The sequence below is a fragment of the Flavobacterium sp. NRK1 genome (genome assembly GCF_024054175.1).
Lineage (GTDB): Bacteria > Bacteroidota > Bacteroidia > Flavobacteriales > Flavobacteriaceae > Flavobacterium.
In genome coordinates, this window is the sequence record NZ_JAMXLA010000001.1 from 732,683 (window position 1) to 848,025 (window position 115,343).

Annotated in this window: 101 protein-coding genes and 1 riboswitch (2 of these 102 running past the window's edge); of the genes, 49 read left to right on the top strand and 52 right to left on the bottom strand. The window is 37.2% G+C overall.

What is annotated here, in order from left to right; all coding sequences use genetic code 11:
• On the top strand, positions 1-546 hold the 3' end of the coding sequence (locus NHE85_RS03590; protein WP_252809752.1) for a GH3 auxin-responsive promoter family protein. The gene continues 990 nt to the left of window position 1, outside the view; only the last 546 of its 1,536 coding nucleotides appear in the window; the start codon falls outside the window, past its left edge; it ends in the stop codon at positions 544-546.
• A 63-nt stretch (positions 547-609) separates the two neighbouring features.
• Positions 610-780 (top strand): hypothetical protein, encoded by a 171-nt coding sequence (locus tag NHE85_RS03595; RefSeq protein WP_252809754.1) that lies wholly within the window; start codon positions 610-612, stop codon positions 778-780.
• A 59-nt stretch (positions 781-839) separates the two neighbouring features.
• Here NHE85_RS03595 and NHE85_RS03600 read toward each other — a convergent pair whose 3' ends face one another.
• The 8 genes from NHE85_RS03600 to NHE85_RS03635 form a co-directional block, all read right to left on the bottom strand.
• Positions 840-1,127 carry a hypothetical protein gene (locus tag NHE85_RS03600; protein ID WP_252809756.1) on the bottom strand — a complete coding sequence of 96 codons (288 nt, stop codon included), beginning with the start codon at positions 1,125-1,127 and terminating at the stop codon, positions 840-842.
• A 161-nt stretch (positions 1,128-1,288) separates the two neighbouring features.
• Positions 1,289-3,400 (bottom strand): glycoside hydrolase family 97 protein, encoded by a 2,112-nt coding sequence (locus tag NHE85_RS03605; RefSeq protein WP_252809757.1) that lies wholly within the window; start codon positions 3,398-3,400, stop codon positions 1,289-1,291.
• 180 nt (positions 3,401-3,580) lie between these two features.
• Positions 3,581-4,813: an ATP-dependent Clp protease ATP-binding subunit ClpX gene (gene clpX / locus NHE85_RS03610; RefSeq protein WP_252809758.1), complete on the bottom strand. Its 1,233-nt coding sequence runs from the start codon at positions 4,811-4,813 to the stop codon at positions 3,581-3,583.
• Positions 4,814-4,885: 72 nt separating this feature from the next.
• On the bottom strand, positions 4,886-5,560 hold the full coding sequence (gene clpP / locus NHE85_RS03615; protein ID WP_252809759.1) for an ATP-dependent Clp endopeptidase proteolytic subunit ClpP: 675 nt from the start codon (positions 5,558-5,560) through the stop codon (positions 4,886-4,888).
• Between the two features lie 91 nt (positions 5,561-5,651).
• Positions 5,652-6,977 carry a trigger factor gene (tig, locus tag NHE85_RS03620; protein ID WP_252809760.1) on the bottom strand — a complete coding sequence of 442 codons (1,326 nt, stop codon included), beginning with the start codon at positions 6,975-6,977 and terminating at the stop codon, positions 5,652-5,654.
• Positions 6,978-7,099: 122 nt separating this feature from the next.
• Positions 7,100-7,444: a phage holin family protein gene (locus tag NHE85_RS03625; RefSeq protein ID WP_252809761.1), complete on the bottom strand. Its 345-nt coding sequence runs from the start codon at positions 7,442-7,444 to the stop codon at positions 7,100-7,102.
• Positions 7,445-7,518: 74 nt separating this feature from the next.
• Positions 7,519-9,102, bottom strand: a complete 1,584-nt coding sequence (locus NHE85_RS03630) for an SGNH/GDSL hydrolase family protein (RefSeq protein ID WP_252809762.1) — start codon at positions 9,100-9,102, stop codon at positions 7,519-7,521.
• Positions 9,103-9,114: 12 nt separating this feature from the next.
• Positions 9,115-10,395 carry an OmpP1/FadL family transporter gene (locus NHE85_RS03635; RefSeq protein ID WP_252809763.1) on the bottom strand — a complete coding sequence of 427 codons (1,281 nt, stop codon included), beginning with the start codon at positions 10,393-10,395 and terminating at the stop codon, positions 9,115-9,117.
• Positions 10,396-10,691: 296 nt separating this feature from the next.
• Between NHE85_RS03635 and NHE85_RS03640 the strand changes: the two genes are divergently transcribed.
• Positions 10,692-12,275: a hypothetical protein gene (locus tag NHE85_RS03640; RefSeq protein WP_252809765.1), complete on the top strand. Its 1,584-nt coding sequence runs from the start codon at positions 10,692-10,694 to the stop codon at positions 12,273-12,275.
• A gap of 64 nt (positions 12,276-12,339) precedes the next feature.
• On the opposite strand, the gene NHE85_RS03645 is transcribed toward NHE85_RS03640, so the two are convergent.
• Genes NHE85_RS03645 through NHE85_RS03655 form a run of 3 tightly spaced genes read right to left on the bottom strand, consistent with a single transcriptional unit; the run spans position 12,340 to position 14,472 of the window.
• Positions 12,340-12,963, bottom strand: a complete 624-nt coding sequence (locus NHE85_RS03645; RefSeq protein WP_252809767.1) for a bifunctional 2-polyprenyl-6-hydroxyphenol methylase/3-demethylubiquinol 3-O-methyltransferase UbiG — start codon at positions 12,961-12,963, stop codon at positions 12,340-12,342.
• 22 nt (positions 12,964-12,985) lie between these two features.
• A complete protein-coding gene (locus NHE85_RS03650) occupies positions 12,986-13,756 on the bottom strand; it encodes an alpha/beta fold hydrolase (RefSeq protein WP_252809769.1) in 771 nt (256 codons plus the stop codon).
• 2 nt (positions 13,757-13,758) lie between these two features.
• Positions 13,759-14,472: a pyridoxine 5'-phosphate synthase gene (locus tag NHE85_RS03655; RefSeq protein ID WP_252809771.1), complete on the bottom strand. Its 714-nt coding sequence runs from the start codon at positions 14,470-14,472 to the stop codon at positions 13,759-13,761.
• Positions 14,473-14,570: 98 nt separating this feature from the next.
• Here NHE85_RS03655 and NHE85_RS03660 point away from each other — a divergent pair, with 98 nt between their 5' ends.
• From NHE85_RS03660 to murI, 8 genes are all read left to right on the top strand, one after another.
• Positions 14,571-15,230 (top strand): CBS domain-containing protein, encoded by a 660-nt coding sequence (locus tag NHE85_RS03660; RefSeq protein ID WP_252809773.1) that lies wholly within the window; start codon positions 14,571-14,573, stop codon positions 15,228-15,230.
• A gap of 10 nt (positions 15,231-15,240) precedes the next feature.
• Positions 15,241-16,125 (top strand): NAD kinase, encoded by an 885-nt coding sequence (locus NHE85_RS03665; protein WP_252809774.1) that lies wholly within the window; start codon positions 15,241-15,243, stop codon positions 16,123-16,125.
• Between the two features lie 155 nt (positions 16,126-16,280).
• Positions 16,281-16,958, top strand: coding sequence for a DUF6089 family protein (locus NHE85_RS03670; RefSeq protein WP_252809776.1), 678 nt, complete (start codon positions 16,281-16,283; stop codon positions 16,956-16,958).
• A gap of 3 nt (positions 16,959-16,961) precedes the next feature.
• Complete coding sequence (locus tag NHE85_RS03675) at positions 16,962-17,702, top strand: isoprenyl transferase (RefSeq protein WP_252809778.1); 741 nt, start codon at positions 16,962-16,964, stop codon at positions 17,700-17,702.
• Positions 17,635-20,379, top strand: coding sequence for an outer membrane protein assembly factor BamA (gene bamA / locus NHE85_RS03680; protein WP_252809780.1), 2,745 nt, complete (start codon positions 17,635-17,637; stop codon positions 20,377-20,379). Before NHE85_RS03675 ends, bamA begins: the two co-directional genes overlap by 68 nt.
• 35 nt (positions 20,380-20,414) lie before the next feature.
• Complete coding sequence (locus tag NHE85_RS03685; RefSeq protein ID WP_252809782.1) at positions 20,415-21,536, top strand: OmpH family outer membrane protein; 1,122 nt, start codon at positions 20,415-20,417, stop codon at positions 21,534-21,536.
• Between the two features lie 49 nt (positions 21,537-21,585).
• Entirely contained in the window at positions 21,586-22,095 is a 510-nt protein-coding gene (locus tag NHE85_RS03690; RefSeq protein WP_252813274.1) for an OmpH family outer membrane protein, read from the top strand.
• Positions 22,096-22,158: 63 nt separating this feature from the next.
• The gene (murI, locus tag NHE85_RS03695) at positions 22,159-22,941 is read left to right on the top strand and encodes a glutamate racemase (RefSeq protein WP_252809784.1); all 783 of its coding nucleotides are present in this window, start codon (positions 22,159-22,161) and stop codon (positions 22,939-22,941) included.
• A 2-nt stretch (positions 22,942-22,943) separates the two neighbouring features.
• On the opposite strand, the gene NHE85_RS03700 is transcribed toward murI, so the two are convergent.
• From NHE85_RS03700 to NHE85_RS03710, 4 genes are all read right to left on the bottom strand, one after another.
• The gene (locus NHE85_RS03700) at positions 22,944-23,462 is read right to left on the bottom strand and encodes a gamma carbonic anhydrase family protein (protein ID WP_252809786.1); all 519 of its coding nucleotides are present in this window, start codon (positions 23,460-23,462) and stop codon (positions 22,944-22,946) included.
• A gap of 67 nt (positions 23,463-23,529) precedes the next feature.
• Positions 23,530-24,522: a type IX secretion system membrane protein PorP/SprF gene (locus NHE85_RS03705; RefSeq protein ID WP_252809788.1), complete on the bottom strand. Its 993-nt coding sequence runs from the start codon at positions 24,520-24,522 to the stop codon at positions 23,530-23,532.
• A 241-nt stretch (positions 24,523-24,763) separates the two neighbouring features.
• Positions 24,764-24,901, bottom strand: a complete 138-nt coding sequence (locus tag NHE85_RS16830; RefSeq protein WP_374676552.1) for a T9SS type B sorting domain-containing protein — start codon at positions 24,899-24,901, stop codon at positions 24,764-24,766.
• Positions 24,852-30,125 (bottom strand): choice-of-anchor L domain-containing protein, encoded by a 5,274-nt coding sequence (locus NHE85_RS03710; protein WP_252809790.1) that lies wholly within the window; start codon positions 30,123-30,125, stop codon positions 24,852-24,854. The genes NHE85_RS16830 and NHE85_RS03710 overlap by 50 nt, the downstream gene beginning before the upstream one ends.
• 246 nt (positions 30,126-30,371) lie before the next feature.
• On the opposite strand from NHE85_RS03710, the gene NHE85_RS03715 reads away from it, so the two are divergent.
• A complete protein-coding gene (locus tag NHE85_RS03715) occupies positions 30,372-31,268 on the top strand; it encodes a NifU family protein (RefSeq protein WP_252809791.1) in 897 nt (298 codons plus the stop codon).
• 28 nt (positions 31,269-31,296) lie between these two features.
• On the opposite strand, the gene NHE85_RS03720 is transcribed toward NHE85_RS03715, so the two are convergent.
• Positions 31,297-34,110, bottom strand: a complete 2,814-nt coding sequence (locus NHE85_RS03720) for an AsmA-like C-terminal region-containing protein (protein WP_252809793.1) — start codon at positions 34,108-34,110, stop codon at positions 31,297-31,299.
• A gap of 126 nt (positions 34,111-34,236) precedes the next feature.
• Here NHE85_RS03720 and NHE85_RS03725 point away from each other — a divergent pair, with 126 nt between their 5' ends.
• Entirely contained in the window at positions 34,237-36,399 is a 2,163-nt protein-coding gene (locus tag NHE85_RS03725; protein WP_252809795.1) for a M3 family metallopeptidase, read from the top strand.
• A gap of 70 nt (positions 36,400-36,469) precedes the next feature.
• Here the strand turns inward: NHE85_RS03725 and NHE85_RS03730 are convergent, their stop codons facing one another.
• From NHE85_RS03730 to NHE85_RS03755, 6 genes are read right to left on the bottom strand one after another with little or no spacing between them, the layout of a single operon-like run.
• Positions 36,470-36,832 (bottom strand): nuclear transport factor 2 family protein, encoded by a 363-nt coding sequence (locus tag NHE85_RS03730; RefSeq protein WP_252809797.1) that lies wholly within the window; start codon positions 36,830-36,832, stop codon positions 36,470-36,472.
• A gap of 2 nt (positions 36,833-36,834) precedes the next feature.
• Complete coding sequence (locus NHE85_RS03735) at positions 36,835-37,833, bottom strand: pseudouridine synthase (RefSeq protein ID WP_252809798.1); 999 nt, start codon at positions 37,831-37,833, stop codon at positions 36,835-36,837.
• A 28-nt stretch (positions 37,834-37,861) separates the two neighbouring features.
• Positions 37,862-38,782: a geranylgeranylglycerol-phosphate geranylgeranyltransferase gene (locus NHE85_RS03740; protein WP_252809802.1), complete on the bottom strand. Its 921-nt coding sequence runs from the start codon at positions 38,780-38,782 to the stop codon at positions 37,862-37,864.
• An 8-nt stretch (positions 38,783-38,790) separates the two neighbouring features.
• The gene (locus tag NHE85_RS03745; protein WP_252809804.1) at positions 38,791-39,342 is read right to left on the bottom strand and encodes a hypothetical protein; all 552 of its coding nucleotides are present in this window, start codon (positions 39,340-39,342) and stop codon (positions 38,791-38,793) included.
• 4 nt (positions 39,343-39,346) lie between these two features.
• Positions 39,347-40,285, bottom strand: a complete 939-nt coding sequence (locus NHE85_RS03750) for a mevalonate kinase (RefSeq protein ID WP_252809806.1) — start codon at positions 40,283-40,285, stop codon at positions 39,347-39,349.
• Positions 40,286-40,335: 50 nt separating this feature from the next.
• Positions 40,336-41,415, bottom strand: a complete 1,080-nt coding sequence (locus tag NHE85_RS03755) for a diphosphomevalonate/mevalonate 3,5-bisphosphate decarboxylase family protein (RefSeq protein WP_252809808.1) — start codon at positions 41,413-41,415, stop codon at positions 40,336-40,338.
• A gap of 120 nt (positions 41,416-41,535) precedes the next feature.
• Between NHE85_RS03755 and NHE85_RS03760 the strand changes: the two genes are divergently transcribed.
• Positions 41,536-42,027, top strand: a complete 492-nt coding sequence (locus NHE85_RS03760) for a TspO/MBR family protein (RefSeq protein WP_252809810.1) — start codon at positions 41,536-41,538, stop codon at positions 42,025-42,027.
• Between the two features lie 70 nt (positions 42,028-42,097).
• Here NHE85_RS03760 and NHE85_RS03765 read toward each other — a convergent pair whose 3' ends face one another.
• From NHE85_RS03765 to NHE85_RS03810, 10 genes are all read right to left on the bottom strand, one after another.
• Positions 42,098-42,688, bottom strand: coding sequence for a hypothetical protein (locus NHE85_RS03765; protein ID WP_252809812.1), 591 nt, complete (start codon positions 42,686-42,688; stop codon positions 42,098-42,100).
• Between the two features lie 79 nt (positions 42,689-42,767).
• Entirely contained in the window at positions 42,768-43,982 is a 1,215-nt protein-coding gene (locus NHE85_RS03770; RefSeq protein ID WP_252809814.1) for an NAD(P)/FAD-dependent oxidoreductase, read from the bottom strand.
• Positions 43,979-44,665 (bottom strand): glycerophosphodiester phosphodiesterase family protein, encoded by a 687-nt coding sequence (locus NHE85_RS03775; RefSeq protein ID WP_252809816.1) that lies wholly within the window; start codon positions 44,663-44,665, stop codon positions 43,979-43,981. Before NHE85_RS03775 ends, NHE85_RS03770 begins: the two co-directional genes overlap by 4 nt.
• A 157-nt stretch (positions 44,666-44,822) precedes the next feature.
• Positions 44,823-45,992 carry a T9SS type A sorting domain-containing protein gene (locus NHE85_RS03780; protein ID WP_252809817.1) on the bottom strand — a complete coding sequence of 390 codons (1,170 nt, stop codon included), beginning with the start codon at positions 45,990-45,992 and terminating at the stop codon, positions 44,823-44,825.
• 81 nt (positions 45,993-46,073) lie between these two features.
• On the bottom strand, positions 46,074-47,510 hold the full coding sequence (locus NHE85_RS03785; protein ID WP_252809818.1) for an alpha-amylase family glycosyl hydrolase: 1,437 nt from the start codon (positions 47,508-47,510) through the stop codon (positions 46,074-46,076).
• A 20-nt stretch (positions 47,511-47,530) separates the two neighbouring features.
• Positions 47,531-49,369: a glycoside hydrolase family 13 protein gene (locus tag NHE85_RS03790; protein WP_252809819.1), complete on the bottom strand. Its 1,839-nt coding sequence runs from the start codon at positions 49,367-49,369 to the stop codon at positions 47,531-47,533.
• 45 nt (positions 49,370-49,414) lie between these two features.
• Complete coding sequence (locus NHE85_RS03795) at positions 49,415-51,724, bottom strand: glycoside hydrolase family 65 protein (protein ID WP_252809820.1); 2,310 nt, start codon at positions 51,722-51,724, stop codon at positions 49,415-49,417.
• Position 51,725: 1 nt separating this feature from the next.
• The gene (gene pgmB, locus NHE85_RS03800) at positions 51,726-52,382 is read right to left on the bottom strand and encodes a beta-phosphoglucomutase (RefSeq protein WP_252809821.1); all 657 of its coding nucleotides are present in this window, start codon (positions 52,380-52,382) and stop codon (positions 51,726-51,728) included.
• Between the two features lie 4 nt (positions 52,383-52,386).
• On the bottom strand, positions 52,387-53,973 hold the full coding sequence (locus tag NHE85_RS03805; RefSeq protein WP_252809822.1) for an MFS transporter: 1,587 nt from the start codon (positions 53,971-53,973) through the stop codon (positions 52,387-52,389).
• A 203-nt stretch (positions 53,974-54,176) separates the two neighbouring features.
• Positions 54,177-55,208, bottom strand: coding sequence for a LacI family DNA-binding transcriptional regulator (locus tag NHE85_RS03810; RefSeq protein ID WP_252809823.1), 1,032 nt, complete (start codon positions 55,206-55,208; stop codon positions 54,177-54,179).
• A gap of 226 nt (positions 55,209-55,434) precedes the next feature.
• Here NHE85_RS03810 and NHE85_RS03815 point away from each other — a divergent pair, with 226 nt between their 5' ends.
• The 10 genes from NHE85_RS03815 (at position 55,435) to tsf (ending at position 68,059) form a co-directional block, all read left to right on the top strand.
• Positions 55,435-58,494 (top strand): SusC/RagA family TonB-linked outer membrane protein, encoded by a 3,060-nt coding sequence (locus tag NHE85_RS03815; protein ID WP_252809824.1) that lies wholly within the window; start codon positions 55,435-55,437, stop codon positions 58,492-58,494.
• 14 nt (positions 58,495-58,508) lie between these two features.
• The gene (locus NHE85_RS03820; protein ID WP_252809826.1) at positions 58,509-60,059 is read left to right on the top strand and encodes a RagB/SusD family nutrient uptake outer membrane protein; all 1,551 of its coding nucleotides are present in this window, start codon (positions 58,509-58,511) and stop codon (positions 60,057-60,059) included.
• A 17-nt stretch (positions 60,060-60,076) separates the two neighbouring features.
• Entirely contained in the window at positions 60,077-61,159 is a 1,083-nt protein-coding gene (locus tag NHE85_RS03825) for a SusE domain-containing protein (protein WP_252809829.1), read from the top strand.
• Positions 61,160-61,208: 49 nt separating this feature from the next.
• Positions 61,209-64,070: an alpha-amylase family glycosyl hydrolase gene (locus NHE85_RS03830; protein WP_252809831.1), complete on the top strand. Its 2,862-nt coding sequence runs from the start codon at positions 61,209-61,211 to the stop codon at positions 64,068-64,070.
• Positions 64,071-64,232: 162 nt separating this feature from the next.
• Positions 64,233-64,709 (top strand): hypothetical protein, encoded by a 477-nt coding sequence (locus tag NHE85_RS03835; protein ID WP_252809833.1) that lies wholly within the window; start codon positions 64,233-64,235, stop codon positions 64,707-64,709.
• Positions 64,710-64,737: 28 nt separating this feature from the next.
• Positions 64,738-65,109 (top strand): hypothetical protein, encoded by a 372-nt coding sequence (locus NHE85_RS03840; protein WP_252809835.1) that lies wholly within the window; start codon positions 64,738-64,740, stop codon positions 65,107-65,109.
• A gap of 205 nt (positions 65,110-65,314) precedes the next feature.
• Positions 65,315-65,770, top strand: a complete 456-nt coding sequence (gene rplM / locus NHE85_RS03845) for a 50S ribosomal protein L13 (protein WP_252809837.1) — start codon at positions 65,315-65,317, stop codon at positions 65,768-65,770.
• A 3-nt stretch (positions 65,771-65,773) separates the two neighbouring features.
• Positions 65,774-66,160, top strand: a complete 387-nt coding sequence (gene rpsI, locus NHE85_RS03850; protein WP_252809840.1) for a 30S ribosomal protein S9 — start codon at positions 65,774-65,776, stop codon at positions 66,158-66,160.
• A gap of 175 nt (positions 66,161-66,335) precedes the next feature.
• On the top strand, positions 66,336-67,133 hold the full coding sequence (gene rpsB / locus NHE85_RS03855; RefSeq protein ID WP_252809842.1) for a 30S ribosomal protein S2: 798 nt from the start codon (positions 66,336-66,338) through the stop codon (positions 67,131-67,133).
• A gap of 101 nt (positions 67,134-67,234) precedes the next feature.
• Positions 67,235-68,059 (top strand): translation elongation factor Ts, encoded by an 825-nt coding sequence (tsf, locus tag NHE85_RS03860; RefSeq protein WP_252809843.1) that lies wholly within the window; start codon positions 67,235-67,237, stop codon positions 68,057-68,059.
• A gap of 162 nt (positions 68,060-68,221) precedes the next feature.
• On the opposite strand, the gene NHE85_RS03865 is transcribed toward tsf, so the two are convergent.
• Genes NHE85_RS03865 through NHE85_RS03880 form a run of 4 tightly spaced genes read right to left on the bottom strand, consistent with a single transcriptional unit; the run spans position 68,222 to position 71,201 of the window.
• Complete coding sequence (locus NHE85_RS03865; protein WP_252809844.1) at positions 68,222-69,550, bottom strand: DUF3570 domain-containing protein; 1,329 nt, start codon at positions 69,548-69,550, stop codon at positions 68,222-68,224.
• 24 nt (positions 69,551-69,574) lie between these two features.
• Positions 69,575-69,784, bottom strand: coding sequence for a DUF4266 domain-containing protein (locus tag NHE85_RS03870; RefSeq protein ID WP_252809845.1), 210 nt, complete (start codon positions 69,782-69,784; stop codon positions 69,575-69,577).
• Complete coding sequence (locus NHE85_RS03875; protein WP_252809847.1) at positions 69,784-70,767, bottom strand: FAD:protein FMN transferase; 984 nt, start codon at positions 70,765-70,767, stop codon at positions 69,784-69,786. Before NHE85_RS03875 ends, NHE85_RS03870 begins: the two co-directional genes overlap by 1 nt.
• On the bottom strand, positions 70,767-71,201 hold the full coding sequence (locus NHE85_RS03880) for a thioredoxin family protein (RefSeq protein ID WP_252809849.1): 435 nt from the start codon (positions 71,199-71,201) through the stop codon (positions 70,767-70,769). The genes NHE85_RS03875 and NHE85_RS03880 overlap by 1 nt, the downstream gene beginning before the upstream one ends.
• A 208-nt stretch (positions 71,202-71,409) precedes the next feature.
• On the opposite strand from NHE85_RS03880, the gene NHE85_RS03885 reads away from it, so the two are divergent.
• The gene (locus NHE85_RS03885) at positions 71,410-72,087 is read left to right on the top strand and encodes a queuosine precursor transporter (protein WP_252809851.1); all 678 of its coding nucleotides are present in this window, start codon (positions 71,410-71,412) and stop codon (positions 72,085-72,087) included.
• On the top strand, positions 72,065-72,625 hold the full coding sequence (locus NHE85_RS03890) for a DNA-3-methyladenine glycosylase I (protein WP_252809853.1): 561 nt from the start codon (positions 72,065-72,067) through the stop codon (positions 72,623-72,625). Before NHE85_RS03885 ends, NHE85_RS03890 begins: the two co-directional genes overlap by 23 nt.
• A 111-nt stretch (positions 72,626-72,736) precedes the next feature.
• Here NHE85_RS03890 and ahcY read toward each other — a convergent pair whose 3' ends face one another.
• Entirely contained in the window at positions 72,737-74,053 is a 1,317-nt protein-coding gene (gene ahcY / locus NHE85_RS03895; protein ID WP_252809856.1) for an adenosylhomocysteinase, read from the bottom strand.
• Between the two features lie 151 nt (positions 74,054-74,204).
• Between ahcY and NHE85_RS03900 the strand changes: the two genes are divergently transcribed.
• From NHE85_RS03900 to NHE85_RS03925, 6 genes are all read left to right on the top strand, one after another.
• On the top strand, positions 74,205-74,849 hold the full coding sequence (locus NHE85_RS03900) for a 4'-phosphopantetheinyl transferase superfamily protein (protein ID WP_252809857.1): 645 nt from the start codon (positions 74,205-74,207) through the stop codon (positions 74,847-74,849).
• The gene (gene pnuC / locus NHE85_RS03905) at positions 74,849-75,484 is read left to right on the top strand and encodes a nicotinamide riboside transporter PnuC (RefSeq protein WP_252809860.1); all 636 of its coding nucleotides are present in this window, start codon (positions 74,849-74,851) and stop codon (positions 75,482-75,484) included. The genes NHE85_RS03900 and pnuC overlap by 1 nt, the downstream gene beginning before the upstream one ends.
• Positions 75,445-77,346, top strand: coding sequence for a DUF4301 family protein (locus NHE85_RS03910; RefSeq protein ID WP_252809862.1), 1,902 nt, complete (start codon positions 75,445-75,447; stop codon positions 77,344-77,346). The genes pnuC and NHE85_RS03910 overlap by 40 nt, the downstream gene beginning before the upstream one ends.
• A 32-nt stretch (positions 77,347-77,378) precedes the next feature.
• Positions 77,379-77,780 carry an alternative ribosome rescue aminoacyl-tRNA hydrolase ArfB gene (arfB, locus tag NHE85_RS03915; protein WP_252809864.1) on the top strand — a complete coding sequence of 134 codons (402 nt, stop codon included), beginning with the start codon at positions 77,379-77,381 and terminating at the stop codon, positions 77,778-77,780.
• Between the two features lie 79 nt (positions 77,781-77,859).
• Positions 77,860-77,953: riboswitch (TPP riboswitch) on the top strand.
• Positions 77,954-78,039: 86 nt separating this feature from the next.
• Positions 78,040-80,229 (top strand): TonB-dependent receptor, encoded by a 2,190-nt coding sequence (locus tag NHE85_RS03920; RefSeq protein WP_252809865.1) that lies wholly within the window; start codon positions 78,040-78,042, stop codon positions 80,227-80,229.
• A 109-nt stretch (positions 80,230-80,338) separates the two neighbouring features.
• Positions 80,339-82,633 carry a GH92 family glycosyl hydrolase gene (locus NHE85_RS03925; RefSeq protein WP_252809867.1) on the top strand — a complete coding sequence of 765 codons (2,295 nt, stop codon included), beginning with the start codon at positions 80,339-80,341 and terminating at the stop codon, positions 82,631-82,633.
• Positions 82,634-82,642: 9 nt separating this feature from the next.
• Here the strand turns inward: NHE85_RS03925 and NHE85_RS03930 are convergent, their stop codons facing one another.
• A complete protein-coding gene (locus tag NHE85_RS03930; protein WP_252809869.1) occupies positions 82,643-83,116 on the bottom strand; it encodes an SRPBCC family protein in 474 nt (157 codons plus the stop codon).
• Between the two features lie 2 nt (positions 83,117-83,118).
• Entirely contained in the window at positions 83,119-83,547 is a 429-nt protein-coding gene (locus NHE85_RS03935; RefSeq protein WP_252809871.1) for a hypothetical protein, read from the bottom strand.
• A 162-nt stretch (positions 83,548-83,709) separates the two neighbouring features.
• On the opposite strand from NHE85_RS03935, the gene greA reads away from it, so the two are divergent.
• The 3 genes from greA (at position 83,710) to NHE85_RS03950 (ending at position 85,112) form a co-directional block, all read left to right on the top strand.
• On the top strand, positions 83,710-84,186 hold the full coding sequence (gene greA, locus NHE85_RS03940) for a transcription elongation factor GreA (protein WP_252809873.1): 477 nt from the start codon (positions 83,710-83,712) through the stop codon (positions 84,184-84,186).
• A gap of 2 nt (positions 84,187-84,188) precedes the next feature.
• A complete protein-coding gene (locus NHE85_RS03945) occupies positions 84,189-84,578 on the top strand; it encodes an HIT family protein (RefSeq protein WP_252809875.1) in 390 nt (129 codons plus the stop codon).
• A 120-nt stretch (positions 84,579-84,698) separates the two neighbouring features.
• On the top strand, positions 84,699-85,112 hold the full coding sequence (locus NHE85_RS03950) for a hypothetical protein (RefSeq protein WP_252809877.1): 414 nt from the start codon (positions 84,699-84,701) through the stop codon (positions 85,110-85,112).
• A gap of 35 nt (positions 85,113-85,147) precedes the next feature.
• On the opposite strand, the gene NHE85_RS03955 is transcribed toward NHE85_RS03950, so the two are convergent.
• Positions 85,148-86,296: a PAS domain-containing sensor histidine kinase gene (locus NHE85_RS03955; RefSeq protein WP_252809879.1), complete on the bottom strand. Its 1,149-nt coding sequence runs from the start codon at positions 86,294-86,296 to the stop codon at positions 85,148-85,150.
• A 148-nt stretch (positions 86,297-86,444) separates the two neighbouring features.
• Here NHE85_RS03955 and NHE85_RS03960 point away from each other — a divergent pair, with 148 nt between their 5' ends.
• Positions 86,445-87,335: a flavin reductase family protein gene (locus NHE85_RS03960; protein ID WP_252809881.1), complete on the top strand. Its 891-nt coding sequence runs from the start codon at positions 86,445-86,447 to the stop codon at positions 87,333-87,335.
• Between the two features lie 38 nt (positions 87,336-87,373).
• Positions 87,374-87,796, top strand: coding sequence for a DUF3127 domain-containing protein (locus NHE85_RS03965; protein ID WP_252809883.1), 423 nt, complete (start codon positions 87,374-87,376; stop codon positions 87,794-87,796).
• Positions 87,797-87,844: 48 nt separating this feature from the next.
• On the opposite strand, the gene NHE85_RS03970 is transcribed toward NHE85_RS03965, so the two are convergent.
• Complete coding sequence (locus NHE85_RS03970; protein WP_252809885.1) at positions 87,845-88,519, bottom strand: hypothetical protein; 675 nt, start codon at positions 88,517-88,519, stop codon at positions 87,845-87,847.
• 358 nt (positions 88,520-88,877) lie between these two features.
• Here NHE85_RS03970 and aat point away from each other — a divergent pair, with 358 nt between their 5' ends.
• Positions 88,878-89,522, top strand: a complete 645-nt coding sequence (aat, locus tag NHE85_RS03975; protein WP_252809887.1) for a leucyl/phenylalanyl-tRNA--protein transferase — start codon at positions 88,878-88,880, stop codon at positions 89,520-89,522.
• A gap of 157 nt (positions 89,523-89,679) precedes the next feature.
• On the opposite strand, the gene rpmA is transcribed toward aat, so the two are convergent.
• Together rpmA and rplU are read right to left on the bottom strand one after the other, a co-directional pair.
• Entirely contained in the window at positions 89,680-89,940 is a 261-nt protein-coding gene (gene rpmA / locus NHE85_RS03980) for a 50S ribosomal protein L27 (protein WP_108777454.1), read from the bottom strand.
• Between the two features lie 23 nt (positions 89,941-89,963).
• Complete coding sequence (rplU, locus tag NHE85_RS03985) at positions 89,964-90,332, bottom strand: 50S ribosomal protein L21 (protein WP_252809889.1); 369 nt, start codon at positions 90,330-90,332, stop codon at positions 89,964-89,966.
• 201 nt (positions 90,333-90,533) lie between these two features.
• Between rplU and NHE85_RS03990 the strand changes: the two genes are divergently transcribed.
• Both NHE85_RS03990 and NHE85_RS03995 read left to right on the top strand, forming a co-directional pair.
• Complete coding sequence (locus NHE85_RS03990; RefSeq protein WP_252809891.1) at positions 90,534-91,859, top strand: pitrilysin family protein; 1,326 nt, start codon at positions 90,534-90,536, stop codon at positions 91,857-91,859.
• Positions 91,860-91,874: 15 nt separating this feature from the next.
• Positions 91,875-93,920 (top strand): pitrilysin family protein, encoded by a 2,046-nt coding sequence (locus tag NHE85_RS03995; RefSeq protein WP_252809892.1) that lies wholly within the window; start codon positions 91,875-91,877, stop codon positions 93,918-93,920.
• Positions 93,921-93,987: 67 nt separating this feature from the next.
• On the opposite strand, the gene NHE85_RS04000 is transcribed toward NHE85_RS03995, so the two are convergent.
• Positions 93,988-94,854, bottom strand: coding sequence for a DMT family transporter (locus NHE85_RS04000; protein WP_252809893.1), 867 nt, complete (start codon positions 94,852-94,854; stop codon positions 93,988-93,990).
• 113 nt (positions 94,855-94,967) lie between these two features.
• Between NHE85_RS04000 and NHE85_RS04005 the strand changes: the two genes are divergently transcribed.
• Positions 94,968-95,516, top strand: a complete 549-nt coding sequence (locus tag NHE85_RS04005) for a heavy-metal-associated domain-containing protein (protein ID WP_252809894.1) — start codon at positions 94,968-94,970, stop codon at positions 95,514-95,516.
• Between the two features lie 68 nt (positions 95,517-95,584).
• On the opposite strand, the gene gldD is transcribed toward NHE85_RS04005, so the two are convergent.
• From gldD to mutY, 4 genes are read right to left on the bottom strand one after another with little or no spacing between them, the layout of a single operon-like run.
• On the bottom strand, positions 95,585-96,157 hold the full coding sequence (gene gldD / locus NHE85_RS04010; protein WP_252809895.1) for a gliding motility lipoprotein GldD: 573 nt from the start codon (positions 96,155-96,157) through the stop codon (positions 95,585-95,587).
• Positions 96,154-97,443 (bottom strand): gliding motility-associated protein GldE, encoded by a 1,290-nt coding sequence (gene gldE, locus NHE85_RS04015; protein ID WP_252809896.1) that lies wholly within the window; start codon positions 97,441-97,443, stop codon positions 96,154-96,156. The genes gldD and gldE overlap by 4 nt, the downstream gene beginning before the upstream one ends.
• 22 nt (positions 97,444-97,465) lie before the next feature.
• Positions 97,466-97,915, bottom strand: coding sequence for a single-stranded DNA-binding protein (locus NHE85_RS04020; protein ID WP_252809899.1), 450 nt, complete (start codon positions 97,913-97,915; stop codon positions 97,466-97,468).
• Between the two features lie 36 nt (positions 97,916-97,951).
• Positions 97,952-98,998, bottom strand: coding sequence for an A/G-specific adenine glycosylase (mutY, locus tag NHE85_RS04025; protein WP_252809901.1), 1,047 nt, complete (start codon positions 98,996-98,998; stop codon positions 97,952-97,954).
• Positions 98,999-99,128: 130 nt separating this feature from the next.
• Between mutY and NHE85_RS04030 the strand changes: the two genes are divergently transcribed.
• From NHE85_RS04030 to NHE85_RS04040, 3 genes are all read left to right on the top strand, one after another.
• Positions 99,129-99,425: an HU family DNA-binding protein gene (locus NHE85_RS04030; RefSeq protein WP_057671073.1), complete on the top strand. Its 297-nt coding sequence runs from the start codon at positions 99,129-99,131 to the stop codon at positions 99,423-99,425.
• 388 nt (positions 99,426-99,813) lie between these two features.
• On the top strand, positions 99,814-101,370 hold the full coding sequence (locus NHE85_RS04035; RefSeq protein ID WP_252809902.1) for a ribonuclease E/G: 1,557 nt from the start codon (positions 99,814-99,816) through the stop codon (positions 101,368-101,370).
• Between the two features lie 146 nt (positions 101,371-101,516).
• Positions 101,517-101,948, top strand: a complete 432-nt coding sequence (locus NHE85_RS04040; protein ID WP_252809903.1) for a hypothetical protein — start codon at positions 101,517-101,519, stop codon at positions 101,946-101,948.
• Between the two features lie 29 nt (positions 101,949-101,977).
• On the opposite strand, the gene NHE85_RS04045 is transcribed toward NHE85_RS04040, so the two are convergent.
• On the bottom strand, positions 101,978-102,391 hold the full coding sequence (locus tag NHE85_RS04045; RefSeq protein WP_252809904.1) for a hypothetical protein: 414 nt from the start codon (positions 102,389-102,391) through the stop codon (positions 101,978-101,980).
• Positions 102,392-102,631: 240 nt separating this feature from the next.
• Between NHE85_RS04045 and NHE85_RS04050 the strand changes: the two genes are divergently transcribed.
• From NHE85_RS04050 to NHE85_RS04060, 3 genes are all read left to right on the top strand, one after another.
• Positions 102,632-103,450 (top strand): SDR family NAD(P)-dependent oxidoreductase, encoded by an 819-nt coding sequence (locus tag NHE85_RS04050; RefSeq protein ID WP_252809905.1) that lies wholly within the window; start codon positions 102,632-102,634, stop codon positions 103,448-103,450.
• A gap of 75 nt (positions 103,451-103,525) precedes the next feature.
• Positions 103,526-104,422 carry an AraC family transcriptional regulator gene (locus NHE85_RS04055; protein ID WP_252809906.1) on the top strand — a complete coding sequence of 299 codons (897 nt, stop codon included), beginning with the start codon at positions 103,526-103,528 and terminating at the stop codon, positions 104,420-104,422.
• Positions 104,423-104,548: 126 nt separating this feature from the next.
• Positions 104,549-105,106 (top strand): dihydrofolate reductase family protein, encoded by a 558-nt coding sequence (locus NHE85_RS04060; RefSeq protein ID WP_252809907.1) that lies wholly within the window; start codon positions 104,549-104,551, stop codon positions 105,104-105,106.
• Between the two features lie 19 nt (positions 105,107-105,125).
• Here NHE85_RS04060 and pbpC read toward each other — a convergent pair whose 3' ends face one another.
• From pbpC to NHE85_RS04075, 3 genes are all read right to left on the bottom strand, one after another.
• A complete protein-coding gene (gene pbpC, locus NHE85_RS04065) occupies positions 105,126-107,534 on the bottom strand; it encodes a penicillin-binding protein 1C (protein ID WP_252809909.1) in 2,409 nt (802 codons plus the stop codon).
• An 84-nt stretch (positions 107,535-107,618) separates the two neighbouring features.
• A complete protein-coding gene (locus NHE85_RS04070) occupies positions 107,619-113,147 on the bottom strand; it encodes an alpha-2-macroglobulin (RefSeq protein WP_252809912.1) in 5,529 nt (1,842 codons plus the stop codon).
• A gap of 156 nt (positions 113,148-113,303) precedes the next feature.
• Positions 113,304-113,747, bottom strand: coding sequence for a nucleoside deaminase (locus NHE85_RS04075; protein WP_252809914.1), 444 nt, complete (start codon positions 113,745-113,747; stop codon positions 113,304-113,306).
• Positions 113,748-113,851: 104 nt separating this feature from the next.
• Between NHE85_RS04075 and NHE85_RS04080 the strand changes: the two genes are divergently transcribed.
• Both NHE85_RS04080 and NHE85_RS04085 read left to right on the top strand, forming a co-directional pair.
• The gene (locus tag NHE85_RS04080; RefSeq protein WP_252809916.1) at positions 113,852-114,364 is read left to right on the top strand and encodes a hypothetical protein; all 513 of its coding nucleotides are present in this window, start codon (positions 113,852-113,854) and stop codon (positions 114,362-114,364) included.
• 36 nt (positions 114,365-114,400) lie between these two features.
• Positions 114,401-115,343 carry the 5' portion of a 1-deoxy-D-xylulose-5-phosphate synthase gene (locus NHE85_RS04085; RefSeq protein ID WP_252809918.1) on the top strand. It continues 824 nt past the right edge of the window, so 943 of the gene's 1,767 nt are visible here — the first part of the coding sequence; it begins with the start codon at positions 114,401-114,403; its stop codon lies beyond the right edge, outside the window.

Consider the following 115,343-nt stretch of genomic DNA (forward strand, 5'->3'; position numbering starts at 1 on the left):
AATTATGCTATAGTAATTACTACAAATTCAGGACTATGGCGATATATGATAGGTGACACCGTAAGGTTTACCTCTATAAATCCTTACCGTATTAAAGTAACCGGGAGGACCAAACACCATATTAATGTTTTTGGCGAGGAACTCATGGTAGAAAACACAGATACTGCCATTGCCAAAGCATGTAAAATAACAGGCCATGAAGTAATAGATTATACCGTGGCTCCCGTTTTTATGGAAGGAAAGGAAAAAGGTGCCCATGAATGGATAATTGAGTTTAAAGAAGCACCTGCCGATGCAGAGCATTTTAGAAACGTACTTGATGAAACATTACAGTCGCTTAATTCCGATTACGAGGCTAAGCGTTACAACAATATGACATTAAATCCGCTGGTGCTTAATGTTGCACGTCCGAAACTTTTTTATGACTGGCTTAAAGAACAGGACAAATTAGGCGGACAGCATAAAATTCCGCGTCTGTCTAACGAGCGGCACTATGTAGAACAACTTAAAGCAATGCAAAATACCTTTACCGAAGATATGGTATAACACTCATAGTGAGCACTATGGCATTATCTTTGTTAAATAAAAAATTGTAAAACGAAAAGAGTAATGAAAAGGAAATACATTTTTGCAATTGGAGCTACAGCTCTGATGCTATTAGGGTCTTGCGGGCCAAAACTGCACCGTTATAGCTGTGGCGGCAAAAAACGCTGCATAAGCCATGTAGAACGGAAAATAATACTCAGCGAGCAAATTAAAGCTCAAAAGAAAAACGCATAAAAAAAGCCACTGAAAAGTGGCTTTTTTATAGTATCGCTAAGAGTAATAATGTAAAGTTTTTAATTACTAAGTAAAGAAATATCAACGGTTTTTACAATAGCATCAAAATCTGCCATAAGAGAAGTGCGCACCGTAATACTTTTAGGATTTTCTATATACCTGTCGCTATTATAGTTCCATAAATACATAGACTCTTCGGTAGCATTTCTGTCATTTGAAGACATTGGCAGTTTATTAATTTCCTTATAGATGTCATTCCGCAATTTAGCAAGCAGTTCTTTATCTGTTGTTTTAAGGAATTCGGCAATCAGATTGTTTAACTGCACCTTCTTTTCGGCTTTTGTCATAACGCATTATTTAGCTATGTAAGGTACGACAATAAAAAACGAAAAAGCAATAAATAAAAGTAAATCAAACAGTTAAGCAAGTAAATAGTATAAGAAACAAAAAACTCCGGAGCCATTGATGATCTCCGGAGTTTTATCTTCGTCCTATATTTTAAGAAAACTTATTTTTTTACTTCTTCTTTAATACTTATTGCCACACCCCCACCCGGAGCCAGTTTCTGGTTCAGTTTGGTTTTACTGTTTACCTTAATGGTTTTAATGGTATAGCTTTGTGGATTTTTCTCATAATGAGCATCTGCACCATCAGCATAAATAGTAGCGATATACGTTTTACCCTTTGGCAGGTACTCAAATGTAATTTTAGCCGTACGTGCGTTTTCGTCGCTAACAGCACCCACGTACCATTCATCTTTACCTTTTGCCTTACGGGCAATAGTAATATAATCGCCTGGTTCTGCTTCAAGAATGTATGACTCATCCCAGTCTACCGCAACATCTTTAATAAACTGAAATGCATCAAGGTATTTATTGTAGGTTTCCGGTAAATCAGCCGCCATTTGCAATGGGCTGTACATAGTAACATATAAGGCCAATTGCTTAATAAGCGTAGTGTGTACAAACGAATTATTATCAGGATTGTATGCACTTACTTTTGTCTGGAAAATACCCGGAGTATAATCCATTGGGCCTCCCATTAATCTTGTAAAAGGTAAAATGGTAGTATGGTCTGGATTATTACCTCCAAAAGCTTCATATTCTGTTCCACGGGCCGCTTCATTGCCTATAAGATTAGGGTACGTACGGCTTAAACCTGTAGGACGAACTGCTTCGTGGGCATTCACCATAATTTTATATTCTGCCGCTTTAGTAATAGCATAATTATAATGATTGATCATACTCTGGCTGTAATGAAACTCTCCTCTCGGAATAATGTCACCTACATAACCACTTTTTACAGCGTTATAGCCCAGATCACTCATTAACTGATACGCTTTATCCATATGACGCTCATAGTTAGCTGCTGCACCCGATGTTTCATGATGCATAATTAATTTAACACCTTTAGAGTGTGCATAACTATTAAGCGCTTTAATATCAAAATCAGGATAGGGAGTAACAAAGTCAAACACAAATTCTTTTGATTTCCCGAACCAGTCTTCCCAGCCTTCATTCCAGCCTTCTACTAATACAGCATCAAAACCGTGTTTAGCGGCAAAGTCAATATATTCTCTAACATGGGCATTATTGGCAGCATGCTTGCCGTTTGGTTTGGTTTTAGAATAATCGGTTATACCCAGTTTTACATTAGTAAGATCATTATAAGCCCATGTACTTTTACCGGTAATCATTTCCCACCAAACACCAACATATTTTACAGGCTTGATCCATGATACATCTTTATACTGCGTAGGCTCATTAAGATTAAGTATGAGTTTTGAAGCAAGTATATCTGTAGCTCTATCACTTACCACAATTGTTCTCCATGGCGATTGTGTAGTTGTTTGCATATAGCCTTTATCTCCAATAGCATCAGGTGTAAGCCAAGATTCCAAAATCATGTTTTTGTCGTCAAGATTAAGCGACATACAAGAGTAATTTATAAGACCCGCCTCATGTATATTAATGTAAAGGCCATCATCACTTTTCATCATAAGAGGAGTCTGAAGTCCTGTATCAGAAAAAGGATGCTGTGATGCATTGGGTGTAATAGCTTCCTTCATTTTTCCACGTACTTCAGATAATTTAGAAGTCACAGTACTATATTCCTGTGTATCATAATCGCCCGGAAGCCAAAATGCTTTATGATCGCCAGCAAGTGCAAATTGTGTTTTCTCCTCTTTTATAACAAAGTAGTTAAGATCTGTCTGTTCAGGAAACTCATAACGGAAACCAAGGCCGTCATTAAAAACCCTAAAACGGATGTTTATATACCTGCCTTTTACTGCAGGCTGGGCAATGGTTACCAAAAGCTCATTATAATGGTTACGAATGTTTTTTTGCTCTCCCCACACCGGGCTCCAGGTTTCATCAAAAGTTGCCTTAGCAGTATTGGTAACTTTAAACCCTTCAAGCATATCTGCTTCCTTTTTTAGGTCTAAGCCGAGTTTACTTGTTTTTATAACGGGTTTGTCTTTATAAGTAAGATTATAAGTAGGCTCTCCTTTTGCGCTTAAGGCAAAGGTTAACGTAAGGTTTTTATCGGGTGATGATATGGTTTGCGCATTCATCAGTGCTGCCGCCAGTAAGAAAATAGCAGAAAACAGTTTCTTCATAGTATATAGTTTGTCTTTTGAATTGCTAAAGTACCTAAATTCAAGACATAATAATATAAATAGATAATCGAAACCGTTTTCGTGTTGACAACTTTCTTATTTATACTTACTTAACATATTAGTAACAAAAAATCCCGCAAAAGCGGGATTTAAATTTATTATACTATAAAATGAAACCGTTTATGATGCTGCCTTAAGTCTTTTAAGCAATGTTTTATTTAAATGATGCTCAACATACTCTTTATCTATATGCAGTTCTTTTTCATCAGAACCTGGCAATTCATACATTGCTTCGGTAAGTATGGCTTCGCAAAGTGAACGCAGTCCCCTTGCTCCAAGCTTATATTCTAATGCTTTTTCTACAATGTAATCAAGCGCTTCATCTTCAACAGTAAGAGCAACCTCATCCATTTCAAACAGTTTTATGTACTGTTTTACAAGAGCATTTTTAGGCTCTGTAAGAATTGCACGAAGCGTTTCCCTGTCAAGCGGATCCATATGCGTTAAAACCGGCATACGCCCGATAATTTCCGGAATAAGTCCAAAATCTTTAACATCTTTCGGAATTATATACTGTAATAAGTTATCCTTATCAATGTTATCGTTATTTCTTGACGTGCTGTACCCTACTGCCTGACGGTTAAGCCTTTTAGATATGATGCGTTCTATGCCATCAAAAGCTCCTCCTGCAATAAACAGAATATCCTGAGTATTTACTTCTATAAATTTCTGATCAGGATGTTTTCTTCCACCTTTTGGCGGAACGTTCACCACAGTACCTTCAAGTAATTTAAGCAAAGCCTGCTGTACCCCTTCACCCGATACATCACGGGTTATAGAAGGATTATCGCTTTTACGGGCAATTTTATCTATTTCGTCAATAAACACTATACCACGTTCCGCTTTTTTAACATCATAATCGGCAGCCTGCAAAAGACGGGTTAATATACTTTCCACATCTTCACCTACGTAGCCTGCCTCTGTAAGTACAGTAGCATCTACAATAGTAAGAGGCACATTAAGCATGCGGGCAATAGTTTTAGCTACAAGTGTTTTACCTGTACCTGTTTGCCCTACCATAAGAATATTGCTCTTTTCAATTTCTACACCATCTTCTCCCTGAGGCTGCATTAATCTTTTGTAGTGATTGTAAACCGCAACCGAAAGCACTTTTTTAGTCTGGTCCTGCCCAATAACATACTGATCCAGGAATGCGCGTATCTCTTTTGGCCTTTTAAGTTCTAATTCTGCCGATAAAGCAGATGACCCTGTCTGTTTTAATTCTTCAAGTACAATACCATGTGCCTGCTCTATACATCGGTCGCAGATATGTGCATTTATGCCGGCAATAAGCAGGTTGGTTTCAGGCTTTTTCCTACCACAAAAAGAACACTCTAATACTTCTTTAGCCATTTTTAATAATTTGGTTAAGCAACAATAGGACTATTAACCGGCCCTATTGTTACATAACGCATAATTTTATTTTTATTCTCTTATCAACACTTCATCAATCATTCCGTACTCTTTTGCTTCAGTAGCTTTCATCCAGTAATCTCTCTCACTGTCTTTATGTACTTTCTCAAAACTTTGTCCGGAATGCTTCGCTATAATTTCATAAAGCTCTTCTTTAAGCTTAAGCATCTCGCGAAGGTTAATTTCCATATCTGTAGCAACACCCTGTGCACCACCTGATGGTTGGTGAATCATAACTCTTGAGTGTGGTAATGCCGAACGTTTTCCTGCCGCACCCGCGCATAAAAGCACTGCACCCATAGAAGCAGCCATACCTGTACAGATAGTAGCTACATCAGGCCTTATATACTGCATAGTATCATACATACCAAGACCTGCATAAACGCTTCCGCCCGGTGAATTGATATAGATCTGGATATCCTTAGAAGCATCTGTACTTTCAAGGAACAATAATTGCGCCTGAACGATGTTAGCGATCTGATCATCTATTCCTGTACCAAGAAAAATGATCCTGTCCATCATAAGACGTGAAAAAACGTCTAACTGTGCAACGTTCATCTGACGTTCCTCCATAATATACGGAGTCATACCCATTGGGGTAACGCGGTTAATTAATTTATCGTAGTATAAATTATTGATGCCATGATGTTTCGTGGCATACTTTTTAAATTCTTTACCGTAATTCATAGTTGTTTTAAAAAATTTATTTGTTTGCATTAAAGAACGAAACGCCAGCCCAAATGGGCTGACGTTCAAATATACTCATTTTTCGTGAGAATTATTCTCCGTACATCTCTTTGATAAAATCCTGATATGTAACGTCTTTAGTTTTAAACTTAACTTTTTCTTTAAAAAGATTAAGCATTTTTTCGCTCATTACCTGCTCAGACAATCTCTTAACTTCGTCTTTGTTAGAAAGTACTCTTGCAACAATTCCGTCAACATCTTCATCTGTTGGGTTAAGCTGTCCAAACTGAGCCATTTGCTTTTTAATAACCTCAGCCGTGTACGCTTTAAGGTCATCAAACGTAATCTGCAAACCGTTTTCATTAATTACTTTACCCTCAATAAGCTGATAACGAAGTCCGTTTTCAGATTTTTTGTACTCCTCTTCAGCCTGCTCCGGAGTTAAAGGAGTTTCACCTGCTGTCTGAAGCCATTTTACAAGAAATTCAGCCGGAAGGTCAAATTTAGTATTCTCTATAAGCGACTCTGTAACGTCGTTAAGGAATTTTTGGTCTGCCTGAGAAGCAAATTGCTGTTCAGCATCTTCTTTTATTTTTTCTTTAAGCTGTTCTACAGAAGTAACAACACCTTCACCAAAAAGTTTATCAAAAAGCTCCTGGTTAAGTTCAGCTTTTTCAGTAGTATTTATTTCATCAATTGTAAAGTTCACCTCAACATCAAGACCATGAACGTCGTCATGGCCCACTTTAAGGTAATCCATAAGTTTGTGGTCATCATCAAACAGGCCTTTAGTTGAAATAGTAACTACATCTCCAACTTTTTTACCTAAGAATTTTTTACCTACAGTTTTAGTTTTAAAAATGTCAGATGAGATAGTAACATTATTGTTAATACCTTTTTCCTCATTTGTAAAAGTACCGCGAATATCGTCTCCTTCTTCTGATTTCTCTTTAGAAACCAGTTTGCCGTATTGTTTCTGTATGCGCTCTATTTGCTCATCAAGCATTTTATCATCGGCAGTAATGTTGTATTTTACAACTTTATTTTTTGCACCAAGGTCAACAGTAAATTCCGGAGCAAGCCCAAGTTCAAACTCAAAAGAGTAATCGTCAGCATCCCAGTTAAAATCTTCAGTAACTTTAGGCAGCGGGTTACCAAGTATATCAAGTTTTTCTTCTACAAGATAGTCGTTAAGCGAAGTCTGAAGAATTTTATTTACTTCGTCTAAAAGCACAGCTTTACCATATTGTTTCTGGATAAGGCTCATTGGCACTGCGCCTTTTCTGAAACCAGGAATACTTGCATTCTTCCTGTAGTCCTGTAAAACTTTATCAACTTTTTGTTTGTAATCTTCTTTGGTTACAGCTACTGTTACAACAGCATTTAATGCATCTACCTGCTCTCTTGTAATGTTCATTATCTAAATTTGTTTATATCATATAAAATAGGGTTGCAAAATTAAAGTTTTTTTGCAACTCATACAAGTTTTTAAATTATTGTATACCAATATCCTGAAAAAAGAATACTGATTTTTGTGTGTTATGATTTTTTTTCTGAAAGACCTGATACAAGCGACTGGCAAAACGACAATACAAGACTGAATAATAATGCTGTCCAGAAGCCTCTTACATGAAAGCCGGTTACCAGTTCATCGCAAAGCATTATAATAACAGCATTAATAACTAAAAGAAACAGCCCCAGGGTAAATATAGTTGCCGGCAATGTAAATAAAACCAGTATAGGTTTTATAAATATATTCAGCAAACCCAGTACCAAAGCAACTATAATTGCTGTAAACAAACTATCTACACTCACTCCTGGCAAAAAATTAGCAAGCAGCAACACAAATATTGTGGTAAAGAAAATATTAATAAGCGTTTTCATGAGTAATTGGTTTTAAACAAAAATAAAAAAAAGCACCCGCAGGGCGGATGCTTTTAATAAAATATTAGTGAAAGCTAGTTGTTTGAAGTCAGTACCGTAGCTCCCGGATACGTGCCTGGAATAACTAATGGTAAATGTGCTTTATAATAACTGTTTATAACTTTAATAAACTCGTTAGCCACAAAAGCATAACCTCTCGCGTTAGGATGAACTCCATCAAGCGAAAATACTACTGTATTAGCAGTTGCAGGACTAAAATAACCTGCTTTATAAATCTGCCCGTCTTCAGACATTAATCCCGTCACAAGCTGTGCCAATACTGCATTCATATCGGCAACTGCAAGATTTTTAGATGCTGCTATTGTTTTGATTGTATTATTAAAAGAAGTTGTTGCCTCATTTACCATTGCTATTTCTGAAGCAGTCAATATATGCTGATCCTGTAGAGGGAAAGTAACACCATACTTATTAAGCGGATCGATTGTATTTGGAGCATTTGTACCAATTGCAGTTCTTGTAGTAAGCAGTACAAGATCCTGAGCCGTAGCCTGCCTTACCTGACCGTAGTTAGCACCTAAATAAGGAGCAAGTGCTACAAGCTGAGGGTTTCCGCTGCCAGCAGCAGCCGCAGTAATCTGTGCTCCAAGATCTGCAAGCGACTCATCTTTTATCAATAACGGATTAGCTTCTGTAGCAGAAAGCAAATTAAGTCTTCCCCCCTGTCCGAAAGCTGTAAGTATCTGCTTAAGCGGCCCATATAATTGCTGATTAAGTGCTGCTATGGTCGCCTGACCTACCTGTTCGTTACCGCCACCAATAACAGAAGCTGTAAGTGGATTATAAGGCACAGTTGTAAAAAACGGAACTGAAGTAACACTCGGAATTGTTGCAACAACACCCTTTGCACCGTTTGCTGTAAGTGCATTAGTTATATTAGAATAAGCCCCTGCAAAAACCTGAGGATCGGTAATATCATTATTACCATATGTTTTGGCATCAAAATTTCCAGCCTGATTAACCCCTACACCTCCTGAAGTAGCAAATGCAAGTACATCATTGCTGCCTATCCAGTTAGTAAAAAAAGTAGGATTTTTAGATAATGCATCTTCAAGCACAGTAGCCGTTGGCGATGTTGCCTGCCTTACAAAATAAGGATTTGCTTTACCTGTTGACGTTAAAACATCAAGACTGCCATAGCCCGGACTCAGTAAATGGAAAACCTTTGCTCCTGGTATTCCCATATTATTATAAGCTTTTTGCTGTAAATTACCTGCACTAATGGTTGGCGTACCGGCAATAGGCCCGGGCCCGCCACTGGCAGAATTAATTATTAATCTAGTGTCAAATATTTTAGTACTGCCCAATATCATTCCCCCTGCATTATTCAAATCATCTTCGTAAGAAGGCTGGGTAAACTCCCCGCCGCCTACAAGAGCAAACTGCTTGGCAAGAATATTTGGGTAAGAATATTGCTGTCCGCTTTTAAAAACAGTACCATCCATATAACCCGCAGTTAGCGAGTTACCTATTGCAACATAAGAGCTAAAATCGGCTTCGCCTGCACTGTAGCTGCTATCGTTTACTTCATTTTCAAATTCCGGCTGGCAACCTGCAAATACAGCTGCTAAAACCGCTAAGTATATAAATTTATTTTTCATTTTCATGTCAGATTAAAAGCTATATGATAAACCAATTCCGGGAGAGAAAACAACATTTTTGTAAGTACCTCCAAAAGAAATATTCGGATTTCCGTCTTCAACATAATGATCGTAAGAAGCATCGATCTCTTTAAAGTGAAGGTATAAGAACGAAACATCTACACCAAGCTTATTGGTAATCATATATGTTAAACCACCTGTAAAGCCCATAGAATCGTTTCTTGGTGTTTCAGGAGCAAAATAACCTCTCTGTACCGGACTTTCATCAAAATACCAACCTGCTCGGAAAGAGAATTTATCATTAGGCTTAAACTGAGTACCTACTCTATAAGTACTTGCATCTTTATAATTACGCGGGTTATAAGATTGCGGAACCTGAGAAGTTGATGTATGTTTAAAATCTACAACTAAAGCATCATATACATTCCAGAATGCCCTGTTATAATCAAAAGCAACTAACCATTTATCTGTAAGCTGTACAGAAATACCTGCTGTAAGTTCTGCAGGCAATGGCAGGTTAGCATTAAAAGTAGTATTACCTAACTGTATATCCTGTGCAGATGTTGGAGAATCTGCAAGATATGCAGGCACATCATGGAAAGTAGCCTGGCCATCACGGGCTTTCATTGTAATTTCAGAACGATAGTTAACACCTAATCGCACTGTTTTTGCCGGATTAAACATAAAACCTGCGCTCCATCCCCATGCGGTAACACCGCTTTCATCTATGGTAACATCAGTTTTATTACCCATTTCATCAGTAACGCTTCTTCCCACATTTCTGTTAAAATTCACGCTTCCAGTAACAAATATAGGTCCTCCGCCAACACTAAACTGGTCACTAACTTTTACCGAAACTATTGGCTGAATATAAATAGCTTCAAGATCTATATTGTTTACAAGGTGTGCACCATCCCAGTCTTTATCCCATTCTACAGCACTTCCGTAAGGTGTATAAGCCGCAAGGCCTACCGACAACCAGTCTGTTGCCTTATAAGCTATATAAGCACTAAAAGGTGTACCTGTATTTGAGGTAGAGTTTCTAAGGTTATTTTCCATGCTCTGGTATTTTGTTCTTGCAAAAAGAGCATTGGCACCTATTGAAGCACTAAAACGGTCTTTAAGGTAAACAGCACCCGCCGGGTTAAAGAACAAGACCTCGGCACTGTTAACCACCCCAACGCCGGTATGCCCCATAGCTAATTGTTTCTGACCCTGAAGACTTACACGATAACCTCCTGCAAATGCAGATGTTACCACAGCCATCATTGTTAAAGATAATAGTTTTTTCATAATTTAAAAGAAGTGTTAGTTTCCCATTAATAAAATCTTATATCAAATTTATAATTTTTTACGAATTGCACAACAGTAAACCGAAAATTATTATGCATTCATAATAATTATATTTTCAAAAATTACATCGCATTTTTAAAAAATTATCATAAAAAATACTTAAAATTATAACTATCAAATAAAAGTTAACACTTATAAACTTTTGTCTTTGGTAAACAATACAGATATTAATAAAAACACAAATAACTATTTAACCATATTAAAATAGAGTAAATTACATCATAAAAAATCATTGTATGAAATTGTTCAGAAAAATAGCTTTTATAATTACGGGGTTAGTTTTATTACTTATAGCTCTTAATGTAGGATTAAGCTATTATATATCTAAAAAGCTGCCTTCTATTATAAAAGGAGAAAAAGATTTTCCCTACGCTTTTAGTTATGAAAACCTTGATATTAATTTACTAAGCGGCAGCTTTACTATACAAAATGCCTATTTGGCTCCAAAGGGCAATATGAAAACAGCAATGCAGGAAGGTGCTTTTGCTAAAATAAAAAAAATTGAAGTAAATAACTTTAGCTTATGGGCGATACTAATGCATAACCATATTAAAGTTAAAGAAGTTATTATTGATAGTCCGGATGTGGTGCTTTATTATCGTAAAGAAAAATATAATACACAAGATGATTTTGTAAAGCCATTTAAAAATACAATAACAACCAAAAAATTAAGTATTAATAACGGCACGTTTAAAATGCTGGATTCCGTTCAAAATCCAAAATTAAAAGCCGCCAATATTAATTTTGTGCTTAACAATATAAAAATAGACAGCACCAGTTTAAAAAATGATATTCCTGTAAGATATCGCGACTATAGCTTAAAATGCGACAGCCTGTTTTTTAACACAGGACCCTTTTATAATATTACCGCAGGAAGCATTGCAACAACTGACAGTATTTTAACTGTAACAGATTTTAAATATACCCCGCTGCAAAGCAGGAGGCAATTTAACAGCATGATAGCAAAAGAAAAAGATCAGTTTACTGTTATGGCAGACACAATATCTACACAAAATTTAGACTGGGGGTATTATAACGACACTTTATACGTTCATACACCCGAGCTTGTTATACAAAAAGTAAATGCTAATGTGTACAGGGGTAAAATGGTAAAAGATGACCCTACAAGAAAAAAACTATACAGCGAACTTTTAAGAAGCCTTACATTTGATCTTAAAGTAGATACGCTGTTATTAAAAAACTCAATGGTAGTATATGAAGAGCAGCTTGAATATGAACGTTCGCCAGCTAAAGTAAGTTTTTCAAACTTTTATGCTACCGTTACAAACATTTACAGCCCCATACTTAAAGACAAACTGCCTCCAACCAATATAGATGTAAAATGCCTGTTTATGAAATCTGCTCCTTTAAGTGTCAACTGGACATTTAATACTTTAGACACCAGTGATTCATTTACTATAACCGGCATTTTAGAAAATATAAAAAGCCAGGAAATAAATCCTGTTACAAAACCTTTAATGAATGCCGCTACAAAAGGTGATATTGCAAGGGTAGAATTCACTTTTAATGCAAATAGTGAACGGGGCAAAGGAGATTTTGCCATAAAGTATGACAATCTTAAAGTAGATGTTTATAAAAAAGACGGCAAAGACAAAAACGGTTTAATGAGTGCTGTAGGAAACCTGCTGGTTAAAAATGATAGTAATGATGAGCTTAAAAAAACACACCCAGAAGTTGAACGTAAAAAAGATAAGTCAGTTTTTAATTTCCTTTGGCGGTTTGTAGAACAGGGATTAAAAGAAACTATTTTACCAAAAGCCGTAGCCAAAATTGCAACTAAAAAGAAAGACAAAAAGTAATCAAGTAGTCAACATCTCACAAAATACAAATGCCGTTAAATTACCGACATTTGTATTTTTAAATTTATCTCTTTCTACCCACAAACCGGATTACAGAACCCAGCCCATTATGATATAATCCCTCATTGAGATGAATTTCTGTTTCTTCGAGTTCTAATATATCGTAGTTATTAAAATCAGCTTTTATTTCCTCTACAGAAAACAACGATTCAACATCTTTTGGTCCACCAACTTTTTCATTTTTTGCTAAATATTCAAGATTCCTTTTACTAAAGGCTTCAAAAATCACTATGCCTCCTTTACGCAAATATCTGGCAAGCATTTTATGCAGTTGCGATTTAATGTTTGCCGGGAAATGTGCATAAATAAGCGCTATTACACCAAACTGTCCATTTGTATAGTTTAGAGTTTGCAACTCGCCAACCTTATAGTCTATAACCACATTTTCCCTTGCAGAAAGTTCAATTGCTTTTTTCCGGCCTTCATTACTAATATCAAATGCAGAAACTGTCCAGCCAAGTTTTGCAGCAAACACAGCATTACGCCCTTCTCCTTCTGCAGGAAAAAGTATTTCTTCGGGCTTCAGCTTTTCTAACTGTTCTTTCAAATAATTATTCGGCTGCTCGCCATAAGCAAATTCACTTTTACTATAGCGTTCATCCCATCTGTCAGTCCAAATATCTGCCATCTCTTTATGTTTTTTCTTTTCACTATGCTTTTAAAAACTCCAGCGTTTCAGCTAAAAAATCTTTAGGATTTTCTGCATGCAGCCAATGACCTGAATTTTTGATCTCTTTAATTTCAACCTGTGGGAAATGTGATTTTATAAGATCAAAATCTTCATCTTTAATATAACTTGATTTATCGCCGCGTAAAAAAAGCGTAGTTCCGTTAAATGTTGCCCCTTCAGGAAGCGCCTTACCAATATTTTCAATATTTTTATTAAGAGAATCAAGATTAAAACGGAAACCAAGTTGTTTTCCCGGCTCAACCCAGTACACACTTTTCAGCAGAAACTGCCGTGTACCCAAATCGGGAATATGATTTGCTATAGCAGCTTCAACAGCAGCCCTGTCGGTATGTATAGAAAAATCAACCGCATTTAGTCCGGCCATCACATCCTGATGGTGAGGTGCATAATATTTAGGACCTATATCTGCTACCACCAGCCTGTCCAGCATTTCGGGATGCTGAACCGCGAAAAACATTGCTGCCTTTCCTCCCATTGAGTGACCTATTATATCAACTTTACCAAGATTATAGTGATTAATATATGCTACTAAATCCTGCACCATTGCAGCATAAGTAAACTCATCAGAATGAAAACTCTTTCCGTGATTACGCATATCAAGAGCGTGCGTTTGAAAACCCGCCGCAACATACTGCCCTGCTAGTGTTTTCCAGTTATCACTCATACCAAGATATCCGTGAAGAATAAGAAGTGGCTTGCCCTCTCCTTGTATAACAGAATGCAATACCATAATTATTTCAGTTTTTGAAGATACATATTCACTACATTTTCAAGTCCTAAATACAAAGACTCTGCAATAAGCGCATGTCCTATAGAAACCTCCAAAAGTTCGGGAATGTTTTCTTTAAAAAATTTAATATTATCAAGACTCAGATCATGTCCTGCATTAATACCAAGTTCAAGCTTATTTGCAAGTTCAGCAGCTGCTACGTAAGGTTTAATACCGTCATGGTTACCCAATCCGTATTCATGAGCAAAAGCTTCGGTATAAAGTTCTATCCTGTCTGTTCCTGTTTCTTTAGCCCCTTCTATCATAGCCAAAACAGGATCAACAAATATAGATGTGCGTATATTATTGCGTTTAAATTCTGCTATCACTTCCTGCAAAAAAACCTTGTGTTTCACAGTATCCCAACCTGCATTAGAGGTTATAGTATCATCGGCATCAGGCACAAGGGTTACCTGTGTAGGTTTCGTTTCAAGCACAAGGTCAATAAATTTAGGAACAGGATTTCCTTCAATATTATATTCAGTATGTACAACAGGCACTAAATCTCTTGCATCCTGATAACGAATATGTCTTTCATCCGGCCGGGGATGTATGGTTACACCCTGAGCACCAAACTTTTGCACATCTGCTGCTACTTTTAAAAGGTCAGGAACATTGCCCCCTCTTGAATTCCTTAAAGTGGCTATTTTATTTATGTTTACGCTTAATTTTGCCATATCTTTGTTAAGTCTGCTTTTTAAAGCAAAAATACAAAGTTAAAAAGGCATACTCTTCTTATTTTTGATTATTTTGCATAATATATTACAATTGCCCCATGACAGAAATTACAGATTTCATTAACAACGACATTAAACCCTTACGAATTACCGACAGCGTTTCAGACGCTCAGGATCTTTTTGCCGATTACCCTTTTTCGCACTTTCCTGTACTTGAAGAAGGTATTTATATCGGTTCAGCAAGGTCTGAAGATATGGAACTGATGGATATAGAAAAAACAATGGCCGATCTTCGTTTCGGATTCGATCGTTTTTTTGTAAGAGATAATGCCCTTTGGCTTGATGTACTTGAAGTTTTCGCCAAAAATGAAACCAATTTACTGCCTGTTCTTGATAAAGACAATAAATATCTGGGATATTATGAAATTACAGATATTATTACCTTTTTCCATGAAACACCTTTTCTTAAAGAAGACGGAGGAATTATTGTAGTTGAAAAGGGGGTAAATGACTATAGCATGAGCCAGGCCGCCCAGATTGTAGAAAGCAATAATGGCAGGCTGCTTGGCCTTTTTATATCTGAAGCCAATATGGAAAAAGTACAGATTACCTTGAAAATAAGCCTTGGCGGCATGAGTGAGATATTACAGACTTTCAGGCGCTATAACTACAATATTATTACAGAGCACCAGGAAGATGCTTATCTTAATACTCTTAAAGACCGCTCTGATTACCTTGACAAATACCTGAACATTTAACACCCGGCCTATGAAGATTGCTGTGTACGGACAATATTACAAAGATAATACCGAAGACATCATAGAAAAAGTACTGAGTGTTTTTGAAAAATATAATCCAGAAGTAGCTTTTGAATCTAATTTCTATGATGTGCTTAATGAGCACAATTTATTAAACAAAACATTTACTGTTTTTTCAGGCCACGAAGGATTGAATGAAGGATTTAACCTGCTAATATGTATTGGCGGAGACGGCACTATGCTGCGCGCAGCTACTTTTGTTCGCAACAAAGGTATACCTATTCTGGGTATAAATGCAGGGCGCTTAGGTTTTCTGGCAACTGTTCAGCAGGAGAATATCGAAATGCTTTTACCTTTAATTTTTGAACACAAATATAAAGTTTCACCAAGATCATTACTTACGCTTGATTATAACGGTAAAGACAATGAACTTGCCGAACTTGACTATGCCCTTAATGAAATTACCGTAAGCCGGAAAGATACTACTTCTATGATTACTATAGAAACAAGGCTTAATGGCGATTACCTGAATGCCTATTGGGCAGATGGGCTTATAATTTCAACTCCTACCGGGTCTACAGGATATTCTTTAAGTTGCGGCGGACCAATATTAATGCCTGAGGTAAACAGTTTTGTTATCACTCCTATAGCACCCCACAACCTTAATGCAAGGCCCCTTGTTATACCCGACGATACGGATATTGAATTAATAGTAAGCAGCAGGGAAAATCAGCACCTTATTTCTCTGGATTCCCGAATTATAACAGTAGATGTAGAAACATCATTACGAATTAAAAAAGCTCCTTTTAAAATTAACCTGGTAGAATTTCCTCAGGAAAAATTCCTGGTAACACTCCGCAAAAAACTATTGTGGGGAGAAGACAAAAGAAATTAAAATTTCACAATTTTATTCTCTCTGCATACTACACCGCATCTTCTTCCGTTTTCAAGACTGTATTTAATGCTAATTATGCAATTGTGAAGGTAAAATGTCTATTGTTTCGGTAATTAGAATTCTATATTGTTATATTTGCACCCAATTTTAAAGGAATGAACAGGATACTATATCTTTTAATTATAATAATAACATCGCTTAGTGCCAGTGCCCAGATTAATGAGCTTGGTATTTTTGCCGGTGGCGCCAATTATATAGGTGATGTAGGGCCTACAAATTATGTAGCACCTAACGAGCCTGCACTTGGCATTATTTATAAATGGAACAGAAGCCCGCGCCACTCCTGGAGAGCATCTTTTACATATGCTGACATTAAGTCGAAAGATGCAGATTCTGATATGTCCGGAAGGCAGGAAAGAGGCTATGAGTTTAAAAATACAGTAAAAGAGTTATCTTTAGGCCTTGAATTTAATTTTTTTGACTTTAACCTTCACGAGCCTGATTTTCAGCTAACCCCTTATGTATATACCGGGATAAGCTATTTTTGGTCTGATGAGCTATATATAAACAATGGTGAAACGAGAAGGCTTGATTCAAAAGGTAACCTTGCAATACCCATGACCGTAGGTATAAAATCTAACGTATTTGAAAATTTTGTGCTCGGCTTTGAAGTAGGCGCACGCTATACATTTACTGATGACCTTGACGGAAGCAACCATAGCGATTATCCTCAGTTAGCATTTGGTAATCTTGACAGCAACGACTGGTATGTATTTACCGGATTTACTTTAACTTATACTTTTGGGGTTCAACCTTGTTATTGCGCAGAATAAAGTATGGACAAAACAATCACCTTAAATACAGATAATCTGCCTAAACATCTTGCAATAATAATGGATGGCAATGGCCGTTGGGCTAAAAAACAGGGCTTTTTACGGGCTATAGGCCATGAAAACGGAACCAAAGCCGTAAAGATAATAGTTGAAGCCTGTGCCAAATTAGGTATAGAAAACCTTACACTTTACGCATTTTCCACAGAAAACTGGAACAGGCCTAAACTTGAGGTTGATGCCCTGATGAATATTCTGGTAAATTCCCTGAAAAAAGAACTGCCTACCCTTAAAAAAAATAATATACGGCTTAATACCATAGGCAATACAGACCTTTTACCATCTAAAGCCCGCAAACAGCTTCTTGATGTTATAGAAGATACAAAAGAAAATAACAGAATGACACTTACCCTTGCCCTTAGCTATGGTTCAAGGGAAGAACTGATTTCTGCCTTTAAAAAAATAACCGAAAAAATAAACACCAGCCAGCTAGCAATAGCTGATATAAATGAAGCAACCATAAACCAGCATTTGTATACTTATGACCTGCCAGATGTAGACCTTGTAATAAGAACAAGCGGAGAACACAGGATAAGCAACTTTTTGCTTTGGCAGATAGCCTATGCAGAACTATATTTTACAGATGTTTTATGGCCCGATTTTAGGGAAAAAGACTTACATGAAGCAATTATCAGTTATCAAAAAAGAGAACGTAGATTTGGAAAGACCAGTGAACAAGTTAAATAAAAAAATAATGTTTCAGAGAAGCATTAAATTACTTTTAGGCATCTTAGTATTAGCAACAGCCAATAAGGCTGCTGCCCAGAATGATGGGCCCCGCCTTGATGCGGGAAAACAATACATCCTGGCAGATGTTCTTGTTACAGGAAAAACCACCTACAACGAACAAACAATTGTTACCTTCACTCAGCTTGAAAAAGGCCAGGCCATACAGGTACCCGGCGAAGAAATAAGTAACGCTATTAAAAAGCTGTGGAAACTGGGTCTTTTTAGTGATATTAATTTTTACATCAGTAAAGAAAGAAACGATAGTATCTGGCTGGAACTGAACATACAGGAATTACCAAAACTAAGTGAAGCCAGAATTCAGGGTATTAGAAAAGGTAAACGTGAAGCGCTTATTAAAGATACGCAGCTTACTAAAAACAAAGTTGTTAATGAAAACCTGCTTACAACTACAAAAAATTACATTGAGAACAAATACAAAAAAGATGGTTACTACAATACCAAAGTAGCTATTAATGTAATACCTGACAGTTTAAATACTGTGAAAATGGTAGTTAATGTAGATAAAGGTGATAAAGTAAAAGTAAAAAGAATAACTTTTACAGGAAACAATCAGCTTTCTGACGCGAAGCTTAAACGCGCTATGAAAAACACAAAAGTTAAGGCTTTCCCTAACCCATTACGCCTTTTTAAATCTTCTAAATTTGTTGCAGATAAGTATAAAGAAGACCTTAACAGCATTGTAGATAAATACAAAGAAAAAGGATACAGGGATGCAAGGATTACAGAAGATACCGTAACTTACGACCCTAAGAGAAACCTTGTTTCAATAGCCATGAACATTGAAGAGGGTAATAAATACTATTTTGGAAATATAAAATATATTGGAAATACGGTTTATACCAATTCACAGCTTAACCAGATATTAGGAATTAAAAAAGGAGAAGTTTATAATGGTATATTACTTCAGAAAAGGATTGCTGATCCTACCAAGCCTGATGGACTTGACCTTACAAACCTTTACCAGAACAACGGATATCTTTTCTCTAATATTAATGCGGTAGAAGTTAAAACAGCTAATGACACTATTGATTTTGAGATCAGGATAGTCGAAGGCCCTATTGCCTATTTTAATAATGTAACCGTAGTTGGTAATGACAAAACAAATGACCATGTAATTTACCGCGAGCTAAGAACAAGGCCGGGTATGCGCTGGAACAAAGAAGAAGTTATAGGGACTGTACGTGAACTTGGTGCACTTGGTTTCTTTGATGCAGAAACTATCCGTCCTGACGTTAAAAACCCTGACCCTGCTGCAGGAACTGTAGATATAGAATGGCATGTAACTGAAAAAGGATCAAGCCAGATTGAATTGCAGGGTGGTTACGGCGGCGGTGGCTTTATTGGTACCCTTGGGTTATCATTCAACAACTTCTCAGCACGAAATATTTTTAATAAAAAAGCATATACACCGCTGCCGATGGGTGACGGGCAAAAGTTATCGTTACGCCTTCAGGGTAGTACCTATTTCCAAACATACAGCTTATCATTTACAGAGCCCTGGTTTGGACGTAAGAAACCGATACAGATGTTTACATCATTATCACACAGTAAACAGTATTTATACAATTATTCAAACCGTGATGTAGACCGCTCTAAAAGTTTTACAATATCTTCAATTACAGTAGGTATGTCAAAAAGGCTAAGCCAGCCTGACTTTTATATGAGATTATCACATTCACTTACATTCCAGTATTACAACCTTAGTAATTATAACACAGGATTGTTTACCTTTGGTAACGGATCATCTAAAAACATAAATTATACTGTTGAATTAAGCAGGGATAACAGAGGGCGTAACCCAATTTACCCTTCATCAGGTTCTTATTTTAGTGTAAGTGCAAAATTAACACCGCCATATTCATTGTTTAACGGTATTAACTATGGTGATCTTAAAAATCAGGAAGAATACAAGCTTAAAAATAATTCAACTTCTCCTGTTGCCGGCGCAAATGGAGAAAGTATAGCGCCCGGCGAATACATAGACGCGGACGGTAACCGTACTGAAATGTGGCAGAATGCAGCGCCTGATCAAAGTAAAATTGACCAGAAAAGATTTAACTGGCTTGAGTATTATAAAGTTAAATTTAAGGCCGATGTATATACTAAACTTGCCGGTACACAATCTCATGAGCTGGTATTACGTTCATTAGCGGAGTTTGGTTTTATGGGAGCATATAACTCAAGCAGAGGGCTTGTACCGTTTGAAAGGTTCTATCTGGGTGGTGATGGCCTTGCCAACTATGCACTTGATGGCAGGGAAGTTATACAGCTAAGAGGTTATCCAAACCAGTCATTGGCACCCGTAGATGCCACGGGGGCACAAGTGGGGGGAACTATTTATAACAAATTCTCTTTAGAACTTCGTTACCCTATAACCCTTAAACAGCAGGCGTCTATTTATGCGCTTACATTTGCTGAAGCAGGTAGGTCTTTTGATTCATTTAAGAACTATGACCCTTTTGCGCTTAAACGTTCAACAGGTTTTGGTTTAAGGGTATTTATGCCTGCATTTGGATTACTTGGTATAGACTTTGGCTACGGATTTGACCCTGTAGAGGGCGGAACCCAGAAAAGTGGATGGCAAACTCACTTTATTATTGGACAACAGTTTTAAAATTGGCATGATATTTTCTAATACGTAATAAGATTATGAAAAAAAGTTTTTTTACAGTACTTATCGCTTTAGTAGCCTTAATGGCTAATGCACAATCCCGGGGTATAAAAATTGCATATCTTGATATGAATTATATTCTTGATAAAGTGCCTGATTATGCTGATGCAAAAAATCAACTGGAGCAAAAAGCTACTAAATGGAAGCAGGAACTTGAAGTTAAGCGCAACGAAATAAGCAAATTAAAAGAAAGCCTTCAACAGGAAAAACCTTTGCTTACTAAAGAGCTTATAGAAGAAAGAGAAGAAGAAATATTATTTCAGGAAAAAGAACTGATTGATTATCAGGAAAAAAGATTCGGCCCTATGGGCGATCTGGTAACTCAAAAAGCAGTATTAATTAAACCGATACAGGATCAGGTATTTACAATTGCACAGGATTTGGCAGAAATAAGAAAATATGATTTTGTTTTTGATAAATCATCAGATCTTACAATGATCGTTGCAGCTAAAAAACACGACATAAGCGACTATATCATTACAAAAATGACAAGAGCTGCCAAACAGGAAAAATTAAGCAGCAGAGAACTCAAGAAATTTGAAGAACAGGAAGCAAAAGAAGAGCACGAATCAAATCCTGATTATATAGAAAGACAGAAGATTCTTGAGGAAAGAAAAAATGCGCGTGATAAGAAGATAGAAGAACGTAAAGCTCTTCAGGAAGAAAAGAAAAAAGCGTATGAAGAAAAACGTGCACGTTTAAAAGCTGAAAGAGATGCTAAAAGAAACGGAACTGCTGTACCTCCAGCAGAAACAACTCCAAGTGAAGGTAGTAATATTCCTTTTGCTCCGAAAAGCAATAAAGACGCTAATGATAACGGAGACAAAACGGAGACAAAAACTACTTCTACAGATAAAAAAGCTGCAGCCAGTGAAGCAGCCGCAGAAAGACAAAATGCTATTGATGCCGCAAGAGAAGAGCGCGAGAGAAAAATAGAAGAAAAGAAAAAAGCACAGGACGAAAGAAAGAAACAAATATTAGAACAAAGGGAAGCAGCCAAAAAAGCCAGGGAAGAAAAGCTTAAGAAAAAAGAGGAAGAAACAACTGCTCCTGCCGGTGATGATAGCAATACAGAGGAAGAAACTCCTTCAAACCCGTAACACATAGACAAAGAACAAAAACAAAAATTAATAATAAATACTTTAAATGATGAAACAATTGAAATCTTTATTAATCGCTGCATTACTTTTTGTTGGAGCAAGTCAGACAGTATCTGCACAGGCAAAAGTTGCTCATATTAATGTAAGTGAATTAATGACTAATATGCCCGAAATGAAGGCTGCAAACGCTCAGCTTGAAAAACTAGGTAAAACATACGACACAGAGTATAATACAATGGTAGATGAGTACAGAAATAAAATAAAAAAATATGAGGCTGAAGCTACAACTGTATCTGACGCTGTGAATGATACCCGCCAGACTGAAGTACAGGATATGCGTGCAAGGATAGAGCAATACCAACAAACTGCTTCTAAAGAGCTTCAGACTAAACAAGAAGAAATTGTTAAACCTATTCTTGAGAAAGCAAGATTGGCTATCCAAAAAGTAGCTAAGGCTAAAGGATATCAGTATGTACTTGATTCTTCTGTTGGAAGCGGAGTATTACTTGCTGATGGACCGGATTTATTAGCTGACGTTAAAAAAGAACTTGGTTTCTAATATATCATCAAACAGAAATATTTAACGGCTCATTTAATGAGCCGTTTTTTTTATATTTGTTTCATGGATAATAGCACTAACCCTATCGGATTATTTGACTCAGGAATCGGTGGTACATCGATTTGGAAAGAAATACACACTCTGTTGCCCAATGAAGATACAGTATATCTTGCCGATAGTAAAAATGCACCTTACGGACAAAAATCGAAAGATGAGATAATAGATCTTAGCATCAAGAATACAGAGTATCTATTAAATCAAAATGCTAAAATTATAGTAGTTGCATGCAATACCGCTACTACTAATGCTATAAAAGAACTGAGAGTTAAATATAGTATTCCTTTTATAGGTATAGAACCGGCGATCAAACCCGCAGCAATTCACACTAAAACAAAAACAATTGGAATACTGGCAACAAAAGGTACACTCTCAAGTGAGCTTTTTTATAAAACTGTTTCCAATTTAAAAGGTATTACCGTAGTAGAGCAAATTGGGCATAACCTGGTAAAGCTTATTGAAGAAGGAAAACTTGAATCGGAAGAAATAAAAGATTTGCTTAAACAGTATCTGGACCCTATGATCAAAGCCAATATAGACCATTTAGTGCTTGGATGCAGCCACTATCCATATCTTATACCCCAAATTAAAGAAATCCTTCCTGAAGGGGTTAAAATCATCGATTCTGGTGAAGCAGTAGCAAGGCAGACAAAATTAATATTAGAACAAAACAATATTTTAAATACTAGGACTCACAAAAGCTCAAATTTGTTTTATACTAATTCTGATCCGGTAGTATTAAAATCTATTCTTAAAAACGATTATAAGGTAGAAAATAAAGATTTTTAATCTTATTCTCTTTTATCAAACCAAGAAGAATACATAACATAATTATTAGATATTCTTTCTATTTCCCCTGCAAAATCTGAAGCGCTTATATCTTTTACCTTTTTTGCCGGAACACCCGCGTATATAGTTCCCGATTCAACAATAGTATTCTGAGTTACAACAGCACCGGCAGCAATAATAGAATTGCTTTCTATAACGCAATTGTCCATTACAATGGCTCCCATCCCTATCAGCACATTATCTTTAACAGTACATCCATGCACAATAGCATTATGCCCTACTGAAACATTATTACCAATAGTTGTAGGATGTTTTAAATAAGTAGCATGTATTACAGCTCCATCCTGTATGTTCACTTTATTGCCAATTTTTATATAATGAACATCACCCCTTATTACAGCATTAAACCATACGCTGCACTGGGCACCCAAAACAACATCTCCTACAATAGTTGCATTCTCGGCAACGAAACAATCCTCAGGTATTTGAGGGTATTTTCCATTCACTTCTCTTATAACCATATCTCTTTAAAAAAGTCGTCCCGATAGCAAGCTATCGGGACAGAATTAATAATATTACTTTATTATATTAGTTAACTGCCGGACAATTACAATCGTATTTCTCCCTTTTGCAGAATAAGTTAAGACCTATTGTTAATTGGTGGAATCCGCTATTATCAAACTTAACAGCACCTGTTAAATAAGAATAGGTATAAGAAAACATGAAATTTTTATAATTCACACCAATAATTGGAGTAAAATATTGAAGAGTCTGATCAGAAGTTCCAACACCATCAATATATTGAGCCGATTCTAAGGCACGTCTGTACGACAGACCTCCCCATAATCTTCCAAAGTCTAATTCTTTATAAACTTTAAGGTTAATATCAATAGTCTTTTCTTTAGTCTCATCAATAGCTTTAAACAGGATTGAAGGCTCCCACTGAAGTGATTCTCTGAAACCGAAAACATAACCTACACTAAAAAGGTAAGCTGTAAGATTGTCGCTTTCGTAATCTGTATAAAGGTTTCTTTTAGTTTTTACAACGTTTTTAGCTGTGAAGTGAGCATAAAAATCCAAATAATGATATGATGCTCCAATATCAACATTGAAATAAGAATCCTTCTGTTTCATACCTCCATCAACGATAGGGTCAAATTCAGGATCAAATTTTGTTTCATCAAGTCGGCTGGATATAAGACCTGCGCTCATACCAAATGACAATTGATTAAGATCATAATCACTTCTTGAAAAACGAATATGGTGAGCATAGGTTAATTTTGCACCTGTTTGAGAATGATAACCATTCTTATCGTTAAATGCAATAACACCAATACCGGATTGTGGCCCAACACTACCATTAAAACTTATAGTTTGCAATTGAGGTGCATCATCCTGGCCAAACCATTGCTGGCGGGCCGTAAGCCTGATTTTGGCGCAATTTGCCGCACCGGCCATTGATGGGTGAATCAGGTAATAGTTATCAGATAAGTAATCTGAATAAACTGCAATACCCTCTTGAGAAAAAGACAGTTGTGTTAATAACAATCCAAAAATTAAATAAATCTTTTTAAAATTCATGTCGACCTTTTCGTTTAATGAGAAATGCGCTTTTGTTAGACCTTTCAGGTAATTAGTGTTAAAATAATTATTCCCATTTAATTACAGCGCTTTGTCTATCTGTAACCCCTTTATTTCACAGTAATTTTCCATAGCGGTCAAATATATAAATTTTTGTCTTAGGTTGGTAATTTAATGCTAATAATATTGTAAAAAATGCTGTCATTACTGACAGCATTTCTTATTTTAAGATTTTCACTTCTTATCTTTTAAGTGAGAAATGCGCTTTAAACTCCCTTGTAACCGTCGTGGTGCCATCAAACTCAGGGTAGGTTACACTGAACCAGTAGTCATCGGCAGGAAGCGGTGTACCGTTGAAGGTACCGTCCCATGCAGCCAAAAGTAGTGGCTATGCCAACCCAGATCTGCTGGGTGCCGGCTACGGTATTGCTAAAGGCCGTATCCGGGCTGATAGGGTTCTGACCGGCAAGGGCATCTTCTTTAGTTATGTAATAGGCAACGGTAAGACTGGTGTCTCCCCCATTGGCTTCTGTGTTTTTTGTGGTAAGGTCAAATACCTGCACGCCGTCCGTATCGTCATCGCAAAGCACATAGTCGCTCAATACCGGTACTGCCGGCCTTGGGTGCACGATAAGCTCAATAGGAACTACGCTGCGGCAGTTGGTTGTAGTGCCGCTCTGGATAACACTTGCATACACAGGGCTTACAAGGTTGTCATAGTTTGATGGGTTCTGGATCTCGTTTGTGCCGAACTCCGCACCCTCAGGGGTTTCATGGTAGGTGATCGTCAGGCCTGTCTGCCCGTTTAATATCTCAGCTCCGGCAACTGTAAGGTCAAAATAGGTCTGCTCATCGGCATTGTCCGCGCAGCGCTCTAATGGCGTGGCAGGGGAAACTGCAGGGGCATAATTGATGGTCACAACAAAGTCTGACTCATCCTCACATACCGTAGTGGAATCCCCACTTACAGCATAGATATAGATCGTCTGGGTAGCAGTTATTATATCGCCCGCAAAAAGCTGAGTGCCTGTACCGCCAGGGCCGGTATAGTAGTTACCTTCGGTCAGGGCCGGAAGCTCATAGCCATCGCATGCCTGAAGGTCTGCTATATCATCAACATCAGGTGAAGGGTAAATAGTTACTTCAAAACTGGTTTCTCCACTACATGTATCAGGTGCAGTACCAGTTACTGCATAAGCATATACTGTTTGAGAAGCTGTTAACGGAACTGTCGGGTCAATCATGCCACCTGTTCCTCCCGGACCATTATAGTAGTTACCCATAGGTAAAGCAGGAAGCGTATAAGAACCGCATTGGAAAACATCTGCAATAACTCCCATATCCGGTTGAGGATCAACAACAAGTGTAAGCTGCTCAACTCCATAAACAGTTACATCAGTAACCGATGAATCATCAACTCTTACCCATATTGTTTCCGATGTACCTGCGTAAGCTTCAGGATTTGCAATAGGATTTGCAGGAGCTTCTGCATCAGCCTGATTATTGTAATAAGTATATACATATTCTGCAGGTATAGGATCTGCAACAGTCATTTCATCTGTGTATGAAGTAAGATCGAAATTTTCGATTCCATCATAAGGAGCAGGCTCACAAACATGTACAGCGTAAGGCTCCATTTCGATATTACAATCGTAAATACGAAGCTGGAACTGTCTTACAGTATAACATGAGTTATCAAAACCTATCGTAGCTACATATATGATCTCTCCATCATAACCCATGTAACCCACTGCAGGATCATAATATATTGGAGGATCCTCATTATCAATTTCTTCCTGACTATGATAGTAATAAATTTCAAAGAAATCAGGGTTTGGCAGCGGTGCTTTCATTACCGCATCATTTTCATGAAGATCAAATGAATGCAGTTCTGCAGGGTCACCACAAGCCACAAGATCATTTGGCTGGGCTACTTCAATTTCAGGACGATATTCTATTCTGATATCATCTGAAAGGAAACAATCAGGATTTGAAGGGAAAGAAGCTTTAAGGGTATAAGTACCCGGCTCAGTAACCGTAATACTCTCGGTATCTATAGGATCTCCAGATGCATCAACTAGCTCCACTCCATCTTTTTCCCAACGTAATACAAAGTCAGTACCTTCTGTAAGTATAGCATTTATAACACGCTCTTCACCCGGACATAGTGCAAAACCATTACCAATAGTTAAATCATCCGGCACTTTTGGCTGTCCTATATTAAATGAACCCGCCGCAAGGAATACAGAACTATCAAACTGAGTATCACCTCTGTCTCCAACTGCCATTTTAATTTTATAGGTATGTCCCGGTATAACTACAGAAGATGCCTGCATTTTTATAGTCTGTCCTCTCACATTAATTGACGAGATGGAAGGATCGGTAACATTATACTGATAAAAATACTCAGGGTTTATAGAAGTACATCCTCCATTGTAAAGAGAATTTCTTATTGTACCTACAGAAACAGGTGTAGTGGTACCAGGTATAACAGCAAGATTTACAGGTGGTGTACCATCGGTCATATCAGTAAGAATGAAAGCAAATGTGTCATACCATGTACACTGATAAAAGCCATATTCATTGGCAGAAAATAAAAAGTCAAAACTCATTTCTGTTGAAAGCGGTACAAATTCAAATTGCAGATAGGTTACATCATTCATTATACTTCCTGCAGGAGCAAATGCCTGTAAATCAGTATCAGGCAAACCTGAAGCAGTAGATGATAAATTATCATCATAATATTTACCTTCACTAAATTTAGCGTGTCCATTTCTTAATATAACACCACTTTGTATAGGAAAACTTGTTTCAGGAGCATTATTTCTATTAAAATAAGCAAGCCCGTAATTTCCATTTATATTTCCTGCTGATGCTGTAATATTAGAAACATCAATACAATCAGTATCAATCAATACATCCAATACCAGTTCTTCAGTAGTATATGCATTCATATCTACAGTTACATAATCTACTCTTGGCTGATCTGTATCTGTACAGCCTGGGCATGCTGGTACAGGATCGGGAGTATCACTAACAACATTAACCGTATTAATAAGCGGCCCTACAAAAGTAGGGTGATTATCTTTTACAAATATTGTAACCGTATATTCCACACTCTGCCCTGCAGGAAGTACCGGTATAACATTGTGCATGGTACCCGTACCACCTGCTCCGTTACCTTCCCATGTCATTAAAGATACATTATAAGGTTTACTGTCATGCACAACAACATTAACAGCATCACTTGGTCCGGGATTAGTAACTACAATGGTATAAACTGTCTGAGCATTAGCAAAATATTCCTTCTGCCCATTTGTTTTCCATGTTACTATATTCGCCTGTGGATTTGGTGTAGCCGTGTGTGTACAATCAGGACAAGCCGGATTAGGATCCGGAGTATCGCTTGTAACCACTACCTGATTTACAATATTAGCCGTAGTACTATAATTACTAGGCACCGGTACCGTTAAAGTATAAGTAAGTGTTTCTCCTACTGCAAGAGTAGGAACAACATCCGTTAAGTTTCCCGTACCCGCACTTCCATTACTGCCATACCATGAAGCATTTGCAGCCGTAAGTCCGGCAGGTATAGCATCGGTAACTGAAACGTTCTGAGCAGCAGTAGGCCCCTGGTTTGTTACAGTTATAGTATAAATAGCATCAGCACCAGCTGTATAAGCAGTACCCTGATTAAGTGTTTTTGTAACAACCAGATCTGCAGAAGCAGTATTATTATCTGTGTCAGTTACTGAATTATTAGCAGAAACAGGATCTGACACGGTGGAATTAGCAGAAGCAACACTTGATAAGTTACCTGTATAACCTGCAGGCACACCAAGAGTAATAGTATAGGTAACTGTTTGCCCTACTGCTAATGTTGGAATTGTATTATTAAGTGCCGAATTGGTTCCTGAAGATCCATTGCTTCCCGTCCATGAAAAGGCCGTGATGCCAGCCGGAACAGGATTTGTCACAACAACATTTGTTGCCGCATAAGGCCCATTATTAGTGACAGTAACAGTATATACAGAGTTAGTACCCGGAGTATATATATCCTGTCCGTTAGTATTTGTAACAACTATATTAGCGGTTGGCGTACTACTTGTATCTATATCTACACACTGAGTGCATGAAGGGTCAGGATCGTTATTACTTGTTACCGATGCAGTATTTACCAAATCTCCCTCAAAAGAAGCAGGAACCTGAACAGTAACTGTATAAGTAATTACCTGCCCGTTAGGCATACTTGGAATAGTGTTGCTTAAAGGTGTATTAGTACCCGCCGCTCCATTAGTACCTGACCATGAGAAATTAGTAATTCCTGCAGGTATTGCATCAAAAACTTTTACATTCTGTGCAAGATTTGGCCCGTTGTTAGTTACAGTAACAGTATAAACAACTGTACTTCCGGGTGTGTAAGTAGTTTGCCCGTCTGTATTTACAAGTACAACATTTGCGGCGGTTGCAGGATTAATATCAGTATCTGTACATTTAGAACATGTAGCATCAGGATCTTTATCACTGGTCACTACAGTCTGGCTCACAAATGTTGGGCTATTGTAACCTGCCGGTACACCAAGAGTTATAGTATAAGTAACTGTTTGGTTAAGCGCTAAAGTAGGGATGAGATCGCTCAATGGCACATTAGTACCTGAAGAGCCATTACTGCCTGTCCATGAAAAAGCAGTTACACCTGCAGGGATAGCGTTTGACACCTGAACATTAGTAGCCGCAGCAGGGCCATTATTGGTAACAGTAACGGTATATATCGAAGTTCCTCCTGCAGTATATACCGTTTGATTATTCGTGTTTACCACTACCACATCAGCATCAGCAGTAGAATTGTCTACATCCGTACATTGCGTACAGCCAGGTACAGGATCGACAGTATTAGGAGAAGTTAATGTAGCCTGGGTTGTTAACGGACCCGAATATGTTGCCGGTACATCTACAGTAACAGTATATGTTACTTCCTGATTCACCGTCATTTGCCCTATATTATCAGCTAATGCTGTATTAGTTCCGGAAGAACCGTTACTACCAGTCCATGAAAAATTAGTAATTCCCGCCGGTATAGGCATTGCTATACTAACAGGATCTGCAACTTCAGGACCATGATTTATAACAGTAACATTATATACTCTTTGTGTGCCGGGCGTGTAAGTAGTCTGATTATCAGTATTAACAACCTCAAGATCAGCACTTTTTGTATAAGTAACCTGTAATTCAGGTATTGTGCCTGTATAACCATTAGGCACTTTTAAATTAAGTGTATAAGTAATTGTCTGCCCAACAGCTAATACCGGAGTAGTATTATTTAATGCCGAGTTAGTACCCGAAGCAGTAGTACCATTATCTTTAAACCACCAAAATTTAGTTATTCCCGGGGGAAGCGGCAGTATAAATGAAGGCAGAGCGTAAAAAGCTTTTACGTTAGTTGCCGGCATTGGCCCATTATTAGTGATCATAACGGTCCATGTCAGCGTTTCCCCGTCAATATAACTGTTATCAGGGTTTGTACTGAAAACCGATAAATTTGACTGCGCATAAGAACCAAAAGCTCCTAAAAGCAGTAACAAGGCGAGTAATAATTTTCTCATATAGTGAGTTTTAAATAATGCTTAAATGTAAAAAAATCAACATAAAAATGTTAATTGAAAAGCCCAAATATAAATATTCATTGATATTTTGCCTGTTAAATTTAGAAAAATCACAAAAATTTTAAATTTCCTTAATTTTAATAACTAATCTGCAAGGCGTTGCACATTGTTAAACATTTATAATCTAATTTACCCTACCCCTGTTTTAGATATTTTTTATGCTAATTTTGCATAAAATTTAGAATCATGGAAAACATCACAATAAGAGAAACCCAAAACCCATCTATATTAAAATTTGAGTTTAGCGATTTCGTTGCCAAAAGCAGCAATTATGAATTTAAAAACATAGATGAAACAGCAAATTCTCCTTTAGCAAAAAAACTGTTTTATCTGCCATTTATAAAGACAGTTTATATATCAGGCAACTTTATTGCTCTTGAAAAATATTCGATAGTTGAATGGGAAGATGTTCAGGATGAAGTAGCTTCACAAATAGAACAGTTTGTAAATACGGGAGGGCAGATTGTTATCGAGGAAGAGCCTAAGAAGAAACAGCCTTCTACTATATATGTTGAAACAACACCTAACCCGGCTGTATTAAAATTTGTCTCTAATAAACTGCTGACCAAAACATCTGCCGAGTTTAAAAATATAGACGAAACCGCTGCTTCACCACTTGCAAAAGAATTATTTAAATTCCCTTTTGTAAAAGAAGTATTTATTGATGAGAACTATATCTCTATTACTAAATATGCTGTTACAGAATGGGACGAAATAACAGCCGAGATAAGAAGTTTTATCAGAACTTATATTGAAAACGGCAACCCTGTTATTGATGAATCTTTAATACAAAACATGCCTCAGGCCGAAAAACAACAGGAAGCTTATTTTGATGCTCTTGATGTTACATCGCAACGCATTATAAATATTCTGGAAGAGTATGTAAAACCTGCAGTACAGGCTGATGGCGGAAATATTGCTTTTGAATCTTATGACGAAGATGACAAACGTGTAAAAGTGATTTTACAGGGGGCCTGCAGCGGATGCCCTTCTTCTACCTTTACGCTAAAAAGCGGCATAGAGAACATGCTCAAAGATATGCTTAATGATAATGACATTAAAGTTGAAGCTATAAATGCTTAAAAATGAAACCCCGCAAATGCGGGGTTATTTATTCTTTCTTTTTAGGCTCCGGGGCTACTTCTTCTTTTTTAATTACCTGATTAGTTGTTTCATTATATTTTGCTTCTTCAATTTTTTGTCCTTTCTTACTGAATACTTTTATTTTAGGATTTTCATGCGTTCCGGTAACCGATATTGGTACACCTACAAGCCCCGCTGGCGGCAATCCTAATCGTACCCTTACATCAAGTAAGCCGTCAAAACTTGTAGTACCTTTTACAGTAGGCCTGAAGCCTGCCACCTTAAATGTAAAAGGATGTATGCGAATGAGATTATTATCTATTGTTGTTTTAATTTGTATATCTTTTAAATTAGGATTATCCAGTCCGTCCGAACCTGTCTTTTTACTTATTCCGCCAAACATTTTAAGGCCTGAAACTTTTACATCACGCACAGAAACAGTCCCCCCTCCCTGCAAAGAAGCGTAGATAGGACTCATATTACCATCCAGATCTCCTTTTAATTTATAATCTAAAGATATTATGCCTTCGGATTTTTCTGCCGCAGTAACAAGTTCATGGAAAAGAGGTATCTCCTTATAAGCCCTTTTAATATCAAAATCTTTCGCCCTGAAATGCACATTAAAGTTAGCGCTCATAGGAGATTCATCATCGTAGCCGGCATCAATATTCACTTTGCAGTCTATTATATCAAAAGTTGTATTGTCAAGATACATCCTGCCTTTAGCAATACCTACTTTTCCATTCAGATTATTTAGCATTAAACCTGTATATTCTACTTTATCGGCATTAGCAGTAAGTGACATGTCAAGATTTGTCGGCAGTACCACTACCCCGCTCATTTTAGGGCTTGCTGCTTTTGCAGCTTCAACTTCAGGTTTCATATCTTTATTCTCACCATCCTTAAGTGCCATAAACTCATCTACATTTATGAGTTTAGATTTCATAGTAAAGCTGCCCTTAAGTGTTCCTCTTGATTCAATGAAATAATTGATTGTATTAAGTAAATAGCCATTAAGTGCAAAATCTGACTTGCCGTAATACGCCTGAAATCTGTCAAACTTCATTTTTTCATTCTGAAAAGTAAAATAACCCTCCTTAAGATTAAAAGGTTTTGGAAAAGATTCTGAGGTTGCTTTAATATTTTTCAGCACAAGTGTTCCCCTGTTATTAAGTTTACTATATTGTCCTGTTGCAGCGTAACTTTGCCTGCCTTTTAATGAAAGATCAGCTTTTGCATAACCATTAACATCAAGACCTTTCCGAGAGAAAACTTTATATATCCTGCCGATATTAAGCTCCCCTTTTATGGTTGCATCATAAACTACATCTTCAAAATCTGATATTGTAGCATTAACATACACCGGGTTACCTTCAAACACAAATGATGCGGGAGTTACTGCTATTTTAACATCGTCAAAAGTTCCTTTATCGTTTTTAACACTTGCTATAAATTTAATATCATTTATAGGATTAGGATAGTAAGATGTTTTTAACCATCCGTTTTGCAAATTAATACCGCCTTTGGTTTTAGGGAAAAGTTTCTTTTCTGCGCTATAATTACCTTCAGCCATTATATCGGCTTTAAGCAGTCCTTTCAAATCCATATTTTGCAATCCCAGCGCTCTGTCAAGGCTGGCAAGATCAAGAGTGCCTTTAATTGTAGTTTTAAGTTTCATATTGCTTAACCCTTCCGATTTTAAAAACGCATGGAAATAATCTTTATCGCCAACCTTAAAATCTAAGCGTGTTAAATTAAGCATTAATTTTTCGGTATCAAGGGAAGGAAGCATCCCGTTGAAATTCATTTCAAATTCAGATAGAGCCATAGGAGCCTTTTTATAAGCTATATAGCCATCCCTTATCCGCATTCCAAATCCGAGGTCAGGTTTTTGATTTGTTGAAGCGTTGTATCTGCCTTTAAAAGTAAACAATACATCGCTTCTCCCTTTTATATTTGTATCTTCCATCCAGGCAACATACTGGGGAGGCAAAGCCGAAAATAAGTCTTTAAGTTTGCCGTTTTCAGATATAGCGTTGATATTTATATTGTAACCATCCTTTAAAATGGTAAAAATTCCGGTAAATTCTACAGGCAGCCTGTTTATTCGAAGTTCATTTTTGGTCAGAATGAATGATAGTGCGTTAGTATTGATTCTTGTAATAAGATCGGCATGCACTTCTTTATTCTCAAGATAAGGAACCTTATCATAGTAAAAATCGACAGAATCTATATTGGCATCAGTCTGCAAATCAAAAACATCTTCACTCAGGTTTCCTTTACCCACATAATTAAATCCTTTTGCCTCAACCAGCATTTTCGCCGAAAGATCCTTATATTTAATATGCGTATTTTTAATATCCACCCTGTCAAGCCGTATAGCAGGCCCTGTGCCTGTTGTATCCTTCGGCTGATCTTTAGAAGCAACATATACATTATAATTGGCCTCTCCTTTTTCATTTACCATTACATTAATTAAGGCATCTGAAACGTATATTTCGTCTATTTTAATTTCGTTATCAAAAAGGAGCCTTTTGAGATTAATACCAAAGGCAACTTGGTCTGCCTTAAGAAGTGTGTCATTCTTAAAAGGAGCCGACCCTTTAAGCGATAACTCATCTAATGAAACTGTTAATGAAGGGAAATGAGCAAAGAAAGAAAGTCTGGATTTGGTAAAATTAAGTTCTCCATCCAGGCTTTTGTTAGCAAAAACCTTTACCTGTTGCGCTATGGTACCAGGAAAAATAATTGGTATCAAGAACATTAGCAACAAAATGGAAGCAATTGCAATTCCAATCCATTTTAAAATTTTAAGTATAATATTTTTGGCGGGCATTTCCATGGCTATTAATTTTAAACCATTATAAAAGTAGTTTTTTCCTGTTAATGAATAATGTTATTTAACTAGAGGTTAATATACTTTGTTTATTTATCAGATTAAGATAACTTTACCAGACAGACAAAACTTATGAAATTTAAATTTATACTTACCCTAACATTAAGCTGTATTCTATTTATGTCGTGCGAACAAACAAATAAAGCAGGGGTTATAGGCGAAAATAATCCATTACTGGCTGCTTATGATACTCCTTACCAGGCACCTCCTTTCAGCCTTATAAAAAACCATCATTTTAAACCTGCCATACAGGAAGCAATAAAGATTAACGAAAGAGAAATTGATGCCATTGCCAATAGTAAAGAAGAACCTTCTTTTAAAAATACTATTGAAGCCTTTGAAAATTCAGGAAGCCTGTTAAACAGAATAACAACTATTCTTAATAATCTGAATTCTGCAAATACGAATGACTCTTTACAGGCTATTACCCAGGAAATAGCACCTGAACTGTCTAAACACAATGACAATATTTTTCTTAACGAAAAATTATTTGCCCGTGTAAAAAAAATATGGGAAACTCAAACACAATATAAGCTTACTGCCGAACAAGCCAAGCTTTTAGAAAAAAAATATAAAGCCTTTTTGCGCAGCGGGGCTAATCTTAATAAACAGCAGAAAGACCGCCTGAGAAAAATTAACGAAGAACTGTCTGTGCTTTCATTGAAATTTGGCGATAATGTTTTAGCCGAAAATAATGCCTACCAGCTTGTTATTGATAATAAAGAGGACTTAGCGGGGTTACCGCAGGAAATAATTGACACCGCGGCACATGATGCAAAAGAGGCAGGTAAAGATGGAAAATGGCTATTTACATTACATAATTCAAGTGTTATGCCGTTCCTTCAATATGCAGATAACCGCGAACTGAGAAAAGAAATATGGGAAGCCTATCAAAACCGTGGCAATAATGGAAATGAGCTGGACAACCGAATCAATGTTGTACAGCTAACCAACCTTAGGGCAGAAAAAGCTGCCCTTTTAGGCTATACTAGCCATGCAGCCTATGTTTTGGAAGAAAGAATGGCTAAAACACCTGAAGCTGTATATAACCTGATGGATAAGCTATGGGCACCTGCTCTTGAAAAAGCAAAAGAAGAAGAGGCCGACATAAAAAAAATGATGCTTGCCGATGGAATTAAAGACGATGTACAGCCTTACGACTGGAGGTACTATACCGAAAAAATAAGAAAAGAACGTTATGATCTTGATGAACAACAATTAAAACCTTATTTAAGTCTGGACAATGTACGTCAGGGCATATTTACCGTTACCGGAAATTTATACGGACTTAAATACCGCGAACTAAAAGATGTACCTAAGTATCATGATGATGTTACCGTATGGGAAGTAACCGATAAAGACGGTTCTCATTTAGGTATTTTATATATGGACTTTTTCCCGAGAGCTTCTAAAAAAGGCGGTGCATGGATGACATCTTACCGCAAACAGAAAACTGTTGACGGAAAACGTATAGCCCCAATAATTTCTATAGTTTGTAATTTCTCTAAACCTACAGCAGGTAATCCTGCACTGTTAACTTTTGACGAAACCTCAACGTTTTTTCATGAATTTGGGCACGCACTGCATGGCCTGTTAAGTAATGTAACATATCAAAGCCTTTCGGGCACAAGCGTACCAACAGATTTTGTTGAACTGCCATCCCAGATAATGGAAAACTGGGCTGCCGAACCTGAAGTGCTAAAGTTATATGCTAAACATTATAAAACCGGGGAAGTTATTCCTGATACGCTTATTAAAAAGCTACTGGAATCGGCAACTTTCGATCAGGGATTTGCTACAGTAGAATATCTTGCAGCAGCTTACCTGGACTTAGATTATCACAACCGAAGCAAACCTCTAACTCACAATGTAATTCCTTTTGAAGAAGAAGCAATGAAAAAACTGGGACTGATACAAGCTATCATTCCACGTTACAGAAGTACTTATTACAACCATATATTCAACGGAGGATATTCTGCCGGGTATTACAGCTATATATGGTCGGGGGTTTTAGACACCGATGCTTTTGAAGCCTTTAAAACCACATCATTATTTGATGCCAAAACAGCAAAAGCTTTCCGAACCAATATTCTTGAAAAGGGCGGAACGATGGATGCAATGCAGATGTATAAAAACTTCCGTGGAGCTGAGCCTTCTATTGAACCCCTTTTAAGAAAAAGAGGATTAGATAAAAAAGAACCTGTTTTAAAAATTGACAAAGCAATAAAGGATTAAAAGTCTTTGACTCTATAAAATAAAAATGCCTGAAGATGTTTTCAGGCATTTTTTGTTCATTAAAATTATTTTATCCGTGATAAACGCGGGAAAAAACAATTTTACCATCTTTTATTTCCAGCACCTCGGCAACAAGCATATCTTCTTCCCCCTGAACGGTGCGTATATATTCCATAAATACACGGTATCCATTTGCTGTTAGGCTGTTCACTCTATAATATAATGTAGGCAGTCTGTCAAAAGCATCCTGCCACCATTCGCGCAATGCATTATGTCCTCTTACAAGCCCGTTAGTTTCCGGCCTGCGAATTTTTAATTTAGGGCTGAAATGCTCGGCATCATCAGCATACAGATCAAGCAACTTATCAAGTTGTTTGGTATTAAAAGCCTCAAACCATTTTACAGCAATATGCTCTATATCCCGTGGCTGCATTATTATACATTCTTAATATTAATAATTTCCTGTTCTGTAAGGAAACGATAATTACCACGCGGTAAATTCTTTTTGGTAAGCCCTGCAAAAGCAACGCGGTCTACCTTTAAAACGTCATATTTAAATTCTTCAAAAATAGCACGAACTACTTTTACATTAGGAGTTCTAAGTTTAATACCTATTTCAGTTTTAGGCTCTCCTTCGATGTAACTTATCTCATCCACAAAAAGCCTGTGCCCATCAAGAAATACACCTCCGGCAATCTTTTCAAGGTCTTCAAACTTAAGGTTCTTATCTAAAGACACCTGATATATTTTAAATGACTTTTGGTTAGGCTGTGCAAACTTTCTTACCACATCTGTATCATTAGTAAAAATAAGAAGCCCAGTAGTGTTCTTATCCATTCTTCCTACCGGCTGCAGGTTTGCTTTGCTTGCGCCTCTTATAAGTTCAAGAACATTGCGCATATCTTTATCACCTTCGCCCGATGTGGTAAAGTTTTTAGGCTTATTAAGAAGCAGGTATTCTTTCTTTTCAGGAGTTATTGTAACACCATCAAAATCTACCTTATCGCTAATTTTAACTATATGCCCCATTTCGGTAATAACCTTACCATTTACCTTTACATTACCTGACTGGATATAAATATCGGCATCACGTCTTGAACACATGCCGCTGTTAGCAATATATTTATTAAGGCGCATTTCATCCGGATTCGCCTGTCTTTTTACACTTGGTTTTTTATCAAAAGTAGGCTTCGCTTTTGGATACCCATCTTTCTTAGCAAAAGTAGCCGGTCCCTTTTTAGGTGCTGCAGGCTTACGCGTTTTTGCAGATGGTTTAGCCTTAGGAGCTTCAGCATCGGGCCTTTCAAAATCCAAGGGTTTATCAAAACCTTTTGGCTTAGACGATGTGCCCGGTTTCCTGGCTTTGTTTAATGGTTTTGAAGGACCGCTTTTCTTTCTGTCATTGCCGCCTCTCTTGCTGTTGCCGTTGTTCATTTCGTGAAATTATTTTTGCAAAGATAGCTTAAATAATAGACAAAAGTTTCCTGCCATGAACTAAAACTGAGGGATCTATAAGCACAATACAAAATACACCTGCCACAATTAAGAATTTTAAGATGTTATGCAACCGCAAATATTCCTTCTGATTTTCAGCTTTTGTTAAAAGTATAAGGAACCAGACAATTACAATCATACCGGCATAAAAATAAGTATCCATATATCCTACGTCATATACTTCGATAAGAAGGTAAACCGGAATAACAGTAAGAAAAACAAGTGATGCAATTATAATTTTAGATACCCTTTCGCCAAACATTACCGGTATTGTACGGTAATCAGCAACAAAATCACCTTTAATATTTTCAAGATCTTTTATTAGCTCACGTGTAAGAATAAGCAAGTATAAAAACGTTGCATGCGCAAATATTACCTGATAAAAATTCTTGAAGTACATTAGTATGCCAAAAAAAGGCAATACCGCCAGTAAAGCAGCAGTTAGATTACCAATAAGAGGATATTTTTTTAATTTATGAGAATAAAACCAAATCAGGAATATATAACCTGAAAAGAAAAGAACAGCCCGCCATGAAACTAAAAAAGCCAGGAGTGTAACAAAAAGGTTGAGCGCAAAATACACATGCAATTTTGTCTGCTGGCTTACAAGCCTGTCAAGCATTGATTTTTTAGGACGGTTTATGAGATCTTTCTGAGCGTCGTAAAAATTATTGATAATATAACCTGAAGCTATTGTTAGCGAAGATGCCAGAACAATGTAAAACAGGTTAATATCAAGAATTACATCAAGCGCCCTCTCTTCGGGAGCAAGGATAAATATAGCTGAAAGATATTGTGCAAGTGCTATAACGGGAATATTATAGCCCCTAACCACAGAAAACAGGCTAAGTATCTTCATCAGTACCAATCGTGTTTTCCTGGATGCCATAACTACTATTATTTTTTATCTTTTAACTTACCGCCAAGCAATATTATTGTAAAAGTTATAAAGAAAAATATAATAATACTTATAATAGTTTTCAAAATTTCCTGCCAGCTAAATGCAGCATTCAGTGCCGGCGCAGAATTTTCCGACTGGGCAATAGTCATAAATAAAGAAGAAGGCAATATCAGCAGCAACAATGGAAGCATTATTAAAACCTTTCTTTTCATATAAAGTTTTTTAATCCAGAAAAGCTGTGTAATTACCAGTGTCATAAGAGGTGCAAATATTATATTCATACCATATCCGGTAAGATCAACTTTTACATTGCTTGCAGCTTCGGTTCCTGTATTTATAAATAACGGATATACCGCTACAGCACCAAGTATAAAATAGATTATCCCTAATATTCTTACCATTTGTATAGCTGTAAGAATAAAAAGATCTTTAAACTGGATCGTTTTTAAATCGGAAGTTCTGGCAATTGCAAGTATAGGAATAAGAATACCGAAACCTACAAAAACAGATCTCAGTAATACATTTAAAATATCGGTAACGCTATGCATATTTTTAAAATTGGTAAACTACCTCCAGCTTATGCCCTGCAAGCGATTGTTTTGCTTTTTCTATATCTTCTGTAAAGCCAAGAATATAGCCACCACCACCCGAACCGCAAAGCTTAAGGTAATAATCATTTGTTTCAATACCTTTTTGCCATAATTCATGAAACTGTTCAGGAATCATAGGCTTAAAGTTGTTAAGTACAACTTTAGAAAGTTTTTTGGTATTAGAAAACAATGACTTTATATCACCGTGCAGAAAGTTATCTACACAGGCATCAGTATATTTTGCAAACTCTTTTTTAAACATGTCTCGGAAACCTTTTTCTTTAAGGTTTTCCATAAAAATAGAAACCATAGGAGCTGTTTCGCCCACAATGCCTGAATCTAAAAGGAACACTGCCCCTTTACCGTCTGCACTCTGGCTCGGTATGCCTGTAGCTTCAATATTATCCTGAGAATTGATAAGGATTGGAATACTTAAATAGCTGTTAAGCGGGTCAAGTCCTGAACTTTTTCCATGAAAGAAAGATTCCATCTGACCAAAAATCTTTTTAAGCTGCAATAATTTCTCACGGGTAAGATTTTCAAGAACAGTAATTTTGTTATTGGCATAACGATCGTAAATAGCCGCAACAAGTGCACCGCTGCTACCTACACCATAACCCTGAGGTATTGTAGAATCAAAGTACATGCCTTCTTCAACATGCTCTTTAAGCGTAGGTATGTCAAAAGTTACAAGTTCAGGCTGTTCGGCCTGAAGATTTTCCAGATAAGCCACAAAACGTTTAAGGTGACCGTTAGATTTAACCGCCTCCTCTGATGTATTATGATCCCTTTTCAGGGCTCCGTTGTAAAAATTATAAGGAATAGATAGCCCTTTAGAATCTTTAATGATTCCATATTCTCCGAAGAGTAATATTTTAGAGTAAAATAACGGTCCTTTCATGGATGATATTTTTATTAAAGATACAACAAAAACGTTAACGGTTAATTATTTTAATTAATCTTAACGGCACCTGTACCAATTTCGTCGCAAATGTACTGACTGTTTTGACAATAGCCAACTAATTCGTTCTTAATAAAATCTAAAACTTCATTACTAACGTTTTCGGGATACAGTACATGAACATTTGCGCCTGCATCAAGAGTAAAGCATACAGGTATTCCTGTTTCTGCCCTAAACTTCCATATCCTGTTTATAATTTCAAGTGTGTTGGGTTTCATAAGTATAAAATACGGCATAGAAGTCATCATCATTGCATGCAATGTTAATGCTTCACTCTCTGTAATCTTAATAAAAGTATCAAGATCCCCTGCAATGAGGGCTTCCTTTATTTTAGAAAGATTAGCATGCGCCTGGGCAAAACGCTGCTCAGCAAAAGGATGCCCGTGCATAAGATCATGCCCTACCGTACTACTCACCTGCTTTTCTCCTTTATCAACAAGTAAAATAGCATCCTGGTAGTTTTTGAATACATCATGAGTACCTTCAAATGTAAAACCAAAAAGATTAGAACTGCCTGATGTTTCGGCATGTTCTCCCCAAATTACCACATTACCTTTTATACTCCTGCAGGCACTCCCAGAGCCTAAGCGTGCAAGAAAAGATGCTTTTTTATAAAAGTACTCATCTGTTATTGCAGGGTTAAGTTCTTTTTCAAGACTCATTAAGTTAACTGCCAATGCTGCCATACCGGATGCTGAAGATGCTATACCTGAACTATGTGGAAATGTATTCTGTGTATCTATTGTAAAATGGTACTCTTTTAAAAATGGCAGATATTCTTCTACCCTTTCAAAAAACTTTTCAATTTTTGGTCGAAAACTTTCTTTCGGCTGTCCTTCAAAAAGCAGGTCAAATGAAAAGCTGTCACTATTGTCCTTTTTCTTAAAAGTCAGTTCTGTAATCGTTTTACAATTATTAAGTGTAAGGCTTATTGACGGATTTGCCGGAAGTTGTTTCCCTATTTTGCCCCAGTACTTAACAAGAGCTATGTTACTGGGTGCACTCCATTTAAAGCTTCCTTTTTCTATAGTATTGGGATATTGTGAAGGGATAAAATCCTTATTGGGCATAACAAATTATTTTACTGCAAAGATAAATGTTTTGACCAAGCAATAATTAGGATTTTTTTAGCCTGTTTTTCTTGAAATTCCTAGTAATTTTATTCGCTGCTAAATAGTAACTTTGACCTCATGGAACAAAAACCGCTATCTCCAACATTTAAAATAATTGTAGTTACCGTTACCTGTGTAATTGTAGGTGCAGTATCCGGCTTAATAACAAAACAAAGTGTAGAAACATGGTATCCTACGCTTATTAAGCCATCTTTTAATCCACCCAACTGGCTATTTGCACCGGTGTGGTCTGCATTATATATTATGATGGGTATTGCTGCAGGTTTGGTTTGGAACAGAATGGATATTCAAAAAGAAACTGTAAAAAAAGGACTGCTGTACTTTGCCATACAACTTGCACTTAATGCACTTTGGTCATTTATTTTCTTTGGGCTGCATAATCCAATGCTGGCATTAATAGAAATTATACTGCTTTGGCTTATGATATATGAAACCTTTGTTCTGTTTAATAAAGTACACAAAATTGCAGGCTATCTCTTTATACCCTATATACTTTGGGTAACATTTGCCCTTGTACTTAATGCTTCTATATGGTGGCTTAACAGGTAGAGTTGGTCATATGAAGATTTGGTTATAGCTTCAAAAGTCATAAAAAAAAGCCCCCTATCGGAGGCCTTAATTAATTTTTCAGGATAATAAACCAATCCCAGCCGGCAGGATTGCCCACACCCACGCTTGGAGTATAGAGAAAAAAGTTAACTTTAGCATTTGGATTATTTTCTCTGTACTCTTTCACGATCTCCAGATTATCTACTGCATGCCATAATGTTGCATAATCCGGTGCATAGGGCCATTCATCCAAAGGCGTTGCAAAAGGTAAATATTCAACTATCTTAAGTAAGGATTCATTAGGTAAAGACACTGCATTTTCAATAGTGTTAAAAGATTGTGCCGGATTTATTTCAGGATAAGATATTTCCCCTAATCCCATCCAGTGTACAGTACCTTCAAAAAGCGGTGCATTCAATTCTTCATACTTTAGTTTAATACCTCCAAAATCTCCCGGCGCATCATATTCTGCAGCAATAGTAAAAGTTGAAGCATCATCAAAAGTAAGTTCTTTACCTCCTTCAAATTCAGAAGTCAGTAAATCTACTTTAAGCATTAATACTTTATTCTCTGTCGGGCTATTGTCAACAGGTGCCGAACTTTCTTCAGAGCATGCCATAAGTGAAAGGCATAACCCAAATAGTAAAAATTTGTTTTTCATGGTGATTGATTTTTTTAACTAAGATGCTGTAAAATGCAAATGGTTGCGTTAAAAAATCTCCATTTTCCTAAACAAATTGCTATCCTACAACATTTTGAGCAGCAATATAGCCACCCGTCCATGCATTTTGAAAATTAAAACCTCCGGTAATAGCATCTATATCTATTATCTCTCCTGCAAAATACATATTGGGCAGTATTTTACTCTCCATAGTTTTAAAATTCACTTCTTTAAGAGCCACACCACCGGCTGTTACAAATTCTTCTTTAAAAGTACTTTTACCATTTACCTGAAACTCGCCATTGGTAAGTTGCTCTGCCAACGCCTGGGTTTGTGCTTTGGTAAGATCTGCCCAACGCATATCAGGCACTATTCCTGCTGCGCTAACCAGACTTTGCCATAAACGATTAGGAAAATCGTAGGGTGAAAATTTAGTTATTGTTTTCTTAGCCTGCTCCTGTTTTAATTCTTTTAGCTGCTCTTCGCATCCATCAGTATCAATATCATTTAACCAGTTAACCTGTAACGTAAACTGGTAGCTTTTAGCAAAAAGTTCTCTTGCGCCCCATGCCGAAACACGAAGTATTGCCGGACCGCTCATCCCCCAATGCGTAATAAGCAATGGCCCTGAAGCTTGCAACTTTGTGCCTTTTACTTTTACCGATGCCTGAGCCGAAACCCCCATGAGGTCTTTTATTCTTGCATCTTTTATATTAAATGTAAATAATGATGGTACAGGAGGTACAATAGTATGCCCCATACCAGCAAGCAAATCCCACATTTTAGGATTACTGCCCGTAGCCATTACCAATTTTTCGGCAAGAAAAACTTCTTTATTGGTTTCTACTTTCCAGTGCTTTTCATTGTGGTAAAACGATTGTATACTTTCACCTAATAGTATTTGAATTCCCAACTTTTTAGCAGCCTCAAGAAAACAATCTATTATAGTCTGAGAGGTGTCTGTAATAGGAAACATACGTCCATCTTCTTCAATTTTCAGTTCTACTCCATGGCGTTCGAACCATTCAATAGTGTCGCCTGAACAAAAACGGTTAAACGGGCCTTTTAATTCTTTTTCTCCACGGGGATAAAATTTAACCAGATCATCCGGAATAAAACAGGCATGCGTAACATTACATCTTCCACCACCGGAAATTCGTACTTTAGAAAGCACCTCTTTACCTCTTTCAAGTATCGCTATCTTTAATTTTGGACTACTCTCAGCTATATTTATGGCTGTAAAAAAACCTGCTGCACCTCCGCCCGCAATAATTACATCAAAATTTTTACTCATAATCTTTCGGGAAAATCAGATATTATACCATCAACATTGTAGCTTTTAATCCGCTCAATATCTTCAGTTTCATTAATAGTCCATGTATATACTTTTAATCCGGCCTGCTGTGCTTTTTTCACATTACTCTCGGTAAGCAATGAAAAATGCGGATGTATGGCTTTCGCCGAAAACTCCGTTGCCCATTCCCATGCCTGGGTAACACTTGCCTGAGATAATACGCCTAAATGAATATTTTTATTAATATCGCTCACTATAAGCAATTCTTCGCGCTGAAAGCTGGACACTATAAAATCATCATAACTCCAGCCTTTATTCTGCACATAATTATCTATAAAATCGCACACAGGCTGTGCTGTATGCCGGCCTTTCATCTCTATATTCACAAGGCATTTTCTATTTACAAGGGCCAGTACCTCTTCCAGTAACGGAATTTTATGCTCTCCTTCTACAGTAAGCTTTTTTAATTCTGCCAGTGTCATTTTATGCACCTCTCCGGTACTATCGGTAGTTCGGTCTACAGTAAAATCGTGTATAACAACCAATTCACCTGTTGCACATACATGCACATCAAGTTCAATACCATCCACACCCATTTCAATTGCATTTTGAAACGATGCCAGCGTATTTTCCGCTACATGCCCTTTAACGCCACGATGTCCAATTTTAAGTATTGCTGCCATAGTGATTAGTTTTTTGTAAAGATAAATAGATTTATTTACGAATGAGCTGAACAATCCCTTAGATAAAAGAGAACAACAAAACCACCTAAAATAATTTACCAAATAAAAAAGCACAGACCTTTCGGACTGTGCTTCTTCTGATATGAAAAAGAAAAAACTATTTTTTAATAATCTTCACGGTCTTTACTGCATTGCCTGATGTAATTTTAGCAAAATAAATTCCCGATGCAAATCCTGTGGCATTTATTGCAGCTTCATTTGTGTTATAGAATGATTCAAACACTATTTTGCCTGAAATATCAATAACAGCAATACTATTTATAGTAAAATTTCCCGCATTAAAATTCCATTGATTTTGTGCAGGGTTAGGATAGACTGTTATAGCTGTAATTGAAAAATCTTCAGTTCCTGCTGTTGGTGCTGTAAAGGCATAATCTCCTGTTTCCCTGTTAAATGCTACATCATAAGTACCTGCAGTAATATTAAGGTTTGGCCCACCCGGTTCAGACGATGCCGTTCCTGAAGGAAAATCAGGGCTGCCCCATGCTACCGTATCCCAGGAATGATTAAGCCTGAATTTGCCTTCTCCGCCCGGGAAAGTAAAATTAGATAATGTATAATTCACACCGTCTGATGTTGCAAGATCGGTATCTGTAACCCATCCCGGATCTTCTGTAACTATGCCAAGCCCGATAAGGCTTATAGTAACAAAATCAAAATGGTATTCTTTAGTATCAAGGTTAAAAGTAATATTATAACTATTGGCAGGAACATTGATGCTTCCACCTTCTGTAGCAGTACCTGAAGGGAAGTCAGAACTGCCCCAGCCCATGCCAGTATCGTCTACCATAAAAGACACAGTAGTTGCAGGAAGAGTAACATTGTCGGCTGTATAATTAATCCCGTCTGCACTTAAAAAAGTAATTGCAACCCCTTCTCCCATAAGCGATACTTCACTAATTTCTACACCCACAGGTACAAAACTATAAGCAAGCGTACTTAGGTTAAATGTTACATTATAAGTACCATCTACAACCGGAATATTACCGCTATTAAAAACCGCCGTACCCGAAGGGAAAGCCGAGCCACCCCAATTATTAGTCCAGGCATCATCCTGCCTGAATTTGACGCCTGCATCAGAAGGAGGATTTAAAAGCACAACATTATCCAGCGTATATACTACACCGTCTGTTGTCATCATATCAGTATCAGAATCCCATCCTGTCACTGTAGATCCACCAATTAATCCGATATTTGCAAATTGTGCAAACATCATTACAGTACCCGCCAAGAATACTGCACAAAACAAAAGTAATTTTTTCATCATCTAAAAAATTTTTAAGTTAATAATAAGGCATTCTGTTGGCAGGCCTGACTGATGAATCAACAGGCCTGTTTATTATAAATATTATTTTACAAGCACCCAGTATTCCCAAGGTGCAAAGCTAAATTGCTCTCCTTTGGCAAGAGTTACTTTCGTTCCGTTCATGTAATTGGTATATTCTCCGCCAATAGATACGGTAAATGTTTGTGGTTTGGCACTAAGGTTAGCTATATAAATTACTTTATCGTTGCCATTATTTCTCTCAAAAGCCAGTACTGCTGCATCTGCCGATGTAACCAAACGTTTATAAGCCGCAGGATTTTTTCCACCGTTAAGTGCCGTATTGGTATTCTTAAGTTTACCCAACTTTTCATAAACAGGGTACATTTTACCTTTCTGTTTTGTAATCTCATCTTTTTCAAAAAATTTCAGCCTGCGGTTAAAGTCATATTCCTGGCCTGTATAAATAAGCGGCATACCGGGCATAACAAAAGTTAACGCAGCAAAAGCTTCTGCCCCGTCACCCAATCGTTCATATTCGCTGCCATTCCATGCATTTTCATCGTGGTTAGATGTAAAATTCATCCAGATATCTTCTTTTTTATAGTCTGCATTGTGTTTTGCTACATAAGCATCCCAGTCTTTAACCGTTTTCTTACCCTGTGCGATATCATTCATTAAATGATGCGCAGGCCAATTGTAACCCATATCAAACAGTCCGTTAAACAAATAATCCTTTTCAGACTCCATTAGCATAAATAAAGGTTTTACTTCTTTAAGTTTAGGAATAGCATACTCCCAAAACTCTGTAGGCACATTATCCGCCACATCACAACGGAAACCATCTATACCCTGCTCTTTTACCCAATACAGCATTTCATTTTTCATTGGTTCATAAAGCACTTTACTTGTATAGTCAAGATGCGCAACATCCGTCCATCCCCAGGGCTTACCTGTTTTAGGATCGAGCGGATCTGTAACTTCACCTTTAGCATTTTTATGGTAATATTCAGGGTGCTCGGTAATCCATTTATGATCCCATCCTGTATGGTTAGCCACCCAGTCAAGAATTACATACATACCATTATCATGTGCTGTTTTTACAAGCTCCTGAAAATCTGCTTTAGTACCCAAATCCGGATTGATAGCTGTATAATCACTTATTGCATAATAGCTGCCCAAATATTTTTCACGCTCTTTTGGGTCTTTGATATCTTCTATTGAAAGGTCTCCTGTAGCTTTTCTCTTTTTTAAAGAAATAGGGTAAACAGGCATAACCCATATTATTTTTACACCAAGGTTTTTTAGCTGCGGAATATCTTTTGTAAAAGCACTAAATGTTCCTTCCGGCGAATAATCACGGATGTTTGCTTCATAAATAACACTGTTTTCCATCATAGCATCGCTAACTGGTGCCAATACTTCAGCCTGTGCTGTTTCTTTCTGTTCAGTAGCCTTTTTATCTTCTTTACAGCTTATAAACACTGTAAGGATTGTTACTAAAAGAATTGCCTTTTTCATATAATAGTTTCTTTAATTGCTTATTTAAGTTCCAGTAGTAATACAGATTTTGGTTCCATAGTAATATCTCCTGTTACACTTACATTTTTACCCGTAATTACATCGTTGCCTGCTGTATATCCTTTTAAATTTTCAGCAAAACGTGCCGTACCAAATGTTCTCGATTCATTGCTGTTATTAACAACAACCATTACTGATTCTTTGTCATTATGCCTAAAATATACATACACATTATTATCGGGCAGGTAATGTGTCATTTTACCCTGATGAATAACATCTTTACCTTTTCTCCATGTAAATAACTTAGAAGTCAGTTCAAAGAATTTTTGCTGTTCGGCAGTACGCCCCGCCTTAGTAAAGGCATTATTTGTATCGCCTTTCCAGCCACCCGGAAAATCCCTTCGTATGTCGGCATCGCCTTTCCCTTTATCGCCAGCCATGCCTATTTCGCTGCCATAATACAGTTGTGGAATACCTCTTACTGTAGCCAGAATGGTCATTGCCATTTTGTATTTATTAAAATCATTCTTATAGATTTCGTTAAAACGGCCCGTATCATGGTTTTCGGCAAAAATTAATATGCTATTGATGTTTGGGTATAAAAAATCGTTAGTGAAATTGTCATATACTTTTTGCATACCCGAATCCCAGCCTGATTTATCTTCATTAAATACATTGCCAAGAGCATCATGCAGGGTAAAATCCATAACGCTTGGCAGGTAAGAATTATAACTTTGTATAGCAGCAATTTTACTGTCTTTTTGCCAATAGGCCATTTGTGCCTGGTCGTGCATCCATACTTCGCCCACTATATTAAAATAAGGATATTCGTCAGTAATAGCTTTTGTCCATTTGGCAATACCTGCTTTATCGTTATAAGAATAGGTATCTACACGAAAACCGCCTAAGTCGGCATATTCTATCCACCATATAGCATTTTGGGTAAGATAATTAAGCACTAACGGATTACTTTGGTTTAGATCGGGCATAGAAGGTACAAACCACCCATCCATACATTGCCTTGCATCCGTTTTAGATGCATTCGGATCAAACTGAGTAGTCATACGATAATTACTCTGTGAATATCCGGGAAATTGATGTACCCAGTCATAAGTTGGCAAATCTTTATACATCCAGTGTTCTGCACCCCAATGGTTGGTTACATAGTCCATAACCAGTTTCATATCGCGTTTTTTCAATTCTGCTGAAAGGCGTACATAATCTTCATTAGTACCGTATCGCGGATCTATTTTATACACATCTGTTTGAGCATAACCATGATAAGAATAGCCTTTATCGTTATCCTCGCATAATGGTGTACTCCAAAGTGCAGTAACACCAAGTTCTTCTAAATAATCAAGATTTTTAATAACTCCCTCTATATCGCCACCGTGCCGCCCTCCCGGATTATTACGGTCTGCTTTTTCATTAAGGCTTTTATTAGTGTCATTATCCGGATTACCATTAGCAAATCTGTCCGGCATAATAAGATACATCATATCCGAAGCATCATAACTCTCCCTTTCAGCCGACTTTGCTTTTCGCTGTTTAAGCGAATATTTATATGTAAAGGCTACCTTGTTTTTGTCTTTAAATGAAAAAGTAAAATCAGAAGCCGGAATATTTTTAGTATCAATAGTAACAAACATATAGTTTGTGTTCTCGGTTTTTACTACGTTGGTTATAACTATATTGTTGGAAACCGAAGGCGTATATTTTGCAATATCCTTACCGTAAAACATAATTTGCAGTTCAGGATTATGCATACCTCTCCACCAAAAAGGCGGTTCTGCTTTTTGTATCTGTGCTAAGCCTGTAAATGTTGCAAGCAATAATAAAAGACTGAATAATTTTTTCATGTTTTGATATTAAAAAACCTGCAGGATAATCCCGCAGGTTATATATTATACTGTAACCAATGTATTTGGTTCTACATTTACCGCTTTCCCGTTTACATATACTGTAAGTGGCTGTGTCCCTTCCAGGTTAAACTTCGTTTCTCCCGGATGAATTGAAATTTTCAATATCTGGTTCCTGAAATTAATTTTAAACGAATAACCTTCCCACTGCTGCGGTATTCTTGGTTCAAAATGCAGGGCATCATTTTTAACCCTCATTCCTCCAAAACCTTCAACAATGCTCATCCATGTACCTGCCATACTTGTAATATGGCAGCCTTCTTCTACTTCTTTGTTATAATCATCCAGATCAAGACGCGATGTTCTTAAATAAAAAGTATATGCCTGCTCCATTCTGCCTAACACAGCAGCCTGTATAGAGTGTACACATGGCGATAATGACGATTCATGAACCGTAAACGGCTCATAAAAATCAAAATGTTTTTCAAGCTGTTCTTTGGTAAAATGATCTTCAAAAAAGTAAAAGCCCTGTAAAACATCAGCTTGCTTAATGTATGGTGAACGTAGTATTCTGTCCCATGACCATTTTTGGTTTATAGGGCGCTGGCTGCGGTCAAGATCGGCTACTTTAACCAATTCCTTATCAAGAAAACCATCTTGTTGCAGATAAACTCCGAGCTCTTCCGAGAATGGAAAATACATATTATCAGAAACCTTTTTCCACAACGCTACCTCTTCATTATTTAAATTAGTTTTAGCTATAATACGGTTGTAGTCACCTATATATTCTTCTTCTACACGTTTTATCTGTTCAATAGCATAATCAATACACCATTTTGCAATGTAGTTGGTATAAAAATTATTATTTACGTTGTTCTCATATTCATTAGGACCTGTTACACCTAAAATAACGTACTTATTTTTTTGCGCAGAGAGCGTAGCCCTTTGTTGCCAGAAACGAGCAATACCTATTAGTACTTCTAGGCCTTTTTCAGGAATGTAGCTATAATCGCCTGTAAAGCGGTAATAATTATAAATTGCAAATGCTATAGCGCCGTTACGGTGAATTTCCTCAAAGGTAATTTCCCATTCATTATGGCATTCTTCCCCATTCATGGTAACCATTGGGTATAGTGCTGCTCCGTTTTTAAAACCAAGTTTTGCCGCATTCTCAATTGCTTTATCCAACTGATTGTAGCGATACGTAAGCAAATTACGGGCTACCTGCTGATCTTTGGTAGCCATATAAAACGGTATGCAATATGCCTCGGTATCCCAATAAGTACTTCCTCCATATTTTTCTCCTGTAAAACCTTTGGGGCCAATATTAAGCCTTGGGTCTTTCCCTAGGTAAGTCTGGTTTAACTGAAAAATATTAAAACGGATGCCTTGTTGTGCCTTCACATCGCCTTCAATGGTAATATCTGCCATTTCCCAAATACCGGCCCAGGCCTGTTTTTGTTCCTCAAGTAAAGCCTCATAGCCTTTGGCTTTCGCCAGAGTAATTACATTTTTAGCAGCATCAACCAGTTTGTCGTTAGCATGATTAAGTGAAACTGTATAACCACCAAACTTAATCATTGCTACTCTATCATTAGGGTTAGCCTCAACAGTATAGCTAAACTGTACTTTGTCTTTTAAGGTCTCTACACTCACAGGAAGTATTTCTGCTTCTCTGCCATTTACCATTATGCTGTTGTGCATATAGGTTGCAACATTAAAATGGGTTTTAAAAGTTCTGGCAGTTACAAATGCTTCGTTACTGTTATGCTGAACATCTAGTGGTTCCCAAAATTTCTCTTCCCAGTTAGCATCTTCATTATGAACACCGGCATCTATGTATGGGCTAAAAGTAATTTTAGCAGCTCTGTTAAGCGGTATGATCTGATAATTAATAACACCAAGCTCATCATTTTTCAGGGAAAGGAAACGCCTAACATTTACCCCTATCTCAATTCCGTTTTGTAGCGTGGCTTCAAAAGATCGGTTGTACCAACCTTCTTTCATATTAAGCTCGCGCTTAAAGTTTTTTACCGCACTGCATTTGTTCAGGTCAAGTACTTCATCATTTATAGTAATATCTATACCTATCCAGTTGGGTGCATTCAGTACTTTGGCAAAATATTCCGGGTAGCCGTTCTTCCACCAGCCCACTTTTGTCTTATCGGGGTAATAAATACCTGCTATATAGCTTCCCTGAAAGGTTTGCCCTGTATAGTTTTCTTCAAAATTAGCACGCTGCCCCATGGCACCATTACCAATACTGAATAAACTCTCGGAAGACTTTACCCTTTCCGCATCAAATCCCTCTTCTATTATCGACCAATTATCCGGTACTATATAATCCTGGTTCATTTTATCTGTTAACTAAAGTTTGTAAAAAATCAGTGTCTATTTCTGTAAAATCGTTAAAGTTATATTGAGCTTCATGCAGTGTTTTAGCATCGCCAATACCAATACTTACCATACCGGCAGCATTGGCAGCCTGTATGCCTGCAACTGCATCCTCAAAAACTATCGATTTATCTGCCTCAATGCCTAACATTTGTGCTGCCCTTAAAAAAACCTCAGGGTCGGGCTTGGCATTGGTAACATCATTACCATCTACGATGGTATCAAAAAAATCAAGTACCTTAACTTTTTCAAGTATTGGCCTTGCATTTTTACTGGCAGAACCTAAGGCTATCTTTTGTCCGTTATTTTTTAAATATTGCAACACAGGCACCACCCCACTCAAAATTTCATCTTCTTTCATATGGGCAATTGAGTTAAGATAGTCTTCATTTTTTTCTATCAGCCATTTTTCTTTATCTTGCTGAGAGGCTTCTATACCGCCTATACCCAGTATAATATCCAGTGACCGGATACGACTTACGCCTTTTAGCAGTTCGTTGTGTTCATGTGTAAAATCGATACCCAAACGGCTGGCTATTTTTTTCCATGCCAAATAGTGATATTTGGCAGTATCTACAATAACCCCGTCAAGGTCGAATATAAATGCTTTTGGATTCATTGATTTATTTTTGATTGATGTTGATGTCTGCTTTGTCATTTACCATAAGTGCAACAATACCTGCTATAACCATAGATATACCACCTATAAGCAATGCATAGATAGGTTCATTATTAAAAAAGAATGAAACTAAAAAACCCAGTATTGAAGCAGCAAGCAATTGCGGTATAACTACAAAGAAATTAAATACCCCCATGTAATATCCCATTTTTGATACCGGTAACGAACCGCTTAACATGGCAAACGGAATTGAAAGAATACTGGCCCAGGCAATACCTACACCCAGCATACTTAAATCGTACATATAAAAAGTAAAGTTGAAATAATTTTCAGGCGATCCTATTCTGAAGATAACATCATTAAAAGTTCCTGCATTGCCTAAAAAATAAACAGATGCCAAACCTACTCCGCCGGCAGCAAGTGCCATAAAATGGGTAAACTTACGGCTGGTACGCTTTGCCAAAAGTGGCAATAAAAAAGCGGCAATAGCACCAACAAGATTATAATTGGCAAACATTTCATTAACTACATTTGCACCGGTATTATAAGCTACAGATGTAGTGTCTGTTGTTTTAAAAATATGTTCTGTAACCGCTCCTGTGGTGTATATCCACATAGAGAATAATGCAAACCATGTAAAAAACTGAACAACTGCCAGTTGTTTCATAACACGTGGCATAAACTGAAAATCGTTCATTATGGTTACAAAACCATTATTGTAATTGCCTTTCTTCTGAAAAATTCCTGAAATAACAAGCGCCAGTCCTCCTAAACCTATTAGCCCTAATGAAAGAACATACAGATCTTTTTTGAGATCATATAATGCAATAATCCATGTAAAAATAAAGCTTATAATCAGTGCTATACTACCTATGGTAAGATGCATGCTGCCATTGGTATTAAACCATGAGGCAGGCTTTTCTTCTATATGATATTCTTCGTTTTCAGAGTTTTCAAATGCTTCCAGTTCTTTAGGCGAATATTCTTTAGTTGTAAATATGGTTATTAGTACTGTAATAATAAAAGCCGCACCGCCTATGTAAAAAGAATATTTTACAGAGTCCGGTATCTGCCCGGCAGGTGCTACATTGCTAACATTATAATACGTTAAAATATTAGGCAGTTTAGAAGCTACATAAGCACCAAGCCCTATAAAAAAACTTTGCATAGCAAATCCCGAAGTACGCTGCCTGTCATTAAGTACATCGCCCACAAAAGCCCTGAATGGCTCCATAGTTATGTTTATAGACGCATCCAGTATCCACAGCATTCCTGCTGCAAACCACAAAACGGGCGAATTAGGCATTATGAATAATGCTACAGATGCCAAAAGCGCCCCAATTAAAAAATAGGGCTTTCTTCTGCCAAGCCTTGTCCAGGTGCGGTCACTAAAATATCCGATAATTGGCTGAACTATAAGTCCGGTGAGTGGAGCAGCTACCCATAATGCAGGGATGTCATCAATTTCGGCACCCAGCGTTTGGAATATCCTGCTCACATTGGCATTTTGCAGAGCAAAACCCATTTGTATTCCCAGGAAACCGAAACTCATGTTCCAAATTTCCCAGAAACTTAATTTACGCTTTTCCATTATCGTAATTTAATGGTTATTACTACGATAAGCGCGTTATGTGCTTATCAAAAACTTATGGTTGAAAGTGAAGTATAAGCTTTGATAATCAGGACAAATATAATTGTTTTTTAATCTCAAAAACTTTTTAGCGAAAAAAAAATTCCGGCAGCAGAGCCGGAATCAATTTATTAAATAATTAAAAATGAACACTTTAACTTCAACTACAACGTTGACGTAGATTCTCTTTCAACAAGGTGAGTTTCTATAAGTTCGGTACGATATTGTTCATTTTCTTCCTCACTTTCTTCCATTTCAAGTCTTTCAATAAGCATTTTTGCAGCGCGGCCGCCCATTTTAATTCCATTTTGACTGACTGTGGTAATTGTTGGTGTAGAAAACTGGGAAATAATACCATCGGTAAATCCTATAACAGATATATCATCGGGTACTTTAAGTCCCATTTTATTGGCAAGCTTAATAATTGTAACCGCAAAAAGTTCATTTACCGCAAAAATAGCATCAGGTTTATTTTCTAAAAGCAGCTTTTCTATTTTAGATGCACAGTTATCTATATCCTCAATCTTAACAATAAGATTTTCATTTACAGTAAGATCATGATCTGTTAATGCATTTATGTAGCCATCAGTACGCAGTTTTCCAACGCTTACATAATCTACGGTAGTTACAAGTGCTATATTCTTAAATCCGTGTTTAATTAAAAACTCAACTGCGTCATAAGCCGCAAGCTGATCATCTATAATTACTTTATCGCAAAGCACATCATTAGTAACCCTGTCAAACATAACAACAGGCATTCCCTGGTTAATAGCTTCTACTATATGGTGAAAGTCTTTTTTTAACTGGGTTTCTTTAGAAAGTGACATAATGAATCCGTCGGTACTGCCATTAGCCAGCATTTCCATATTTATTACCTCTTTATCAAAAGATTCATCGCTAAGGCACACAATTACATTATAACCATTTTCGTTTGCAACCTGTTCTATACCACTAATTACAGTGGCAAAAAAATGATGTACAATTTCGGGGATTATAATACCTATAGTTTTAGTTTTTTTGTTTTTAAGGCTTAAAGCAATATTATTGGGTTTATAGTTGTAAAGTTTTGCAAAAGCCTGCACTTTCTGCCGTGTATCTTCACTAATTTCTATGCTGTTACGTAGTGCTTTAGACACTGTTGAAATAGACACATCAAGCTCTTTTGCAATTTGTTTAAGAGTTACTTTTCTTTTCATAAAAAGATGTTAAAGTAGGGTTTTCGAAATAAAGATAGGTCTTAATTTTATTAGTAACAATTATCTTACTGAAATTCTGTAAAATATAGAAAGTTTTCAACACGCAAACGTTTTCGGTGGGTACATATTACGAAAACGTTTTTTTGGTAGCAGAATTTACATAATTTTAACATTGAAAGTGAATTATAAGCAAGTACTAAACCCAAAATTAACCCAAACAACTTGTATGAAAACAATCTACTCAAAGTTATTGCTTTTATTACTACTCCTGCCCTTTACTGCGCTGGCACAGAGCACATTAAAAGGAACGGTTAGTGATGTCACATCCGGCCAGCCCATACCTGGTGCAAATGTGATTGTAGAAGGCACTACAAATGGTACTTCTACCGACATTGATGGTAACTTTACATTAACAAACGTTAATACCGGCGACCGTATCTTAATTAGCTTTTTAGGCTATGCAGATCAGGTGGTAGAATATAACGGACAAAGCAGCCTGAACATTAGCCTTCAGGAAGATGCAACGCAATTGCAGGAGGTAGTAGTTATTGGTTACGGAACCACTACTAAAAAAGACGCAACAGGAGCTGTTGACGTAGTATCTGCAAAGGATTTTAATAAAGGTGCTATTGTCAATGCAGACCAGTTGCTTACGGGACGTTCACCCGGTGTAAGAATTACAAATGCAGGTGGCCAGCCGGATGCAGCACCAAATATCAGGATACGTGGAGGAAGTTCACTTACTGCACAAAACAGTCCGCTTATCATAGTTGATGGCGTACCATTAGACTATGTAAGCCCGGCTGGAACAAGCAATCCTTTTGCAATGCTTAATCCTAATGATATAGAATCTTATACTATATTAAAAGATGCATCAGCTACTGCTATTTATGGTTCACGAGCTTCCAATGGTGTAATTATAATTACAACCAAAAAAGGTACTTCAGGAACACCGCAATTTACCTACTCTGCCAATGTTGCTTTTGGTAATGTTACAAAGCATATAGATATGATGGATGCAAAAACGTTTACCAAATTCATCCAGGAATACCATCCGGACCTAACTAACAAATTAGGTGTAGATGACCCTAGTAATGAACTTGTTGACAATCCTGCAACACCACAGATAGAAGGAAGAATACTTTCTAACACTAACTGGCAGGATGCAATTATGAGAACGTCTATACTAACAGACAATAATTTTAGCGCAAGCGGCAAATTGTTTAAGACGCTTCCTGTGAGGGCATCTGTTGGATATCTTAAAAACGAAGCTCTTGTAAAAACAAGTGACTACGAACGTTATACAGCTTCACTTAAAGTAACTCCAACTTTTTTAGATGACCATTTAAAAGTTGATTTTAGTGCAAAAGGCATGAAATCTAAAAAGAATGCCATTGATGAAGCAGCGGCAATAGCAGGATCTCTTAACATGGACCCTACAAAACCTATTTATAATGCTGACGGAAGCTACGCTCAGGTTACTGCAGGAAGCACAGGTAAACTGGACGGGCAATTTAACCCGGTAAACCTTTTAAGAGAAAGAAGCAGGCCTGAAGAAATTCAGAAATTAATTGCCAGTATGCAGCTTGATTACAAACTGCATTTTTTACCAGATGTAAGAGCCATTGTAAATATGGGTGTTGAGGCATCAAGATCTAAAATTACCGAAACATTTACCGACAAAGCTTTTGCTGCTTATCAGTTAGATAATACAACAAGTACTTACAGGTATCACCCTGGTAAAAATTATGGCGAAAACCAAAATATTACTAATAGGACTTTAGATACATACCTTGCTTATACTAAAAACTTTTCAGGCTTTATTACCCGTGTAGATGCACAGGCAGGGCATACTTATCAGGATTTTAAAAATGACGGATATAAAGAAATCTACAGATATAATAGTACTACCGGAGACAGGGAACTGGCTGTAAATGCTCAAAACCCAAATAACAGATACTACAATAAATCTGTACTGGAATCTTATTTTGGGCGTGCAAATGTAGACTTTGCAGATAAATACCTGCTAACATTAACAATGAGGGCAGATGGTTCATCATTCTTCAGAAAAGATAACCGATGGGGTTATTATCCGGCAGCAGCGTTGGCATGGAGAATTACAGACGAAAATTTCCTTAAAAACAGCCAAACTATTACCAATCTTAAATTGCGTTTAGGCTATGGCCAGACTGGTCAACAGGATATTACGCAAAGCGCTGGATATTACCCAACTTCTGCGCTTTATGAGCCGGGAGATACTAATGGACAATATTTGCCAGGGTATAACACTTATAGCCCCTTAGCATTTAATGATGACCTACAATGGGAAACTACTACTACTTATAACGTAGGCCTTGATTTTGCCTTTTTTAAAAATGATATTTTATCAGGTAGTCTAGATGTTTATAAAAGAGATACTGATCATCTTTTAGTAAAAACTTCTGTGGCTCCGGGGCAATACCTTTCTAATGAAATTATTCAGAATATCGGATCTCTAACTAACAAAGGTGTGGAAGTAGACCTGCGTTTAAAACCGATAACTACAGATAATTTTAAATGGGAATTATTAGGCAATATTGCTTACAATATTGGTGAAGTTACAGATCTTGGCGGAAGATCATCTATTGACCCCGTTGAAGCTAAATTACCTGTATCTACCGGTATAACTTTCGCAAGGCATGCGGTGGGCGAACAGCCATATTCAGCTTATATGTATGAGCAGTTATACGACAAAAGCGGACGCCCGATTGTAGGAGCTTATAAAGACCGTAACGGAGATGGTACTATAGATGTTAATGACAGATATTATACACCACTTCGCCCCAACTGGACTTATGGTTTCAGCACAAATTTTACCTATAAGAACTTTGATTTTACTGCAAGTTTCCACGGGCAACTTGACGGTAAGGTATATAATGCAGCTAAATTACAGGGCGGATGGACAAACAGGCCGGTGCCTAACAACTCTAACAGCTTAAATAACGTACTTGATTTTTATAATGGTGCTGCCGATCCGCGTTTTACAAATATTCTTGACCCTATTCCATTATCAGATTACTATCTTGAAAACGGAGCTTTCTTAAGATGTGACAATATAACTTTAGGATATAGAGTAAACGATATTATTAAAAGTGGTTATGGCTCAATACGCATTTATGCGGCAGTAAATAATGCATTTTTAGTAACAAAGTATTCAGGCCAGGATCCTGAAAACTTTAATGCACTTGACAGCAACTTTTATCCTCGTCCAAGACTATGGAGTTTTGGTTTAAATTTTGACTTTTAAAAAATAAATTGGATATGAAAAATATAAGTAAAAAGATAATTCTGGGGTTATTTACCATGACGTTACTGCTTTCTTCATGTAGTGATGAACTGGACACTACCCCTAAAGTAGAGTTATCATTAGAAAACCTTTTAGCGAAAGACCCTAATGCAGTGCAAGGGCTTTTATCTAAAATGTATGGCACCTTTGCTCTTTCGGGAAGCAAAGGAGCGGGAAGCTCTGATATTACAGGACCCGATCCGGGAGAAACTGCTTATTTAAGAAGCATAATTAACCTTCAGGAATTTACTGCCGATGGTATGAAAAACCGTTGGGGCGATGATGGCCTTGACCAGCTTACAACATCTTCAAGATGGAATCCTAATAATAAATTCTTCAGGTATCTATTTGACAGGGTATATTATATAGTACCTCAAACTACAAGCCTTATACTTGCTATTGACAAAGTAAACATAGAAAATAAAGAGCAAATTGTAAGCGAACTGCGTTTTATAAGAGCGCTTGCTTACTACAGTATGATAGATTGTTTTGGAAAAGGTGTTTTGGTTACTAATGAAAATTACGGAACTACCGAACCATTACCTGAAGCATCGAGAACAGAACTTTTTAATTATGTAGAAAGTGAACTGCTTGACGTAGAAGGAAAAATTTCACTAACAAATGAGTACGGAAGAGCAAACAAATCTGTAGTACGCATGCTGCTGGCAAAATTATACCTAAATGCACAGGTATATACAGGTACACAGCGTTGGGACGATGCCCTGACTTATACTAATAAAGTAATTAATGAAGGTAATTATCATTTAGCTGATAGTTTTGTAAGCCAGTTTTCAGGCGACAATTATAACTCAACCGAAGTTATCTTCCCACTTATTGCAGATGCAGTAGTGAGCCAGAGTTTTGGTAATACTACTTACATTGTAAACGGATCTTGCAGTACTGAGACAATGAATATTAATGACTTTGGAACAAGCGATGCATGGACAGGCCACAGAGCTACTAAAGCATGGTATGGCTTATATGGCGACCTTGATACTTCGCCTGATGACAGGGCTAAACTGTTCTGGACTGAAAGCCATAATTATGAAATGGCGAATTATAAAGTATGGGCTGACGGATATCCTTCTGTAAAATTCAGAAATACAAATTTCACAGGAACATCTGTATCAACGCCATTTTCAAGTACAGACTTTCCTCTTTACAGACTTGCCGATGCTTACCTTATGTATGCAGAATGTGTATTAAGAGGTGCTGCGGGCGGATCCGCTTCTCAGGCTTTAGATTATGTTAATGCTGTAAGAAACAGATCGCATGCCGGAGCAATAACATCAGGAGAACTTAACCTTGATTTTCTACTTGATGAGAGAGCGAGAGAACTTAATCTTGAAGGACACAGAAGGACTGACCTTATTCGCTTTGGCAAATTTACCGGCGGCAGCTATATATGGCCATGGAAAGGAAATACAGCAGAAGGTACATCGATACCGGACACATACAAAGTATTCCCTATACCTCAAACCGCTTTACAGGCAAATCCTAACCTAACTCAAAATACTGGCTATTAATACCTAAAACTCTAAAAATGAAAAAAATATTAAACCTATCACTTATCTCATTATTGTTTTTTTCAATAATGTCGTGCAGCGATGATGACAACAAAACAATTGCTACAGGCATGGCTGCACCCGTGCTTATTTCTCCGGAAGATGGTACTTCTATTGTACTTGACCCGGATCTGCAGGAAAATCCGGCGTTAACATTAGTATGGAATCATGGTGACTACGATGTACCAACAGAAATTACCTATAATATAGAAATGGCTGTGGCCGATACCGATTTTGAAACCGTTATCCTGGCAGGAACAACCACAAATCGTGTGTTAATACTGACTGTTGCAGACCTGAATGGAATAGCACTTGAAGCAGGCCTTGCTCCATACGAAGAAGGCAGCCTTGATGTAAGGATAGCGGCTTCTCTTGGAACAAACAACGCTATGCCAATGAACTCTAATTCTATTAAAGTTAATATTACTCCTTATACAACAGAAAGTCCAAAACTTTATATAAGGGGTAATTTTACAGCTGCCAGCGGATACGGACCAAACTGGGGAGATAATACTACGCCTCCGTTTATTCAGGCAGAAGCTTATGGATCACCGGCATTTGAAGGCTATATTTACTTTAACGATCCTGCTCCGGAATTTAAACTTATACCTAATGCTGTAGATTTTACAGGTGATTATGGTGATGCAGATGCAAGCGGAACTTCAGGCGTATTAATACAGGAAGGTGAAACTAACATTAAAGTTCCTGCTACCGGCTATTACCGTGTTGAAGCTAATACCGATGACCTTACATATAAGCTTACTGCAACAGAATGGGGAATTGTAGGCTTTGCAACTACAGGAAGTGACGAAGGCTGGAATAACAGTACTCCTATGACATATAATGCTACAGATAAAGTATGGGAAATAACAATTACATTATCTGCAGGAGAATTTAAATTTAGAGCTAATAATGCATGGGACGTTAACTTTGGTACAGGCGAAGGTGCAAACGGTTTATCTTATGGAGGTGCAAATATTACAGCTACAGCGGGAACTTATAAAGTTAAATTAAATTTAAGTAATCCAAGGGAATATACTTACACCATGGAACTGCAATAATAATTTTTTAAAAGGATTGGGACTTCCCAATCCTTTTTAATTATACACTATGAAAAATTTTACATTATTGTTTTTACTGTTTGGTCTTACAGCTTTTGCACAACAGCAAACAGTAACATACAGCGTATCACCCTCGGCTTTTGAAGAAGGAACTTCAATAACTATAACCATAAATGGCTCCAGTATTAATGAAGCTTCCTGGGGTGTAACAAACAATGCGCTTTATTATTGGGGATGGTCTTTGGACACTAATTATGAAAACAGCCAGGACTGCCCTACCAATGGCTCATGGACTGCCTCTGCCGAAACAAATAAATTTACCTACAATGCAGGTACCGATACTTATACAATAACTTTTGTTCCAACTACTTTTTATAACAGGACAGGTATAGGTAGAATAGGATTTCTTGTAAAAGCTAAAGATGGCACAGGCGATAAAAAATCACAGGATATATTAGTAAATGTTGGCGAGTTTCAGGTAACACTAAGCAATCCTGCACAAAACAGCACTACATTGCTTGCTTCCGGCGAAAGTTTTACTATTACAGCTTCCAATACCGGAGGAAATGCAAGCTACAGCCTGAAATCTAACGGTGTAGAAATTGATTCAAATGAATCAACATCAAGCTACACTTACAATCACACTAACATAACCAGTAATCAAAATTACGAATTGGTAATTACTAAAGATGAGAGCAGTATTACCAAAAAGTTTGCTGTAGTGGTAAATCCTGTAACTGTGAGTGAAGACATACCTGCAGGACTGGTAGATGGTATAAATTATAACGGGACAGATGCCACAATGGCAACTTTGGTGCTGGATGCTCCGGGTAAGGATTATATATATGTTGCAGGCAGCTTTAACAACTGGATGCCAACATCGGCACATGCCATGAAAAAAGATCCCGCAACCGGAAAATTCTGGTTAGAGCTTACCGGACTTACATCCGGAGAAGCATACTCATATCAATATTGGGTAATAGATGAAACACCTGTTGCCAATTCTCCAAAAATTGTAAAAACTGCTGATCCATATTCTACATTGGTACTTTCTCCTTTTGATGATCCGGGAATACCCGCAGCAACTTATCCTAACCTGCCTGCATATCCTACAGGACAGGAAAGAGAAGTTACAGTATTGCAAACAGGACAGACACCTTATGACTGGCAGGTTACAGACTTTGTAAAACCAAAAAAAGAAGACCTTGTTATTTATGAAGCTTTAGTAAGAGACTTTGACGCTGACAGGAATTATCAGGATTTTATAGATAAAATAGATTACTTTACTAATCTGGGTATAAATGCTATTGAGCTTATGCCTGTAATGGAATTTGAAGGTAATGAAAGCTGGGGTTACAACACCTCTTTTCATATGGCAAACGATAAATTCTATGGCCCTTCAGACAAACTAAAAGAACTAATTGATTTATGCCATGAAAATGGTATTGCTGTAATACTAGATGTAGCACTTAATCATGCTTTTGACCGTAACCCAATGGTGCGAATGTGGATGAATGACCCTGATGGTGACGGATGGGGCGGCCCTAGTACTGACAGTCCTTATTTTAATATTGTAGCTAAGCATGCCTATAGTGTTGGTAATGATTTCAACCACCAGATGCCGCTTACCAAAAACTATGTAAAAAGAGTGGTAAAACACTGGATCGAAGAATATCATATTGATGGTTTCCGTTGGGATTTAACCAAAGGATTTACTCAAAACTGTACTGCAGGCGATGAAGGCTGTACTAACTCCTATCAGCAGGACAGGGTAGATATCCTTAAAGAATATGCCGATTATTCATGGAGCCTTGACCCTACACATTATACTATTTTTGAACATTTAGGCAGTGATGCAGAAGAAAAAGAATGGGCCAACTACAAATATGACGAAGGTAAAGGCGTTATGCTTTGGGGTAAAATGACAGACCCTTACAATCAGCTTACGATGGGATATTCTGACCAAAGTAATATTGCAAGAGTAGGCCATTTAGCGCACAGCGGCTTTTTAGGAAAAAGAGTTGTAGGGTATGCCGAAAGCCATGATGAGGAAAGGCTTATGTATAAAAATCTTCAGTATGGCAATTCTGCAAATGCATCTCATAACGTTAAAGACCTGAATGTTGCTTTATCAAGAATGAGTGCTCAGGGTGCTGTATTTTTCATGGTACCGGGTCCTAAAATGATATGGCATTTTGGAGAATTGGGCTGGGATCTTTCTATTTTTACCTGTAACAATGGTTCTGTTAACCCTTCGGGCGGTACAGACGGCGATTGCAAACTGGATACAAAACCACAACCACAATGGACAGAGGACTGGATGGCTGTAGCACAACGAGCAAAGATATATTATGACTGGAAAAGGATGATTCAGCTTAAAAAAGATGAAGCCGTTTTTGAAGGAGATTATACATTAGCTTCTACTAATACATTAACTCCAAAAGTATATATTTCTGATGCTTCATTGCCTCCAACTTCTTTAAACAGTGTTGTTGTACTTTCTAACTTTAATGTAACTGCACAAACTGTAACTCCAGATTTTCCTTCTACAGGAACATGGTATAATCTTATGGATAACAGCCCGCTTGAAGTAACAAATACGGCAGCACCTATAAATCTGCAGCCGGGAGAATTCAGAATTTATGGTAACCAGACAGTAGTGTTAGGTACAGATGAGCCAACAATAGAACAGGTAGCATTATACCCTAACCCTACATCAGATGTGTTTACTATAAATACAGCTTCTGCTAAAACACAAATTTATGCCTTAACAGGTCAGTTAGTAAAAACATTTGGTACTAACGCCGCTTTTGCAACATATGATGTAAGCAGCCTTAATAGTGGTGTATATCTTGTAAAGGTTACTGATAGCGATAATAGACAAAGCACATTAAAGCTTATTAAAAATTAAGTTGAGTTAGTTATTTTAAATATTCAAATCTTGCAGGGCTTTCCATTTTTAATGGAAAGCCTTTTTGTTATATAAATCTTAAAAGTCAATGTAAAACTACATGTAAATCTTATTTTTATGGGCATCCATATGTTCCGGTGTATTGTTTTAAAAAAAATGACCATGAAAAAAACGTTCTCTATAGTATTATCAATGTTATTTGTAGTTGTTGTTTTAGGCTGTTCTTCTTCAAAAGCCGTAACCACAAAATCGAAAGCGAACGTACAGTATAAAGATGATTTTAAATCGGCATCAGAAAAAGAAGAAACAGCACTACTTAAAAAACTCAATGCATCCGGAGAGAAGTATTCGGTACTCATATTCACAAAGAATTATAAAGGCGAAAAAATAATAACATCTAATACGCAGAAAAAGCTGCACAGCGGATATCTTATATCAAACCTGAAAACAGGTATAGCAGAAGAAATACGTATAGACAATACTATTGACACTAAGGTATTTGACAATCTCTCAAAAAAGGAAATTATTATACCGGCTAAAGAAGCGCAAAAGCATAAGTATATCTATCTTATGAAAAAACCGGGTGACAATCCTCCTTTTTTAATTACCTACAGTAATACACTAAGGCCTTTAGAGTAATATTATATATCTTTATAAAAATATTACAATGCCGCTTTCAGACACCAATATACATTCTTTAATGCTTGACATACATAAAAGCATTAATAATTACAGCAGCACATTATCAGAAGACATTACCTATCCGCCGGGAAGTGAACTTACTGATGCCGAAAAAAATGAACTGCGAAAGATTAATGACAATTTACTATTAAAGAGTGCGCTGCAGAAAATAATAGCAAACACAGCTGCAGATGTAGTTTCAAATATATTTACAGCTATAGATGGTGTAACTGACCCGGAAGGAGAATGGACAGGTGTTACACTAACTGACTATTCTGAAGATAATGAAGGTGCTGAGATGCTTCATGATACTTTTCTTGAAACCTATTGGGACTGGGAAGAAGCTAACAAATTATGACCTCATAATTTTCAATTGTGCTAATTTAAATAATTGCCAGATACGGTAATTGCTAAATTGAATAATTACCTTACCTTTACCCCTCTCATCTTCAAAAAATTATCCTGAAAAGAATAATTTTTCCATCTGTTTGAATTTCTAAGAAATAATTGTACTTTTGCAACCCCTTTATTGGGGATGGAATGTTTAATTAAAATAATTTATTGTGAACACATTAAGCTACAAGACAATTTCGGCTAACAAAGCTACTGCTCAGAAAGAGTGGATCGTTGTTGACGCTGAAGGTCATAATTTGGGCCGTTTTGCTTCTAAAGTTGCGATGCTTTTAAGAGGTAAATACAAAACAAATTATACACCGCACGTGGACTGTGGAGATAACGTAATTGTTATCAATGCAGAAAAGATCAACCTAACAGGTAACAAAATGGATGATAAAACTTACATCCGTCACACAGGTTACCCAGGTGGTCAGAGAATTTTAACTGCTAAAGTTTTACAGGCAAAAAACCCTGCAATGTTAGTAGAGAAAGCAGTAAAAGGGATGCTTCCTAAAAACAAATTAGGCGCAGAACTTTTCCGCAACCTGAATGTATATGTAGGATCTGAGCACAAACATGCTGCACAGACTCCTAAAACCGTTAATTTAAACGATTTAAAGTAAAAAATGGCAACTATTCACAAAATTGGCAGGAGAAAAACTGCTGTTGCCCGTATTTACCTTTCTGAAGGAACAGGTAAAATTACGGTTAACAAAAGAGAATTTGCAACTTATTTCCCAACTGCGACTTTACAGTACAAAGTATTACAACCTCTTACAATGACAGGTTCTGCTGATAACTTTGACGTAAAAATCAACGTTTACGGAGGAGGTTCAACTGGTCAGGCTGAAGCTGTAAGAATGGCTATCGCCCGCGCAATGTGCGAGGTAGATGCTGAAAACAGAAGCATCCTTAAACCAGAAGGGCTATTAACAAGAGACCCTAGAATGGTAGAGCGTAAGAAATTCGGTCAGAAGAAAGCTCGTAAAAGATTCCAGTTCTCTAAACGTTAATATGTTTCTATCCGGGCTTATTGCCGGATACAATTCATTTTATTATTGAATTTTAAAACAATGTTGTTGTTGCCCCACCGAGGTGAGGGGTTAGTTTAGCATCTAAATGGGCAAGGCCGGAAATAATTCGCCACTTACCCATTGCTTACTCAACAGAACGTAAACTATTACAAAAATGGCAAATAAAGTAGAAGTTAAAGACTTACTGGAAGCAGGTGTACACTTTGGACACATGACCAGAAAATGGGACCCAAACATGGCCCCTTACATATACATGGAGCGTAATGGCATACACATTATCAACCTGTATAAAACTGCAGCTAAAATTGAAGAGGCTAATGAAGCCCTTAAAAAAATTGCTGCATCAGGCAGAAAAATCCTTTTCGTTGCTACAAAAAAACAAGCTAAGGACATTGTTGCTGAAAAAGCAGCTGCTGCAAACATGCCATACATCACTGAAAGATGGCCTGGTGGTATGTTAACAAACTTCGTTACTATCCGTAAAGCAGTTAAAAAAATGGCTGCTATCGATAAAATGAAGAAAGACGGTACATTCAACACACTTTCTAAGAAAGAGCGTCTGCAAGTTGATCGTCTACGTGCAAAACTTGAAAAAAACTTAGGTTCTATTGCTGACATGACAAGGCTTCCTGCTGCGTTATTCATCGTAGATATCAAAGCTGAACACATCGCAGTAAAAGAAGCACAAAAATTAAACATTCCAGTTTTCGCAATGGTAGATACCAACTCTGACCCACGTCAGGTTGACTATGTTATCCCTGCAAATGATGATGCTTCTAAATCTATAGACAAAATCTTATCTCTGGTTACAGGTGCTGTTGTTGAAGGTCTTTCTGATAGAAAATCAGATAAAGAAGATTCTCAGGACGACGCTACTGTAGAAGCTGCTGCTCCGGTTGCTGCTGAAGCTCCTGCAAAAACAGAAGCTCCAACTTCTGCTACAGAAGAGTAAAGATAACATTACAATAAAGCCGTTGTGCTGGTAGATGTTTACTTTTGTAGCATTATCATCATAACGGCTTTTATTTTTTTAACTAAAAACAATCATTCAAAATGGCAAATATAACTGCTGCAGACGTAAATAAATTAAGAACAATTACAGGTGCAGGTATGATGGACTGCAAAAAAGCACTTGTTGAAGCAGATGGAGATTTTGACAAAGCTATTGAAAACCTTCGTAAAAAAGGTCAGAAAGTAGCTGCTAACAGAGCTGACCGTGAATCTACTGAAGGTGCTGTTATCGCTGTTGTTAACGCTGACAAAACTGCCGGTGTTGTTATATCTCTTAACTGTGAAACTGACTTCGTTGCTAAAAACGAATCTTTCGTTAAACTTGCTAACGATATCGCTGCACTTGCTCTTAACTTTAACACTAAAGAAGAACTTCTTGCTACAAACTTTAACGGTATAACTGTTGAAGAAAAACTAATTGAGCAAACAGGAGTTATCGGTGAAAAAATCGAGATAGGTTCTTTCGAAAGACTTGAAGGCGCATTTGTTGGTTCTTATATCCACGCTGGTAACAGAATCGCTACTTTAGTTAGTCTTTCTGCAAACGTAGAAGGCGCTGAAGAAGCTGCACGTAACGTTGCTATGCAGGCTGCTGCTATGGCTCCACTTGCTCTTAACGAAGACGGTGTTGATGCTGAAACAGTTGAGAAAGAAATCGAAATCGCTAAAGACCTGCTACGTCAGGAAGGTAAACCTGAAGCTATGCTTGATAACATTGCTAAAGGAAAACTTGGCCGTTTCTTTAAAGATAACACTCTTGTTAACCAGGATTACATTAAAGACAGCAAACTTAGCGTAAGTGAGTATATTAAATCTGTTGATGCTTCTCTTGTTGTTACAGGATTTAAAAGGGTTGCACTTGCATAAGTAACAAGTAACCACTTTATATAAAATAAAAACCCCAAATTGTCTGATTTGGGGTTTTTTTATGGTTTATCTTCTTCATCCGGAAAACAAGATAACGAAACTATAAAGCTATTTTGCAATGGAACTTTTCATAAAAAAAGCCGGTAAAAACCGGCTCGTATTTTATTGCTGCACAAACTTGACTCCAACAGAAAAAATATCGGCATCCAGGCCATCACTCCGTTGGTAATGATTGTATCTGAAATCTATATTCTTAACGCCGAATTTCCAGATTTTAGTTCCTGTAAAAATATCGGTATAATTGATTCCCGCACCATATTGATGGGCATCAAAGGTAGAAAGATCATAATCAGATGTATAATACCTTTCTGCGGATAAATGCGCTTCATAAGGCGCAAAATATTTAGATGCCTGCTGTGTATAATATCTGTACATAGGAAACACCGTAAAACGATCGGTAATCTTAATAGGCAGTTCTATATTAGCGGTATGTGCTGTAATACCCCAGTTATCGGTATAAAACCTGTAGTAGGTTCGCACAACAAAAGTCTCGTTGATGTAATAATTCACCCTTGCACCTATTGGCACTTTAAAACGGGTATCGGGCAGGCGCTCAATGTCATCGGCCAGCCTGAATTTATTGATGTAGTAATCATCGGCATCTTTAAAATACACTCTTTGATATGGTGTAGAAAGCAAACCATTTTGCTGTAATACGTCAAAAAACAATGATGCCTGCAATCTTTTATTAATTACCTGTGATAAGCTTACAGACAGCGAATAAGAGTTACGCTTTTTGTCGTTCCAAAAAGTAAATCTTGACGGATCATAACCCGCTTTGCTTATACCATTTTGATCGACAATATTAAAATAATTATAAATACCTCCATTTGTACTATTGCCATTATCGGCAAAATCCTGCAGCTCTTTAGGATAAATAGGCATCCATGTATCTAAATAAACATTACCCGAAACAGTTACTTCTGTATTCTTTTCATTGAACAGCTTAGTAAGCCCTCCACCAAATCCTATAGATGTATAATCATATTCTACAGAACCCGAAACATGGGCATTCCATATTGTATTCCTGTCATCAGAGCTATGACTATATCCTGCTGTAACCCCTACCCACATATCGGAAGCTGAAGCACCCGAACTTGCCTGCCACGGGCTTGGTGTTTTACTGTCAAACGGGTTTATATTTCCTGATGAAGCAGATGAATAAGCCGAAACACCGGCATCTACAGTTAGCACGTCATCATCATTTAAAGGCATTGCTACAACTATTGTAGGCGTAACATCAGTAAGTTTTTCCATACCGCTGCCGCCGGCCACTGCAGAGTGAATACCATCCTGCTTGTAATAGCTCATAAGAAAGTCAACCTCTGTAGCATCTAAAACACGTTTTTTAAATGACACATCGGTACTGTCGGCTTGTGCCTGAGCATAAAAATTAGAAAGTACGATTAAAAGAAATATAATCTGTTTCATATAGTAATTTATCCTGCAAATATTTTAATTACAGCCGCAGCCACCACCTGTTTTACCACCATTAGCTCCCGCAGCAGCCTCACGATATACCTGAAAATTTGTTTCAAAACGCTCTGTGCTTCTTGCAGAAAGTTTCATGTCAGGATCGTTTATTTTTTCCTTCTCATATTCTTTGACCGAACTACAGGACAATAAGGTAAGGAACAGTCCTGCTGCTACTATTATATTTTTCATTATTCGTATTGTTTAATATCTATATTCTTAGAGGTGTGCACACCGCCTTTATCATCTACAATAATGCAGCCTATGCCTTTTAACTGGTCTATCATATTAAGACCTGCTTCTATACCCATTACAAAAACACCCGTAGCCAGGGCATCGGCAATTTCGGTACGTTTGGCAAATACCGAAACGCTAATAACCCCCTGTGCAGGATACCCCGTACGCGGATCTATAATATGCGAATAGCGCTTGCCATTAAAAGTAACAAACTTTTCATAACTGCCAGATGTTTCAACAGCACTGTCTTCAAGCGGAAACGTGGCAAATACCTTATTTTTATTCATCGGGTTTACAATAGCCACCGTCCACGGATTGCCATCTGGTTGTTTACCCCATGCATTAATATCTCCCGAAACATTCACAATACCCGAAACGCAGCCTTTTGCAAGCAGCATATCTTTAATTCTGTCTGCAATATAACCCTGACCTATCCCGCCAAGGCCAAGCTTCATCCCTTCATCTTTAAGATAAATGGTTTTGGCAACGGTGTCAAGTATTATTTTTTTATAACCTATTCTTTCAACAGATTTTTTTATAGCCTCCGGGGTTGGCATTTTTTTCATGCTCCCATCAAATTTCCATATCTTATCCATTGATGCATACGAAATATCAAAGGCTCCATCGGTAACCTGTGAAATCTTCATTGCACGTTCTACCAATGCAAAAAGCTCCTCATCCACTTTTACAGGCTTTATACCCGCATTTTTGTTTATGGCTGATATTTGTGTGGTCGGAATCCAGTCTGATATCAGATTCTCAACACGCCTTACCTCAGCAACAGCCATATCTATAAAAACACTTGCCGCAACAGTATCTTTGGCTACAACAGTAACTTCAAAAGGACTGCCAAGCATCATGAGTTTCCTTTTATGGACAATTTGTCCAAAACCGGAAAGGCATGAAAATAGTACGGCAAGAAAAACAAACTTCTTCATTATTTACCCTCTAACGAATGTAACAAAGCTATATATTCTGATGGTTTAATATTTTTAAATCCTGTTTTTCCGGTTACCTTGGCATTTTTATCCATTACAACAACCAAAGGAAAAAAACCTTCTTTATTGTATTTTTCAGCCAATCCTTTGTTTTCATCCTGCTTATTTTGAGGAAGTGCATTTCCTTTTTTCTTAGGAAAATCAGCCCTAACTAATATCCATTTTTTTTGAGCTTCAGCTTTAAATTCCTCCGATTGCCAGATGTTTTTATCCAGTTTAATACATGGAGCACACCAATCTGAGCCGGAAAACACTAAAATTATATTCTTATTTTCTTTTTGCGCCAAAACTTTTGCCTCCTCAAAAGATTTCCATTCCTGTGAATATGAAAGCATTGAAACTAACAAGGCAAACATTAAAAATATCCTTTTCATATCTATATTCATTTATAAAAACAACTAATAAATAACGGCAGATTATAGCTAATAATAATGTTAATATTAAATCTTAAGCAAATCTTAAGAATTATATCAAAAGTAAGAAAAGTACGTTTACAAAAACTTAAAAGAATATTTTTATCGTCAAATTACATTATAAATAAGTTGTTTAAAAATTATTACTTTTGAAGATTACCTAAAACTTATGTTTCAAACCCGAAAAGACACTGTATATGTAATTCTGGCAGGAATTTTTATTACCAATGCCGTTGTTGCCGAACTTATTGGAGGTAAACTTATACATATAGGACCCTATGTAATGAGCGTGGGTATTTTACCCTGGCCAATCGTATTTATCACTACCGATCTCATAAATGAATATTTTGGCGAAAAAGGGGTACGGAGATTATCTCTTATAACCGCCTGTCTTATTGCCTATTGTTTTGTGTTGCTGTTTTTAGCAATGCAAATACCAGCTGTTAAGGGCATGGGAACCTCCGATGCTCAATTTAATGGTGTTTTTGGGCAAAGCCTCTGGATAATTGTAGGGAGCATAACTGCTTTTATGGTATCGCAGCTTATAGATGGTACTCTTTTTCATTTTGTAAAGAAAAAAACAGGGAATAAAATGATATGGCTGCGCAGTACCGGCTCAACAGTTATTTCTCAGTTTTTTGACAGTTTTATAGTTTTAGGAATTGCCTTTTACGCTACCGGAATTATGGATACCGAAACTTATATAACATCAGGACTAACAGGTTATACTGTAAAGCTGGTCCAGGCAATAGTACTTACACCTCTTATTTATCTTGGACATTCACTTATTGAAAAGTACATTCATAACGATAAAAACAAAAAGTATGAGCAGCAAAACACGTTGTAAATGGTGCGTTGGCGACACACTTTATGAAGATTACCATGATAATGAATGGGGAAAGCCTGTATATGATGATGCTAAACTGTTTGAATTTCTTGTATTGGAAACCTTTCAGGCTGGACTGAGCTGGATTACCATACTGCGTAAACGTGAAAACTTCCGTAAAGCATTTGATGATTTTGATTACACGAAAATTGCTTTATATGATGAGTCAAAAATTGAAGAATTACTACAGGACACAGGAATTATACGCAATCGCCTAAAAGTACTGGCAGCAGTGAGCAACGCACAGGCTTTTATGAAGATACAGGATGAGTTTGGCAGTTTTTCAAACTACTACTGGGCTTTTAGCGACAATAAAACCTTTGACAATAAATTTGAACTACAGAGCGAAGTTCCGGCAACCGCTCCCCTGTCTGACAAAATAAGTAAGGACATGAAAAAACGAGGGTTTAAATTTGTTGGCTCTACCGTAATTTATGCCAATATGCAGGCTACCGGCATGGTAAACGATCACATTATGAGTTGTGATTTTAGAAAATAGTATTAAGTACAGAGAACTTAATAAAACACAAAACCCTCACATTAAGCGAGGGTTTGTTATTTTACGAGCATGAGAATATCTAAAATCTCATTACTGACATCTCAATACTAATTAGTATCTGTAGTATTCAGGCTTAAACGGCCCTTGTACTTCAACACCAATATAAGCAGCCTGATCCTCGTTAAGTGTTTCAAGTTCTACACCAAGTTTAGCAAGGTGAAGTGAAGCCACTTTTTCGTCAAGGTGCTTAGGCAGCATATATACTTTGTTTTCGTAAGCAGCACTATTATTCCAAAGCTCAAGCTGAGCAAGAGTTTGGTTAGTAAACGAGTTACTCATTACAAAACTTGGGTGACCAGTAGCACAGCCAAGGTTTACAAGACGGCCTTCTGCAAGAACAATAATATCTGTACCATTAATTGTATATTTATCAACCTGAGGCTTGATCTCTACTTTAGATGCACCATGGTTTTTATTTAACCATGCCATATCAATTTCGTTATCAAAATGGCCAATATTACAAACAACAGTTTTGTCTTTCATTTTTTCGAAATGACGACCTACAACAATATCTTTATTACCTGTAGTTGTAATAATAATATCTGCATTACCAATAACAGTTTCCAGCCTTTTTACTTCATAACCATCCATAGCAGCCTGTAGCGCACATATAGGATCTATTTCAGTAACAGTAACAATAGAACCTGCACCCCTGAAAGAAGCAGCCGTACCTTTACCAACGTCTCCATAACCACACACTACAACTCTTTTACCTGCAAGCATAAGATCTGTTGCACGGCGTATAGCATCTACAGCACTTTCTTTACAACCGTATTTGTTATCAAATTTCGATTTTGTAACAGAATCGTTAACATTGATAGCCGGCATAACAAGCGTACCGTTTTTCATTCTTTCATATAAACGGTGCACCCCTGTAGTAGTTTCTTCAGATAGTCCTTTAATTCCCGCTGCAAGTTCCGGGAAACGGTCAAATACCATATTGGTAAGATCTCCCCCGTCATCAAGAATCATATTAAGTGGCTTACGATCTTCACCAAAGAAAAGCGTTTGCTCTATACACCAGTCAAATTCCTCTTCAGTAAGGCCTTTCCAAGCATATACCTGAATACCTGCAGCAGCAATAGCAGCAGCAGCATGATCTTGTGTAGAAAATATGTTGCATGAGCTCCAGGTAACCTCAGCGCCAAGGGCTACTAGAGTTTCTATAAGAACCGCAGTTTGTATCGTCATGTGAAGACAGCCCGCAATACGCGCACCTTTAAGAGGCTGAGAAGCGCCATATTCTTCACGAAGTGCCATTAATCCCGGCATTTCAGCTTCAGCAAGCTCAATCTCTTTCCTTCCCCATTCCGCAAGCGAAATATCCTTTACTTTGTATGCCACGAATGGCAGCGTTGTAGTACTCATGAATATTGTATATTTGTATTAGCAAAAAAATTTTTGCAAATTTAGTGAATGCTTTTTTAATTAGCCCGCTTTAACAATAAAATATGAAAATATGCCGTTGCCCTAATTGTTTGGTAAACAACAATATGAATTTCGGCCATAACTGTATCTAATGCCTTTATATAAATCTATTGCCATAGACAAAGACACCAGGCTGCTTATCTGGAAAAACACCGAAAGCCTTGATGAGTTTTTACAGCATGTAAAACTAAAAGACATTTGTACAGATAGGTTAAACGGCATGAAAAGCGAACAGCACAAAAAAGGATTCCTTGGTGTACGCATGCTAATGCAGGAGATTGGATATACCGATTTTGATTTATTTTACGATGAAAACGGCAAGCCTCATCTTAAAGACGGAATGAATATTTCTATAACCCATTCCTATGCTTTTTCTGCTATTATAATCAGTAAAAATGACATTGGCATAGACATGGAGTTGATTCGCGAAAAGGTGATTACCATAGCCGATAAATTTATAGAACCAGAGTTTGCCTATCTTAACCCTGAACATCTTACCGAATACACTAATAAACTTATGGTAATATGGGGTGTAAAAGAAGCTGTTTATAAAATGGTGTCGCGCAGCGGACTGAGCTTTAAGCAAAACATTTATGTTTTTCCTTTTGAAATTAGCGAAAAATGCGGAATGACCTCAGTAAAATTTGAAGACCTTAATGAGAGTTATCCTTTTTGTTTTGAACAGGTGGAAGACTTTATTCTTGTATACTGCCTGGGCAGCAAAACCTTATTATAATGCCTGAAATTTTTGACACACTTTTTTCCCAGTTTAAAGGATACACTCCCTTTTTTCTTATTTTAGAGCTTACTGCAATTTTCTTTGGTTTACTTAGTGTAACCTATTCTGCAAAAAATAACATACTGGTATATCCTACAGGATTGATAAGCACTTTTATATTTGTTTATATACTCTACACTGCCAATCTTTACGGAGATCTTATAATTAATGCCTACTACTTTTATATGAGTCTTTATGGCTGGATATTGTGGAGCAGAAAGGACAATCAAAACCACGATTTGTTAAAAATCTCTAAGGTTTCTGTTAAAGATAATAAGATATGCTTAGCCATTTTTATAGTTTCGGTTATATTTGTATCGGTTGTGTATCATTTTTTCAATATGTTTAACCAGTGGTGGGCATATGTAGATACGTTTATAACCGGGCTGTTTTTTATAGGTATGTGGCTTTTAGCCAAACGCAAAATAGAAAACTGGCTGTATTTAATAGCCGGCGATATTATAGCTATCCCGCTGTTTTTTTATAAAGGGCTGATATTTACAGGCTTCTTTTATATAGTTTTAACTATAATTGCCATTTTTGGCTATCAGTCATGGAAGGAAACATTACAAAGCAAACAACTACTGCAATAAATATTACGGTTTATGGAAACGGGCTTAATGGCAGGGAATTCTCTGAACAATTAAATTCATTTACCAAGCCGGACAGTAACAGTCCGTACAAATTTATTTTCCGTACTGTGAGCCTTACCATTGCTATGAACGAAAATGACAGATCGGCTGATTTGTTCATTATTAAAACTACCGAGCAGGAAGAAAATGAAGCTCAAAAATTAGCCGGACATTTAAAGAAAAACAACAGGTCTTTTTTAGTTATAAATTCAGCTCCTAAAAGTTCTTTTGCTTCAGAATGTAAAACTATAATATCTGAGCTTAAACAGGCGTTAGACAACGATTTTAGTATAAATGATTTTGCAGATATACATAAACGCGGAATTAATGTAGAAACTATACTAAAACAATTAGACATTTTTAAAAATGGCATAGCAAAGGCTACCTTAAAAAAACCTGCCTTATACAATGATGGTATTTTTAAGTTATCCGAAGAAAAGGCAATAGAATACGCTGCCCTTTTTGACTCAAAAAAAGAAAACTATAAATTAACCAAATTTGTACCTGCTTCTGGTGCCGCCACCAGAATGTTTAAATTTTTACTCGAATTTATAACCGAATATGACCCGGAAAGGGAAACAATAAATGGGTATATAAACCGTAAAAAAGAAAATGATCTAAGCGTATTTTTGGTGGGTTTGGAAAAATTCCCTTTTTATAAGGAAATAGCAGATATTGTAGCACAACAGGAAGGTTTTGACACATGGAAGAAAGACCAGAAGCTATATGCTTTTATTAAAACTATGCTTAACGGCAAAGTTTTTGATTTTGCCAATAAGCCCAAAGGTGTACTGCCTTTTCATGATTATGGAAACTTTATAGCCACACCTATATTTGAGCATTTAAAAGAAGCTGTAGCATATGCTGCTTCACATAATGAAGCAAATGTGCATTTCACTATTTCTGAAGATCATCTTGACGGTTTTCTGGACAGTATTCAGGAAGTAAAAACAGATATAGAAAATGAATCAGGGATACCAATTAAATTCGGATTTTCATATCAACAGAAAAACACCGACACTTTAGCGGTTAATATTGACGATACTCCATTTAGAGACAGTGAAAATCATTTGTTTTTCAGGCCGGGCGGTCATGGTGCCTTAATAGAAAACCTGGGGAAACTTGATGCAGATATTGTTTTTATAAAAAACATAGACAATGTAAGCCATAACAATATTCATACTATAGCTTTATACAAAAAAGCTTTGGCCGGCATTTTAATAGAATTGCAACAACAGGTTTTTTCTTATATTAACCGGATCGATCAGGAAGAAATAAGTGACGAAAGCATTAATGACATTCTGACTTTTGCAAAAGATAAACTATTACAGCATATTCCTTCAGATGTTTATAAGTATGCCCTTTCTTATAAAAAAGAATTTGCAAAAGAATTACTTAATAAACCTATACGTATTTGCGGAATGGTTAAAAATGAAGGCGAACCCGGTGGCGGTCCTTTTTGGATTGAGAGTAGTAAAGGCGGTTTATCCTTACAAATTGTAGAGAGTTCTCAAATAGACCTTGAAAACAGATCACAGAAGCAAATTTTTGCAAATGCATCGCATTTTAACCCCGTAGACCTTGTTTGCGGGCTTAAAAATTATAAAGGAGAATTTTTTAATCTAAATGAATTTATAGATAATACCTCCGGCTTTATTGTGCATAAAACGAGACTCGGAAAACAAGTAAAATCTTATGAGCTGCCCGGCTTATGGAATGGCGCCATGGCAGGCTGGATTACAGTTTTTGCCGAAGTTCCGCTTGAAACGTTTAATCCTGTAAAAACCGTAAACGACCTTTTAAAACCGGCACATCAGCCCTGATTATAATCAAAGCTTTTTTTAAGCTCTATACAATGGACAGAAATTTAATACTTCAGGAACTCGACTATAAAGCCGTAAGAAGCAGTGGTGCGGGCGGACAAAATGTAAACAAAGTTTCCTCAAAAGTTGTTCTCAGCTTTAATCTTATGGACAGTAATGCCCTAAGCGAAGAGGAGAAAACACTGATACATTCTAAATTAGCATCCCGACTGACTAATGAAAATATTTTGATGCTATCGTGCGATGAAGACAGGAGCCAGCTTAGAAACAAAGATATTGTCACTAAAAGGTTTTTGACAGTAATGGAGCAGGCTCTAAAAATAGAAAAGCCAAGAAAACCAACCAAAATACCCAAAGCAGTAATAAAAAAAAGGATAGAAGGAAAAAGACGGCAGGCAGAGAAAAAACAATCACGCAGACGACCTGATTTTTAACAGAGAAGCTAGATATGAGATAAAGCTACTAAAATCTCAATCCCCCATATTACTATTTCAATTCTTTTTGTACTTTTGCCGCGTCTCAAAGGGGTGCTCTAAATAACGAGCTGAGATTATACCCAAAGAACCTGGGCAGGTAATGCTGCCAAGGGAAAAGGCCAACAAACAGAATAAATTTTTGTAGTAGGTCAGTACAATCATTTTTTAACTAACAAGAGAATAATTACCCCTTTTATTTGTAAATTTTTTTTTACGAATGAAAACTTTATTCATTTTTCCTGAAAATGCCGTAAAGCTTAAGAGCTTTAGAGGCATTAAAACAAATTTATTTAGCCTGGGACTTGGCTTAACAGGCTTAACAGCCTTTGCCCAACAGCCTGTAGTTAAAGATTCTACAGAAGTACTCGATGAAGTATTGGTACAATCTGTACGTGCCAGCAGCACAACACCCGTAACTTTTACTAATGTTACGAAAGCAGAACTTGCTCCGCGTAATTTAGGTCAGGACATTCCTGTGTTACTTAATTACCTTCCATCTGTAGTTACAACAACAGATGCAGGAAACGGCTTTGGTTATACAGGCATCCGGGTAAGAGGGGCAGATGCCAGCCGTGTTAATGTAACGCTTAACGGCATTCCTTTTAACGACTCGGAATCGCATGGTTCATTTTGGGTTAATATGCCCGATTTTGCCTCTTCAGCTCAGAGCATACAGCTTCAGCGAGGTGTAGGTACTTCCACAAATGGAGCAGGAGCATTTGGCGCCAGCCTGAATGTACTTACTGACAGTTACAAAATGGAGTCAAGCGGAGAAATATCTAACTCTTTTGGAAGCTACGCCTCAAGAAAACATACTGTAAAATTCAGTACCGGATTAATGAATGATAAGTTTGAAATTGCGGGAAGGCTATCGAACCTTGCTTCAGATGGATATATTGACAGAGCGTCTTCTGATCTTAAATCATACTTTTTACAGGGAACTTTTGTAAGCAATAAAACTCTTATAAAAGCTCTTGCTTTTGGCGGAAAAGAAAAAACATACCAGGCATGGAATGGGATAGATGCTGCAACAATGGCAAGTAACAGGCGTTTTAATTATTCCGGAATGTATACGGATGAGAACGGAGTTACACGATTTTATGATAATGAAACCGACAATTACCAGCAGGATAATTACCAATTACACTGGAACCAGAAAATAAGCAATAGCTGGAGTACAAACCTTGCACTACATTATACTATAGGTAAAGGATATTATGAAAATTACCGCGAAGATGCAGCTTTTTCAGATTACGGATTACAACCTTTAACCATTAATGGCAATTTTATAGATAACAGCGACCTTGTTAGCCAGAAATGGCTTGATAATGATTTTTACGGAACTGTTTTTTCAGCTAATTTTAAAACTGAAAAACTTAATTTAGTAATGGGTGGCGCATGGAATAGGTATGAAGGTGCCCATTATGGCAACGTTGTATGGGCACAATATTCAGGGAATGTTCGCCCTGACGACAGGTATTATGATAATGATGCCACTAAGACAGATGCCAACGTGTATACCAAAGCCAACTACCAAATAACCGAAAAACTTAACCTTTTTGGAGATTTGCAGCTTCGTCATGTAGATTACAAGGCGGGCAATGTTCTTGAAAGTAATGACAGCCCTGTAGCTGTTGACGATACATTTAATTTTTTCAATCCTAAAGCAGGACTTACCTATACTTTAAATACAAAGAATAATATATATTTTTCTTATGCCCGTGCTAATAAAGAGCCCCGCAGAAGTGATTATGAGAACGGAAGCACAAAACCTGAAAGCCTTAATGATTTTGAACTTGGATGGAGATTTAAATCGGGGCAGAATACTATTACAGTAAATGGTTATTATATGAGGTATAAAGACCAGCTGGTACTTACCGGTGCTGTTGATGATGTTGGTGCACGTATTTATACTAATAGCGGCGATAGCTATCGTATGGGAATTGAAGCCGATGCAACCATTGCTATATCAAATAAATGGATTATCAGGCCTAATATTGCAGTGAGTGACAACAAAAACGTTGACTTTTTAGTTGAAACAGAAACCGGATCTGAGAATCTGGGAAATACTGAAATTGCTTTTTCACCAAGTGTTATTGCAGGAAATCAGTTAATTTATATCCCTGTAAAAGATATACAGATAGCCTTGCTGTCTAAGTATGTAGGCAAACAGTTTATGGACAATTATGAGTCAGCAAACTCAAAACTTGACAGTTACTTTACAAGCGATCTTAATGTGAGCTATACTATACAAACCAGATCGATATTTAAATCTATTATATTTAATGGATTAGTAAACAATATATTCGACAAGAAATATGCTTCTAACGGGTATATGTATGGCGATCCTTATTATTATCCGCAGGCAGGTATTAATTTCCTGTTAGGAGCTACTCTTAAATTCTAGAATCCAACTAAAAATTATTTACTATAGGCGGGCAACAAAAAGTTGTCCGCTTTTATTATTATATAAATTCGGTAAAAACTGCTACTTTTACCTTATAAGCATATATATAATGAATTTTAAACTATTTATAGCCCTTTCTCTTTTTTCTTCTTTAGCTTTTTCCCAAAAAACAAATAAGAAAAACTATCAATACGTAAATCCCATGATAGGTACAGAACGAATGGGACATACTTACCCGGGAGCAACCGTACCGTTCGGTTCGGTACAATTAAGCCCCGATACAGACACTATAGCGTATGAACTTAATAAAAAATACAATGGAAAAGTGTATGAATACTGTTCAGGCTATCAGTACGAAGACAAAACCATAGTAGGCTTTAGCCATACCCATTTTAGTGGCACAGGACATTCTGATCTGGGTGATTTCCTGATTATGCCAACATCAGGAAAACTGCAATTAAATCCGGGAACTGCAAACAACCCGGCTTCAGGATACCGTTCGGGGTTTTCTCATGATAACGAAGTTGCTTCTGCAAACTATTATAAAGTAAAACTGGATGATAATAATATTACGGCCGAACTTACCACAAGCCAGCGTGTGGGTTTTCACCGCTACACATTCCCTTCGGCTGATGAGGTGCATATTATTTTAGACCTTATGCACGGGATTTACAATCACCAGGAAAAAAATGTATGGACATTTGTTCGCATTGAGAATGACACCCTTATAACAGGATATCGCCAGACACAGGGCTGGGCCCGCACAAGGACCGTATATTTTGCGATGGCATTTTCTAAGCCCATAAAACAATATGGAGCTCATAAATATGATGAAAATAATATTTATAAAGGTTTTTGGCGAAAGTTTGACGAAACAAAAAACTTTCCTGAGGCTGCCGGCAAAAACATTAGAATGTATTTTGATTTTGATGTTAAAGCCAATGAACAGGTAATGGTAAAACTTGCCCTCTCACCTGTAAGTACGGAGGGAGCGATAGCTAATATGAAACAGGAAATTCCATATTGGGATTTTGACAAAGTTCGTAATGAAGGTGAAAAATTATGGGAAACCGAACTTAACAAAATAGAAATCAAAACCATTAATGAAGATGATAAGGTTAATTTTTATACTGCCATGTATCATGCTTTTATAAATCCTACAGTATATATGGATACTGATGGCAGGTATAAAGGCCTCGATCAGAACGTACACACAGCAGATAATTTTACAAATTATACCACTTTCTCGTTATGGGATACCTATAGGGCATTGCATCCGCTATTTAATTTAGTACAGCCCAAGCGTAATCAGGATATGATAAAAAGCATGCTTGCCCATTATGATCAGAGTGTGCATAAAGCTTTGCCTGTATGGTCGCACTATGCAAATGAAAACTGGTGTATGATAGGTTATCATTGCGTTTCTGTTATAGCTGATGCTATAGCTAAGGGAAACGATAATTTTGATACTGAAAAGGCATTGCAGGCCTGTGTAAGTTCGGCGAGCATACCTTATTATGACGGACTTGAATACTATATGGCAAAAGGCTATGTACCTGAAGATAAAAATGGCTCATCGGTTTCTAAAACTTTAGAGTATGCTTATGATGACTGGTGTATTGCTCAAATAGCCAAAAAACTAAACAAACCTGATATTTACAATAAATTCTCGGCAAGAGCCGGAAATTATAAAAATGTATTTGATGCCAAAACAGGCTTTATGCGGCCTAAATTAAATGACGGAACTTTTAAAAAAGAATTTGATCCGCTTGATACACACGGTCAGGGCTTTATAGAGGGTAATGCCTGGAACTATAGTTTATATGTTCCACAGGATCCTGATGAACTGGTTAAAATGAATGGCGGCAAAGAGAAATTCACACAGCACCTGGACTCATTATTTACAATGACTTTGCCTGACAAATATTTTGCCAACACAGAAGATATTACCCGTGATGGCATTATTGGCAACTATGTGCATGGTAATGAGCCTTCGCATCATGTTGCTTATTTATACAACTGGACAGGACATCCTGAAAAAACCCAGCAAAGAGTACGTATGATATTGGATGCTATGTATAAGCCAAAACCTGACGGACTAGGCGGTAACGATGATTGCGGACAAATGAGTGCATGGTACATATTTTCATCTCTTGGCTTTTATCCGGTAGCACCGGGCAGCGATCAATATGCTATTGGTTCTCCAAAAGTAAAAGAAGCCGTATTAACCCTTGAAAACGGTAACACCTTTACCATAAGAACTAAAAATCAGTCGGCCAGAAATGTATATGTTACAAAAGTGGAGCTTAATGGTAAGCCATTAAACAGAAATTACCTTACCCATAAGGAAATTACATCTGGCGGAGAATTAACATTTTACATGAGCAATAAGTCGAAAAAATAAAATTCTACATTAAAGTAGCGATTTGTATTTCATCGGATTTTCAGCAAATTCTTTAATTACAGCATTACGTTTTAAAATAAGATTAGCCATATATTGTTTAAGGAAAAGCACATCTGCAATTTTACCTAAAAAGCTATAAGGACTGGTGTAATCAAAAACATCAGTCATTATGGTCATATCATTTTTTACATTAAATATATGCTCATGCTTAAAGCTTTTAAAAGCGCCCGAAACCATTTCATCTATAAAATAATTAGGAGCTTCAAAAGCTGTAATCTTGGAAGTTAGTATTTGGGTAAAGCCTAAATGTCTGGCTTTCCAGGTAACACTTTCTCCTATATTAATAAGACCAGATGTTTTCCCTGCAACAGCCTGTTCGTTTGTATGTACAGTAGAAATTTTATGAAGATCAATACTCCTGGAAAGATCAAATACAATCTCTGCAGAAGCATTAATGTATGTTTGCAACCTTATAACAGGCATAGTTAATTATAAACCCTTATCACGTTTGACGAAAGCTGTGCTACTTTATAAGCCTTTAACGGATATCGCACCGAAGTGTTTGCTTGTCCGTTAAAAAGGCTGTACTCAACATTATCACAAGGGCATTTTGCATTTACCCCATTTATAGTAAGCATAGAACATGTAGAAAGCTCCTGATTAGGGCAACTGGCCTCATAAGCAGTATATCCACTCCCTGTGTTAGTAACTATTACGCCATTTATACCTATGCCATCCTGTGTTATTCGAACCGGATTAGCCGGAAACTGTAATTGGGTATATAGTGGCAGATCCATATTTATATCTATAGAAAAATTATAATTAGGCAGGTATTTATTGTTATTGCTAAAATCATCTTTACTACAGTTAATCAAAAAAGGCATTACCAAAAGCAATAAAATATATTTTTTCATGCTGTTAAAATTTAGGTGTTATAATTATGAAACAAATTTAATTTAATTAACTTTGACCTATGCTATTGCATATTAAAAATTGAAATATTAAAAAAATATTATCTTTGCAGAAAGAAATCCCGTCCTGATGGGATTTTTTCTATTTATATAAACGACGAAGTTATGAGTACAGTATCTTATTATACCGCAGAAGGATTAAAAAAATTAAGGGATGAGTTAGATCACCTTAAAAGCATAGAGAGGCCAAAAGCATCTGCAGCGATAGCTGAGGCAAGAGATAAAGGAGATCTTTCTGAAAATGCAGAGTATGATGCTGCAAAAGAAGCTCAGGGCCTGCTTGAACTTAAAATATCTAAAATGGAAGAGCTTGTGGCTAATGCACGCCTTATTGACGAATCACAGCTTGACCTTACCAAAGCTCTGGTTTTAAGCACCGTTAAAATAAAAAACCAGGCTAACGGAATGGAAATGAAATATACACTTGTTGCCGAAAGCGAAGCTGATCTTAAAAGTGGAAAAATTTCGGTTACTTCTCCAATAGGCAAAGGACTTTTGGGAAAATCTGTAGGTGAAACTGCTGAAATTAAAGTACCTAACGGTACACTTAAGTTTGATGTACTTGAAATAACAAGAGATTAAGTATGAGTTCTATATTCACCAAAATAGTTAATGGGGAGATACCGGCATATAAAGTAGCCGAAGATGATAATTATCTTGCATTTCTGGATGTAAATCCAAATGCTAAAGGTCATACTTTATGTATTCCGAAACAGGAAATTGACAAGATTTTTGACATGGATGAAGAACAATATCTTGGCCTGATGAAGTTTTCGCGAAAAGTTGCAAAAGCACTTGAAAAAACAGTACCGTGCAAACGTGTTGGTATGTCTGTTATAGGTCTGGAAGTACCCCACACTCATGTTCACCTTATTCCGCTTAATGAAATGGATGAAATGCGTTTTATCAATAAAGTGAAACTTGAAAAAGAAGAGTTTGAAGCATTGGCAAAAGCAATAGCATCCAATTTTTAAACTTAAATAATATAAAGAAACTAAAGCCTCACAAATGTGAGGCTTTTTTTATTATAAGGAAATTAACTAATGTTAGAATTATATTTTTTATCATTGCAGAGAAATCTAACACAAAAAGCCATGAAAAAATTATTAGGATTAGGACTCGCATTACTATGCCTTACCTCTTGCTCCAGCGATGATGAAAAAACACCTACTGTAAATCTTGATCAGCTTGCAAAAAGATGGTTCTATGTTTCTACCAAAGTAGGCAGCCAAAAAACACCGTATGACGGCAATTTGCCATGCGGAAAAGATTATTTGGAATTTCAGGCAAACAATGTTGTAAGAGAAGGCGATTATTATGACTGTCAGCAGGATCCTGCAATAACAACAGGAAGTTATACTGTAGAAGAAGATACCGACAAGCTTACTACTACTATAGATGGAGAAACAATAGTTTATACTATTACAAAACTCAACTCTAAAGAGTTTCAGGCAGAAACCACCTTTAACAATTTAAAGATAACCTACATTTTTACAAGTACACCATAAAACAAAATCGGGATGATAAACATCCCGATTTTGTTTTATAGTTTTTTATAACTGGCCTGCATTGTTGTGCCTTTTCCGGGCTCAGACGACAGTACTTTTATTTTACCTTTATGATATTCTTCAACAATACGCTTAGTTAAAGAAAGGCCTAATCCCCACCCTCTTTTCTTTGTGGTAAAACCGGGCTCAAATACTTTTTTAAACTGAGATTTAGGTATTCCTTTACCTGTGTCACTTACTTTAATTTTAATAAAAGATTCATTTTCACTTATTATTAAATCAAGCCTGCCCTTACCTTTCATAGCATCTATGGCATTTTTTACCAGGTTTTCTATTGTCCAGCTATGCAGTTCGGGATTAAGCATAACATTTACCGGATGATTTGGAGCCATAAAAAAGAACTCTACCTGTTTAGATGCCCTTGACCTTAAATATTCAAAAGATTTTTCTGTTTCGGCAATAATATCTCTTTCTTCCAGCACCGGCTCAGAACCTACTTTAGAGAAACGTTCGGCTATAACCTGCAGCCTGTTTACATCTTTTTCAATTTCTGCTACAGTAGTTTCATCAACATTATCTGCTTTCATTATCTCTATCCACCCTAACAAAGAGGAGAGCGGAGTACCTATCTGATGGGCAGTTTCTTTTGCCATACCAGCCCAGAGCCTGTTTTGGGTAGCCATTTTACTGGCCCTATAAAAAATAAAGACTATAGCGGCAAACAGTACCACAATAATAACAAGTGTGATAGGATAATACTTAAGATTATTCAACAGTTGGGAATTGCCGTAATATAAAATTTGATTGTCATCCTTACCCACTTTTAACACAATAAAAGTACCTGCGTTTTTTAGATCCTGCAGATAATTTATTTTTCTGACAGAATCATTCTCAATTGCGGCAGGCAAATTTGCAGAACCTCTAATACTGTCTCTGCTATTAGTCAGAATAAGAGGCACGGTACTATTGCTTTGTAATATTAATGAAGGCAGCTCAAGATCAACATTGGTGTCTGTATTGTTAATCATGCTATACGCCTGAGCCAGCAATTCTACCTTCTTCCTTTCATCATTTTTAAATATGTTGAAAAAGTTATATGTATTCCAAAGTATAGAGATTACAATAAAAAAAGAGGCAGCGATAATTATCCAGCGTGTAATATTCCTGTTATCGGTAAATTGCATAAAATTCTATTTGTGGCTTAAAGATAGTAAAGTTGGCAGTGGTTTACAATAACGGCTTCGCATCGTTATTTATTTTATTAACACGACCGTTAAAACCCTGTGTCAATAGTATAGAAAAAGTATCTTTGTAAAAAACAAATAATCAAACATGCTCACTATAGACCCTAAAGAACTTACAACACAAAAACTGCATGGTTATTTACAAAGCTCGGTAGGACCAAGGCCCATTGCACTAGCAAGTACAATAGACGGCAACAATGTTCCTAATCTGTCTCCGTTCAGTTTTTTTAACCTTTTCAGTTCAAATCCGCCAATACTTATTTTTTCACCTTCGCGAAGAGTGCGCGATAATACCACCAAGCATACCCTTATGAATGCTGAGCTTACCCGCGAAGTAGTTATTAATGTGGTAAACTATGCCATGGTAGAGCAGGTATCATTATCAAGCACAGAATATGCTGCCGGGGTAAATGAGTTTGAAAAAGCCGGGTTTACCATGCTTCCGTCAGATACTGTTAAGCCATACAGGGTAAAAGAAGCACCAGTACAATTTGAATGCAGGGTTAACGAAATTATTGCATTGGGCACTGAAGGAGGCGCAGGTAACCTGATTTTGTGTGAAGTGCTTAAAATGCATATAGATGAAAGCATACTGGATGATAACGGAAGTATAGACCAGCATAAAATAGATTTAGTATCGCGCCTTGGCGGAAACTGGTATTCACGCAGTGCCGAAGGACTGTTTGAGGTAGAAAAGCCTCTTACAACATTAGGCATAGGTGTAGATGCAATACCTGATTTTATAAAACAAAGTAATATTTTTGACGGTAATGATCTCGGCAAATTAGGCAATACAGAAACTTTGCCTACTGATGAAGAAGTTAGTATATTTGTAAAAGAGAGCTTTGATATTAAGGCGGTTTTAAGCGCCGATGATGAAAACAAAAAGTTCCTGAAAGCCAAGGAATATCTTGACAATAATGAAGTTGCAAAAGCGTGGAAAGTGCTTTTAGCTAAAAAAGATTTTTTAATTTATTAACGATAGCTGCCGCAAGGCAGAAAATAACAGCAAACAATATGGAAGTTTCAGGAAGAATTAAGATGATTGACGAAACCAAAGCTTTTGGAGCAAACGGTTTCAGGAAAAGAGAAATGGTAGTTACTACAGATGAGCAGTACCCTCAGCACATTATGATAGAATTTACTCAGGACAAATGCGACCTGCTTAATAATTATGCAGTTGGCGAGCCTGTAAAAGTTTCCATAAACCTTAGAGGAAGAGAATGGGTTAACCCACAGGGGGAAACCAAATACTTTAACTCTATTCAGGGCTGGAGAATAGAAAAAATGCAGCCTGAAGCTCCACAAGGGTATCAACAGGCACCACAGGGCTACAACCAGGCTCCGCAGGGTTACCCGCAAACACCACCGGCAAACAATGACCGTTTTGAGCCGGCTAATAACTTTAAAGAAGAAGACCACGACGACTTACCATTCTAATAAAATAAAAACCGAAGCATTTAGCTTCGGTTTTTTTATAGTCTATTCTTAATAATCCTGCGTTAGGGTTTTTACAATCATCTGCAGACCGTAACAAAATACACACGCTTTATCGGGTTTTGCATAAACTCTGTTGTTATTATTATAAATGTAATGATAGCCATCTGGCGTTTTATATAGAACCGGTGCGTAGTAATAACACTTTTCACAATTTGTCTTGGTCTTTTTATTAAGATAAATATAAAATCTCTTAGTAATAATATTGTAGGGAGCTACATCTAATACTATTTTCTTAACTCGATAGCTCTTGGTTTCCGGTAAATTAATATGAATAGGTTCAGAGTTTATTTTAGGACCTACCTTATAATCATCGCCAATTTCAAACAGCGTCACTTCAAATTCTGTTTTTTCTATTTTAAAAGTTTGCGAATCTATAAAACCAATTTTTGGATCAATACTGGCCTCACTAAAAAACAAAGTTATATTTTGCAATTTTCCTTCAGGCAGGCTGTCTACAAAATAATATACAGGGTCTTCTGTAAAAAACAAAATATTATCAGTACGCGTTAAATCGTACGTCCCAATTTTAATTTTTTTTATTTTAGGCTTTTTATCATTTTTTTCAATCCATACATCACTTAGTTGTATAGTATCCTTACTAAGGTTTTGCGCAGATAAAGATGAAAAAAATAAAAAGCAAAAAAATATAAGAAGTCGGTTCATAAAAAGATTTGGTTTACTCAATAACGTAAGAAAAATAGAGATATTACATTAAAATAGCAACTAACAATCCTAATTGATTATATACATAAAAAAAGGAGAGCCGAACCACCAGCTCTCCAGATAAATTTAGCTAAAACACAAACTATGAAATAGATATATTATATCGTTATAGTTTAAAAACTATAAATTTTCACAGCACTTGTATTCTTGTACAATAGTACAACAGAAATAACGAAAAAACCTACGTTTAATTATATGGTTATGTAAATTTCTTACATTATAACAAAAATATAATATGGTGTTATTTTTAAGAGACATTATTGCCATTATAATTTAAATTTGCAGAAATTTATTGTAAATGTATTTCCTGTCCCGCGAACTATACTTCCCTCCTGCTAAAAATGCCTCTCCTGAGGGCATTGTGGCTATTGGAGGAGATTTATCGCCGGAGCGTCTTATATTAGCTTACAGAAACGGCATTTTTCCCTGGTTTGAAGATGATGAACCTATACTGTGGTGGAGTCCGCCAGAAAGGATGGTTTTATTTTTTAATGACCTGAAAGTTTCTAAAAGTATGCGCAACATACTAAACCGGGGAATTTTTAAGGTTACATTTAATACTGCTTTTAGTGAAGTGATTGCCAACTGCCGCAGCATTAAACGTGACGGGCAGCCCGGTACATGGATAACTCCGGATATGGTAGCTGCATATTGCAGGCTTCATGAGCTGGGTATTGCAAAGTCTGTAGAAGTCTGGAAAGATGATGAACTTGTAGGCGGATTATATGGTGTAGATCTTGGTCATGTATTTTGCGGAGAGAGCATGTTCTCTAAAGTAAGTAATGCCAGCAAGATAGCTTTTATAGCGCTGGCAAAACAATTACAGCTTGCCAATTACCGCCTTTTAGACTGCCAGGTACATAATGACCATTTAGAAAGTCTGGGAGCAAGGGAAATAGACCGTGAAGATTTCCTCGAAACACTTAATTTTAGTTATCGTTAGTTATCGGCTGATAGTACTTAGACTTTCTGAAAAGAGATTTTTTTTAACATCTCTACACTACGCCCAAAATGACAAAACTCAAGAAATTAGTATAGGTATATAAAATAAAAAACCCATCTCGCTAAGCGGATGGGTTTTTATATGATAGAGTATATTCTTAAGCTTCGAATGGAACTATAGAAACGAAAGATTTGTTATCACCTTTCTTCTGGAATTTCACTACACCGTCAACTTTTGCATGAAGAGTATGATCTTTACCCATGTAAACGTTTTCACCCGGGTTGTGCTTAGAACCTCTTTGTCTTACGATAATGTTACCGGCAATAGCAGCCTGTCCACCATAAATCTTAACGCCTAAACGTTTCGATTCTGATTCCCTACCATTCTTGGAACTACCGACACCTTTCTTGTGAGCCATGATGTTTTGTTTTTAAATGTTAATTATTCCTCTGTAGCTTCCGCTTTTTTAGCTGCCGCTTTTTTCTTTGGTGCTGCACCAACTCCTGTAATACCGGAAATCTGGATTTGCGTTAAAGACTGACGGTGGCCATTTTTAACTTTGTAACCTTTTCTTCTTTTCTTTTTGAAAACAATTACTTTTTCACCTTTTAAGTGCTGAATCACTTTGGCTTCAACAGAAGCTCCTTCTATAGCCGGGGCGCCTATAGTTATGCTTCCGTTATCATCTAATAAAAGAACTTTTGCAAATGAAATTGCATCGCCTTCTTTAGCTTCTAAACGGTGAACATAAACCTTAAGGTCTTTGCTAACTTTAAATTGTTGCCCTGCTATCTCTACGATTGCGTACATAACAATATGGTTTAATTAATTTTTTTTAAGAGCGCAAATATACAACTTATTATTTATCAGGCAACATGAAGCAACTAATTTATATGAAAAAATCTGCTTTTAAACGCATAAAAAGCGAATACTTAAAAAATTGTAAAATTATTGTAACAAAATACCGAAATTGCACACCAATTAGCAATATCAAAATAATTATTAATTTTTATGAAAAAATCTTTAATGGCTTTGGGTTCACTTCTAATGCTTGGCGGAGTTGCTTCAGCTCAAAAAGTGGCATTCGAAGAATACAATTTAGATAATGGGCTGCACGTTATCCTTCACCAGGATAAATCTGCCCCGGTTATCATTACTTCCGTAATGTATCATGTAGGTTCTAAAGATGAGAACCCTGAAAGAACAGGTTTTGCTCACTTTTTTGAACACTTACTGTTTGAAGGTACAGAAAACATTAAACGTGGCGAATGGTTTAAAATAGTTACTGCAAATGGCGGTAATAACAATGCAAACACTTCTGACGACAGAACGTACTACTATGAAGTTTTCCCTTCTAACAACCTTGAACTTGCTATCTGGATGGAATCTGAAAGGATGCTTCACCCGGTTATCAATCAGATAGGTGTTGATACCCAGAATGAGGTTGTTAAAGAAGAAAAAAGGCTTCGTATAGATAATCAGCCATACGGTAACCTTATTGCTGAAGTTAAAAGAAATATGTTTAAAGTTCACCCTTACCGTTGGGCTACTATCGGATCTATGGATCACTTAGATGCTGCAACACTTGAGGAATTCCAGGCTTTCAACAAAAAATTCTATATTCCTAACAATGCCGTACTTGTTGTAGCAGGAGATTTTGAAACTGCACAGGCTAAAAAATGGATAAGCGAATATTTTAGCAAAGTACCGAAAGGAACACCTATAACACGTCAGAAATTTGAAGAGCAGCCTATAACACAGGCTTTTAAAGCTACTTACGAAGACCCTAACGTTCAGCTTCCAATGGTAGTTACTGCTTACAGAACTCCATCTATGAAAACCAAAGATGCTAAAGTTCTTGACATGATATCTTCTATCCTTACTGGCGGTAAAAGCTCAAGGATGTATAAGAAAATTGTAGATGAGAAAAAAATGGCACTGCAAATTGGCGCTTTCAACTACAGCCAGGAAGATTACGGACTATATATAGTGTACGGAATACCAATGCAGGGCTATACAGCTGCTGATATTATGAAAGAAGCTGACGAAGAAATTGTAAAACTTCAGACAGACCTTATTTCTGAAAGAGAATTCCAAAAATTACAAAATGAGATAGAGAGCAACTACGTAAGCGCTAACTCAAATGTAGAAGGTATTGCAGAAAACCTTGCATCTTTTTATCTGCTTTATGGCGACACAAACCTTATTAATACAGAAATAGACATTTACCGTTCTATTACAAGAGAAGATATTAGGGAAGCAGCAAGAAAATACCTTAACCCTAATCAACGTTTAACCCTGGATTACGTAGGAGCTAAAGATAAAGCACAAAACTAAGCATAGAAAAATATCATGAAAAAAGTAATATATATTTTAGCCAGCGTGTTTTTAACCATGAGTATGCAGGCACAAATTATACCTCAGCCTAAACCGGGACCGGCTCCTAAAGTTAATGTAGGCAAACCTGAAACCTTTACCCTTAAAAACGGATTAAAAGTTTTAGTAGTAGAAAATCATAAGCTTCCAACTGTATCGTATACGCTTACAATGGACAATGCTCCATATGCCGAAGGAAGTAAAAAAGGTGTGTCTGACATGACTGCATCTTTAATGGGTTCAGGCACAAAAAAAATGTCTAAAGACGCCTTTAATGAAGAAGTAGACTTTTTAGGCGCAAGCATTGGCTACGGTTCTCAATCGGCTTACGCAAGCGGTCTTTCTAAATATTCTAACAGAATATTAGAACTTATGGCTGACGGTGCTCTTAACCCTGTATTTACACAGGCTGAATTTGACAAACAAAAAGCTCAGATTCTTGAAGGTCTTAAATCTAATGAAAAAAGTGTGCCGGCAATTGCAGGAAGAGTAGGTAATGTTCTTGTATATGGTAAAAACCACCCTAATGGAGAATACCTTAGTGAAGAAACACTTAACAATGTAACTCTTGCTGATGTTCAGGATAACTATAACACTTATTTTGTACCGGGCAATGCATATCTTGTTGTTGTAGGTGACGTTAAACTAAAAGACGTTAAGAAACAAGTAGAAAAATTATTTGGTTCATGGGAGGCTGCAAAAGCTCCAAATGTATCATACAGCGACCCTAAAGACGTTCAGTACACACAGATAAACTTTGTAGACATGCCTAATGCAGTACAATCTGAAATATCTGTTGTAAACGTGGTAAACATGAAGATGACCGACAAAGATTACTTTGCTACACTTCTTGCAAACCAGATTTTAGGCGGTGGCGGTGAAGGAAGACTTTTCCTTAACCTGCGTGAAGCTCACGGATGGACATATGGTGCTTACTCATCAGTTCATGGTGGTAAATATGTTAGCGAATTCTCTTCTTCAACTTCTGTAAGAAATACTGTTACTGACAGTGCCGTTGCTGAAATACTGAACGAGATCAAAAAAATAAGAACTGACCTTGTTTCTGAAGAAGATCTTAAAAATGCAAAAGCCAAATATGTTGGAAGCTTTGTAATGAACATGGAAAAACCGGGAACTGTTGCCCGTTATGCCCTAACTACAGAAACTCAAAATCTGCCTGCAGACTTTTATGAGAACTACATTAAAAATATTAATGCTGTAACTCCTGAAGATATCAGAAATGCTGCGAAAAGATTTTTCCTTGCAGAGAATGCACGTATAGTTATTGTAGGTAAAGCTGCAGATGTACTTCCGGGTCTTGAACGCAGAAATATACCAATCTTTTATTTCGACAAATATGGTAAGCCAACTGAAAAGCCGGCTACTAAAAAAGAGGTTCCTGCCGGCGTAACAGCTAAAACTGTTTTAGACAACTATATTAAAGCTGTTGGTGGTGAAGCTGCACTTAAGAATGTTAAGAGTATAGCTACGAAATCTACAGCAACTGTACAGGGAGCTCCGGTAGTATTTACATCTAAAGTAACTTCAAAAAACCAACGCGCTGTAGAAATTACAGTAATGGGTAACTCTATGTTTAAAGAGGTTGTAAACGAAAAAGGTGCATATATGGTTCAGCAAGGACAAAAAATGGATGTTCCTGCCGAAGAGGTAGCAGAACTTAAAGCTAGTGCTGTTCCTTTTGAAGAACTTACTCTTGCAGCTAATCCTGCTGTTAAAGTAACAGGAATTGAGCCAATAAATGGTGCAGATGCTTATGCTGTTAAAAATGACAAAACAACTTACTATTATGATGTAAAAACAGGATATAAAGTTGCTGAGTCTAACGAACAGGAAGGTCCGGACGGACAAAAAGCCACCTTATTTACTTACTATGGCGACTACAAAGACATTAAAGGTATTAAAGTACCTTATAAAATAAACATGAATGTTGGTATTGAACTTGACCTTACTGTTAGCGAGGTTAAAATTAACGAAGGAATAACTCCTGCCGATTTCCAATAATATTGTTTTGATATTAAACAGAGAAGGCTCCCATAGTATGGGAGCCTTTTTATTTTTAAACAAGATATTATTTTCTGGCAGAGAAATAAACCCCTATTAATATTATGGCCGCATCTGCAGTCTGTATTAACGTAAGCGATTCGCCATCCAGCAAACCCCAGCCAAAAGCTACAACAGGTATAAGATAAGTTACCGAAGATGAAAAAATGGGTGACGACATTTGTATAAGCTTAAAGAAAACTATATTAGCTACGCCAGTTCCTAAAATAGCCAGTATAGCAATATACATCATAGCTTTGTGTGTTTGAGGGAGTAAGGCTACATCATAAAAGCCTGAAAAAGACAGTACAAGTATTGCAGGAATAAGCATTATAGTAAAATTACCCGTACTTATAGTTAGCGGACTAAGGTCTGACAGATATTTTTTTATAAGATTTACATTGGTTGCATAGCAAACAGAAGCTACAACTACAAACAATGCATAATAATAGTTTTGATTAGGGTTGTTAATTGCTCCGTTATAAATAAGAAGTACACATCCAACAAGCCCAATTATCACCCCTATAAGCTGCCTTCTCTGAAAGCTCAGCCCAAACAATGTTACACCCAGCACAAGCGTATTAAGAGGTGTGAGCGAGTTTAATATAGCACTAACAGAACTGTTTATCTGCATTTGGGCAATAGAAAAAAGAAAGGCAGGTAAAAAAGTACCCATTAAAGCTGTGAGGGCAATATATTTCCATTTACCCTGAGGAATATTTTTAAGAGTTTTAAACCCTATGATGAGTAAAAAGACCGCACAGAAAATTATTCGGATAGACCCCAGCTGAAAAGGGTTGAGGCCTTCCAGCCCTCGTTTAATCAGTATAAAAGAACTTCCCCAAATAAGAGACAACAAAGCCAGCAAATACCATTTAAGGTGTTTAGATTGCATAGAATAAATTTTTCATTCAAAATTCCAATATAATAATCGGCATTGCAAATCGTTTTTGTATAAATTTGTAATCTCTTTTAAAAGAACTGTTTAAAATTAATATACAATATACTATGAACCTAGTAAAAAAACTTTCGTTTTTCGCTTTAGCAGCTATTCTTTTTACAAGCTGTAAAGATACTTCTAAAGACGGCAACCTAGAAACCCCTGCAGAAGGCACAGTAACCGACACCACCCAGGTTAAAGAAACTGCCGCTAACCTTGAAACTACCACTTTTAAAATAGACGGAATGACATGTCCTATGGGGTGTGCCAAAACTATTGAAACCAAACTTGCAGGTATGGACGGGGTTGAAAAAGCTACCGTTGACTTTGATACTAAAACTGCTACTATTTCTTTTGATGCTGCAAAACAAACACCTGAAAAATTTGTTGAAACAGTAGAACACATTGCAGATGGAGCATATAAAGTATCTGATGTTAAAAACTCCGGAGACAAAGCATACTACTCTGTAGATCAGGAAAAAGAAAAGAAAGCAGACAGGAAAGCAAAAAAGGCAGATAAAAAATCTAAAGCTGCATGCTGCTCATCTGAAGCTAAAACTGCGAAAAAAGGCGGATGCTGTTCAGCAGATAAAAAAGCAGAAAAAGGCACTTTGTAATTTAATTGCATATATAACACAAAAAAAGCATCCTTAATCAGGATGCTTTTTTATTTATAGTTAAATGGTTATTTCCATTTAATGGTTTCCATAATGTTTTTCATATCATCGCGCAGGTAACTTGCTGCAGGCATAATAGAGTCAAAATTTGGTTTAGCATAAAAATATACCGATCCCGCCAAAAAATGACTCGTGCTGTCCGTCACATAAAACTGGGCATTGGTAGCCGCATTTCCCCCAACCTCATAAAACATACCATAAACTTTTTTTTCAGGATTAAGATAGGGCTGCTCCCTTATATCATCTGCTTTAACAACCTGCTTGTAAGTTAAGGTCTGAGCATCTCTAAGCAATTTTTCTAAATTGCCGTTTATAGGCTTATAATTTATATAAATAGTAGCCTTCATCTTAGGGTAATGAATTTCAAGACTACCGCAATCTTTTCCTGTTTTTAGTTTAGCCAGGGAGTTATAACCAAAAGTAAAGGGGCATGGCTCATCAAAAGGCACGTATTTCCCCATCGGGTAATCAAGCCTCAGGTAAGCTTTTGGTTTAGGCAGTGTGTCTCCGCCACAGCTTACAGACAGCGCCAAAACAGAGATTAACGCACCTAACCCTGCTAATTTTTTTATACTATTCATTTAAGTGTAACCTTAATTTGTTTTATCCTTCTCTTATCAACTGATTCGACGGTAAAGATATTGCCATTAAAGCTAATTTTTTGTCCTTTTTTTGGAAAATTACCCGATATTTCCAAAAGGAAGCCTGCCAGTGTTTCAGCCTCACCTTTTGCCTCTTCAAATTCATCCTCTTCAATATCAGTTATGCGGTAAAAATCTTTAAGGCTTATTTTTCCGTCAAACAGGTAATTATGATCGTCTATACGAGTGTATATAATATCCTCGTCGTCAAATTCATCACTTATATCACCTACTATTTCTTCAAGTATATCTTCAAGCGATATAAGCCCTGACGTTCCTCCATATTCATCTACCACTATTGCAAGGTGATTTTTCATATTCTGAAACTCTTTCAGCAGGTTATCAAGCTTTTTGTTTTCAGGCACAAAAAAAGGTTCCCTTACAATAGTCTGCCATTCAAAATTGTCGTTGTCTATATGAGGAATAAGATCTTTCACAAAAAGTACACCTTCGATCTGATCTATATTATCGCGATATACTGGTATGCGTGAAAAACCCCTGTTAACAATTTCTGGCATGATTTCAATAAAAGAAGTTTCTATGTCAATAGCAAAAATATCAATACGGGGGCTCATTACCTGTTTTACATCAGTATTTCCAAAAGAAACAATTCCCTCCAGTATCTTTTGTTCTTCCATAGTAGCATCACCGTAATCCGTAAGCTCCAGTGCTTGTGAAAGCCTGTCTATGGAAAGGCCCGCACCCTGTGCGCCGATTTTTTTATGAAACCTGAGAGTAACCTCGCGCATTGGCACGCTTAATGGTGACAGTAATTTGTTAAGCACAAAAAGTATATAGCAAATTCTTGAAGCAAATTTAGTATTGTTCCTGCCTGCATATACTTTTGGCACTACTTCACCAAACAGCAGCACTACAAAAGTTACCACCAGCACCTGAACTGCTATACTTAACCACGGCAATGCTATATTGCCAAACAGGATGTTGCTTATCCTGAAAAACAGGATAATAAGTGCTATATTAATAAAGGTATTAGTAATAAGAATGGTAGCCAGTAGTTTTTTTGGCTTTTCCAGTAACGAAACAATTATGCTCCCTTTTTTGGGATTATTCTGATTTATTTTTTCAAGATCCTGCGGAGTGAGCGAAAAGATTGCCACTTCTGTGCCGGATATGAACGCAGAGCTTATTAATAGGATAAATATTCCTGCAAAGCCTGCAATAAGGCTGTAATCTGGTGAGATGTAACTCGAGGGATCGGGGTCCAAAACATTGGGTATTAGTTAAACATTAAAATGGCAGGTCATCACTTGGTCCCGGCACATTTCCATCATAATTCGATTTAGCAGATTCATTTGCCGCTTGCGATGCAAAACCCTGCTGCTGTTTATTATCAAGTTCTTTTTTTGTGGTCAGAAAAGTAAATTCTGTAACCTGTATTTCAGTAGTATATTTAGTAGCACCGTCTTCACCCTGCCACTGGCGCGATTTTATACGTCCTTCAACATATATCTTATCGCCTTTGCTAAGATACTTCTCGCATATCTCGGCAGCTTTATTGCGCACTACCAGGTTATGCCATTCGGTAGATGTTATTTTTTCGTTAGTCTGCTTATTAATGTAAATTTCATTTGTTGCCAGTGGAAAACGGCCAATACAGTTTCCCCCTTCAAAATAATGAAGTTTTACATCATCGCCCAAATGCCCTATCAGCATCACTTTATTTAACGTACCGTTCATGAATTCTACTGATTAGTTCAATCAAATATACCACTTTTAATCCTTTCTCCAATAGCTCTCCATAAAATTGTGGATAACAATAGGATAAGGATAAGATTTCAAAACGTTAACATCTAAAGCATTATTAATCAATTCTTTTGTAGTTACTTGCCAAAACCGAATGTATAAATGCTGATGCGATAGCTTGTTAACTATAACATCGTCATTAAGCAGCTTTATATCTTCCGGATTAAATCCTAAGCCAGTAAAATTCTTAATTAATTCAACGGTCCTGTTATTTGAAGTAAGTATTTCTGTTTCAAGAAGTGGAAACTCATATAAATTATGCCATATTCCTTTGGCAATACGTTTCTGCACCACGCTATATCCTCTGGAGTCTTTTACCACAATATAGTTAAAGTACCTGTTAGTGACCTTGGTTTTTTTAAGCTTAACAGGCAGATGCCCTGTCCTGCCGGTATTAAATGCAACACAATCTTTATTAAAAATACAAATACTACAGTCAGGACTTTTAGGCACGCATTGCAGCGCACCAAACTCCATCATTGCCTGATTAAATTCAGAAGCCTTGCCTTTAGGCATGAGTGAAGCAGCCAGTTCGGTAAATTGTTTTTTTGCTCCACCAGATGAAATGTCTGTATCTATACCAAAAACACGCGACAACACTCTATATACATTACCATCTACTACAGGTACAGGTTCCCCATAACTAATGGAGGCTATCGCGGCAGCCGTATATTCACCCACACCTTTAAGTTTTAGCAAACCTGCATAGCTGTCAGGAAAATTGCCACCCATCTCGAACGCCACCTGCTTAGCAGTAGCGTGAAGATTACGGGCACGTGAGTAATAACCCAGTCCCTGCCATAATTTAAGCACCTGCTCTTCCGGCGCGGCAGCCATATCATGGACGGTAGGGAATGCTTCCAAAAAACGTAAAAAATAGGGTAATCCCTGTGCCACACGGGTTTGCTGTAACATAATTTCTGACAGCCAAACGGGGTACGGATTTGTAGTTTTTCGCCACGGCAAATCGCGCTTATTTTGTAAATACCAATGAATTAAAGACTTAGAAAACTCCATTTTTTTTAACTAGCCCACAAAAGTAAAAGTTTATGTTATTAAATTTTAATAGATTAACCTTGAATTATTGTTTTTTTAATTCTTATATTTGCACTCTCAAAAAAATACACAATCATAAATTAGAAAGAAAATGACGAAAGCAGACATCGTAGCGAAAATTTCGGAGAAACTTGGACTTGAGAAAGGTGATGTACAAGCAACAGTTGAGTCTTTTATGGAAGAAGTAAAAAACTCTCTTGAGACTGGTGACAATGTATACCTAAGAGGTTTTGGAAGTTTTATCATCAAAACGCGCGCTGAAAAAACAGGTAGAAACATATCTAAGAACACTACCATTAAGATTCCTGCTCACAACATCCCGGCATTCAAACCTGCAAAGATTTTTGTTGACGGAGTAAAAACAAATACTGAGGCTAAAGTAAACTAATTATTAACCACCTAACCCTTTCATTATTATGCCAAGTGGTAAAAAAAGAAAAAGACATAAGGTAGCTACGCACAAACGTAAAAAAAGAGCGAGAGCTAACCGTCACAAAAAGAAAAAGTAGTTTAATACTACTTTTTCTCGTTTTTGAAGATTTTTTAAGTTCATTGAAAAAAAACGGATTGAAGTTTAAAAGACTGAAAGCTGAAGATTTAGCTGCAAAGCGCACTAAATATTGAGGCTAAAATTTAAAATTGCAATCCTATGGGTACTCAAATACCTGTAAATTAATGTTTAATCCATCTGCTAAAGTTGATGGTTAATAGTTGTCAGTTGCCTGGATTCGTCCGGCAGCCATCAACCAGTAACCAAAAACCAATTGCGGATAAAAATGTACAGTGTGAACAAGGAACTAATTATTCGATCTGGTTCTGAAGCCGTAGATTTTGCCTTATTAAAAGATGGAAAACTAATTGAATTACACAGCGAGCGCGAAGATAAAAACCAATTTTCGGTTGGAGATATCTTCATAGCTAAGATCCGCAAACCCGTGGCCGGCCTTAATGCCGCCTTTGTAAATGTAGGCTTTGAAAAAGATGCTTTTTTACATTACCACGATTTGGGTCCTAACCTGGCCTCCATGATGAAATTCATAAAACTTGTAAGCGCAGGTAAAGTAAAAGATTACTCACTGAAAAACTTTCCTTTTGAAAAAGAGATAGATAAAGACGGAGCCATTGGCGATGTACTTAGTGCAAACCAGTCTATTCTTGTTCAGGTTGTTAAAGAACCCATATCTACCAAAGGCCCACGCATAAGCTCAGAGCTTTCACTGGCCGGCAGATATGTAGTTTTGGTTCCGTTTTCAGACAGGATCTCTATTTCACAGAAAATAGAATCTAAAGAAGAAAAAGACCGCCTTAAAAGACTCGTGCAGTCTATCAGACCAAAAGGATTTGGAGTTATAGTGAGAACGGTAGCCGAAGGCAAAAAAGTAGCCGAACTGGACAAAGACCTGCAAAATTTGCTGGACAAATGGACAGGGATGTGCAAACGTTTGCCAAGTGCCCATCATCCGAGCAAAGTACTGGGAGAAGTTAACAAAGCTTCCTCTATTCTTCGCGATGTATTTAATGATACCTTTACCGGTATTTATGTGGATGATGAGGATTTGTACTACCAAACAAAGGACTATCTGCAGGAGATAGCTCCTCAAAAAGCGAGTATCGTTAAACACTACCAAAGTAAAGAACTGCCGTTGTTTGAAAAATACAACATAGAAAGGCAGATAAAAACCTCTTTCGGTAAAACGGTATCAATGAGCAAAGGCGCCTATTTAATTATAGAGCATACTGAAGCACTGCACGTTATAGACGTAAACAGCGGTAACCGCTCTAACAAAGCCCTTAGCCAGGAAGATACCGCCCTTGAAGTAAACCTTATAGCCGCTGCAGAGATTGCGAGACAATTGCGATTAAGAGATATGGGAGGAATTATCGTAGTAGATTTCATAGACATGGGAAATCCTGACAACAGGAAAAAACTCTATGATTTTCTGAGAGAGGAAATGAGTGACGATAAAGCAAAACACAAGATCCTGCCTCCGAGTAAATTTGGACTGATCCAGATTACACGGCAAAGGGTAAGGCCTGAAGTAAATATCAAGACAAGGGAAGAAGACCCTAACAGGGTTAACGGCGAAATTGAAGCCCCTATACTTGTTATTGACCGCATAACGGCCGACCTGGAAAGAATTATGAAAACCCACAAAAAAATAGTGCTTAATGCACACCCTTTTGTGGCCGCTTACCTTACTAAAGGTTTCCCTTCTATACGCTCAAAATGGTTTTTTGAGCATAAGAAATGGGTAAAAATTATACCACGTGACGCTTACACGTATTTAGAATACCGCTTTTTTGATAGCAAAGGAGACGCTATCGCAGAATAACAAAAACCGCCCCAGCTAAGCTGAGGGCGGTTTTTTTATTTCATTTTTTGTACAAAAAAACGGGAAGGCGGAATATATTTCCCAAACATTTCTTAAAGACAAAATATTTTTTTCAAAACAGAGTTATATAAAAAAATACAACCGCCATGAAGAATTATATACGTTTGTTGTTATTACTGGCTTCGGCTAATTTTTACGGCCATGACCTGCAAAATTGCGGACTGGATAACAACCCAATACTTACCGATGAGGAAGCGGCTTTTTTAAATGCTTATTTTGATGAAGAAGACGTTGACGGTTTTGATTTTAAAGGTAAAAAAGTGCTAATTGTTACCGGAAGCGAAGGTTCAAGAATTGAACCTAAAGCAGAATATTTTAGAGATATAAAACAGCGTTTACAGCAAGCAGGGCTTCCGATAGCATCACTGCCTATTCCGCTTACACAAATGGAAAAGATACAATCGGGAGGGTATGATGCCGTTATTACCCATTGGGTGAACGAACCTCTGACTAAAGAAAAAAGAAAAAATATTATAGCAAGGCTGGCTTCAGGTATTTGGGAAACGTTTAATAACTAATCGCTGCGTAGAAATAAATTATACAAACTTTATTTCCTTACAAAAAAGTTAACTATAGCCTTTCCCCTGGCAAAATCCTGAGCATTATACCAAAAATCTATCCGTTTAATATTTCGATCAGAACCTTCAATATCCATCATTTCGCTCTCTCCGTTCTTAGCTATTGTAACCGGCATATCTAAATGCTGAATATCGCCCTGATCGTAAGTTATTTCAATTCGTGAAATAGTGATAGGCATATTCCTTACTGTAATTTTAAGCTTTCTGAAATTTTGAACATCACCTTTTACAGCAACTCCTTCATGATCGGTAGCCTTTGTTACTGTAGCCGTACCTAAATCTACCCATGCCCCGGCATTATCAGATATGTGTGAAATTATATTCTGAACGCTCACAGCACTCATAAAAAAATAGCAAACTACTAATAAAGATTTTGTTTTCATTGGTTTGTACTGAGAAAATTAAGGGTGGCAATTTAAAATAAAAATAATTAATATTTAGATAATAAAATGCAATTATTAACTATTTAACAAAACTATAAATAATCTATCCTTGACATTCAATCTATTTATTCCTCTCATAAACTCCTAACCGTCTTTTTGTATCATCATTTTGCATTTTTGTATAACAGCCCGCTCCCCCCCTGTAAATAACTTTGTATCATTAATATTAAACAATACAAAATGTCTAAAACAATTTTTATAACAGGTGCTTCACGAGGATTCGGACGCATTTGGGCAGAAGCTTTTCTTGAACGTGGTGATAAAGTTGCCGCAACAGCCAGGAATATTGAAACCTTAAACGACCTAAAAGAAAAATATGGTGATGCTGTTTTGCCAATACAATTAAATGTAGATAACAGACATCAGGCGTTTGATGCTGTTAATAAAGCGGCATCACATTTCGGATCTCTGGATGTAGTAATTAATAATGCCGGCTACGGACTGTTTGGAACTATTGAGGAAGCAAGCGAAGAAGAAGCACGCCAGCAAATAGAAACTAATGTTTTTGGTTTGCTGTGGGTAACCCAGGCTGCATTGCCTATAATGAGAAAACAGGGCCATGGCCATATCGTTCAGTTATCGAGCGTGTTGGGAATATTTACTTTACCGGTTTTAGGAATATACAACGCTTCTAAATTTGCAGTTGAAGGATTAAGTGAAACACTGGCACAGGAAGTTAAAGGATTTGGAATTAATGTTACACTTGTAGAACCAAACGGTTTCAGTACAGACTGGGGAGGTTCTTCTTCTATTCACAGCCAGTCAATAGAAGCTTACGATGGTGTTAAGAAAGCATTTAATGATGGTATAACCGATGATGCTTTTGGTTTACCTGAAGCTACAGTACCGGCTATTCTTAAGCTTATTGATGAGAAAAACCCTCCGCTTCGTTATTTCCTTGGTAAAGTAGGACTCCCTACAGCTAAAGAAGTATATAAAGCTCGTATTGCCGAATGGGAACAATATGCCGATGTAGCTACTGCTGCACATGGTAAATAAGACCTATGTTTTTATTATATTTACTGTACTATTTGCCGTTTACAGGCAAATGGTACAGTTTAATTCCTTAATGCTATGAACCATTTTAAAACCATCAGTGAATATAATCGGCATAACGGTTTCCCACCACCTGAAAATCCATTAATTAGCCTCGTAGAATGCAGAAAGATAGATGCGTGCAGTTTAAGCCGTGAAGAATTTACCGGCGACTTTTATATGATCATGTTTAAAAAAATGAAATCGGGCGTTATTGTTTACGGCCGTACAAAATATGATCATGACAATGGTTCGCTTTCTTTTATAAAACCGAGACAGGTAATGCAGATGGACAATATTGAACTTGAAGAGAAAGGTTTTATCATTTTTGTGCACGAAGATTATTTTGCAGGGCATAACCTGCATACAGAGATAAAAAAATATGGCTTTTTTGAGTATGAAACTAATGAAGCATTGCACTTATCTGCACGAGAGGAAGAAATTGTATGGGATCTGTTTTACAAAATGCAGAACGAATACAATAACAATGAAGATGAGTACAGCAGAGAAATAATGCTGACACATATAGATTCTATACTTAAATACTCCCAGCGTTTTTATAAACGGCAGTTTATAAACCGCACGCAGTTATCGGGCAAAACCGTATCCCGTTTTAATGAAGTATTATCAACCTATTTTGAAAATGGCCAATTAAAAGATAAAGGCTTACCAAGTGTAAAAGCAATGGCCGATCTTTTAAATACGTCACCGCGTTATTTAAGCGATTTGCTTCGGCAGGAAACGGGCAAAACTGCAATAGAGCTTATACATATTTTTTTAATAGGTGAAGCTAAGAATATGCTACAGGCAACAGGGAACTCAGTTTCTGAAACCGCATACTCTTTAGGCTTTGAAAACCCACCTTATTTTTCACGTCTTTTTAAAAAAGAAGTAGGGCTGACACCTGTTGAATTCAGAAAACAATTTTTAAATTGATACTTAACCGCCAAAAGGCGGTTTTTTATTGTCTTGTTTACCCCCTTTACTTGTCATTGATGCACAGTCAGAATTATATGTATTAACGTTAACTTTGATTTCAATCAATCAAAAAACGAACAGGTTATGAGAAAACTAACTGTTTTTAATTTTATAACGCTTAACGGATTTTATAAAGGCCCTGATAATGATATTAGCTGGCATAGGCATGGCACAGAAGAAGCTGAGTATTCTGAAAAATCCTTACGATCAGACAACATGTTGCTTTTCGGGCGTATAACTTATGAAATGATGGCTTCATGGTGGCCCACTCCTATGGCTGCCGAAGCTTATCCTGAAGTTGCCAAAGGAATGAATAATGCTGAAAAAATTGTGTTTTCTAGCATTATTGAAGATCCGAAATGGAATAATACAAAAGTAATAAGCGAAAATATTGTCGAACAAATACGGGAATTAAAAAAGCAACCCGGTAAAGACATGACAATACTAGGAAGTGGCTGTATAGTATCTCAATTTGCCGAAGCAGGCCTGATAGACGAATATCAAATAATGATAGATCCTGTAGTTTTATGTTCGGGAACGCCTATTTTTAACGATATGAAACAAGGAATGGTTCTTACGCTTACAAACAGTAAAATTTTTAAAAGTGGTACAGCATTACTAATTTATAAGCCAGGTAAATAAGCATAGCTTCAATCCCATATCATTCACTCACAATTTCAACCCTTCTTCTTATTTCATTACCAGATTCATCTGTTATGGTGAGTATGTATTTACCAGTAGCTGCATTTACAGGCATTTCATGAAAAGTCTGGGTTTCGCCTAAATATTTCCTGCCAAGATACCAAAACAATCGCGCATTTGCCGAAGAATGGGCAGCCCTGAAAACTACCGGCTGTATATTTCCGTTAAAATCTTTCGTAAGGTATATTTTACCGTTTTCTTTAGGATAAATAAAATCCATGGCACTGCCAGCCGTAGTTTCACAGTCGGCACGAAAAGGTGGTAAAGGCATATAATCTATATGCAGGCCTTTATAATACCATTCCATAACCGGAGGCAGCACAAACCATGATCTGGCTATCATATTATCTATACTTTCACAACTACTGTTTACTCTATATTGCCCCGTTGGATCAAGATGTACGAGTTTGTGATAAGGACAAACAGTAGTTTTTCTTCCGTTTAAAGGTATCCACTGCTTGGCTACAGGACAATGTTCACCTGCTAAATGACCGCTTAGCGAACATATCTCTGCTTCTTCAAGGTCATTATAAGGTGTCGCAAACCATTTAGAACGCGGCAACGTATTAAATACATCAAACAATATAGGTGCAGCACTACCCACACCGGTAAGCGATGGCCTACCCTCTCCCGACGCATTACCTACCCACACACCAACCACATATTTAGCACTTGTGCCTATAGCCCAGGCATCTCTGCTGCCAAAACTGGTTCCTGTTTTCCAGGCTATTTCCAACGATGAATCATAAAAACGCCATGCTTCATCGCCTGCCGGCCTGTTTACTTCTTTCATGGCATTATAAGTAAGCCATATTGACCCTGCTCCTAACTCAGGTTTATTAAATACCTCTTTACTAAAATCAGCTTTTTTAGTACTGTCCCAATTAAGTTCGGCAAATTCGTTGGTGTGGTATTTTGCCTGCGATGCATTAAAATGATTTATTGTTCCGCTTAACCCTGCATAGGTTCGGCATAAATCCCATAAATTACTCTCAGCACCACCAAGTATAAGCGATAGCCCGTAATGATTAGGCTGCTTATTAATATCATGTAATTTAAAATGCTGCAACTGCTCATAAAAACGATATACACCAAAATCTTTAAGCATTAATACAGCAGGTATATTAAGCGAACGCGATAATGCCTTTTGCGCCGGAACAGCACCATCGTAAGTCAGGTCAAAGTTCTTGGGTGTGTATCCTGCTATTTGCGTAGGTACATCAGCCACGAGAGTATTGGGCAAAATTTCTCCTGCATCAAGCATAGAAGCAAAAAGTAACGGTTTTAAAATACTTCCCGTACTTCGGGGAGCAGGAATAATATCTACATCTTTTTGATGCGCCCTGTCTGCAGGCGAGTTGCCTACATAGGCAATTATATTGCGTGTTTGCACATCTACAACTAATATGGCAAGGTTATGCACCTCTGTTTGCTTATATTCCTGATAGTAACGCGCCGCAATTTGATTTACTCTTGCCTGAAGCTGGTTTTTTATGGTTGTTTTTATGCGTTGCCCTTCCCTAGTCTTTGCTATGTTCTGTAACAGGTGAGGAGCTGCCTGTGGTAACCTATAGGGCTTTTGCGGTAGGTTTTCCTGTACCGAAAGTTCATAAGTAGTTTTGTCTATTACTTTTTCTTCAAAAAGCTTTTTAAGCAGACGGTTTCTTTTATTAAGTAAAATTTGCTGATTCTTACCTGGGTATATTAAACTGGGAGCATTTGGCAATACTGCAAGTGTTGCGGTTTCTGCCCATGATAGCTGATACGACTGAACACCAAAATAACGCCATGCAGCCATTTCCAGTCCTACTACATTACCTCCATAAGGTGCATGAGCTGCATATAGCCCTAATATTTCATCTTTACTATGGCGAATTTCAAGCCGGGTAGCCAAAAGCATCTCTATAAGCTTCTCAAAGTAACTTCGCTTTTTACCATCGCGGGAAAGACGTATTACCTGCTGAGTAAGTGTACTTCCGCCACGCACTACTTTACCGGCATTATAATTTTGCCGCATGGCTTTTACAATAGCTACAGGGTTAAACCCCGGATGACTGTAAAAATGCTGGTCTTCAAAATAAACAATGCATTTTTTAAATTTATACGGAATACTGTCCTGCGCAGGAAAACGCCATTGTCCGTCACGAGCTATACGCGCCCCTAGCAATTCGCCTTCTCGGCTTTCTATCACTGTTGAATAAGGCTCCTGAAAAAGTATCTGTGGCAGACAAAAATAATAAACTACCAAAAACACAATTGTTATGGCAGTTTTAATTTTGTTGGATCTTACCCAATTGAAAACATACTGCTGCAAGGTGAATAAACCCTTGTAAATATTGCCAAAAAATACAGCAAGCTTACTTTTCATTATTATTTACCACTTAAATCACCCCGCTCTACAGCCACCCCTCCAAAGGAGGGGAAACGTAAGCATATTAATTAATTTCTAACTTTATCGCACAACCTTAACCCATTGTCCTTTAGTTCTTGCCAGGAATGAGTGATCATACATTGCTTCACATTGTATACCCGGTAAATAATACGTACCCGGATAACTGGCATTCAGCAATATTCTGAAAGTTTTAGTTTCATTCGCTTTTAGCGGGAAGTAGAAATTAGTCCTGTCATCTTTAATATCAGTATAATCTACATTGTTCTCGGCAAAGTTTCCGAAATCGGTAAACCTTGTATTCACAATTTCCCAACCGGATGGTATTATCTGTGTAAGCGCTACATTCTCTACTCTTTCACCTTTAGTATTGCTAATGGTTACTTCGGCAATAAATTCAGTACCCTGCGCTAATGAAGACGGATTAATTGTATTGCCGCCCCTGTCTTTAAATACTATACCTGTAGCAAGTCCGCGTTCTTCAGTAAGTTCTTTCCCAACAGGTAATATACCGCTATATACCACTTTTACATATAGTGTAGATTTCTTATTGTTTTTAATGGTTACTCTGGTAACACCCTTAACATCAAGAGTCCTGTCGGCAAAGGTTTTTGGCGTAGTTATAGCTTGTGTTTTACCATTGTTGGTATAACTTACATCAATACCTTTTGAACCATTACTTTGGGCAAACTTAGACATCGCGTAAAGGCTGTATGCTGTTGTTTGCGTACTCATCCATTGGTCCGACGACATCTGTTTTGCCAGTTTAAGTGCCATAGGAAAAGCTTTTTCTTTTTGCCCTAATATGATAAGGGTTTCCAACGCCATAGCCCTGTTTCGTGCCTCAGATCCGTAATAATAATACCTGTAAGAACTATCCTCAACATCAAGGCTGCTTTGTGCCAGCAATTGTTGCCCAACTGCTTTTTGTCCTGCAAGGGCGTATGCCGCAGCAAGCCTTAACCTTGACTCGTTAGATATACCCGCAGTTTCTCTTAATCTGTTCATAGATGAAAGATCGGGAGCACCTGCCAAAGCTAACGTATATAACCTGTATGCCTGGGCAAAATCGTTATGATAGCCATCATTATATCGCCACTGCCTTGCTGTTTTTTGCTGGTATTGCAGCCATTGTTTTTTAACGTTAAGCGGAAGCGCATAACCCTTTTTCTCTGCTTCAATTAAAAAATGCCCTGCATAGCTGCTTCCCCAGTCGTCAGGGGTAAGGTTACCCTGCCAGTAGGCAAACCCTCCGCTTGCTACCTGAAACTGCGATAGTTTTTGTATTCCTGCTGTAACATTGTGCTGTATCTTCTGCTTACGCCCTGAGTCTATGTCGGCAATATCTGCAATGTATAATTGCGGAAATACTGAAGAAGTGGTTTGTTCTACACAGCCGTGCGGATATTGAATAAGGTAATCCAGCCTTCTGTTGAAATCTATAGACGGGAAAGACGATACTTCGAGTTTAGCTACATTGCTCCCTGCCACACCAAAATTATCCCAGTCTATTGTAGCCGATTTTCCTTGCTCAAGAACGATCTCTTTATAATTATGTGTTACGGGGTTAGGATTCACAATATCAAGTTCAACATCATAGCTTGCCTTAGCATTGCCTGATGTGGCTGTTATGGTTACCTTACCAATACCTGTAACATCATTTACTTCAAGATCAAAATAGGCTACCTTCTCATCCGGACTTGCAAAGCTTACCGTTTGCTTAGATGAACCCAGTATTCTAATACCATTATTGGTTTTTACCTGAAGTAACACATTTTTAATTTGATTTTCCATTGCGAAAACCGTAACCGGAAGTGTTACTTTTTCTTTCGGCGTTATTTTTCGCGGTAACGATGCAAGCAACATTAACGGACTGCGTACAGGTGTCGCTTTTTCGGCCATACCATAAGCACTAAAGTCGGTATTGGCAGCAACAACCATAGTACGTACAGAACCAATATATTTCGGCAGTTTTATATCGTGCAGCCTGGTTTGCCCCTTACCAATGGTAAACGGACCAAAATACATTACCACTGGCTTAAACCTATTGGCTTTTTTGGCTTTTCCGCCTCCAAGATCGGCATCGCCACCAATACTGAAAACCTGATTTATTTTACCTCCATAAGCACCTATAACATCATCATAAATATCCCATGTTTTTACCCCAAGTGCTTCCTTGGCATAAAAAGCATCCCAGGCATTCGGTGTTTTAAAACGGGTAAGATCGAGCAGTCCTTCGTCAACTACCGCAAGGGTATATGTCATTGGCTTACCGTTTTTCTCACTCACTTTTATAGTTGTTTTTTGTTCCGGCCGCAATACATCGGGCATTGCTATTTGTGGTTGCAGAATTGTATTTTTATCTACCACCTCAATAGGCACTATACCGTAAAGACGGATTGGCGAATCATTGGCCGTTGTTGCATGCGGCTGTAATAACGTAATATGTATATATACATTAGGAGCCATTTTTCCCGTTACCGGGATTTCCATCTGGGTTTCTCCTTTTTTTGTAGGCACCCAATAGGTTTGCACCACTTTAGATCCGTTTTCCAGCGAAACCAGTGCGCGTCCGCCTTCACTGGATGGGAAAGACACAACTGCCCTTTCGCCAACATTATATTTTTCTTTGTCGGTAGTAAACATTAGCATTGCTGCATCATCACCTCCGGTATTACGGCTTCTCCCAGACCACCAAGGGTAGTCTATAAGCACTGTTTCTCCTGCAGAGTGGCCTCCTTCTACATCAGTAACACGAATAAGATACCTGCCCCATTCTTCTTCTTCGGTCTTAAAATTAAAAGAAGCTTTACCCGAAGCATCAGTTACTACTTCCTGATAATAAAATGGTTGGTTAGAAATAGCAGTGCTATATGATGAAGCCCCGTTATTAGACTGATCCCACCACCAGCGCCAGCTAACTTTATATACTCTTACTTCAAGCTTTCGCGATGCTTTTGGCTGTCCTTTTTCATTTACAGTAGCTACATCAAAACGATTTGATTTTCCCGTTTCAAGCATACCGTATTTATTACCCTGAGGTACTTTTAAACCTACATAAGTAGTATAAGGTGAATAGGTAGTAGTTATAACATCTGTGCTAAAATCGCCTCCCTTTTCATAAGCCTTAGTAATAATAGCTGTTTTAAGCATACCGGGAGCGCGTGACTGCAATTTGGGCTGAAGCGTTACCACAGCGCTACCATTATCATCAGTTTTACCGGAGAATATATTAACCTCTTCACTACTAAAATCCTGAGCAGGATCATCAAAAACATAATTAAGGTAACCTTTAAAGCTGGTTGTTTGTTTCAGGAATTTTGCCTGCATTTCCAGTTTAAGGTCTTTTGCAACAGCACCATGTAACCATGTTACGTTAACCGTACCTGTGCTTTTTGTATTTGCAGAAAGCGTTTTACCTTCAAAGCTATTTTTTATTTTAAGCCTGTTTGGCTTAATGGTTTCTATTTTTATGCTTTTATAAAAATGTGCTCCCCCAACGGTTACCATTGCTTCCCAATTTCCTGTTAGGTAATTGTCTTGTGTTGGTACAATAAATTTAAAGTGATTTTTCTGGTTATACGACTGTACAACCTGATATACCATTTTACCGTTAGGATCGCTAAGCCTTAACTTAACCGGGTGTGATGCCGGCAGTTTATCGGCCTTATCGTTAAGTATAAAACCTATAAACAAAGTATCGCCCGGGCGCCATACACCCCTTTCGCCGTAAATATAACCTTTAAGCCCTTTTTCAAGCTGGGTACCATCTACATCAAAACTACTAACCGATTTAGAGTTACCATCATACAGCTTAACATAAGTTGTATTATTATCTTTTTTTACAATGGCAAAGTAACCGCCTTTTCCGGCATTAAAACTTACCGTTCCTTCAGCACCTGTTTCGGCAGATCCTACTTTTTGCCGCTGATAATTATAGATATCTACTTTTGCGCCAACAATAGGCTCTGTAGTAGTAATGCTGGTTACAGCAAAAAAGTAATTATTTAAAGCACCGCGTTTTGCTACAACACCAAGGTCGCTGGCAAGAACATTAGTGCTAACTTTTCGCTGATACGTTACATAATAGGAGTTACTGCACGGATTATCCCTTTGGTTCCAGTCATAATCACCATCATAATAATCATAATCGTCATATTCCGAAAAATCCTGATAGGCTTCTTCATCCTCATCTTCTTCTTCTTCTTCGGCTTCATCCGCTGTTTGTTTGACATCTGCGTCATCATCGCATTTGTATAATGAATAGGCTTTTTTTATAGACATCTCCACACGGTATATAGCCCCTTGTTCCGGTTTTATAAGTGTAGCCAGATCTAAAGAAAACGCATTCCATTTTCCATAATTCTTAGTCTTGTCTGCATTCAGCACCAGTTTTGTTTTAGCCACAGGCAATGCTACCGAACGCATATTGTAGTTACCATTAATCTCATTCTGCTGAAGGAACTGCATTACATTATTTTCAAAAATGCGATACACCTTAACATCTACCGCGCTTAGGTTTACGGTTTCAAAACCCAGTTTAAGATTACTGGATGCAGGGAGTATAGTACCGCTCTTTAAAAAGCGTACTTCGGGCTTCATCTGCTCAAAAAGCACTTTCTCTGTATAGGTTTTCTTTGTTTTAAAACCATCTTCACTTTCAATACCCTGAAACACCTCTACCAAAAAGCTGCCGTTAAGCGGTTCAGCAGTAAACACTTTTAGCAGGTTGCCATCTACTGCATATTTAAGATTCGATATGTTTTCTATAGCCACAAGACCCGAAAAATCCTGATCTTTTCGTAAAGGATCAGAAAAATTAATAAGCAGTGTTTGATTATCACCACCCTGGGTGGTAGTGCTTATTACCTTAAAATTATCTTTACCTGGTATCTCAAAATCTTCGCTGCCTTCTCTTTCAACATTTGCATCTTTACCATTCCAGCTAATTTTAACCTTACTATTTTGCACTTTACGCTCTATGCTGTCTATAATAAAATAAAATTCGGTTCCTGTATTACCAGCCTTACCATTAAAACGTACCGGCAGTTTCCTGCCTTCCTGCCCGGCAGATACAATCTTTTTTGCAGTAGCCAAATCCATCTGGTCACTTGTTTTTAGCGTTCCGTTAAGGTACTGCCAGTCCCTGTTATACGATTGCAGATCCTGCACCGTTACCAAAAAATCCTGTTTTATTGTTTTTACCCTGAAGTTAAAATCAGCAAGGGTATTTGGCAGTTCTATTAATTTGGAAAGATGCAGTGTAACGCGGTATTCGGTATCCTGATCGAGCTTTTTTGTGGGACGGAAGGCTACAATGTTTCCGGGTAAAAAAACCACCTTACCATCAGCCGAAGGCGATATTGAAAAATAATTCTTATCCAGTTCCTGGTTTTCCTGCCATTCCTGTTTTGTAAATGCCAGCCCTACCTGTATGTCGGCTTTTGTAGAAATTATGCCTGAAGAAAAACTTGAAATATAATCCCTGTAAAGAGTATAGTCCGAGTCAAAATCTTTACCTGATTGTCTAGAACAGGCATAAAACAACACTGTGATAACTGTAAGGTACAGCATCAGTTTAAAAGTTTTCATACTAGGTTGGTTTTGATGGTTAAAAGAATTATTTTTCGGTATCTTATTTAACGCTATAACTAAGAACACTATATTATTATTGCAACTAAATCGTTATAAATTTTAACAGTTTTAAAAATAATTTCAAAACCCTTTAATTCACTATATTTTATACACTTAGCCCCTTCGCTGTTTAAAAAAATCTTTTACTAAAGCGGCACATTCCTGCTCCATAATACCAGTAACAATTTCTGTTTTCGGATGGAGCTTCCCTCCCATAGTCCTGTATCCTCTATGTTCATCGGCAGCACCATATACCACCCTTGTTATCTGGCTCCAGTATAAAGCACCGGCACACATCTGGCAAGGCTCAAGCGTTACATATAATGTACAATTGGCTAAATATTTACCTCCTAAAAAATTAGCAGCAGCGGTAACCGCCTGCATTTCGGCATGGGCAGTAACATCATTAAGCAATTCTGTAAGATTATGTGATTTTGCAATTACCCTGTTATCTACTACTACAATTGCACCTACAGGTATTTCACCTCTGGTAAAAGCTTCCTGAGCTTCCTGCAGTGCTTTTTTCATGAAATACTCGTGAGTAAAAATATTATCCATAAAAACAAAAATACGATTTTGATTACAAAGCCCTGAAAATAAATCTTTAAATTTAACATACGATTTGTTCCCATTGATGCGTTAGAATTTAAAACCTGACCAGCATGAAAAGCCAATTCTCAATCCCAAAACCCTGTCACGAAAACTGGGGTGCTATGACTCCGGATGAACAAGGTCGTTTTTGCAGTTTATGTAGTAAAACGGTTGTTGATTTTACGGAAATGAATAATGATGAAATAATCATCTATCTTAGAGCCAACAGGAATACAAAAATATGTGGACGGTTTAGCAATGAACAATTACAGGAAAAAAATTCTGTTAGTATTCCGAAAAAGGTTTTGTATTCACAGACAAAATTCATCAATGTATTTTTGCTTGCATTGTTGGTAACTATGGGATCGATACTTTTTAGTTGTAAAGAGGATAGCCATTTGACCGGAGAAATCGTTGAAACATCGGAAGACACAATAACTTTGCCGCCCCCGCCTCTCCCTGACCGCAAAAATGAACACGTTGTTATGGGAATGGTAAAGTACCCTCAGGACTCTATTACCCCAACGAGGGCTGAACAGCAAAAAGCAACGAATAACCGGATACACAAATCCACGAATAACTAATTTTTATATCGTAAATTTGCTATTCTATTTCAAGTAATGGCAAATACCTTATTAAACAGCATTCATGATCCTGCAGACCTGAGAAAACTCAGCACTGAACAATTGCCGCAATTGGCACAGGAACTGCGCAGTTTTATTATAGATATAGTTTCGGTTAAAGAAGGCCATCTTGGTGCCAGTCTTGGCGTTACCGAGCTTACCATTGCATTGCATTATATTTTTAATACACCCGACGATCTTTTGGTTTGGGACGTAGGCCATCAGGCTTACGGACATAAAATACTCACAGGCCGTAAAGACAAGTTTGATACTAACAGACAATTGGGCGGCATAAGCGGTTTTCCTAAACGTAGTGAAAGTGAATATGACACTTTTGGCACGGGCCACAGCAGTACATCAATTTCAGCAGCTTTAGGTATGGCTATTGCGTCTAAACTAAAGGGAGAAGATAAAAACCATATTGCCGTTATAGGCGATGCATCTATTGCATCGGGTATGGCTTTTGAAGGGCTTAACCATGCAGGGGTAACCGATGCTAACCTGCTTGTTATATTAAATGACAATGCCATAGGTATAGATCCAAGTGTCGGGGCACTTAAAAATTATCTTACTCAGGTAAAAGAAGGTACTAACCCCCGCGATAACAACATGATAAAGTCGCTTAACTTTGATTACAGCGGCCCGATAGACGGACATGACCTGCCTGCTTTATTAAAAGAACTTGAGAGGCTTAAAAATAACAAAGGACCACGGTTCCTGCACATTATAACTACAAAAGGAAAAGGACTAAAACAAGCCGAAGAAGATCAGGTTAAATACCATGCTCCCGGCAAGTTTGACCGTATTACCGGAGAAGTTCTTGCAATAGCCGACGAAAACCTGCCACCAAAATACCAGGATGTTTTTGGGCTTACACTGGTTGAACTGGCAAAGCAAAATGACAAAATAATAGGTATTACTCCTGCAATGCCATCAGGGA

Excerpts from the sequence above, each read along its gene's own strand:
- NHE85_RS03595 (WP_252809754.1), top strand. The coding sequence starts at position 610 with ATGAAAAGGAAATACATTTTTGCAATTGGAGCTACAGCTCTGATGCTA.
- NHE85_RS03600 (WP_252809756.1), bottom strand. The coding sequence starts at position 1,127 with ATGACAAAAGCCGAAAAGAAGGTGCAGTTAAACAATCTGATTGCCGAA.
- NHE85_RS03605 (WP_252809757.1), bottom strand. The coding sequence starts at position 3,400 with ATGAAGAAACTGTTTTCTGCTATTTTCTTACTGGCGGCAGCACTGATG.
- clpX (WP_252809758.1), bottom strand. The coding sequence starts at position 4,813 with ATGGCTAAAGAAGTATTAGAGTGTTCTTTTTGTGGTAGGAAAAAGCCT.
- clpP (WP_252809759.1), bottom strand. The coding sequence starts at position 5,560 with ATGAATTACGGTAAAGAATTTAAAAAGTATGCCACGAAACATCATGGC.
- tig (WP_252809760.1), bottom strand. The coding sequence starts at position 6,977 with ATGAACATTACAAGAGAGCAGGTAGATGCATTAAATGCTGTTGTAACA.
- NHE85_RS03625 (WP_252809761.1), bottom strand. The coding sequence starts at position 7,444 with ATGAAAACGCTTATTAATATTTTCTTTACCACAATATTTGTGTTGCTG.
- NHE85_RS03630 (WP_252809762.1), bottom strand. The coding sequence starts at position 9,102 with ATGAAAAATAAATTTATATACTTAGCGGTTTTAGCAGCTGTATTTGCA.
- NHE85_RS03635 (WP_252809763.1), bottom strand. The coding sequence starts at position 10,395 with ATGAAAAAACTATTATCTTTAACAATGATGGCTGTGGTAACATCTGCA.
- NHE85_RS03640 (WP_252809765.1), top strand. The coding sequence starts at position 10,692 with ATGAAATTGTTCAGAAAAATAGCTTTTATAATTACGGGGTTAGTTTTA.
- NHE85_RS03645 (WP_252809767.1), bottom strand. The coding sequence starts at position 12,963 with ATGGCAGATATTTGGACTGACAGATGGGATGAACGCTATAGTAAAAGT.
- NHE85_RS03650 (WP_252809769.1), bottom strand. The coding sequence starts at position 13,756 with ATGGTATTGCATTCTGTTATACAAGGAGAGGGCAAGCCACTTCTTATT.
- NHE85_RS03655 (WP_252809771.1), bottom strand. The coding sequence starts at position 14,472 with ATGGCAAAATTAAGCGTAAACATAAATAAAATAGCCACTTTAAGGAAT.
- NHE85_RS03660 (WP_252809773.1), top strand. The coding sequence starts at position 14,571 with ATGACAGAAATTACAGATTTCATTAACAACGACATTAAACCCTTACGA.
- NHE85_RS03665 (WP_252809774.1), top strand. The coding sequence starts at position 15,241 with ATGAAGATTGCTGTGTACGGACAATATTACAAAGATAATACCGAAGAC.
- NHE85_RS03670 (WP_252809776.1), top strand. The coding sequence starts at position 16,281 with ATGAACAGGATACTATATCTTTTAATTATAATAATAACATCGCTTAGT.
- NHE85_RS03675 (WP_252809778.1), top strand. The coding sequence starts at position 16,962 with ATGGACAAAACAATCACCTTAAATACAGATAATCTGCCTAAACATCTT.
- bamA (WP_252809780.1), top strand. The coding sequence starts at position 17,635 with ATGAAGCAATTATCAGTTATCAAAAAAGAGAACGTAGATTTGGAAAGA.
- NHE85_RS03685 (WP_252809782.1), top strand. The coding sequence starts at position 20,415 with ATGAAAAAAAGTTTTTTTACAGTACTTATCGCTTTAGTAGCCTTAATG.
- NHE85_RS03690 (WP_252813274.1), top strand. The coding sequence starts at position 21,586 with ATGAAACAATTGAAATCTTTATTAATCGCTGCATTACTTTTTGTTGGA.
- murI (WP_252809784.1), top strand. The coding sequence starts at position 22,159 with ATGGATAATAGCACTAACCCTATCGGATTATTTGACTCAGGAATCGGT.
- NHE85_RS03700 (WP_252809786.1), bottom strand. The coding sequence starts at position 23,462 with ATGGTTATAAGAGAAGTGAATGGAAAATACCCTCAAATACCTGAGGAT.
- NHE85_RS03705 (WP_252809788.1), bottom strand. The coding sequence starts at position 24,522 with ATGAATTTTAAAAAGATTTATTTAATTTTTGGATTGTTATTAACACAA.
- NHE85_RS03710 (WP_252809790.1), bottom strand. The coding sequence starts at position 30,125 with ATGAGAAAATTATTACTCGCCTTGTTACTGCTTTTAGGAGCTTTTGGT.
- NHE85_RS03715 (WP_252809791.1), top strand. The coding sequence starts at position 30,372 with ATGGAAAACATCACAATAAGAGAAACCCAAAACCCATCTATATTAAAA.
- NHE85_RS03720 (WP_252809793.1), bottom strand. The coding sequence starts at position 34,110 with ATGGAAATGCCCGCCAAAAATATTATACTTAAAATTTTAAAATGGATT.
- NHE85_RS03725 (WP_252809795.1), top strand. The coding sequence starts at position 34,237 with ATGAAATTTAAATTTATACTTACCCTAACATTAAGCTGTATTCTATTT.
- NHE85_RS03730 (WP_252809797.1), bottom strand. The coding sequence starts at position 36,832 with ATGCAGCCACGGGATATAGAGCATATTGCTGTAAAATGGTTTGAGGCT.
- NHE85_RS03735 (WP_252809798.1), bottom strand. The coding sequence starts at position 37,833 with ATGAACAACGGCAACAGCAAGAGAGGCGGCAATGACAGAAAGAAAAGC.
- NHE85_RS03740 (WP_252809802.1), bottom strand. The coding sequence starts at position 38,782 with ATGGCATCCAGGAAAACACGATTGGTACTGATGAAGATACTTAGCCTG.
- NHE85_RS03745 (WP_252809804.1), bottom strand. The coding sequence starts at position 39,342 with ATGCATAGCGTTACCGATATTTTAAATGTATTACTGAGATCTGTTTTT.
- NHE85_RS03750 (WP_252809806.1), bottom strand. The coding sequence starts at position 40,285 with ATGAAAGGACCGTTATTTTACTCTAAAATATTACTCTTCGGAGAATAT.
- NHE85_RS03755 (WP_252809808.1), bottom strand. The coding sequence starts at position 41,415 with ATGCCCAATAAGGATTTTATCCCTTCACAATATCCCAATACTATAGAA.
- NHE85_RS03760 (WP_252809810.1), top strand. The coding sequence starts at position 41,536 with ATGGAACAAAAACCGCTATCTCCAACATTTAAAATAATTGTAGTTACC.
- NHE85_RS03765 (WP_252809812.1), bottom strand. The coding sequence starts at position 42,688 with ATGAAAAACAAATTTTTACTATTTGGGTTATGCCTTTCACTTATGGCA.
- NHE85_RS03770 (WP_252809814.1), bottom strand. The coding sequence starts at position 43,982 with ATGAGTAAAAATTTTGATGTAATTATTGCGGGCGGAGGTGCAGCAGGT.
- NHE85_RS03775 (WP_252809816.1), bottom strand. The coding sequence starts at position 44,665 with ATGGCAGCAATACTTAAAATTGGACATCGTGGCGTTAAAGGGCATGTA.
- NHE85_RS03780 (WP_252809817.1), bottom strand. The coding sequence starts at position 45,992 with ATGATGAAAAAATTACTTTTGTTTTGTGCAGTATTCTTGGCGGGTACT.
- NHE85_RS03785 (WP_252809818.1), bottom strand. The coding sequence starts at position 47,510 with ATGAAAAAGGCAATTCTTTTAGTAACAATCCTTACAGTGTTTATAAGC.
- NHE85_RS03790 (WP_252809819.1), bottom strand. The coding sequence starts at position 49,369 with ATGAAAAAATTATTCAGTCTTTTATTATTGCTTGCAACATTTACAGGC.
- NHE85_RS03795 (WP_252809820.1), bottom strand. The coding sequence starts at position 51,724 with ATGAACCAGGATTATATAGTACCGGATAATTGGTCGATAATAGAAGAG.
- pgmB (WP_252809821.1), bottom strand. The coding sequence starts at position 52,382 with ATGAATCCAAAAGCATTTATATTCGACCTTGACGGGGTTATTGTAGAT.
- NHE85_RS03805 (WP_252809822.1), bottom strand. The coding sequence starts at position 53,973 with ATGGAAAAGCGTAAATTAAGTTTCTGGGAAATTTGGAACATGAGTTTC.
- NHE85_RS03810 (WP_252809823.1), bottom strand. The coding sequence starts at position 55,208 with ATGAAAAGAAAAGTAACTCTTAAACAAATTGCAAAAGAGCTTGATGTG.
- NHE85_RS03815 (WP_252809824.1), top strand. The coding sequence starts at position 55,435 with ATGAAAACAATCTACTCAAAGTTATTGCTTTTATTACTACTCCTGCCC.
- NHE85_RS03820 (WP_252809826.1), top strand. The coding sequence starts at position 58,509 with ATGAAAAATATAAGTAAAAAGATAATTCTGGGGTTATTTACCATGACG.
- NHE85_RS03825 (WP_252809829.1), top strand. The coding sequence starts at position 60,077 with ATGAAAAAAATATTAAACCTATCACTTATCTCATTATTGTTTTTTTCA.
- NHE85_RS03830 (WP_252809831.1), top strand. The coding sequence starts at position 61,209 with ATGAAAAATTTTACATTATTGTTTTTACTGTTTGGTCTTACAGCTTTT.
- NHE85_RS03835 (WP_252809833.1), top strand. The coding sequence starts at position 64,233 with ATGAAAAAAACGTTCTCTATAGTATTATCAATGTTATTTGTAGTTGTT.
- NHE85_RS03840 (WP_252809835.1), top strand. The coding sequence starts at position 64,738 with ATGCCGCTTTCAGACACCAATATACATTCTTTAATGCTTGACATACAT.
- rpsI (WP_252809840.1), top strand. The coding sequence starts at position 65,774 with ATGGCAACTATTCACAAAATTGGCAGGAGAAAAACTGCTGTTGCCCGT.
- rpsB (WP_252809842.1), top strand. The coding sequence starts at position 66,336 with ATGGCAAATAAAGTAGAAGTTAAAGACTTACTGGAAGCAGGTGTACAC.
- tsf (WP_252809843.1), top strand. The coding sequence starts at position 67,235 with ATGGCAAATATAACTGCTGCAGACGTAAATAAATTAAGAACAATTACA.
- NHE85_RS03865 (WP_252809844.1), bottom strand. The coding sequence starts at position 69,550 with ATGAAACAGATTATATTTCTTTTAATCGTACTTTCTAATTTTTATGCT.
- NHE85_RS03870 (WP_252809845.1), bottom strand. The coding sequence starts at position 69,784 with ATGAAAAATATAATAGTAGCAGCAGGACTGTTCCTTACCTTATTGTCC.
- NHE85_RS03875 (WP_252809847.1), bottom strand. The coding sequence starts at position 70,767 with ATGAAGAAGTTTGTTTTTCTTGCCGTACTATTTTCATGCCTTTCCGGT.
- NHE85_RS03880 (WP_252809849.1), bottom strand. The coding sequence starts at position 71,201 with ATGAAAAGGATATTTTTAATGTTTGCCTTGTTAGTTTCAATGCTTTCA.
- NHE85_RS03885 (WP_252809851.1), top strand. The coding sequence starts at position 71,410 with ATGTTTCAAACCCGAAAAGACACTGTATATGTAATTCTGGCAGGAATT.
- NHE85_RS03890 (WP_252809853.1), top strand. The coding sequence starts at position 72,065 with ATGAGCAGCAAAACACGTTGTAAATGGTGCGTTGGCGACACACTTTAT.
- ahcY (WP_252809856.1), bottom strand. The coding sequence starts at position 74,053 with ATGAGTACTACAACGCTGCCATTCGTGGCATACAAAGTAAAGGATATT.
- NHE85_RS03900 (WP_252809857.1), top strand. The coding sequence starts at position 74,205 with ATGCCTTTATATAAATCTATTGCCATAGACAAAGACACCAGGCTGCTT.
- pnuC (WP_252809860.1), top strand. The coding sequence starts at position 74,849 with ATGCCTGAAATTTTTGACACACTTTTTTCCCAGTTTAAAGGATACACT.
- NHE85_RS03910 (WP_252809862.1), top strand. The coding sequence starts at position 75,445 with ATGGAAGGAAACATTACAAAGCAAACAACTACTGCAATAAATATTACG.
- arfB (WP_252809864.1), top strand. The coding sequence starts at position 77,379 with ATGGACAGAAATTTAATACTTCAGGAACTCGACTATAAAGCCGTAAGA.
- NHE85_RS03920 (WP_252809865.1), top strand. The coding sequence starts at position 78,040 with ATGAAAACTTTATTCATTTTTCCTGAAAATGCCGTAAAGCTTAAGAGC.
- NHE85_RS03925 (WP_252809867.1), top strand. The coding sequence starts at position 80,339 with ATGAATTTTAAACTATTTATAGCCCTTTCTCTTTTTTCTTCTTTAGCT.
- NHE85_RS03930 (WP_252809869.1), bottom strand. The coding sequence starts at position 83,116 with ATGCCTGTTATAAGGTTGCAAACATACATTAATGCTTCTGCAGAGATT.
- NHE85_RS03935 (WP_252809871.1), bottom strand. The coding sequence starts at position 83,547 with ATGAAAAAATATATTTTATTGCTTTTGGTAATGCCTTTTTTGATTAAC.
- greA (WP_252809873.1), top strand. The coding sequence starts at position 83,710 with ATGAGTACAGTATCTTATTATACCGCAGAAGGATTAAAAAAATTAAGG.
- NHE85_RS03945 (WP_252809875.1), top strand. The coding sequence starts at position 84,189 with ATGAGTTCTATATTCACCAAAATAGTTAATGGGGAGATACCGGCATAT.
- NHE85_RS03950 (WP_252809877.1), top strand. The coding sequence starts at position 84,699 with ATGAAAAAATTATTAGGATTAGGACTCGCATTACTATGCCTTACCTCT.
- NHE85_RS03955 (WP_252809879.1), bottom strand. The coding sequence starts at position 86,296 with ATGCAATTTACCGATAACAGGAATATTACACGCTGGATAATTATCGCT.
- NHE85_RS03960 (WP_252809881.1), top strand. The coding sequence starts at position 86,445 with ATGCTCACTATAGACCCTAAAGAACTTACAACACAAAAACTGCATGGT.
- NHE85_RS03965 (WP_252809883.1), top strand. The coding sequence starts at position 87,374 with ATGGAAGTTTCAGGAAGAATTAAGATGATTGACGAAACCAAAGCTTTT.
- NHE85_RS03970 (WP_252809885.1), bottom strand. The coding sequence starts at position 88,519 with ATGAACCGACTTCTTATATTTTTTTGCTTTTTATTTTTTTCATCTTTA.
- aat (WP_252809887.1), top strand. The coding sequence starts at position 88,878 with ATGTATTTCCTGTCCCGCGAACTATACTTCCCTCCTGCTAAAAATGCC.
- rpmA (WP_108777454.1), bottom strand. The coding sequence starts at position 89,940 with ATGGCTCACAAGAAAGGTGTCGGTAGTTCCAAGAATGGTAGGGAATCA.
- rplU (WP_252809889.1), bottom strand. The coding sequence starts at position 90,332 with ATGTACGCAATCGTAGAGATAGCAGGGCAACAATTTAAAGTTAGCAAA.
- NHE85_RS03990 (WP_252809891.1), top strand. The coding sequence starts at position 90,534 with ATGAAAAAATCTTTAATGGCTTTGGGTTCACTTCTAATGCTTGGCGGA.
- NHE85_RS03995 (WP_252809892.1), top strand. The coding sequence starts at position 91,875 with ATGAAAAAAGTAATATATATTTTAGCCAGCGTGTTTTTAACCATGAGT.
- NHE85_RS04000 (WP_252809893.1), bottom strand. The coding sequence starts at position 94,854 with ATGCAATCTAAACACCTTAAATGGTATTTGCTGGCTTTGTTGTCTCTT.
- NHE85_RS04005 (WP_252809894.1), top strand. The coding sequence starts at position 94,968 with ATGAACCTAGTAAAAAAACTTTCGTTTTTCGCTTTAGCAGCTATTCTT.
- gldD (WP_252809895.1), bottom strand. The coding sequence starts at position 96,157 with ATGAATAGTATAAAAAAATTAGCAGGGTTAGGTGCGTTAATCTCTGTT.
- NHE85_RS04020 (WP_252809899.1), bottom strand. The coding sequence starts at position 97,915 with ATGAACGGTACGTTAAATAAAGTGATGCTGATAGGGCATTTGGGCGAT.
- mutY (WP_252809901.1), bottom strand. The coding sequence starts at position 98,998 with ATGGAGTTTTCTAAGTCTTTAATTCATTGGTATTTACAAAATAAGCGC.
- NHE85_RS04030 (WP_057671073.1), top strand. The coding sequence starts at position 99,129 with ATGACGAAAGCAGACATCGTAGCGAAAATTTCGGAGAAACTTGGACTT.
- NHE85_RS04035 (WP_252809902.1), top strand. The coding sequence starts at position 99,814 with ATGTACAGTGTGAACAAGGAACTAATTATTCGATCTGGTTCTGAAGCC.
- NHE85_RS04040 (WP_252809903.1), top strand. The coding sequence starts at position 101,517 with ATGAAGAATTATATACGTTTGTTGTTATTACTGGCTTCGGCTAATTTT.
- NHE85_RS04045 (WP_252809904.1), bottom strand. The coding sequence starts at position 102,391 with ATGAAAACAAAATCTTTATTAGTAGTTTGCTATTTTTTTATGAGTGCT.
- NHE85_RS04050 (WP_252809905.1), top strand. The coding sequence starts at position 102,632 with ATGTCTAAAACAATTTTTATAACAGGTGCTTCACGAGGATTCGGACGC.
- NHE85_RS04055 (WP_252809906.1), top strand. The coding sequence starts at position 103,526 with ATGAACCATTTTAAAACCATCAGTGAATATAATCGGCATAACGGTTTC.
- NHE85_RS04060 (WP_252809907.1), top strand. The coding sequence starts at position 104,549 with ATGAGAAAACTAACTGTTTTTAATTTTATAACGCTTAACGGATTTTAT.
- pbpC (WP_252809909.1), bottom strand. The coding sequence starts at position 107,534 with ATGAAAAGTAAGCTTGCTGTATTTTTTGGCAATATTTACAAGGGTTTA.
- NHE85_RS04070 (WP_252809912.1), bottom strand. The coding sequence starts at position 113,147 with ATGAAAACTTTTAAACTGATGCTGTACCTTACAGTTATCACAGTGTTG.
- NHE85_RS04075 (WP_252809914.1), bottom strand. The coding sequence starts at position 113,747 with ATGGATAATATTTTTACTCACGAGTATTTCATGAAAAAAGCACTGCAG.
- NHE85_RS04080 (WP_252809916.1), top strand. The coding sequence starts at position 113,852 with ATGAAAAGCCAATTCTCAATCCCAAAACCCTGTCACGAAAACTGGGGT.